This is a genomic window from Virgibacillus ainsalahensis (assembly GCF_055380755.1).
On record NZ_AP043943.1, the window covers coordinates 576,714 to 692,056 of the forward strand.

The 115,343-nt window shown below is 42.6% G+C and carries 109 protein-coding genes, 1 pseudogene and 1 riboswitch (2 of these 111 cut by a window edge); of the genes and pseudogenes, 72 read left to right on the plus strand and 38 right to left on the minus strand.

Going from position 1 to position 115,343, the window contains the following annotated elements; all coding sequences use genetic code 11:
• Window positions 1–154: the end of an ABC transporter permease gene (locus ACZ427_RS02650; RefSeq protein ID WP_461178170.1), read on the plus strand. 917 nt of this gene lie to the left of the window's left edge; 154 of the gene's 1,071 nt are visible here — the last part of the coding sequence; its start codon lies beyond the left edge, outside the window; its stop codon occupies window positions 152–154.
• A 3-nt stretch (window positions 155–157) separates the two neighbouring features.
• Window positions 158–854: pseudogene (locus ACZ427_RS02655) on the plus strand (ABC transporter ATP-binding protein).
• 28 nt (window positions 855–882) lie between these two features.
• Here ACZ427_RS02655 and ACZ427_RS02660 read toward each other — a convergent pair.
• Entirely contained in the window at window positions 883–1,818 is a 936-nt protein-coding gene (locus tag ACZ427_RS02660; RefSeq protein WP_461178171.1) for an AEC family transporter, read from the minus strand.
• A 267-nt stretch (window positions 1,819–2,085) separates the two neighbouring features.
• On the opposite strand from ACZ427_RS02660, the gene ACZ427_RS02665 reads away from it, so the two are divergent.
• On the plus strand, window positions 2,086–2,430 hold the full coding sequence (locus ACZ427_RS02665) for a DUF378 domain-containing protein (protein ID WP_461178172.1): 345 nt from the start codon (window positions 2,086–2,088) through the stop codon (window positions 2,428–2,430).
• Window positions 2,431–2,766: 336 nt separating this feature from the next.
• Here ACZ427_RS02665 and ACZ427_RS02670 read toward each other — a convergent pair whose 3' ends face one another.
• The 4 genes from ACZ427_RS02670 to ACZ427_RS02685 all read right to left on the minus strand — a co-directional run bounded on the left by ACZ427_RS02670 (window position 2,767) and on the right by ACZ427_RS02685 (window position 6,765).
• Complete coding sequence (locus ACZ427_RS02670; RefSeq protein WP_461178173.1) at window positions 2,767–3,774, minus strand: FecCD family ABC transporter permease; 1,008 nt, start codon at window positions 3,772–3,774, stop codon at window positions 2,767–2,769.
• Window positions 3,771–4,778, minus strand: a complete 1,008-nt coding sequence (locus ACZ427_RS02675) for a FecCD family ABC transporter permease (protein WP_461178174.1) — start codon at window positions 4,776–4,778, stop codon at window positions 3,771–3,773. Before ACZ427_RS02675 ends, ACZ427_RS02670 begins: the two co-directional genes overlap by 4 nt.
• A gap of 270 nt (window positions 4,779–5,048) precedes the next feature.
• Complete coding sequence (locus ACZ427_RS02680) at window positions 5,049–5,969, minus strand: iron-hydroxamate ABC transporter substrate-binding protein (RefSeq protein ID WP_461178175.1); 921 nt, start codon at window positions 5,967–5,969, stop codon at window positions 5,049–5,051.
• The gene (locus tag ACZ427_RS02685; RefSeq protein WP_461178176.1) at window positions 5,920–6,765 is read right to left on the minus strand and encodes an ABC transporter ATP-binding protein; all 846 of its coding nucleotides are present in this window, start codon (window positions 6,763–6,765) and stop codon (window positions 5,920–5,922) included. The genes ACZ427_RS02680 and ACZ427_RS02685 overlap by 50 nt, the downstream gene beginning before the upstream one ends.
• A gap of 163 nt (window positions 6,766–6,928) precedes the next feature.
• On the opposite strand from ACZ427_RS02685, the gene ACZ427_RS02690 reads away from it, so the two are divergent.
• The 31 genes from ACZ427_RS02690 (at window position 6,929) to ACZ427_RS02840 (ending at window position 38,369) form a co-directional block, all read left to right on the plus strand.
• Window positions 6,929–7,978, plus strand: coding sequence for an NAD(P)/FAD-dependent oxidoreductase (locus ACZ427_RS02690; RefSeq protein WP_461178177.1), 1,050 nt, complete (start codon window positions 6,929–6,931; stop codon window positions 7,976–7,978).
• Between the two features lie 203 nt (window positions 7,979–8,181).
• Window positions 8,182–8,448, plus strand: a complete 267-nt coding sequence (locus tag ACZ427_RS02695; protein WP_461178178.1) for a type II toxin-antitoxin system Phd/YefM family antitoxin — start codon at window positions 8,182–8,184, stop codon at window positions 8,446–8,448.
• A complete protein-coding gene (locus tag ACZ427_RS02700) occupies window positions 8,435–8,755 on the plus strand; it encodes a type II toxin-antitoxin system RelE/ParE family toxin (protein ID WP_461178179.1) in 321 nt (106 codons plus the stop codon). Before ACZ427_RS02695 ends, ACZ427_RS02700 begins: the two co-directional genes overlap by 14 nt.
• Window positions 8,756–9,338: 583 nt before the next feature.
• Window positions 9,339–10,499, plus strand: coding sequence for an acyl-CoA dehydrogenase family protein (locus ACZ427_RS02705; RefSeq protein ID WP_461178180.1), 1,161 nt, complete (start codon window positions 9,339–9,341; stop codon window positions 10,497–10,499).
• Between the two features lie 151 nt (window positions 10,500–10,650).
• Complete coding sequence (locus ACZ427_RS02710) at window positions 10,651–11,421, plus strand: IclR family transcriptional regulator (RefSeq protein WP_461178181.1); 771 nt, start codon at window positions 10,651–10,653, stop codon at window positions 11,419–11,421.
• A 41-nt stretch (window positions 11,422–11,462) separates the two neighbouring features.
• On the plus strand, window positions 11,463–13,133 hold the full coding sequence (locus ACZ427_RS02715) for a sigma-54 interaction domain-containing protein (RefSeq protein ID WP_461178182.1): 1,671 nt from the start codon (window positions 11,463–11,465) through the stop codon (window positions 13,131–13,133).
• Window positions 13,134–13,155: 22 nt separating this feature from the next.
• Window positions 13,156–14,100, plus strand: a complete 945-nt coding sequence (locus ACZ427_RS02720) for a ketopantoate reductase family protein (protein WP_461178183.1) — start codon at window positions 13,156–13,158, stop codon at window positions 14,098–14,100.
• A gap of 377 nt (window positions 14,101–14,477) precedes the next feature.
• Entirely contained in the window at window positions 14,478–15,626 is a 1,149-nt protein-coding gene (locus tag ACZ427_RS02725) for an acyl-CoA dehydrogenase family protein (RefSeq protein ID WP_461178184.1), read from the plus strand.
• Window positions 15,627–15,634: 8 nt separating this feature from the next.
• A complete protein-coding gene (locus ACZ427_RS02730) occupies window positions 15,635–16,405 on the plus strand; it encodes an SDR family oxidoreductase (protein WP_461178185.1) in 771 nt (256 codons plus the stop codon).
• 19 nt (window positions 16,406–16,424) lie between these two features.
• On the plus strand, window positions 16,425–18,380 hold the full coding sequence (locus tag ACZ427_RS02735; RefSeq protein ID WP_461178186.1) for a TRAP transporter permease: 1,956 nt from the start codon (window positions 16,425–16,427) through the stop codon (window positions 18,378–18,380).
• A gap of 15 nt (window positions 18,381–18,395) precedes the next feature.
• Window positions 18,396–19,403, plus strand: a complete 1,008-nt coding sequence (locus tag ACZ427_RS02740) for a TAXI family TRAP transporter solute-binding subunit (RefSeq protein ID WP_461178187.1) — start codon at window positions 18,396–18,398, stop codon at window positions 19,401–19,403.
• Between the two features lie 41 nt (window positions 19,404–19,444).
• The gene (locus ACZ427_RS02745) at window positions 19,445–21,088 is read left to right on the plus strand and encodes a long-chain-fatty-acid--CoA ligase (protein ID WP_461178188.1); all 1,644 of its coding nucleotides are present in this window, start codon (window positions 19,445–19,447) and stop codon (window positions 21,086–21,088) included.
• Between the two features lie 40 nt (window positions 21,089–21,128).
• A complete protein-coding gene (locus tag ACZ427_RS02750; protein WP_461178189.1) occupies window positions 21,129–21,902 on the plus strand; it encodes an electron transfer flavoprotein subunit beta/FixA family protein in 774 nt (257 codons plus the stop codon).
• Between the two features lie 34 nt (window positions 21,903–21,936).
• Window positions 21,937–22,914, plus strand: coding sequence for an electron transfer flavoprotein subunit alpha/FixB family protein (locus ACZ427_RS02755; protein WP_461178190.1), 978 nt, complete (start codon window positions 21,937–21,939; stop codon window positions 22,912–22,914).
• A 21-nt stretch (window positions 22,915–22,935) separates the two neighbouring features.
• The gene (locus ACZ427_RS02760; RefSeq protein ID WP_461178191.1) at window positions 22,936–24,120 is read left to right on the plus strand and encodes a thiolase family protein; all 1,185 of its coding nucleotides are present in this window, start codon (window positions 22,936–22,938) and stop codon (window positions 24,118–24,120) included.
• Between the two features lie 34 nt (window positions 24,121–24,154).
• Window positions 24,155–24,556 carry a PaaI family thioesterase gene (locus ACZ427_RS02765; RefSeq protein ID WP_461178192.1) on the plus strand — a complete coding sequence of 134 codons (402 nt, stop codon included), beginning with the start codon at window positions 24,155–24,157 and terminating at the stop codon, window positions 24,554–24,556.
• A 178-nt stretch (window positions 24,557–24,734) separates the two neighbouring features.
• Window positions 24,735–26,315 (plus strand): long-chain-fatty-acid--CoA ligase, encoded by a 1,581-nt coding sequence (locus tag ACZ427_RS02770; RefSeq protein WP_461178193.1) that lies wholly within the window; start codon window positions 24,735–24,737, stop codon window positions 26,313–26,315.
• A gap of 64 nt (window positions 26,316–26,379) precedes the next feature.
• Complete coding sequence (locus ACZ427_RS02775; RefSeq protein ID WP_461178194.1) at window positions 26,380–27,555, plus strand: acyl-CoA dehydrogenase family protein; 1,176 nt, start codon at window positions 26,380–26,382, stop codon at window positions 27,553–27,555.
• 26 nt (window positions 27,556–27,581) lie between these two features.
• Complete coding sequence (gene fabG / locus ACZ427_RS02780) at window positions 27,582–28,346, plus strand: 3-oxoacyl-ACP reductase FabG (protein ID WP_461178195.1); 765 nt, start codon at window positions 27,582–27,584, stop codon at window positions 28,344–28,346.
• 18 nt (window positions 28,347–28,364) lie between these two features.
• Complete coding sequence (locus tag ACZ427_RS02785) at window positions 28,365–28,814, plus strand: MaoC family dehydratase N-terminal domain-containing protein (RefSeq protein ID WP_461178196.1); 450 nt, start codon at window positions 28,365–28,367, stop codon at window positions 28,812–28,814.
• Window positions 28,811–29,215, plus strand: a complete 405-nt coding sequence (locus tag ACZ427_RS02790; RefSeq protein WP_461178197.1) for a MaoC/PaaZ C-terminal domain-containing protein — start codon at window positions 28,811–28,813, stop codon at window positions 29,213–29,215. The genes ACZ427_RS02785 and ACZ427_RS02790 overlap by 4 nt, the downstream gene beginning before the upstream one ends.
• Before the next feature lie 64 nt (window positions 29,216–29,279).
• Window positions 29,280–30,485, plus strand: a complete 1,206-nt coding sequence (locus tag ACZ427_RS02795; protein WP_461178198.1) for an acyl-CoA dehydrogenase — start codon at window positions 29,280–29,282, stop codon at window positions 30,483–30,485.
• Between the two features lie 17 nt (window positions 30,486–30,502).
• Window positions 30,503–31,276: an SDR family oxidoreductase gene (locus ACZ427_RS02800; RefSeq protein ID WP_461178199.1), complete on the plus strand. Its 774-nt coding sequence runs from the start codon at window positions 30,503–30,505 to the stop codon at window positions 31,274–31,276.
• Between the two features lie 29 nt (window positions 31,277–31,305).
• The gene (locus tag ACZ427_RS02805; RefSeq protein ID WP_461178200.1) at window positions 31,306–32,475 is read left to right on the plus strand and encodes a thiolase family protein; all 1,170 of its coding nucleotides are present in this window, start codon (window positions 31,306–31,308) and stop codon (window positions 32,473–32,475) included.
• Window positions 32,476–32,544: 69 nt separating this feature from the next.
• On the plus strand, window positions 32,545–33,108 hold the full coding sequence (locus ACZ427_RS02810; protein WP_461178201.1) for a TetR/AcrR family transcriptional regulator: 564 nt from the start codon (window positions 32,545–32,547) through the stop codon (window positions 33,106–33,108).
• Between the two features lie 64 nt (window positions 33,109–33,172).
• Entirely contained in the window at window positions 33,173–33,577 is a 405-nt protein-coding gene (locus tag ACZ427_RS02815; RefSeq protein WP_461178202.1) for an acyl-CoA thioesterase, read from the plus strand.
• A 231-nt stretch (window positions 33,578–33,808) separates the two neighbouring features.
• Window positions 33,809–34,672, plus strand: a complete 864-nt coding sequence (locus ACZ427_RS02820; RefSeq protein WP_461178203.1) for a branched-chain amino acid ABC transporter permease — start codon at window positions 33,809–33,811, stop codon at window positions 34,670–34,672.
• Window positions 34,673–35,659: a branched-chain amino acid ABC transporter permease gene (locus tag ACZ427_RS02825; RefSeq protein ID WP_461178204.1), complete on the plus strand. Its 987-nt coding sequence runs from the start codon at window positions 34,673–34,675 to the stop codon at window positions 35,657–35,659.
• 5 nt (window positions 35,660–35,664) lie between these two features.
• Window positions 35,665–36,429, plus strand: a complete 765-nt coding sequence (locus ACZ427_RS02830; protein WP_461178205.1) for an ABC transporter ATP-binding protein — start codon at window positions 35,665–35,667, stop codon at window positions 36,427–36,429.
• Complete coding sequence (locus ACZ427_RS02835; protein ID WP_461178206.1) at window positions 36,422–37,129, plus strand: ABC transporter ATP-binding protein; 708 nt, start codon at window positions 36,422–36,424, stop codon at window positions 37,127–37,129. Before ACZ427_RS02830 ends, ACZ427_RS02835 begins: the two co-directional genes overlap by 8 nt.
• 52 nt (window positions 37,130–37,181) lie before the next feature.
• Window positions 37,182–38,369, plus strand: coding sequence for an ABC transporter substrate-binding protein (locus ACZ427_RS02840; protein WP_461178207.1), 1,188 nt, complete (start codon window positions 37,182–37,184; stop codon window positions 38,367–38,369).
• Window positions 38,370–38,626: 257 nt separating this feature from the next.
• Here the strand turns inward: ACZ427_RS02840 and ACZ427_RS02845 are convergent, their stop codons facing one another.
• Window positions 38,627–39,691, minus strand: coding sequence for a YkvI family membrane protein (locus tag ACZ427_RS02845; protein WP_461178361.1), 1,065 nt, complete (start codon window positions 39,689–39,691; stop codon window positions 38,627–38,629).
• A 315-nt stretch (window positions 39,692–40,006) separates the two neighbouring features.
• Complete coding sequence (locus tag ACZ427_RS02850; RefSeq protein WP_461178208.1) at window positions 40,007–41,311, minus strand: lysine N(6)-hydroxylase/L-ornithine N(5)-oxygenase family protein; 1,305 nt, start codon at window positions 41,309–41,311, stop codon at window positions 40,007–40,009.
• 150 nt (window positions 41,312–41,461) lie between these two features.
• Here ACZ427_RS02850 and ACZ427_RS02855 point away from each other — a divergent pair, with 150 nt between their 5' ends.
• Window positions 41,462–41,653 carry a gamma-type small acid-soluble spore protein gene (locus ACZ427_RS02855; RefSeq protein WP_461178209.1) on the plus strand — a complete coding sequence of 64 codons (192 nt, stop codon included), beginning with the start codon at window positions 41,462–41,464 and terminating at the stop codon, window positions 41,651–41,653.
• 66 nt (window positions 41,654–41,719) lie between these two features.
• On the opposite strand, the gene ACZ427_RS02860 is transcribed toward ACZ427_RS02855, so the two are convergent.
• Window positions 41,720–41,956, minus strand: coding sequence for an alpha/beta-type small acid-soluble spore protein (locus tag ACZ427_RS02860; protein ID WP_461178210.1), 237 nt, complete (start codon window positions 41,954–41,956; stop codon window positions 41,720–41,722).
• 394 nt (window positions 41,957–42,350) lie between these two features.
• On the opposite strand from ACZ427_RS02860, the gene ACZ427_RS02865 reads away from it, so the two are divergent.
• Both ACZ427_RS02865 and ACZ427_RS02870 read left to right on the plus strand, forming a co-directional pair.
• The gene (locus ACZ427_RS02865) at window positions 42,351–43,676 is read left to right on the plus strand and encodes a hypothetical protein (RefSeq protein WP_461178211.1); all 1,326 of its coding nucleotides are present in this window, start codon (window positions 42,351–42,353) and stop codon (window positions 43,674–43,676) included.
• A gap of 524 nt (window positions 43,677–44,200) precedes the next feature.
• Complete coding sequence (locus ACZ427_RS02870) at window positions 44,201–44,962, plus strand: transposase (protein WP_464883518.1); 762 nt, start codon at window positions 44,201–44,203, stop codon at window positions 44,960–44,962.
• A gap of 37 nt (window positions 44,963–44,999) precedes the next feature.
• Here ACZ427_RS02870 and ACZ427_RS02875 read toward each other — a convergent pair whose 3' ends face one another.
• Window positions 45,000–46,166, minus strand: a complete 1,167-nt coding sequence (locus tag ACZ427_RS02875) for a dicarboxylate/amino acid:cation symporter (protein WP_461178213.1) — start codon at window positions 46,164–46,166, stop codon at window positions 45,000–45,002.
• Between the two features lie 176 nt (window positions 46,167–46,342).
• On the opposite strand from ACZ427_RS02875, the gene ACZ427_RS02880 reads away from it, so the two are divergent.
• Complete coding sequence (locus tag ACZ427_RS02880; RefSeq protein WP_461178214.1) at window positions 46,343–46,657, plus strand: Rpn family recombination-promoting nuclease/putative transposase; 315 nt, start codon at window positions 46,343–46,345, stop codon at window positions 46,655–46,657.
• 298 nt (window positions 46,658–46,955) lie between these two features.
• A complete protein-coding gene (locus ACZ427_RS02885) occupies window positions 46,956–48,362 on the plus strand; it encodes a DHA2 family efflux MFS transporter permease subunit (RefSeq protein WP_461178215.1) in 1,407 nt (468 codons plus the stop codon).
• Between the two features lie 256 nt (window positions 48,363–48,618).
• Here the strand turns inward: ACZ427_RS02885 and ACZ427_RS02890 are convergent, their stop codons facing one another.
• Window positions 48,619–49,917 carry a TolB family protein gene (locus ACZ427_RS02890; protein WP_464883519.1) on the minus strand — a complete coding sequence of 433 codons (1,299 nt, stop codon included), beginning with the start codon at window positions 49,915–49,917 and terminating at the stop codon, window positions 48,619–48,621.
• 329 nt (window positions 49,918–50,246) lie between these two features.
• Between ACZ427_RS02890 and ACZ427_RS02895 the strand changes: the two genes are divergently transcribed.
• Window positions 50,247–50,804, plus strand: a complete 558-nt coding sequence (locus ACZ427_RS02895) for a hypothetical protein (RefSeq protein WP_464883520.1) — start codon at window positions 50,247–50,249, stop codon at window positions 50,802–50,804.
• A gap of 221 nt (window positions 50,805–51,025) precedes the next feature.
• Here ACZ427_RS02895 and ACZ427_RS02900 read toward each other — a convergent pair whose 3' ends face one another.
• The gene (locus ACZ427_RS02900; RefSeq protein ID WP_461178218.1) at window positions 51,026–52,117 is read right to left on the minus strand and encodes an acyl-CoA dehydrogenase family protein; all 1,092 of its coding nucleotides are present in this window, start codon (window positions 52,115–52,117) and stop codon (window positions 51,026–51,028) included.
• Window positions 52,118–52,132: 15 nt separating this feature from the next.
• The gene (locus ACZ427_RS02905) at window positions 52,133–52,663 is read right to left on the minus strand and encodes a DUF4242 domain-containing protein (RefSeq protein ID WP_461178219.1); all 531 of its coding nucleotides are present in this window, start codon (window positions 52,661–52,663) and stop codon (window positions 52,133–52,135) included.
• 166 nt (window positions 52,664–52,829) lie between these two features.
• Here ACZ427_RS02905 and ACZ427_RS02910 point away from each other — a divergent pair, with 166 nt between their 5' ends.
• The gene (locus ACZ427_RS02910) at window positions 52,830–53,282 is read left to right on the plus strand and encodes a winged helix-turn-helix transcriptional regulator (protein ID WP_461178220.1); all 453 of its coding nucleotides are present in this window, start codon (window positions 52,830–52,832) and stop codon (window positions 53,280–53,282) included.
• 207 nt (window positions 53,283–53,489) lie between these two features.
• Here the strand turns inward: ACZ427_RS02910 and ACZ427_RS02915 are convergent, their stop codons facing one another.
• From ACZ427_RS02915 to ACZ427_RS02925, 3 genes are read right to left on the minus strand one after another with little or no spacing between them, the layout of a single operon-like run.
• A complete protein-coding gene (locus ACZ427_RS02915) occupies window positions 53,490–54,260 on the minus strand; it encodes an ABC transporter permease (protein ID WP_461178221.1) in 771 nt (256 codons plus the stop codon).
• Window position 54,261: 1 nt separating this feature from the next.
• Window positions 54,262–55,224: an ABC transporter substrate-binding protein gene (locus tag ACZ427_RS02920; protein ID WP_461178222.1), complete on the minus strand. Its 963-nt coding sequence runs from the start codon at window positions 55,222–55,224 to the stop codon at window positions 54,262–54,264.
• A gap of 38 nt (window positions 55,225–55,262) precedes the next feature.
• Window positions 55,263–56,069 (minus strand): ABC transporter ATP-binding protein, encoded by an 807-nt coding sequence (locus ACZ427_RS02925; protein WP_461178223.1) that lies wholly within the window; start codon window positions 56,067–56,069, stop codon window positions 55,263–55,265.
• 526 nt (window positions 56,070–56,595) lie between these two features.
• Here ACZ427_RS02925 and ACZ427_RS02930 point away from each other — a divergent pair.
• From ACZ427_RS02930 to ACZ427_RS02940, 3 genes are all read left to right on the plus strand, one after another.
• Complete coding sequence (locus ACZ427_RS02930; protein ID WP_461178224.1) at window positions 56,596–57,522, plus strand: LCP family glycopolymer transferase; 927 nt, start codon at window positions 56,596–56,598, stop codon at window positions 57,520–57,522.
• Between the two features lie 539 nt (window positions 57,523–58,061).
• The gene (locus ACZ427_RS02935; protein WP_461178225.1) at window positions 58,062–58,244 is read left to right on the plus strand and encodes a hypothetical protein; all 183 of its coding nucleotides are present in this window, start codon (window positions 58,062–58,064) and stop codon (window positions 58,242–58,244) included.
• On the plus strand, window positions 58,237–59,652 hold the full coding sequence (locus ACZ427_RS02940) for an amidase (protein WP_461178226.1): 1,416 nt from the start codon (window positions 58,237–58,239) through the stop codon (window positions 59,650–59,652). Before ACZ427_RS02935 ends, ACZ427_RS02940 begins: the two co-directional genes overlap by 8 nt.
• A 62-nt stretch (window positions 59,653–59,714) precedes the next feature.
• Here the strand turns inward: ACZ427_RS02940 and ACZ427_RS02945 are convergent, their stop codons facing one another.
• The 3 genes from ACZ427_RS02945 to ACZ427_RS02955 all read right to left on the minus strand — a co-directional run bounded on the left by ACZ427_RS02945 (window position 59,715) and on the right by ACZ427_RS02955 (window position 62,443).
• Window positions 59,715–61,043, minus strand: coding sequence for a short-chain fatty acid transporter (locus ACZ427_RS02945; RefSeq protein WP_461178227.1), 1,329 nt, complete (start codon window positions 61,041–61,043; stop codon window positions 59,715–59,717).
• Window positions 61,044–61,141: 98 nt separating this feature from the next.
• Window positions 61,142–61,396, minus strand: coding sequence for a hypothetical protein (locus ACZ427_RS02950; RefSeq protein WP_464883521.1), 255 nt, complete (start codon window positions 61,394–61,396; stop codon window positions 61,142–61,144).
• 93 nt (window positions 61,397–61,489) lie between these two features.
• On the minus strand, window positions 61,490–62,443 hold the full coding sequence (locus ACZ427_RS02955; protein WP_461178229.1) for a hydroxyacid dehydrogenase: 954 nt from the start codon (window positions 62,441–62,443) through the stop codon (window positions 61,490–61,492).
• Between the two features lie 272 nt (window positions 62,444–62,715).
• On the opposite strand from ACZ427_RS02955, the gene ACZ427_RS02960 reads away from it, so the two are divergent.
• Window positions 62,716–63,594 (plus strand): DMT family transporter, encoded by an 879-nt coding sequence (locus ACZ427_RS02960; RefSeq protein WP_461178230.1) that lies wholly within the window; start codon window positions 62,716–62,718, stop codon window positions 63,592–63,594.
• 289 nt (window positions 63,595–63,883) lie between these two features.
• Here ACZ427_RS02960 and ACZ427_RS02965 read toward each other — a convergent pair whose 3' ends face one another.
• A complete protein-coding gene (locus tag ACZ427_RS02965; protein ID WP_461178231.1) occupies window positions 63,884–64,939 on the minus strand; it encodes a YeiH family protein in 1,056 nt (351 codons plus the stop codon).
• A gap of 177 nt (window positions 64,940–65,116) precedes the next feature.
• On the opposite strand from ACZ427_RS02965, the gene ACZ427_RS02970 reads away from it, so the two are divergent.
• The 6 genes from ACZ427_RS02970 (at window position 65,117) to ACZ427_RS02995 (ending at window position 73,323) form a co-directional block, all read left to right on the plus strand.
• The gene (locus ACZ427_RS02970; protein WP_461178232.1) at window positions 65,117–65,839 is read left to right on the plus strand and encodes a GntR family transcriptional regulator; all 723 of its coding nucleotides are present in this window, start codon (window positions 65,117–65,119) and stop codon (window positions 65,837–65,839) included.
• A 317-nt stretch (window positions 65,840–66,156) separates the two neighbouring features.
• Window positions 66,157–67,290 carry an alanine dehydrogenase gene (ald, locus tag ACZ427_RS02975; RefSeq protein ID WP_461178233.1) on the plus strand — a complete coding sequence of 378 codons (1,134 nt, stop codon included), beginning with the start codon at window positions 66,157–66,159 and terminating at the stop codon, window positions 67,288–67,290.
• A gap of 32 nt (window positions 67,291–67,322) precedes the next feature.
• Window positions 67,323–68,678 (plus strand): aminotransferase, encoded by a 1,356-nt coding sequence (locus ACZ427_RS02980; RefSeq protein WP_461178234.1) that lies wholly within the window; start codon window positions 67,323–67,325, stop codon window positions 68,676–68,678.
• A gap of 42 nt (window positions 68,679–68,720) precedes the next feature.
• On the plus strand, window positions 68,721–69,665 hold the full coding sequence (locus tag ACZ427_RS02985; RefSeq protein ID WP_461178235.1) for a selenium metabolism-associated LysR family transcriptional regulator: 945 nt from the start codon (window positions 68,721–68,723) through the stop codon (window positions 69,663–69,665).
• A gap of 17 nt (window positions 69,666–69,682) precedes the next feature.
• Window positions 69,683–71,458, plus strand: coding sequence for a sulfoacetaldehyde acetyltransferase (gene xsc, locus ACZ427_RS02990; RefSeq protein WP_461178236.1), 1,776 nt, complete (start codon window positions 69,683–69,685; stop codon window positions 71,456–71,458).
• 389 nt (window positions 71,459–71,847) lie between these two features.
• Window positions 71,848–73,323: an APC family permease gene (locus ACZ427_RS02995; protein ID WP_461178237.1), complete on the plus strand. Its 1,476-nt coding sequence runs from the start codon at window positions 71,848–71,850 to the stop codon at window positions 73,321–73,323.
• A 122-nt stretch (window positions 73,324–73,445) separates the two neighbouring features.
• Here ACZ427_RS02995 and ACZ427_RS03000 read toward each other — a convergent pair whose 3' ends face one another.
• Genes ACZ427_RS03000 through ACZ427_RS03010 form a run of 3 tightly spaced genes read right to left on the minus strand, consistent with a single transcriptional unit; the run spans window position 73,446 to window position 74,907 of the window.
• The gene (locus ACZ427_RS03000; protein ID WP_461178238.1) at window positions 73,446–73,604 is read right to left on the minus strand and encodes a hypothetical protein; all 159 of its coding nucleotides are present in this window, start codon (window positions 73,602–73,604) and stop codon (window positions 73,446–73,448) included.
• 9 nt (window positions 73,605–73,613) lie between these two features.
• Window positions 73,614–73,835: a hypothetical protein gene (locus tag ACZ427_RS03005; protein ID WP_464883522.1), complete on the minus strand. Its 222-nt coding sequence runs from the start codon at window positions 73,833–73,835 to the stop codon at window positions 73,614–73,616.
• A gap of 49 nt (window positions 73,836–73,884) precedes the next feature.
• Complete coding sequence (locus ACZ427_RS03010) at window positions 73,885–74,907, minus strand: YeiH family protein (protein WP_461178240.1); 1,023 nt, start codon at window positions 74,905–74,907, stop codon at window positions 73,885–73,887.
• A gap of 141 nt (window positions 74,908–75,048) precedes the next feature.
• On the opposite strand from ACZ427_RS03010, the gene ACZ427_RS03015 reads away from it, so the two are divergent.
• The 3 genes from ACZ427_RS03015 to ACZ427_RS03025 all read left to right on the plus strand — a co-directional run bounded on the left by ACZ427_RS03015 (window position 75,049) and on the right by ACZ427_RS03025 (window position 78,549).
• The gene (locus ACZ427_RS03015; protein ID WP_461178241.1) at window positions 75,049–75,927 is read left to right on the plus strand and encodes a LysR family transcriptional regulator; all 879 of its coding nucleotides are present in this window, start codon (window positions 75,049–75,051) and stop codon (window positions 75,925–75,927) included.
• Between the two features lie 409 nt (window positions 75,928–76,336).
• Entirely contained in the window at window positions 76,337–78,262 is a 1,926-nt protein-coding gene (locus ACZ427_RS03020) for a heavy metal translocating P-type ATPase (RefSeq protein ID WP_461178242.1), read from the plus strand.
• A 77-nt stretch (window positions 78,263–78,339) separates the two neighbouring features.
• On the plus strand, window positions 78,340–78,549 hold the full coding sequence (locus ACZ427_RS03025; RefSeq protein WP_461178243.1) for a heavy-metal-associated domain-containing protein: 210 nt from the start codon (window positions 78,340–78,342) through the stop codon (window positions 78,547–78,549).
• Here the strand turns inward: ACZ427_RS03025 and ACZ427_RS03030 are convergent.
• From ACZ427_RS03030 to ACZ427_RS03050, 5 genes are all read right to left on the minus strand, one after another.
• Window positions 78,526–79,344, minus strand: coding sequence for a hypothetical protein (locus ACZ427_RS03030; protein WP_461178244.1), 819 nt, complete (start codon window positions 79,342–79,344; stop codon window positions 78,526–78,528). The two genes, ACZ427_RS03025 and ACZ427_RS03030, sit on opposite strands and share 24 nt — an antisense overlap.
• 237 nt (window positions 79,345–79,581) lie before the next feature.
• A complete protein-coding gene (locus ACZ427_RS03035; RefSeq protein WP_461178245.1) occupies window positions 79,582–79,764 on the minus strand; it encodes a hypothetical protein in 183 nt (60 codons plus the stop codon).
• A complete protein-coding gene (locus tag ACZ427_RS03040; RefSeq protein WP_464883523.1) occupies window positions 79,761–79,955 on the minus strand; it encodes a hypothetical protein in 195 nt (64 codons plus the stop codon). Before ACZ427_RS03040 ends, ACZ427_RS03035 begins: the two co-directional genes overlap by 4 nt.
• 595 nt (window positions 79,956–80,550) lie before the next feature.
• Window positions 80,551–82,506, minus strand: a complete 1,956-nt coding sequence (locus ACZ427_RS03045) for an SEC-C metal-binding domain-containing protein (RefSeq protein WP_461178247.1) — start codon at window positions 82,504–82,506, stop codon at window positions 80,551–80,553.
• 180 nt (window positions 82,507–82,686) lie between these two features.
• Entirely contained in the window at window positions 82,687–82,824 is a 138-nt protein-coding gene (locus ACZ427_RS03050) for a hypothetical protein (protein WP_461178248.1), read from the minus strand.
• Between the two features lie 28 nt (window positions 82,825–82,852).
• Here ACZ427_RS03050 and ACZ427_RS03055 point away from each other — a divergent pair, with 28 nt between their 5' ends.
• The 7 genes from ACZ427_RS03055 (at window position 82,853) to ACZ427_RS03085 (ending at window position 89,312) form a co-directional block, all read left to right on the plus strand.
• Window positions 82,853–83,050, plus strand: a complete 198-nt coding sequence (locus tag ACZ427_RS03055; RefSeq protein WP_461178249.1) for a hypothetical protein — start codon at window positions 82,853–82,855, stop codon at window positions 83,048–83,050.
• A complete protein-coding gene (locus tag ACZ427_RS03060; protein ID WP_461178250.1) occupies window positions 83,047–83,349 on the plus strand; it encodes an AtuA-related protein in 303 nt (100 codons plus the stop codon). The genes ACZ427_RS03055 and ACZ427_RS03060 overlap by 4 nt, the downstream gene beginning before the upstream one ends.
• A 201-nt stretch (window positions 83,350–83,550) precedes the next feature.
• A complete protein-coding gene (locus ACZ427_RS03065) occupies window positions 83,551–84,537 on the plus strand; it encodes a LacI family DNA-binding transcriptional regulator (protein ID WP_461178251.1) in 987 nt (328 codons plus the stop codon).
• A gap of 193 nt (window positions 84,538–84,730) precedes the next feature.
• Window positions 84,731–86,128 carry a sucrose-specific PTS transporter subunit IIBC gene (locus ACZ427_RS03070; RefSeq protein WP_461178252.1) on the plus strand — a complete coding sequence of 466 codons (1,398 nt, stop codon included), beginning with the start codon at window positions 84,731–84,733 and terminating at the stop codon, window positions 86,126–86,128.
• Between the two features lie 47 nt (window positions 86,129–86,175).
• Window positions 86,176–87,624 carry a glycoside hydrolase family 32 protein gene (locus ACZ427_RS03075; protein WP_461178253.1) on the plus strand — a complete coding sequence of 483 codons (1,449 nt, stop codon included), beginning with the start codon at window positions 86,176–86,178 and terminating at the stop codon, window positions 87,622–87,624.
• Window positions 87,625–87,648: 24 nt separating this feature from the next.
• On the plus strand, window positions 87,649–88,143 hold the full coding sequence (locus ACZ427_RS03080) for a PTS sugar transporter subunit IIA (RefSeq protein ID WP_461178254.1): 495 nt from the start codon (window positions 87,649–87,651) through the stop codon (window positions 88,141–88,143).
• Between the two features lie 173 nt (window positions 88,144–88,316).
• A complete protein-coding gene (locus tag ACZ427_RS03085) occupies window positions 88,317–89,312 on the plus strand; it encodes a LacI family DNA-binding transcriptional regulator (RefSeq protein WP_461178255.1) in 996 nt (331 codons plus the stop codon).
• Window positions 89,313–89,361: 49 nt separating this feature from the next.
• Here the strand turns inward: ACZ427_RS03085 and ACZ427_RS03090 are convergent, their stop codons facing one another.
• Together ACZ427_RS03090 and ACZ427_RS03095 are read right to left on the minus strand one after the other, a co-directional pair.
• A complete protein-coding gene (locus ACZ427_RS03090) occupies window positions 89,362–90,807 on the minus strand; it encodes a glycoside hydrolase family 32 protein (RefSeq protein WP_461178256.1) in 1,446 nt (481 codons plus the stop codon).
• Window positions 90,808–90,822: 15 nt separating this feature from the next.
• The gene (locus tag ACZ427_RS03095) at window positions 90,823–92,067 is read right to left on the minus strand and encodes an MFS transporter (protein WP_461178257.1); all 1,245 of its coding nucleotides are present in this window, start codon (window positions 92,065–92,067) and stop codon (window positions 90,823–90,825) included.
• 218 nt (window positions 92,068–92,285) lie between these two features.
• Here ACZ427_RS03095 and ACZ427_RS03100 point away from each other — a divergent pair, with 218 nt between their 5' ends.
• Together ACZ427_RS03100 and ACZ427_RS03105 are read left to right on the plus strand one after the other, a co-directional pair.
• Window positions 92,286–93,242 carry a carbohydrate kinase family protein gene (locus tag ACZ427_RS03100; RefSeq protein WP_461178258.1) on the plus strand — a complete coding sequence of 319 codons (957 nt, stop codon included), beginning with the start codon at window positions 92,286–92,288 and terminating at the stop codon, window positions 93,240–93,242.
• Between the two features lie 378 nt (window positions 93,243–93,620).
• Window positions 93,621–93,724: riboswitch (SAM riboswitch) on the plus strand.
• A gap of 140 nt (window positions 93,725–93,864) precedes the next feature.
• Complete coding sequence (locus tag ACZ427_RS03105) at window positions 93,865–95,478, plus strand: sodium:solute symporter family protein (protein WP_461178259.1); 1,614 nt, start codon at window positions 93,865–93,867, stop codon at window positions 95,476–95,478.
• A 318-nt stretch (window positions 95,479–95,796) separates the two neighbouring features.
• Here the strand turns inward: ACZ427_RS03105 and sipW are convergent, their stop codons facing one another.
• The 5 genes from sipW to ACZ427_RS03130 form a co-directional block, all read right to left on the minus strand.
• Complete coding sequence (sipW, locus tag ACZ427_RS03110) at window positions 95,797–96,369, minus strand: signal peptidase I SipW (protein ID WP_461178260.1); 573 nt, start codon at window positions 96,367–96,369, stop codon at window positions 95,797–95,799.
• On the minus strand, window positions 96,363–96,680 hold the full coding sequence (locus ACZ427_RS03115) for a hypothetical protein (RefSeq protein WP_461178261.1): 318 nt from the start codon (window positions 96,678–96,680) through the stop codon (window positions 96,363–96,365). The genes sipW and ACZ427_RS03115 overlap by 7 nt, the downstream gene beginning before the upstream one ends.
• A gap of 83 nt (window positions 96,681–96,763) precedes the next feature.
• A complete protein-coding gene (locus tag ACZ427_RS03120; protein ID WP_461178262.1) occupies window positions 96,764–97,330 on the minus strand; it encodes a TasA family protein in 567 nt (188 codons plus the stop codon).
• A gap of 72 nt (window positions 97,331–97,402) precedes the next feature.
• Entirely contained in the window at window positions 97,403–97,984 is a 582-nt protein-coding gene (locus tag ACZ427_RS03125) for a TasA family protein (RefSeq protein ID WP_461178263.1), read from the minus strand.
• A gap of 168 nt (window positions 97,985–98,152) precedes the next feature.
• A complete protein-coding gene (locus tag ACZ427_RS03130) occupies window positions 98,153–99,589 on the minus strand; it encodes an alkaline phosphatase PhoX (protein WP_461178264.1) in 1,437 nt (478 codons plus the stop codon).
• Between the two features lie 197 nt (window positions 99,590–99,786).
• Here ACZ427_RS03130 and tatA point away from each other — a divergent pair, with 197 nt between their 5' ends.
• Window positions 99,787–99,987 (plus strand): twin-arginine translocase TatA/TatE family subunit, encoded by a 201-nt coding sequence (tatA, locus tag ACZ427_RS03135; RefSeq protein WP_461178265.1) that lies wholly within the window; start codon window positions 99,787–99,789, stop codon window positions 99,985–99,987.
• 442 nt (window positions 99,988–100,429) lie between these two features.
• Window positions 100,430–100,627: a putative holin-like toxin gene (locus ACZ427_RS03140; protein ID WP_461178266.1), complete on the plus strand. Its 198-nt coding sequence runs from the start codon at window positions 100,430–100,432 to the stop codon at window positions 100,625–100,627.
• Window positions 100,628–101,022: 395 nt separating this feature from the next.
• Here ACZ427_RS03140 and ACZ427_RS03145 read toward each other — a convergent pair whose 3' ends face one another.
• Window positions 101,023–102,615, minus strand: coding sequence for an EAL domain-containing protein (locus ACZ427_RS03145; protein WP_461178267.1), 1,593 nt, complete (start codon window positions 102,613–102,615; stop codon window positions 101,023–101,025).
• A gap of 566 nt (window positions 102,616–103,181) precedes the next feature.
• On the opposite strand from ACZ427_RS03145, the gene ACZ427_RS03150 reads away from it, so the two are divergent.
• Entirely contained in the window at window positions 103,182–103,952 is a 771-nt protein-coding gene (locus tag ACZ427_RS03150; protein ID WP_461178268.1) for an SDR family NAD(P)-dependent oxidoreductase, read from the plus strand.
• Window positions 103,953–104,039: 87 nt separating this feature from the next.
• Here the strand turns inward: ACZ427_RS03150 and ACZ427_RS03155 are convergent, their stop codons facing one another.
• Window positions 104,040–105,620, minus strand: a complete 1,581-nt coding sequence (locus ACZ427_RS03155; RefSeq protein WP_461178269.1) for a DUF3298 and DUF4163 domain-containing protein — start codon at window positions 105,618–105,620, stop codon at window positions 104,040–104,042.
• Window positions 105,621–105,719: 99 nt separating this feature from the next.
• The gene (locus ACZ427_RS03160) at window positions 105,720–105,905 is read right to left on the minus strand and encodes a hypothetical protein (RefSeq protein ID WP_461178270.1); all 186 of its coding nucleotides are present in this window, start codon (window positions 105,903–105,905) and stop codon (window positions 105,720–105,722) included.
• 354 nt (window positions 105,906–106,259) lie between these two features.
• On the opposite strand from ACZ427_RS03160, the gene ACZ427_RS03165 reads away from it, so the two are divergent.
• The 3 genes from ACZ427_RS03165 to ACZ427_RS03175 all read left to right on the plus strand — a co-directional run bounded on the left by ACZ427_RS03165 (window position 106,260) and on the right by ACZ427_RS03175 (window position 108,461).
• Complete coding sequence (locus ACZ427_RS03165; RefSeq protein ID WP_461178271.1) at window positions 106,260–106,394, plus strand: hypothetical protein; 135 nt, start codon at window positions 106,260–106,262, stop codon at window positions 106,392–106,394.
• 436 nt (window positions 106,395–106,830) lie between these two features.
• The gene (locus ACZ427_RS03170) at window positions 106,831–106,986 is read left to right on the plus strand and encodes a hypothetical protein (RefSeq protein WP_461178272.1); all 156 of its coding nucleotides are present in this window, start codon (window positions 106,831–106,833) and stop codon (window positions 106,984–106,986) included.
• Between the two features lie 302 nt (window positions 106,987–107,288).
• Window positions 107,289–108,461 (plus strand): ROK family transcriptional regulator, encoded by a 1,173-nt coding sequence (locus ACZ427_RS03175; RefSeq protein WP_461178273.1) that lies wholly within the window; start codon window positions 107,289–107,291, stop codon window positions 108,459–108,461.
• 107 nt (window positions 108,462–108,568) lie between these two features.
• On the opposite strand, the gene ACZ427_RS03180 is transcribed toward ACZ427_RS03175, so the two are convergent.
• Entirely contained in the window at window positions 108,569–109,606 is a 1,038-nt protein-coding gene (locus ACZ427_RS03180; RefSeq protein WP_461178274.1) for an aldose epimerase family protein, read from the minus strand.
• A 360-nt stretch (window positions 109,607–109,966) separates the two neighbouring features.
• Here ACZ427_RS03180 and lacZ point away from each other — a divergent pair, with 360 nt between their 5' ends.
• The 3 genes from lacZ to ACZ427_RS03195 all read left to right on the plus strand — a co-directional run.
• Window positions 109,967–113,125, plus strand: a complete 3,159-nt coding sequence (lacZ, locus tag ACZ427_RS03185) for a beta-galactosidase, LacZ type (RefSeq protein ID WP_461178275.1) — start codon at window positions 109,967–109,969, stop codon at window positions 113,123–113,125.
• Window positions 113,126–113,339: 214 nt separating this feature from the next.
• Window positions 113,340–114,623, plus strand: a complete 1,284-nt coding sequence (locus ACZ427_RS03190; protein WP_461178276.1) for an ABC transporter substrate-binding protein — start codon at window positions 113,340–113,342, stop codon at window positions 114,621–114,623.
• Between the two features lie 313 nt (window positions 114,624–114,936).
• Window positions 114,937–115,343 carry the beginning of a carbohydrate ABC transporter permease gene (locus ACZ427_RS03195; protein ID WP_461178362.1) on the plus strand. 445 nt of this gene lie beyond the right edge of the window, so 407 of the gene's 852 nt are visible here — the first part of the coding sequence; it begins with the start codon at window positions 114,937–114,939; its stop codon lies beyond the right edge, outside the window.

Consider the following 115,343-nt stretch of genomic DNA (forward strand, 5'->3'; position numbering starts at 1 on the left):
TGGGTACTTTCTGCCACCAGCTGTTCCTGTTGCATTTGACTTTATAGAAATGCTGGTTTATGGCATGGTACTCGTTGCTGTATCTGTTTTAGGTGCATTATTTTCGATACGCACGATTGTAAAAATCGACCCATTAAGAGCAATAGGAGGCTAAAATATGGCAACACTTGAAATGAATGAGGTAAATAAAGTGTTTGGAGAAGGTCATACCATGGTGAAGGCCTTAAAGCATACGAATTTTACAGCGGAGAAAGGGGAGCTTATTGTTGTGATAGGACCATCGGGGTCGGGGAAGAGTACCTTTTTAACAATAGCAGGCGGTCTTCAATCCCCAAGCCATGGAGATGTGACGATAAATGGAAATAATATTACGCGTTTCAAGGAAAAGAAACGGGCTTTTGTTCGCCTGAATGAAATCGGCTTTGTGCTGCAGGCATCTAATCTGGTTCCTTTCTTAACGGTAGATCAGCAAATGCGATTGCTGGATAAAGTGAAAAAAGACAATCTCTCAAAGGATGAGCTGCATGATTTATACAATTCTTTGGGGATCGATCAATTACGAAACAAATACCCTTCCGATTTATCAGGGGGCGAACGACAACGTGTGGCCATTGCGAAGGCATTGTACAGCGACCCTAGCATCCTTTTGGCAGATGAACCCACTGCATCTTGACACGGACCGTGCATATGAAGTGATGGAGATGCTGCAGGATCTAACCAAAAAAAGGGGGAAAACAACGATTGTGGTCACACATGATACCCGATTGCTTGACTATTGCGATAAGGTATATGAAATTACAGATGGCAGGATCAGCCTGCAGCAACGGGAAAGTGCGCGAAACCCTAGTGAGTAGGGTTAAGGATGAAAAGGAAATTCAAATATCAATACAATAGATGTAAAATAAAGTAAAGCAATGGGATGCTAAAAGCACATAATAGACTGGATACTAATACACCCAAGGAAGCAAAAAGTGTATCAGCTCCGTATTTCTGCGCATAAAGCGACATAGTCGGAGCTGAAGGCATGCCTGCAACAAGAAAAGCAACCGCAAATAGTGTAAATGGTACAGAAAAGTGAGCAAAAGGAAGCAGGAATAGCGGGATGAAGAGCAGCTTCGCCATGGCAGATTTCCATACATATCTATCTTTTAATAAAAATGGGATGTCTTTATATGTTACATTCGCGATTAAACTGCCAATTAAGATCATGGAAAGCGGAATCGTCATTTTTCCAACACTCTCGAGGCTATTGGCAAGTATTTCAGGCCAACTTATGGGGAGAAATAAAATAGCTAATCCGATAGATGTAGAAAGAACTCCCGGATTCAGGAAGATTTTTTTCCATGCAATTTCAACTGTATCCCTGGTAAATAAGTAGATGCCATATGTCCATATGAGAATAAAATATACGATATTAAACATCGTTAAGTACACGATCCCCTGCTCCCCAAAAATGGCAAAAATGACAGCATAACCAATATATCCCTGATTACCAAAAATAATAATACCTTCATAAACACTTTTCTTACTTTGTGAAAGCTGTGAGCGCTTCCGCATCCAAATAGCCAAAAAAATGGACAGGAGAAGGATATAGACAGACATGCATACAAGCCAAAAAAAATCTCTTAATAAATCATAAGAAAATGAAATATTTAGGGAGAATAAAATAAGAGCAGGCAAGGTGACGTATAAAATCAGCTGTGTCAATACATGATTTGCCTCTTCATTCAGAACCCCTATTTTTCTTACTGTAAACCCCACCATCGCAATAAGGTAAAGCTGGAGCATTTCCTGCAGAAAACTACCTATTGAACCCATGATAACCGCCCCTTTATCGGTTAGTATATGAGCAAATGCTTCATAAAGTTTCTGCTAAATATCATGTTGTAACTATTTTCCAACAGACCAATGCAGATAAATTCCTAAAAGAAAATGTATGAAATGAACAGTAACTTTAATAATAAGAGCATGCCTCGCATTTATCGGGGACTCTTCGCTATGATGCGGAATGCAGAAATAAAAATTGTGTCAAGAATGGTGTAACAGACGTGGTTTATTATTCTAAAAAGATAGGGGGGTGTAACCTTGAGAACTATTCAACGTATTGCGTTAGTATTAGTAATAATCGGTGCGCTTAATTGGGGATTGATTGGATTATTTCAATGGGATTTAGTAGCAACACTTTTTAATGGACAAGATGCAGCATTGTCAAGAGTCGTTTATACACTTGTTGGAATCAGTGGCTTGTTTTGCCTGACATTATTATTTGAGCCGATGGATGAAACCGATCATGGCAACAATCGGGGGAAGCAATCCAGGACTTTAAATTACGGTACGGAATTTAGTAAGGAAACAGACGTATCAAATTTAAACGATCCTTCCAGGCAGTTCCCTGAACAGGATCGAAATTTTACAAATAAAAAAGATTAAAACAGACTTGGGTTTTAGCGTGGGCTATTGCAGTTAAGAAATCAGCATGGCGGCTAAAAGTAAGCCGCCATCATCTTTAATGAAAACAGCCAATTTAACCAGAAGAATGTCCTCTAAAAGATTTGGGACTGCGCTTACTCGTCCCATCGAAAAGATTTGGGACTGCGCTTACTCGTCCCACCAAAATACCTGTTGCTTTTGACACAAAAAAGGGTAAGGTGCGACGTAACTTGAAATGAACGTTGATGCTTGTACCCGCTGTGGAAATACACTACGCGTACCTTAGGGTGTTCAAGGTGCCTAGTGGGGGGACAATGAACCTGTCCCCTTGTCCCATTATTTTTTCAATAATAAATACATAAAATACGGTGCGCCGATTAATGCAACGACAATCCCTGCTGGAATACCTTCGGGGTCAACGAGATGTTGTCCAATGGTATCTGCAACTAATAATAACCACCCGCCAATCAAAATGGCGACAGGGATAAATAGTTGATTTCTGGGTCCTACTAAAGCTTTTGCGATATGTGGTGCCATAAGACCGACAAAGGCAATTCCACCAGTGACAGAAACTGCAGCAGATGCCAGGGCAACCGCAGTTAAAAGCAGGAGAACGCGTTCTTTTTCAATGGAAATGCCAAGCCCGATGGCTGCCGGATCGCCAAGGCCAAGGATATTTAAACGATTTGCCTTATAAAGGGCAAATGGAATCAGAATGACCAGCCATGGCAGAATGGCCAGGATAAATGGCCAATCCGTTCCCCAGATGCTGCCGGCGAGCCAGTTGGCGATGAAGTCCACCTTTTCTCTTTCGGCAGAGGAAATGAGAACGGTCATGACTCCGGAAAGCGCCATAGAAAATCCAACCCCGGTTAATACTAATCGTACAGGCTGAAGCCCTGACTTTCTATCATAGGAAAACAGATAGATTAATATGGCAGTGAGCAATGCCCCAAGGAATGCGACAATCGGGAGCATATAGACAAAATTCCCTGCCTGTACGGGGAAAAATAAAAAGAAAACAGCAATAGCGACGCCGGCACCGGAATTGATTCCGATGATCCCCGGGTCTGCCAAATCATTACGCGTGAGCCCCTGCAGGATGGATCCGGATAAAGCAAGTGCCATACCGGCAAGCAGGGTAATAATAATCCGCGGTAAGCGAATGGAAAATAAAATAAATGTTTCTTCAAACGTACCATATCCGAAGAGGGTGGGGAGAATGTTGGAAAAGGAAAGGGAAGCTTCTCCTATTCCAGCCCCGATTCCAACCGTAATCAGAATAAGTATGATTAATAGACTTATAATTACACGCTGTTTTTTGACGAAAGCGGGATGAATCATGTGAATGCTCTCCCTCCTTTTCGGACGATGATGAGGAAGAAAGGTAATCCCATGATCGAAATAATTGCGGCCACGGGCGTCTCCCATGGTGCATTAATGGTTCGGCCAAGTGTATCTGCAAACAGCATAAAGGCACCACCGACAATGGCGGACATTGGGATGATATACCGGTAGTCTGTACCAACAATCGCCCGCACGATATGGGGCACCATCAAGCCAAGGAATGCCATGTTCCCAACCAGTGCTACCGCTGCACCGGCTAAGAGAATGATAATGAGAAAAAGTGCTGCTTTCATCAGGGTTGTCTTTTGCCCCAGACCAACGGCAACTTCATCACTTAAACTAAGAATGGTAAGCTGTCTTGCCAGAACAAGTGAAATCAGCAGGCTGACGAAGATGACAGGAACAACGATCTGCAGTTGTCCCCATGTTGTACCAATAACGCCACCTGCTGTCCACATGGATACATCTTTTGATATGTTGAAATAAATCCCGACACCTTCGGATACAGCCTGCAGAAATGCGGAGACTGCAGCACCAGCTAATACAATTTTAAATGGGGAAAATCCACCCTTTTTCACTGCTCCAATGCCGAACACCATTAATGCCCCGGCAGCTGCCCCAATAAAACAGGCAATCATAATCCCATAGTAATTTACCGTAGGGATCAAGGCAATCGTGATGGCAAGTGCTGCGTTTGCTCCCGCTGTTAACCCGAGAAGTCCCGGGTCGGCAAGCGGATTCCTTGTCATTCCCTGCATGATGGCTCCTGCAACAGCCAGTGCAACTCCGACAACAGCTGCAGCAACTTCACGGGGCAGGCGGATCTCCCGGATGATGGAAATACCACGCCCCTGTAGATCGGAGAATAGTGCATGCCATACATTGGTTACGGAAATATCTGCTGCCCCAAATACCATCGAAACAACAAACATGACGATAAATAACAGGATTCCTGCCGTGAATTTATAGATAAATGGGATCGAACGTTTTTCGTTTTCCATAATTAACTCAGCTTTCTACGAGATTTAGGGACACAGGGACAGGTTCATTGTCCCAGCAGATTGCAGGTTAAATACAATCTGAAGTTCTTGATTGGTCAAATGCATTTCTAGAATCGCATTCATTTCTACAATTTTTTCCAGGTAGAGGGATTGCCTGCCATTTAACTGTTTGGTTATCCTACCCTTCTATTCTTTCGCTTTTAATCGCCCGGAAACATTTTAGCTTATCGTTTCTGTAATGGGTGGGACGAGGGACCTGTCCCTCTGTCCCTATTCACCAAGAAATTTTTCCTGAAAGAAATCCAACTGCAATTCCAGTGTCATTGCATCATTGAAGTAAAATTCGTAGAGGTTCACTTCAAATACTTGGTCATTTTTCACTGCAGGAATGTTTTGGTATGTTTCGGTTTCCATGAATGAGTTATCAGAATCGTCTACTTTGCTTACAACCATGTAGTCTCCTGCAAATTCTGGAAGGACTTCCTGTGATAAGGCAAAATAACCGGCATCCGCTGTTGATTCTTTAATCTTCTCCGGCATTTTCAGTCCCATTTCCTGATATAGAATTTCGGTACCGCGGCCCCAGCTGTCACCATATACATAGAGCTGTTTGTCAAAGTTTTCAATGACAGAAACCGTTGTATCTTCCCCGATTTCATTTCGGATTTTTTCTCCAGTTTCCTGTGCACGCTGCTGAAAATCTTCCACCCAGTCTCGTGCTTCTTGTTCTTTGTTTAACAGCTTGCCGATTTCAATATGTTGCGTCAGATAGTCTACATTGCCATAGGTATAGGTCACGGTTGGTGCAATTTGATTCAATTTATCAACATTCTTTATATCTGAAAGGCCAATGATTAAATCCGGATTGAGTTCTATGATTTTTTCCAGACTTTCATCACTTACTTCTTCAACGCCTTGGAGTTCTTCTTCAAAATTCGGATTCATTTTCGACCACGAATCTACACCGACTACATTTACATCAAGTGCCATGACATTTCCAGCGAAAGAAGAAAGAACGACGACACGTTCCGGATTGGCAGGCACTTCAACTGGTCCGTTTTCGGATTCATATGTAATCGTATCTTCCTCACTGTTCTCGGCAGCTGAGTCATTTTCTGAAGACTCACTGCCGCCGCATGCACTAAGCATTAGCACGATGAAGAGCATTAGTAGGATGAGTTGTTTTTTCATTTTCGGCATCTCCTTTTATTAAGTTGTATGTGAGGCACATTGGTTTATTTGTCCGCGGGTCTTTTCCGATGACGGCATCGATGTCAAATACTTTTTCCAGTACATCATGCGTCAGTACGGATTCAGGCCCTCCGGATTGAACAATATTTCCATTTTTCAATGCGATAATATGATCGGCAAATCGGGCAGCCTGGTTTAAATCATGCAGAACCATAATAATGGTGCGTCCCTGATTTTCATTCAGGTCTTTTAAAAGTTCCAAAACCTCCAGCTGATGTGCCATATCTAAATAGGTCGTTGGCTCATCAAGAAAAATAATTTCTGTTTCCTGTGCAAGTGCCATGGCTATCCATGCCCGTTGCCGCTGTCCTCCTGAAAGTAAGTCAACCGGCCGGTATTTAAATTCCTTCGTTCCCGTTACATCAAGTGCCCAGTCAATGACCTCAACATCTTTTTTTGTCATCCGGCCAAATCCTTTTTGATAAGGGAAGCGGCCATAGGATACAAGTTCTCCAACAGTTAAACCGCTTGCACTTTCCTGTGATTGTGGCAGGATAGCCATTTTTTTAGCAAGCAGCTTTGTATTTTCTTTGGAAATATTTTCACCATCCAGCAGGACAGAGCCTGACTGATAGGGAATGATACGTGTTAATGCTTTCAGCAGGGTGGATTTTCCGCAGCCATTCGCCCCGATGATGGTGGTGATTTTTTTATCTGGAATCTCCATACTGAGATTGTTAATAATCGCCTGGTCACCATAAGCAATGTTTATCTTGTCCGTATGCAGACGGAACATGAGGGTAACCTCCTTGATTTAATTGATAATGATTATCAATGTCGGTTGTATAGAAAATATAATGTTATTCAATATATTTGTCAACCTTTTTAAAAATGATAAAATAGTGTATAGTTAAATGAGAATGATAATCAATTGCACAAATCCTGAGGAGTGAGTGGGGATGACCAAGGAAGAATTATTTGATGTGACCATTATTGGCGGTGGACCTGCCGGGCTTTATTCAGCTTTTTACAGTGGACTTCGGGAAATGAAAACAAAAATTATTGAGTATCAACCGGAATTAGGGGGCAAGGTTCATGTCTATCCGGAGAAAATGATCTGGGATATTGGAGGACAGCCGCCAATACCAGGAGCGGCATTCATTGATCAGGCGGTAGAACAGGGGCTAACGTTTCATCCGGACGTCGTTTTGAATGAAAAAATAGAAGCCCTTACAAAAGATGAAAATGGTATATTTGAATTGCGTGCTGCTTCCGGAAACATCCATTATTCAAAAACCGTCATAGTGGCGGTAGGAAGCGGGATACTGAATCCGCAAAAATTGGAAATTGAAGGTGCAGAACGATTTGAAGTAACCAATCTGAATTACACCGTGAAATCATTAGAAAGCTTTAAAGATAAAACGGTCATTATTTCAGGTGGAGGAAATTCAGCAATTGACTGGGCTAATGAACTGGAGCCTGTGGCAAAACATGTGTTCATCACCTGCCGGAAAGGAAATTTCACCTGCCATGAAGCCCAGGCAACGCAATTAAAGAACAGTTCCGTTGTCTGTTTTTATCATACCGCAATTACAAAATTGATTGCGGGAGAAGATCAAGAAACGATTGAAAAAGTGGAATTAACCAATCATGAAACAGGTGCCGTCAATTATCTGCCGATTGACGAAGTGATTGTCAATCATGGATATGAGCGGGATGCAGCATTATTGGAAAACAGTGAACTGGACATTGAAATCGCCGATAATTATTTTATTGCAGCAAATGCTTCCAGTGAATCTTCGGTTGATGGACTGTATGCTGCCGGGGATATTCTGATGCATGACGGCAAACTCAACCTGATTGCCGGTGCGTTCCAGGACGCCGCAAATGCAGTAAATAAAGCAAAGCAATTGGTACAACCAGACGCAGCCCAAGCAGCCATGGTCTCTTCGCATAATGAAATATTCAAAAAACGAAATAAAACATTGGTGAAGCAGATGATGAAATAGAATTTTATCATCTGCTTCTTTTTGGGACGAGGGTTGGGACGAGGGGACAGGTTCCTTGTCCCAGAGGTGAGCTGCCAGGAAATTTTGGATCAGAACGTTCCACACATACAACAATCTATAGTTGAATAAGGAAATCGATGGTTGGTGAGGCATAATTATGATATAATTAAGTCATAATTATGAGGAAAAGGGTGAGCGCTGTTATGCCTGAAATTCGTCCGATAAAAGACTTAAGAAATACAACGGAAATCTCTGAATTGTGTCACCAAAGTGACGAACCACTTTTTATCACAAAGAATGGTTATGGAGATTTGGTTGTCATGAGTATGGAAGCCTATGAAAAGTCTTTAGCTAAATTAGAGGTATACCAAAAGTTAGCTGAAGCAGAAACGCAAATTAAAAATGGGGAAGAACTATTAGATGGAGAAGAGGTCTTTAAGGATCTAAAGAAAAAACATGGAAGAAAGTAAATACACAATTAAGATTACACCAAAGGCATTGGAAGATTTAGATGAGATTTATAGCTACATCTCTAAGGAGCTATACAATGAAGGTGCAGCTGATAATCTTATGGAAAAGATTGAAACGAGTATTATGAGACTAATGGACTTTCCGTTTTCCAGCAGTTTTGTAATGGATGAAATATTAAAAGATAAAGGTTACCGTAAGCTTATCGTAGAAAATTATATTGCATTTTATATAGTTAGCGAAGAAAGAAAGCAAGTTGTTGTCATGCGTGTTCTGTATGGCGGACAAAAATACCAAGACTTTATGTAAAGGAAGGTTACAGGTTCCTTGTCCCAAAAGGTGAGGGTGAGCTGCCCGAAAATTGGAGTCAGAGCGTTGATGTGCCCCTCAAAAGTTAGAGTTTATATGAAGCAACCAATTGGCTGGCGTGATTTCGGTATTGAACCGGGCTCATGCCGGCCAATTTTTTCTAGTCTTCACTCGTGTGTTTGTAATAATAGAAACAATTTCCTTCCGCCCTGAATCAACGAATGAATGGGACAATGAACCTGTCCCTGCGTCCCTCTTATTTAATGGTTGATTTTTAAGAATTTTTTAATTAGAATATAAACAAAGAAAAAACAGAATAGTCATTCCGTTATGTGGCACAAAAAAGAAAGCGCTTTATTAGTATTAATATCGGGGTACACTGGAAGAGGCCGAAAAAAGCCGATGTAAAGCCTAATCAAAGGGGGCGGATGGAAATCCTTCGTAGCTGGAGCAGACATCAAGTAGTTGTAGATGAAGGAACAGCATGATGGATTGAGAAATTTTCACAGTCTACCATTTTGGGAATGTAAAGCATCCAAAAAGGGACGAGGCGTTGCAAAATAAATAAAAAGGGGACATACAAATGGATTTTAGTTTATCGGAAGACATACAGTTTTTGCGGGAAAATGTGAGAAAGTTCGTCAGGGATGAAGTGGAACCGATTGCAATGCAGATTGAAGAAGATAACGAGATTCCGAATAGTATCATCGAGCAATCAAAAGAAATGGGTCTCTTCAGTTTAAGTGTTCCTGAAGAATATGGCGGTCTTGGTCTTGATATGGTTGGGAAATGCGCCCTCTATGAAGAATTAGGGAAGACTCACAACGGTTTCACCACATTGATTGGTGCACATACAGGTATAGGAAGTGTAGGAATCGTAGAGCTCGGCACAGAAAAACAGAAGCAGAAATACTTGCCCAAAATGGCATCTGGAGAGTGGATTGGTGCTTTTGCTTTGACAGAGCCAAGTGCCGGGTCTAACGCTGCCAACCTGAAAACCACGGCAGTCAAAGAAGGTGACAAATACATCATCAATGGTTCGAAGCATTACATAACCAATGCGGTGGATGGCCATGTATTCACAGTAATGGCGGTGACGGACCCTGATAAAGGTGCAAAAGGAATCACATCCTTCATCGTGGAGAAAGATTTTCCAGGTTTTAAACTGGGAAGTGTGGAAGAGAAGATGGGATTGCGGGGTTCCCATTCTGCTGAGCTTTTCTTCGAGGATATGGAAGTTCCTGCTGAAAATGTGCTCGGGGAAGAAGGGCAGGGATATGTGAATGCATTAAAAATCCTCGCTAACGGTCGTGCCGGTTTATCCGCCCGCAATCTTGGTTCTTGTGAAAAACTCTTGGAACATTGCTTGTCGTATACGAATGAGCGTCAGCAATTCGGCAAGCCGATTATAGAGATCCAGACAATCCAAAACATGCTGGCAGATATCAGTATGCAAATTGAGGTGCTCCGTTCCATGACATACCGAGTTGCATGGATGACTGACCAGAAACAGCGCGTGGTAAGGGAAGCGGCGATCGCCAAGTTGTTCGGCTCGGAGGTTTATAACAAAGTGGCGGATTTAGCCGTACAAATTCATGGTGGAATCGGTTATATGAAGGATTATCCGATTGAACGTTACTATCGAGATGCCCGGATCACCAAAATTTATGAAGGTACTTCGGAAATTCAGAGAAATATCATCACAGGCGAGCTGATTCGTGAATGGAAGAGAAAGGAAGGGTGAACGTTGCAGGAGCCCTATATCATTGGTTTCGCCGGACTACGATAGGCAAAATGGGGGAGCATTGAAAGTGTAGCAGCCGATTACCCGGGACAAAGTATTTGAGAAGTGCTTCATTAAGAGATGGTTAGAAGAAGTGGAAGGGGGAAAGTAAATGAGTCAAAGTCTAATAAAAGCTATTAAAATATTGGACTGCTTTAACGGGAGCAGAGATTTGTCCCTGATAGAATTAGTGGATATATCTGGACTTCCCAAGACGACGGTTTTTCGCCTGGTATCTTCGCTTGAAGCGGCGGGTCTGCTGGTCAAGATCAAAAGGTCGAGCCATGACGTGAAATACAGGTTGGGCCTCAAACTTCTGGAATTGGGTAATAGTGTCAGTGAACAGTTAGAATACAGAAAAATTTCCCTACCCCATATGAAGAAATTGAACAAGGATCTGAATGAATTGGTGTATATGTCGGTAATTGAAGGAGATGAAACTGTCTATGTCGAACAAATAGACAGTACCAAACCTGTAAGACTTGTCATAAAAGTGGGGAGAAGATCTCCACTATATGCCGGGTCTGCACCGAAACTTCTTCTTGCACATATGGACCCATGTTATATAGAAAAATACCTGGAGGGCGTGGAAATAGAAAAATTCACAAATAATACGATTGATAACAAGCAAAACCTGAGGGAGGAGATGGAGAAAATCCGGATAGCGGGGTATTCCATCAGCCGTGCTGAACATTTCGAGGAAACAATGGGTTTTTCCTATCCGATACGGGATTACAATGGAAAGGTCATCGCCGCCCTGGGTGTCAGTATCCCGGTAACAGAATACTCAGAGGAGCGTGAAGCTGTCATATTGGAGAAAGCGAAACAAACTGCGGTAAATATTTCAGGAGAGCTAGGACATGCACCCCAAACTGTATTTTAGCTAAAAGGGAGCGGCAAGTTCAAAAAACTGGGGGGATTGCGATGATAGACACACATTCTTTGGACACGGTTCCCTTTCCGGTACTTGTTCTGGATGGGAGAAGCAGAATAATTGAATATAATTACAACCTGGAAGAACTAATCGGTGGAACACTCCATCCGGGTATTTCTGTTACTGAAGTGTTTTCCACCTGGAAGAAAGGCGACGGGTCCAAGCTCATAGAAGCGGTATATGAAGACAGGGACTTTATTCTTATGGAAAGCATTTGGCAAGAACAGGGATATCGGTTTCTAATTGGAACGGAAACGGAGGAATTCTCCCTTCTGCAAAAGCAGAACAAGGAGCTTCGTAATCTGAACAGGGAATTGGATGCGGTTATTGAAAACTCCTATGACGGTATTTATATCACCGATGATAAGGGAGTGACCTGGAAGACCAACTCGGCGATCGAAAGAATTACGGCCATTCCGAAAGAATATTACATCGGTAAAAATGTCGATGAACTTGTGGAAAGGGGAATCTTGAAGAATTCCGTTTCCAGGAAAGTAATAGAGATGGGGCGAACGGTTTCCTATGTTCAGAAAAACTATGCCGGAAAAGAAACCTTACTAACAGGTACACCGGTGTTCAATGATGAAAAAAAGATAGAAAAAATTGTCACCAATATTAGAGATCTCTCGGACCTCAATGAATTGCAGGAGAAACTGTCCAAGTTGAACCAGCTGAACGACAGATATAAAGAAGAATTGTCCCAGTTGAAGAATAAACAGCATGAGGGGATTGTTGCACAAAGTTTAACAATGAAAAGAATTTATGAAATGGCGGATAGGATTGCCAACATTGACGCCACCGTTCTTATTCTTGGAGAAACCGGGGTGGGTAAGGATGTGTTGGCAAAATATATCTATGAGGAAGGTGCCCGCTCCAAGGAGGGAGAATTCCTAAAAATCAACTGTGGTGCCATCCCGCCGGAATTACTGGAATCCGAATTATTCGGTTATGAAGGAGGAGCATTTACCGGTGCAAGCCGTAATGGAAAACCAGGGATGTTTGAAGTTGCCGACAAAGGAATCCTGTTCATGGATGAAATCGGAGAATTACCATTAAACCTGCAGGTGAAGCTGCTGCGGGTAATCCAAGAAGGGGAGATTCAACGGATTGGTGGCATACAGACAAAGCGTGTCGATGTGAGGATTATCGCAGCGACCAACAGGAGTTTGCAGGAGATGGTAGCTGCTGGTGACTTCCGGGAGGATCTATATTACAGGTTGAATGTCATACCTATTCGTATACCCCCTCTCAGGGAAAGGAAGGATGATATCCTGCCATTGATTCGATTGTTCCTTAATCAGGTAAATTGTAAATATCAGCTGGACAAAGCGTTCGATAAGGATTTGAAGGAGTTCTTTCTTTCTTATAGATGGCCTGGCAATATCCGTGAGCTGGCCAATCTTATCGAAAGATTGGCAGTAATGGCCGACGACGATACCCTCCATATGGATAGTCTCCCTTCAGAATATCACCAAGAAAAAGGCAGGAAAGAAAAAGAAATTAAGTCTTTAAAGGAAGCTGCCGAATCAGCGGAAAGTGAAATGATTGCCATTGCCGTGGAGAAATATCAAAACACGTACGAAGTAGCACGTGCATTGAAAACCAGCCAGCCTACCATTGTAAGGAAGATGAAAAAATACAAAATAAATTTCCATCACTAATCGAAGAAGGAGAGAGGGATTCATGAAAATTGGGGTAGCAGGAGCAGGTGCTGTCGGCAGTTTTTTTGGCGGTCTCCTGCGTCAAGGTGGACATGACGTAACATTTCTTGCAAGGGGAAGAAATCTGGAAACATTGCAGGAGCAAGGGCTTTTCATCAAGGGAGAAAAAGAAGACTTACATATTGAGGGGAAGTTTACGGGGGACCCACTGGAACTGGCAGCATCAGATCTTGTATTATTTTGTGTGAAATCCAATGATACCGGACAAATGGGCAGACAGCTACATTCTGTTTTGAGAGAAGAGGCGCACGTGTTGACGCTGCAGAATGGAGTGGATAATGAGGAAGTGCTCCAGGAAATATTTGGATCTGAAAGGGTGTTGTCTGCTGCTACCTATGTACAGGCGTTCATGGATTCTCCCGGACTGGTACGCCAACAGGGAAGAGTTAAATTGGTGATGGGCGCATTGGACTCCAGGACGGAGAAAAAGGCGGAAAGTATGGCCAACCTACTTTTTTCATCCGGGATAGATACCAGCTATACCGGAAACATTCTGGAGAAGAAATGGCGGAAGCTCCTGTGGAATATTACGTTCAACCCTTTATCGGCGGCAGCAGAAGCAAGGGTTGGAGAAGTATTGGATTCCCACGAGCTGAGGCATTCCGCGGAGTCCATATGCAGGGAGGCGCTAGCTACTGCTGTTGCTGCCGGTATAGAGATGGATAGGGACCAGGCTTTTTCCACCATTTTTTCGAATGCAGCGCTGGCCAGGGAGCACCGGACTTCCATGCTTCAGGATCGTCTGCAGGGGAAACAGATGGAAGTAGAGTCCATGTGCGGCTACGTCGTCAAAAAAGCGAGGGAATTGGGAGTACCTGTGCCGGCACTGGAGACAATCTATCATTTGCTTATTTTTATAAATGATAGAAATCTGGTAAAGCAGTCGGTTGATGACAAAATAAAATAGCTGGTATTAAAAAAACTTACAGTGTTTTATTCCTGTAAGTTTTTTCTTTTTAAAGAGAAAACCTTCTTATTGCGTGCGTTCGTTCGTTCGTTCGGGCTAGGCTTTATTGTCATAAAAGCTTGATGATAAGCCAATTTTTTAATGATTCAAAAACGAATTATTTCATTCATTTTTGAATCGATAGAATGTCCATTCCTTATATTATTAATTCAATTATGAATTTTTAACAAATTAAACCAAACCAATTGGAACCGAGGAAATATTTTTTTAAGCCATATGATGAAAGCGTTTACTAAAAAGCGAACCTTTTAAAAGAATAGTTGGCACAATATTTGCAATGTAATAAGTGAATACAAGTTAGTAGGGAGGAAATTTTTATGACCGTGGCGGTTACCGATGAATTACAACAAATGAAAAACTTAATAAAAAACTTTGCGGACAAAGAGGTGGAACCATATGCCCAGCAAATCGAGGATGAAGATACAATTCCACCGCATCTGGTAGTAAAGGCAAAAGAGCTGGGTCTATTTGGGATCAGCATTCCGGAAGAATACGGCGGAATCGGTTTGAATGCAGTTGGTAAAACCGTCGTACTGGAGCAGCTGGGCAGGACACACAATGGTTTTGTCTCCTTGATAAGCGCCCATACAGGCATTGGCAGTACCGGCCTTGTCAAACTGGCATCCGATTCTCTCAAACAGAAATACCTTCCAGATATGGCCGTGGGCAGCAGGATAGGTGCTTTTGCACTTTCCGAACCAGGTGCCGGATCTGACGCAACCAACCTGGCCACACAGGCGGAGAAAAGAGGGGACAGCTGGATATTGAATGGTACGAAACACTTCATTACCAACGCCCCGGTGGCTGATGTGTTCACCGTTTTTGCCTTGACTGATAAGGATAAAGGAGCAAAAGGTGGCATTACAGCTTTTCTTGTAGAACGTAATTTTCCGGGACTGATCATTGGAAAGAAAGACAAGAAAATGGGGCTGCGCGGTTCCTATACCGCTCAACTGATTTTCGAAGATTGTGTGGTGCCAGAGGAGAATGTGATAGGTGAAGTGGGCATGGGCTATATGAACGCATTAAAGATACTGGGAGAAGGAAGGGTCGGGTTAGCTTCACGGGCGGTAGGATCCTGTGACAAACTGATTGAACTATCCGCTTCTTATGCGAAGGAAAGGATCCAGTTTGGTAAGCCGATTTCCGAAAACCAGGCCATTCAATGGATGCTTGCAGATATGGCTACTGAAACGGAAGCGGCCCGTACACTGACGATGAAAGCGGCTGAGATGATTGATGAAGGAAAAAAAGTGATCAAAGAGGCAGCAATGGCAAAACTGTATGCTTCAGAAGTATTCAATAAGGTTGCCGACAAAGCATTGCAGATCCATGGAGGTATCGGCTATATCGGAGAATACCCAGTGGAGCGTTTCTATCGCGATGCACGGATTACCAAAATCTATGAAGGAACCAATGAGATACAGCGCCTGATTGTTGCAAGAAAAATTCTAGAGGAAAATTGAGGTGTAACATGAATACATTTGATTTGTTCCAACTGAAAGGAAAAGTTGCCCTTGTTACAGGGGGCGGCAGGGGTATCGGCTTTCAGATTGCTCAAGCCTTAGCTGATGCAGGTTGTTCGATTGCTGTTTGCTCGAGGAAGTTGGAAGCATGTAATTCTGCTGCTGCAGAGTTGTCCGCTAATGGAATAGAAGCAAAAGCCTATCCATGCGATCTGGCCAATGAAGAAGATGTCCAACGTATCGTCCAAAATGTCATCGAGGATTTTGGGAAGATTGATATTCTGGTGAACAATAGCGGCACCACTTGGGGGGCAAATGTTGAGGATATGCCGTTGGAAGCATGGGAAAAAGTAATGAAAATCAATGTAACCGGAACATTCCTTATGTCCCAGGCTGTAGGAAGAACAATGATGGAGCAAAAATCAGGAAAAATCATCAACATTGCATCTGCTGCTGGTTTAAAAGCAGAACCTCCGGAAGTGCTGAATGCAATTGGCTACAGTACAAGTAAGGCAGCTGTTGTGCACTTTACAAGAGACCTGGCCAGAAAATGGGCACAGTATGGTATTTATGTCAATGCCATTGCGCCTGGATTCTTCCCGACCAAGATGACGAAAGCCGTTCTGGAGAGAAACGGTGGTAGCATAAAAGATAAGAATCCCCTGAACAGGATAGGAGACGATAACGCTATCAAAGGAGCTGCCCTTCTGTTGGCGTCGGAAGCAAGTGACTTCATAACAGGTCAGATTCTGAGCGTAGACGGCGGCAGCACGTTATAGCAAATGGAGGTGAAATGACATGACAACAAACGCAGAAAAAATTGACACCACCATCGAGGAAAAACCCTCCTATGTGGAAGAGATTTGGAAAAACAGAAAGCTCAAATGGAATGGCTCCAGGTTGATTGTTCTGTTGATTTCCCTATTGGCTGTAGGGTTGTCTGTTTTCCATATATATACGGCCGGTTTTGGTACATTGCCATCCTGGGAGCAGCGGAGTATCCATGTTTTATGGGCGATATTATTGATCTTTTTGTTGTTTCCATTCCGAAAAGGGAAAAACTTTGGACTCATCGATATTCTGGTTGTTTTACTGACGATAGTTACAGCTGGATACATGATTGGACAAGCGGAGGTGATCCAAAGCAGGCAGGGGGACATCAGTGGTACAGACGTGCTATTTGGTACGATGTTTATCGCTCTTGTACTGGAAGCCACCAGAAGAACGAACGGGATTTTGATGGCGGCCATTGGTATCTTCTTTTTAGTCTATACCATGTTCGGCCAGTACTTTCCCGGTGCACTTGCCCATCCTGGAATCCGTTATGAGAAGATGGTGGATCACATGTTTAGCGGGACATTGGGAATCTTCAGTGAACCAATCTATGTGAGTTCCACCGTACTTATCTTGTTTGTTATTTTCGGCTCCTTTCTAATGAAGTCAGGGGGAGGGCAGTTTTTTACGGATGCCGCATTTGGCCTACTTGGAAATAAAACGGGAGGGCCGGCGCTTTCATCTGTTGGTTCTAGTGCCCTTGTAGCAACAATCACAGGGAATGGGGCTGCCAACGCTGCTATTACGGGATCTTTTACTATCCCCCTGATGAAGAAGCTTGGTTACAACAAGAGATTTTCTGCGGCAGTGGAGGCGGTCGCCTCACAAGGGGGACAGATTATGCCACCGATTATGGGAGCCTCTGTATTTATTATGGCGGAGACCATCGGCATTCCGTACATACAGTTGGCATTATTTGCGTTGATACCTGCTGTTATCTACTTCTTCATTGCAGGAATGGTCGTCTATTTTCATGCCAAGCGCATGAAAATGGCTGGTATTCCAAAGGAGCAGCTCCCTGACTTTAAAATGGTGCTGCTGAAGCAGGGATATTTGTTCTTGCCAATCCTCATTATCATCGGGCTGATGATCTATGGTTTCAGTCCAATGAAGGCGGGTTTCTATGCCGTTATCACTACCATCATATTGAGCTGGGTCCGCAGCGCAACAAGGATGAATATCCTGGATATCCTTGCTGCCCTGGAAAGCGGTGCGAGAAGTGCACTGACAGTAATTGCAGCCTGTGCGACTGCAGGTATAATTGTCGGCTCCGTGTCGTTGACAGGACTAGGGATTACATTTTCCAGATTCGTCATTGATGTTGCAGGACAGAATCTTCTATTACTGCTTGTCCTAGTAGCCGTTGCATCAATCATTATGGGAATGGGAATGCCGACTGTATCTGCCTATGTGATTTTGGCGGTACTGGGAGCACCGGCTCTGATTGAACTCGGCGTGAATGTAGTGGCTGCACATATGTTTGTTTTATATTTTGGTGTACTGTCCGGACTTACCCCACCTGTTGCCATTACGGCATATACAACGGCAGGAATAGCTGGTGCAGACCCGTTCAAGACGGCTCTGTATGCGATGAAAATCGGCCTTGGTGGTTTCTTTGTCCCGTTCATATTTGCTTATAATCCTATTCTGCTTATGCAGGGAGGAAGCACGGCAGAAATTGTTATCGCAATTGGAAGCGCATTCATCAGCTGTGTCTTTATTGCCGCCGCCTTGGAGAATTATCTCTTTGGTGAATTGGGGGCGTTCAAAAGAAGCCTTAGTTTTTTTATAGCAATATTCCTTGTAATGCCGGGATTTTATGGAGATTTGATCGGTCTGGTATTGGCACTTGGATTAGTGATATGGCAATGGAGACTTAGGAAGACCAGTATGGAAGAAGCGGAAAAAATAATCGGTTAAATGGAAGGTGAAAATATGTCGAAGAAATTTATAACTGCCGCAGCTGCCCTGTTGATTGTCGTTTTATTGACGGCATGCGGCGGAGAACAATCAGCGGAATCTAGTGATAAGCCCTCGGCACCGGATAAATTTTTGCAGATTGGATCAGGGCCAATGGGTTCCGGCTGGTATCCAATCACTACAACGATGACGGAAGTCTATTCCGAGGGATTTAATGGACTGAATGCCACTCAGCTGGAGGGAGGATCAACTGCAAATCTGAAGTCTCTACAGGTGGGTGACATTCAGATGGGACTGAATTATACGCCGGATTTCATTGCTGCGCTTGAAGGGGGAGCCGGGTTTGACGAACCAATTGAAGATATTTCAGCAATCTCTGCCATTTATCCGGTATATCAAACGATAGCTACTACTGCAGATAATGACGATATCAATACGATTGAGGATATTGTTGATAAACACATCTTCCTTGGACCAAAAGGAGGAGGAGGCCCGGTGGCGTTTTGGAAAATGATGGGGGAATATGGGATTGATGAACAAACCATCGAAGAAGCGGGTGGAAAGGTATCCTATGGAAATTACTCTGATGGAGCATCCATGATGAAGGACGGCAATATCGATGTTTTCCTCGGTGGGGGAGCACCGTTCATACCGGCTTTGCAGGAAATAGAGGTGACCAGCCCAATCAAGGTGATTCCGATAGATGAGGAGAAATTGGAAAGCATTGAGGAGAAAGGTATCGGCATCACTGCCGGAACACTGCCGGGCGGAACCTATGAAGGGATAGAAGAAGGTGTGCCGACTTATGTCATGGAAACCATGATTACCGTAAGATCCGACTTGGAAGAGGAATATGTTTATCATTTGACCAAGATGTTCTGGGAAAATCAAGTCTCTTTTGAAGAACAGGTTCCGGAACGTGCGAAGGATTTCACTTTGGATACAGCTTTAAATGGAATTGACTTAGAAGAACTTCATCCAGGAGCCAGAAAATATTATGAAGAAGAGGGAGTGATGGAATAGGTGAAGGAAATATCAAATTATAGGGGGAGGTTGAGAATCTTTTGCAGAATCTGGAACAACGTGTATGGTATCAGTCTTATCCGAACGCAATTAAAAAAGAACTTCATATTCCCAAGGTATCCGTTTATTCTCTATTGAAGAAAGCAGCTGAACGTTACCCGGATCGACTTGCTGTCATTCAGGATAAGGAAAAATTCACCTATGAGGAAATGAAGGGAAAAGTAGATCGCCTTGCGGGTGCATGGAACAAACTCGGTTTAAAGAAGGGAGAGCGGATTGGCTTGATGGTATCCAATGAACCAAGGTATATCATCGCTTATTACGCAGCCATGAAACTGGGACTGGTGGTAGTCCAAATAAACCCCCGTCATACAGCAAGAGAATTGCTGCAGATTGCCAATGACGCGGAAATGGCTGCCATCACTGTGGAAGAGGCTGCGGCTGAAACAGTGAGGCAGCTGGAAGGATTGTATGAATTTAAACACAGTTTTATTGCAGGCTCTCCGGACCATGAGGAGATATCCCTTACATCACTGATTGAACAGTCCGAACCATTGGAGAAAGAAATACCGGTCAACCCAGAAGCGGATATTGCTGTCATCCAGTACACCGGAGGAACCTCTGGAGTATTGAAAGGGGCGATGCTGACCCATTATAATCTGGTTGCAAATGTTGTTCAAAGTTATGCCATGTATGGAGAAGACATGGAATTTGGAAAGGAGACTGTGCTGACTGCGACTCCCCTCTATCATGTGTACGCCATGACGAGCGGTATGAATTTGGGAATCTATATTGGTGCAACCAATCTGCTAATCAAAAAATTTGAAGTGGATGATGTCCTTGAACAAATCAAAGAATACCAACCAACCTTCTTTCCTGGTGTGCCACGTATGTACAATGCGTTCATCAACCATAAGCGGGTCGGTGAATATGGTCTTGACTGTCTAAAGTTCTGTTCGAGCGGATCGGCACCACTGCCAATGGAAGTCATGCGAACGTTTGAAAATATTACCGGTGCAGTTATCGGGGAAGGTTTTGGTTTGTCGGAAGCTTCACCATCCACACACCGCAATCCCCCAAAGGGAGTCAGGAAGGTGGGAAGCATCGGCATTCCGCTACCGGGAACAGACAGTAAAGTGGTGGATGAAGACAATAAGGAACTGCCAGTACATTCCGTGGGCGAGTTGGTTATAAAGGGTCCACAAGTCATGAAGGGGTATTGGAGCAATGAAGAAGAGACGCAAAAGAGCCTGAGAGATGGCTGGTTATATACAGGTGATTTGGCTATTCAGGATGTGGACGGCTATTTCTTCATCGTCGGCAGGAAGAAGGAAATGATCATCAATGGCGGTTTCAATGTCTATCCTCAAGAAGTGGAGAATGTCCTTTATGAACATCCGGACATTCAAGAATGTGCAGTTGCTGGGATTCCCGACCCGGAGAAAGGAGAGATCATTAAGGCATACATTGTCACCAAACAAGGAGTTACTATTGACTTTGAAGAGCTGAAGGGCTTCTGTTACCGGAGTCTTACACCCTATAAAGTACCTAAGCAGTTTGAAGTAATCGATGCATTGCCGAGGAACACGGTTGGGAAAATATTGAAGCGTAAGCTGGTGGAGGATGAGAAGGAAAGGATAAACCTGGACAGCATGTTGTGGAAAAATGGAAAAAGGCGAAGTTAGATGTAAACGGTCCATATACTTAATGAAGAGGAGCTGGAGTATGAATATCTACGTTTTATTAAAAAAGACCTTTGATACCGAGGAGAAGATTAATGTTTCCAATGGAGTGATTGAGGAGGATGGGGCTGAGTTTATTATCAATCCCTACGATGAATATGCCGTGGAAGAAGCCATCATTCAGCGGGAAGAACACGGCGGCGAAGTGACCGTGGTTACCGTCGGGGATGAAGAGTCGGAGAAGCAATTGCGCACCGCCCTTGCCATGGGGGCTGATAAAGCGGTGCTGATCAATACAGAGGAAGATTTGGAAGATGGGGACCAGTTCACCACGGCAAAGATTATGGACGCTTTCTTTAAAGATAAGGAGGCAAATCTGATTCTGGCTGGAAACGTGGCCATTGATGAAGCAAGCGGCCAGGTTGGACCAAGGCTGGCGGAAGCTATGGATATTCCATACGTAACAACGATCACCAGCCTGAAAATTGATGGGGACACGGCAACCATCGAGAAGGATGTGGAAGGGGATGTAGAAGTAGTCGAGAGTGCGCTTCCATTGCTTGTAACCTGCCAACAGGGGCTGAACGAACCTCGCTATCCGTCCCTGCCGGGTATCATGAAAGCGAAGAAAAAGCCGCTGGAGGAATTGGAAATTGATGAACTCGACCTTGATGAAGATGAACTGGAACCAAAGACAAAAACCATCGATATTTTCCTGCCCCCGGAAAAAGAAGCAGGCAAGGTACTGGAAGGGGAAGTCGATGATCAGGTGAAAGAGCTTGTTACCTTGTTAAAAGAAGAAAAGAAAGTACTATAAGCAATAATATCAAACTTGGAGGGAGAAAAAATATATGACGAAATTATTGGTTATCGGTGAAAGTAAAAATGGGGAATTACGGAATGTTACCTTCGAGGCGGTGGCAGCAGCGAAAAAAATTGATGCGGATGCAGAAGTAGTCGGAGTTATTTTGGGAACCGAAAGTCTCAAGGAACAAGGAGAGGAAATCATTCGTTATGGGGCAGATCGTGCAATTACTGTCCAGCATGAAAAACTGGAAGATTACACATCTGAAGGGTATGGACAGGCAGCATTTGCGGTGATCGAGGACGAATCACCGGATGGGATTGTGATGGGACATACATCCATCGGGAAAGATCTGACGCCAAAATTGGCAGCAAAATTGGATAGCGGTCTCGTATCTGATGTCGTGGATATCTCAAGCGAAGAAGGTGAGACTGCTTTAATCCGGCCGATTTATTCGGGAAAGGCCTTTGAAAAGAAGGTTATTGCCGAAGGAGTAACGTTTGTCACCATTCGTCCGAATAATATTAAGCCTTTAGAGAGGGATGAATCTCGTAGTGGAGAAGTGATAGACATGGACGTGGATGTCACAGGCATCCGTACCATTATCAAGGATGTTATTCGAAAAGCATCCGAAGGTGTTGATCTTTCGGAAGCCAATGTCATTATTGCCGGCGGGCGTGGAGTGAAAAGTGAAGAAGGATTTAAACCATTGTATGAGCTTGCAGAGGTAGTAGGCGGAGCAGTCGGTGCTTCCCGTGGGGCTTGTGATGCCGAGTATTGTGATTATGCGCTGCAGATCGGTCAGACAGGAAAAGTGGTGACACCAGATCTGTATATCGCTGTAGGTATCTCCGGAGCTATCCAGCATCTCGCTGGAATGTCCAGTTCCAAGGTGATCGTCGCCATCAATAAGGATCCTGAGGCGAACATTTTCAATGTAGCTGATTATGGTATTGTTGGGGATCTTTTTGAAGTGGTACCAAAACTGACAGAAGAATTGAAGCAGCTGAAGGTCGGTGTCTAATCAAAAAAAGGGGGGATGAAAATGAAAGATAGCTATGTAATAGTCAGTGCCGTTAGAACGCCAATTGGAACATATGGGGGTTCTCTGAAAGATGTCAGCTCCGGAAACCTGGCATCCATTGTCATTAAGGAGGCAGTGAACAAGGCCGGCCTGCCTGCGGACCAGGTGGATGAGGTAATCATGGGGGAAGTGAGGCAGACGACGGAATCTTCCAATATCGCGAGGGTGGCTGCATTGAGGGCTGGTGTGCCGGAATCGGCACCAGCCTATACAGTGAACCGCCTGTGTGCTTCAGGCATGCAGGCAGTTACCTCCGGAATTCAGCAGATCGCCTTCGGTCAAGCTGACATTGTAACAGCTGGGGGTACCGAAAGCATGAGCAGGTCACCGATTTATTTAAGAAACGCGCGGTTTGGCGGTGATAGTCCGGAAATGGTCGACTCCAATAAAGAGGCCGGACAACAGCCAAAAGAAATATATGGAAAAGATCTTGGGATGGGCATAACAGCGGAAAACGTCGCTGAAAAGTATGATATCTCAAGAGAAGACCAGGATGCTTTCGCGATAGAAAGCCAGCGCAGAGCAAATAATGCAATCAATGAAGGGCGCTTCAGAGATGAAATTGTGCCAATTGAAGTCAAACAAAAAAAGCGCTCACTTTTGCTGGAGGACGACGAGCATCCACGCCCACAGACCACCCTGGAAAAACTGTCTAATTTAAAGCCTGCTTTTAAGAAGAATGGCACAGTAACCGCCGGGAATGCCTGTGGAAGGAATGATGGTGCTTCTGCACTGGTTGTGATGAGGGAATCCAAGGCAAAGAAATTGGGACTGAAGCCGTTGGCAAGAATCATCGACTGGGCCACATCAGGGGTGTCGCCGGAGATTATGGGTATAGGACCGGTTTCTGCAGTGAACAGTCTATTGGCAAAAACATCGAGACAGGTTGGAGATATTGATTTATTTGAACTAAATGAAGCATTTGCCGCACAGGCACTTGCAGTAATACGAGAGCTTTCCCTCGATCAGGAAAAAGTCAATGTAAATGGGGGCGCCATTGCATTGGGACACCCGGTTGGTTCCAGTGGTGCAAGAATTATCATCACCTTGCTCCATGAACTGACGAAGCGAAAACAACAAACAGGAATTGCGACACTTTGTGCAGGTGGCGGGCAGGGAATGGCTATCATGATTGAACAAATTTAAAACTAGGAAACAAATGCAGGAGGTGAAGAATAATTTGACAACATTAATGGAGGATGTACGGAAAAGCTTTGAATCCAGTCCATTCTTTTCACATATCGGCTTTGAAATCATGGAGTTTGAGGAAGGTAATATCCTCCTGAAGCTTCCGGTCAGAAATGAACTGCTTAATGTAAATCAATCCTTGCATGGCGGTGTCCATGCGACTATGCTTGATCTCATCCTTGGCATGGCTATACGTTCCGTAACCAAAACCCGCTGTACGACCATCAGCCTTAATGTAAATTATCTTTCTCCCTCAACCAAAGGCGAGGTATTCGCCACCGGAAAAATTCTGAAACAAGGCTACCGAATGGTAGTGGCAGAGGGAGAGATGAAGGACGAATCCGGTAATATTCTGGCTAAGGGAATAGGCACGTATAAGCTGATAAGGGATTAAATAAAAGTGAAGCGTTAATGATACCATAGACTCTTCATTATCTTTTTATAACATTCAAAAAATTATAAAAGAGGGATTGTAATATTAGTGGGTTTTGGTATAATATACATTAAAATACCAACCGGTTAATATGTTGATGCAAGCAGAAAAATAAATCATGCAAAGGAAGGTAATGTGAATGGAAAAACCATGGCTTAAGCATGTTGCCAAAGGAAATCCCAAGGAAATAGAGATTCCGGAAATATCTCTGATGGAGTTATTCAGTGAGTCGGTTCAGAACTTTCCAAATCATACTGCTATTACCTTCAATGGCAGATCCTATACTTACAGGCAGCTTGAACAGTTGATTAAGAATGTGGCAGCCTCCTTGATGAATTTAGGAGTCAGGAAAGGGGATAGAGTAGCGCTGATGTTGCCAAACTGCCCGCAATATCCAATCAGTTATTACGCTGTTCTGCTTTGCGGTGCTACAGTCGTACAGGTTAATCCCATGTATAAGTCGTCGGAACTGCTGCATGTACTTAATGATTCTGGAGCCGGAGTGCTGATCGCACTGGATAAATTACTTCCGGCCGTCGAAGAGGTGATCGATAAAACAGGAGTGGATGCGCTTATTCCGGTTTCTTTTGAAAGCGATTGTAAGTTTAATGAATATATGAAAGACCAAGGTTATCCTGTCCCGGAAGTGTCTATCGAACCGAAAGAGGATATTGCAGTCCTCCAATATACGGGCGGTACGACAGGTCGCTCCAAAGGGGCGATGCTGTCCCATTATAATCTGGTGGCAAACACACTGCAGAGTTACGCAACCTCTAAGGTGCGGACTCGTATTGGAGAGGAAAGGATTCTAAGTATTTCTCCCTTGTTCCACGTATACGGGATGACCAGCTGTATGAACCTGACCTTCTATATCGGAGGAAACATGATCCTTGTTCCGAAATTTGACGTGGAACAGACGGTGGAAGTCATCGAAAAGACCAAACCGACCATCTTTCCGGGTGTACCGACCATGTTTATTGCTTTATTAAACTATTATAAAGAGAAAAAATTTGATTTAACCAGTCTACGGGCATGTACCAGCGGTTCTGCTCCATTACCGGTCGATATCCTGAACAAATTCAATGAAACTAGCGGAACCAATGTAGCTGAAGGATTTGGTCTGTCTGAAGCTTCACCGGTTACCCACCGAAATCCTATCACGGGGCTTCAGAAGCCCGGCAGTATTGGCATCCCCATTCCCAATTCACAATCAAAGATTGTGGATTCCGTTACCGGGGAAGATGAGATGGAAATTGGGGAAATCGGCGAGCTGGTGATACAAGGGCCACAGATCATGACAGGCTACTGGAACATGCCGGAAGAGACGGAGAATGTACTAAGGGATGGGTGGTTGTTTACCGGTGATTTGGCAAAAATGGATGCTGACGGTTTTTTCTATATTGTCGGTCGGAAAAAAGAAATGATTATTGCCAGCGGCTATAATGTCTTTCCAGTGGAAGTAGAGGATGTCATTTATACACATCCAAAAGTCCTGGAGGCTGCAGTAATTGGTGTTCCTGATAAATACAGGGGAGAGACAATCAAAGCGGTAGTAGTACCCAAAGATGGGGAAGAGCTTGATGGCAATGAGCTGATTTACTATTGCCGCAAGCGACTAGCAGCCTATAAAGTACCACAATCTGTGGAAATTGTCGGTGAACTGCCGAAAACCGCTGTAGGAAAAATATTAAAAAGATCATTGGTTAAAACATACTCGTAAAAAGTCGCATTTATAAAATACTAACTAGTAGGTATGTAAGTTATTTAAAATTGGAGGGAAGCACATGCATTTACGCTTAACGGATGAACAAAAGATGGTCCAGGAAACGATTCGTAAATTTGTGGAAAAGGAGCTAATGCCCCTGGAAAATGAAGTGTTACGGAATGAAAGGGAGGGCAGGCCAAGCCTATCCGCTGAGAAACAGGAGAATCTTCGGCAGAAAGCAAAGGAGGCAGGTTTCTGGGGAATCAATACACCGAGTGAATATGGCGGGGCCGATCTTGGACAAATGATGCAGGCCATTGTCTCCATGGAAGTAGCCAAGACATTCGTTCCTTTTTCATTTGGCGGTTCGGCGGACAATATCCTTTATTATGGCAACGACCAGCAGAAGCAAAACTATTTGCTTCCTACTATCAATGGAGAAAAGAAATCCTGTTTTGCTATGACAGAACCTGATGCAGGGTCGGACACCCGCAATATTAGGACCACGGCAGTACAGGATGGAAATGAATGGGTGATCAACGGGGAGAAAACATTTATCACCGGCGGTAATGAAGCTGATTTTGTGATGGTTATCGCTATTACCGACAAGGAACGTCATCAGCAGACAGGAAGAGAAGGTGTGACCTGCTTCATTGCTGACCGTGACATGGGATGGAAATCTGAATACATCGATACGATGGGAGAATGGGGGCCTGCTGCAATTGTCTTTGATAATGTGAGGGTGCCGGAAGAAAACATTCTTGGAGAACTTCATGGCGGATATAACCTCGGCCTGGAGTGGATCGGCTTTGCAAGGTGGATTGTTGGAGCGCGTGCTGTGGGGGCTGCCGAGCGGTTGCTACAAATGGCGATAGACTATTCCAAGGAACGGAAGACATTTGGCAGACCAATTAGTGACAGACAGGCAATCCAATGGCAGATTGCGGATTCAGCAGTGGAGATAGAGGCCGCAAAATGGATGGTGCTAAACGCAGCATTTACCCTTGACCAGGGAGAAGATAACCGGCATCTTGCATCGATGGCCAAATTATATGGCTCCAATATGGGCAACAGGGTGGTCGACCGTGTGATGCAGATACATGGCGGTATGGGGTACACAAGGGAACTGCCGATTGAGCGCTGGTACCGTGAAGCAAGGTTGTGGAGAATATATGACGGCACTGATGAGATTCAGCGTATGATTATTGCACGAAACCTGCTAAAAGGTAATGTAAAAGTAGGTCAATTCATCTAATTTCTATGATTATGGGAGGTATAAACATGGCAGGAAGATTTGAAGGAAGAGTGGCACTGGTGACAGGTGGAAGTCGTGGCATTGGAAAAGGGGTTGCACAGCAGTTCGCCGAAGAAGGGGCAACGATTGCCATTCTGGATATCAATGAAGAAGCACTTGCAGAAGCTGAAAAAGATTTTAAGGAACAGGGAGTTACCGTACTGACAAAAAAAGCAAATGTGGTAGAGGCAGATGAAATGGAAGTGGCTGTGGAAGAGATAGTAAAGACCTTCGGAAAACTCGATATCCTTGTCAATAATGCAGGAATTATCCGAGACAATATGTTATTCAAAATGACCGACAGTGACTGGCAGCAGGTGATGGATGTCCATCTGAAAGGGTCATTCAACGTCGCTCGGGCTGCCCAGAAACATATGGTTGGGAAAAAGTATGGAAGGATCATCAATATTTCTTCCACCTCTGCACTTGGAAACAGGGGACAGGCCAATTATTCCACAGCAAAAGCAGGGCTTCAGGGATTTACTAAAACACTAGCCATTGAACTTGGGAAATTTGGTATTACGGCAAATTCGGTAGCGCCAGGATTTATCGAAACCGAGATGACCAAGGCAACAGCTGACCGGGTGGGTGTGGCATTCGATGATTACGTGAAAGGGGCTGTCAGTCAGATCCCTGCTGCCAGAAGTGGAAAGCCGGAGGATATTGCCAATGCGGTGGCCTTCTTTGCGGATGAAAAATCGTCTTTTGTCAACGGGCAGGTCATTTATGTTGCAGGCGGACCGAGAGATTAATAGAAAGGAGACGTTTTCATGTATGGAGATATGATCGGCAGGAAGTCTGAAAAGGTGAAAAATGTAGTGGAGCGCGGACAGGTCCAACGTTTTGCAGCGTCCATCGGAGATCTGCATCCAATTTACGTAGATGAGAAGACTGGACAGAAATCTAGATATAGAAGGAATATTGCGCCACCGACATTTCCCCGGGTCTTTGATTACGGGAAAGTGGAAGGTCTGAGTCTGCCAAAAAAAGGTCTGATTCATGGGGAGCAAAACTATCATTATGAAAGGCCGTTATTCGTCGATGAGGAAATCTACTGCTATACCGAGGTGGAAGATTACTATGAGAAGTCCGGCAGTAATGGAAGGATGGGATTTCTTGCCATCAAAAGGTATGGGGAAGATGCTCAGGGAAATGTCGTTTTCACAGAAAAAATGATTACCATTATTACGGAAACGGTAAGAAAGGCGATGAATGTATGAAAAGTTTAGCAGAACTATATTCTGGTGAATTACTGGATGAAATAACACTTGAGCCTGTGGACCGGATGGATTTGATTAAGTACTCAGGTGCTTCTGGCGACTTTAACCCGATTCATACGATTGATGAGGAAGCTGAAAAGGCAGGATTGCCGGGCATTATTGCACATGGCATGTGGACGATGGGCAATCTGGGAAAACTTTTTACCCCTTATTATGAAGAAGGTTTTATTCAAGACTATCAAATCAGGTTTTCCGGAATGGTTTTTCTGGACGATGTCCTCACATTGAAAGCAGAGGTGAAAAACAATACGGATTCGTATCTGGATTTTCGGGTGCGAGCGGTGAATCAGAAAGGTAAGGATGTAATCAAAGGGCAAGTGCGTTTTTCCACATATGCCTGATGAATCAGCTACAGGTGATTTCCTGAAATGGTAATGGATTATATAAAAGCTAGGAGTGTCAACCATGGAGTTCGAGTATTCCGAAAAAGTAAAGGGTTATCAGGAAAAACTGCACCGTTTTATGGAAAATTATATCTATCCGAACGAACGGGCTTACACGGACCAATTGAATAAGGAAGACCGCTTTTCAATCGTTCCACCAATCATGGAAGAATTGAAGCAGAAGGCAAAAGAAGAAGGGCTTTGGAACCTCTTTCTTCCGGAAAGTGAACATGGTGCAGGTCTCACTAATCTGGAATATGCCCCGTTATGTGAAATCATGGGCCGTTCCGCAATAGCACCAGAGGTTTTTAATTGTGCCGCTCCAGACACGGGAAACATGGAGGTACTGGTACGGTATGGGTCAGAAGAACAGAAGAAAGAATGGCTTCGCCCGCTCCTTGAAGGACAGATACGTTCTTGCTTTTCGATGACCGAGTCGGGTGTGGCTTCATCCGATGCAACCAATATTAAGGCAAGTATTATCCGTGATGGAGATGCGTATGTTATCAACGGGACAAAATGGTGGTCATCAGGTGCGGCCGACCCACGCTGTGAAATTGCAATTGTAATGGGGAAAAATGACCCTGATGCCCCGAGACATAAGCAACAGTCTATGATTCTGGTTCCGCTCGATACTCCCGGTGTGACAGTCAAAAGGCCCTTGTCGGTATTTGGCTATGATCATGCTCCCCATGGCCACGCCGAAATTGAATATAAGAATGTCCGTGTACCAGTTTCCAATATGCTTCTCGGGGAAGGAAGAGGGTTTGAGATTGCCCAGGGGAGGCTGGGACCGGGGAGAATTCATCATTGTATGCGGACAATAGGGGCGGCAGAAAGAGCATTGGAACTGCTAAGCAAGCGCGTCCAAGGTCGGGAAGCATTTGGTAGTAAGCTCGCTGACCAGGGAGTCATCCGTGAATGGCTAGCAGATGCCCGGATCAATATTGAGCAGGCGCGTCTGCTTACACTGAAGGCTGCTTATATGATGGATACTGTCGGGAATAAGGAGGCCAAAGCGGAGATTTCCATGATAAAAGTGGTCGCTCCGAACATGGCCCTGGAGGTTATTGATCATGCTATCCAGGCGTTCGGAGCCGCCGGTGTGAGTAATGATTATCCGCTCGCATCCAGTTGGGCGAGCATCCGCACATTAAGATTGGCGGATGGCCCCGATGAAGTGCACCGCCGGGCTATTGCCAGGCAGGAATTGAAAAAATATCAATGACATTGGGGGACATTTGAATGCATGTGAAGGATCTATTTGATCTGAGTGGCAAGACAGCCATTATTACCGGAGGAGGGCGTGGTCTAGGCCAGCAGATTGCGGAAGGATTTGCAGAGGCTGGAGCAAATGTGGTTGTCTGTTCCAGAAAAGAAGAGAACTGCAGGGAAATCAGCGAGGGATTGAGTCAGAAAGGGGTAGAATCCCTTGCACTTGCCTGTGATGTAACCAATCCGGATGATGTGAGAAACGTAGTTGATAAAACAGTGGAGAAATTTGGAAAGATTGATATTCTTGTCAATAACAGCGGAACCTCATGGGGGGCATCGGTAGATGAGATGCCGCTCGAAGCCTTCCAGAAAGTACTGAATGTCAATGTTACGGGGACATTCCTCATGTCACAGGCTGCAGGAAGGGTGATGACGGAACAAAAATCCGGGAAAATCATCAATATTGCTTCGACAGCGGGATTGACAGGATCGGACCCGAAGTTCATGGATGCAATCGGATATAATTCCAGTAAAGGTGCAGTGATTACCTTCACTAAGGATCTTGCTGTCAAATGGGGGCCACGGGGGATAAAGGTGAATGCCATTGCACCAGGATTCTTTCCAACCAAGATGTCTAAAGTATTGATGGAAAAGGGCGGGGATAAAATCTTGGAAGGCACGCCGCTTCGGAAATTCGGTGGGGAAGACGACCTAAAAGGAGTTGCCTTGTTTTTGGCTGCCGCCGCTTCCAATCATATAACCGGGGAGACGATTGTTGTAGATGGTGGATCGAATGCAATGTAAAATTATCGAGGAGTGGGGTGGAGTAATAGATGAATAGAGATGCAGTAATTGTATCGGCAGTCCGAACGCCGATTGCCAGGCAGGGTGGTGCACTAGCCTCCGTACCTGCCCATATATTCGGGGCTGAAGTTATTAAAGAGGCAGTCAAACGGGCAAAGATCCGACCGGAAACCATCGATGATGTGATTTTCGGTAATGTTTTGAGTGGTGGAGGCAATATTGCCAGACTGACTGCACTGCAATCAGGATTGTCCACAAATTTACCCGGCCTGACTGTTGATAGACAGTGTGGTTCCGGGATCAGTGCAGTAGCACTTGCCGCCCAGGCCATCCGGGCAGGGGAAGGAGATGTATTCATTGCCGGTGGAACGGAAAGTATGTCACGGGCTCCGTATTTGATGGACCGCCCCTCCAAAGCATACAGTCCGGCTTTGCCGAGGTTTAGAAAATCTCAGCTCTCACCAGAGGAAATAGGTGATCCACCGATGGGAGAAACCGCGGAGAATCTGGTAGACCAGTACAATCTTTCCAGAGAGGAACAGGATGAGTTTGCACGAAGGAGCCAGGAGCGGATGGCAAATGCAATGGAGGAAGGACGGTTCGATGAACAAATTGTACCGATCACGATTCCTGTCCGCAAAGGAGATCCCCTTGTCTTTAAAAAAGATGAACATCCACGTCCGGATACGACGCTGGAGAAACTTGGGAAACTGCCGCCAGCTTTCCGTAAAGGGGGAAGCGTGTCGGCAGGAAACTCTTCCGGGCTCAATGATGCAGCTTCTGCTCTTGTGGTCATGTCCAGAGAGAAAGCAAACCAATTGGGACTTGCACCGCTCGCAACTATAAGGGCCTCCGCTGTAGCCGGTGTGGATCCGAATATTATGGGGATTGGGCCAGTTCCCGCTACCAGAAAAGTAATGGAAAGATCCGGTCTGAAGTTGGAGAACATGGATCTCATCGAAATTAATGAGGCATTTGCAGCTCAGGTGATTGCCTGTGACAGAGAGCTGCAGATGAACCCGGAGAAGGTGAATGTGAATGGCGGAGCTATTGCTCATGGCCATCCATTAGGGGCTACCGGTGCTATCCTAATCACGAAGGCAGTACATGAGTTGCAGCGCTTTGGGGGAAGCCATGCGTTAATTACTGCCTGCATCGGCGGTGGTCAAGGAATTGCGGTAATTATCGAAAGAGATTAATGAAGCTGTAGTCGACAATGGTTATCTGCTGTAAGATAGAGTTATATTTCGCAGAGAGGAAAATGGCATATGAAGGATAAAATCATGCATGCTAGCATCAAATTATTTGATGAAAAAGGATACACCGAAACATCCGTTCAGGATATTGTCGACTATATTGGAGTTACTAAAGGAAGCTTCTATTATTACTACAAAAGCAAGCAGGGGCTCTTGAAAGATATTCACCTTGATTATATTGAAGGATTGCTTGAAAAACAGGAGCAGGTATTGAACAGCTCAGTTAAAGGATCGATGGATAAATTATACAGTATTATTTTTATGGTAATCAGTAGTATCCGCACACAAAGGCAGAGTGCAAGGATTTTTAATCGGGAAGGGCGGAACCTGAATGAAACACATACAGACGAAATTCGCAGGAAACGGCAGAAATTCAGGATCGAACTTCAGAAAATGATCGAAAAGGGAATTAAAAACGGAGAATTCAAGTCAGATCTCCGTTCAGATATTCTCACTTTTGGCATCTTGGGCATGACGAATTGGAGTTTTTATTGGTTCAACCCGGATGGTGAATTATCAGCGGAGGAACTTACCAGGAATTATATGGATATTTTTTTAAATGGAATTAAAAATTAATTGGTTTATCACCAATTGATAATCAATAAATACTGACCAGTAAGTAGGAGGAAGGGGGGATGTTATGACTTCCCATGAAATTGAAATTTATGTACGCTTCGCAGAGACAGATGCTGCCGGACATGTGAATAATGTGAGTTACTTCTTGTATTTTGAAGAGGCCCGGACAAAGTTTTTCCGGGAAATATGCCCGGAAAGGGATGGTTCCTTTAATTTTATTCTGGCATCCATTTCCTGTGATTATGTCTCCCAGGCATATGCCGGACAGGAGCTGAAGCTGCTGACGGATGTGGGGAGAGTGGGAGAAAAGAGTTTTACAGTTTCCCATATTCTGGTCAATCCAGAGACAGGCTTGACTGTCGCAAAGTCCGAGGCCGTTACGGTCTGCTATAACTATGAGGAACAAAAGACGATTCAGATTCCGGTTGAAGTACGGAGCAGGCTGCAAAACTACTTGGTTGTCCAGTAATAAGCCGGAATTTACTTGATCGAATATGGTAGATACCCTAACTGCATGACATGAGATCGATAATTCCGAAACAAAGCTGAAGAAAATAACGAAGTCAGAATTTTGAAGGCTGGTTATTATAATAGGGAGGAAGAAAATGAAAGCGCTATTATAGAGGCGGATGGGAAAGTTTAAGTTGAAGTAAATTGCTCCTGGAGACTGATTAATTTTTGCATGAAAGGGGAGGAAAGAATGGATGTTTTTTTACAGCAGCTGTTTAATGGACTGACCGTAGGCAGTGTATACAGCCTGGTAGCCTTAGGGCTTACGCTTGTGTATGGGATCTTACACATTCCTAATTTTGCCCATGGGGCCCTGTATATGTTGGGCGGCTATATTACATTGACGATGATGGTCTACTTGGGTATGAACTATTGGATGGCAATACTGATATCAATTCTGGTTGTCGGCCTTACAAGTGTTCTGATGGAAAGGCTGGTGTTCCATCCTTTGCGCCACTCTACACCAATCCAGCATAAAGTGGCTGCCATCGGTATCCTTCTTTTTCTGGAAGCATTGGCCCAATTGATTTGGGGGGCGGATTATAGACAGATGCCCACGCCCTACGGCGATGTAGTGACTTTTGGGGGACTTACCCTTACGGTACAGCGGATGATCATCGTCATTGCCGCCATTGCTGTCATGATACTACTTTATCTGTTTTTGAAGAAGACCTTTACCGGGTCGACCATTATAGCAATGGCTCAAAACCGGGAGGGAGCATCACTGGTGGGGGTTAATACCAATAATGTGGCTATACTGACGTTTTTCATAGCCGGCGCCCTGGCAGCAATAGGTGCTTCATTATCTTCACCAATCAATCTAGTATCCCCTGGAATGGGACATCTCGTGATTCTCAAAGCCTTTGTAATCATCATCATAGGCGGTATGGGAAGTATCCCGGGTGCCATTTTGGGAGGGTATATCCTCGGTTTCAGTGAAAGTATCGGTGCAACTTATATTTCAAGTGACTATAAGGACATCATTGCTTTCGTTCTGCTTATCGCTATTTTGTCGATTAAGCCGCAGGGAATTTTTGCAAAGGGAGGCGCTTAGATGCAGACGTTACTAAATAAAAAGAGCCTGCTGGCTGGCTTGATTGTTGTTGCCATACTCTTTCCCTTGTTTGTCCCGAATCAATACTATATACACATTTTGACATTGGCCTTCATCTGGACCATCGCAGTATATGGTCTGAATCTGCTTGCTGGTTTTACCGGATACTTATCATTAGCACATGCCGGGTTCTTTGCAATCGGGGCCTATTCACTTGGCTTGCTAACAGTAAAAGCTGGTATGGGCTTTTGGTTAGCGTTTATCCTTGCTCCTCTCATTACAAGTGTTTTCGGTTTATTCATTGGATTGGTAGCACTGCGCACAAAGGAACATTTCTTTGCCATCTATACCCTTTGTGTCGGTTATATCATCTATTTGGTCATTGATAAATGGGATAGCCTCACGGAAGGAGTACGAGGATTGATGGGTATTCCTGCGCCGGCCAATCTCGGCCCAATCTCGCTTTCCACGCCGCTGGCCCAATATTATTTTGTCTTCGCTGTTCTGTTGCTGGTCATTTTTGTAATTTATCGTATTGTTAACTCATTAACAGGCAGGTCATTTGTCGCCATTCGTAATAGTGAGCAACTGGCCGAGTCATTGGGGATTTCGCCGATGAAAAATAAGATGGCATCTTTTATACTGTCAACCTATTTCGCTGGGCTGGCGGGGGCTTTATATGCCAGTTTCATCCGATTCATCGGGCCGGAAATTGCCTACACGACAATTACCTTTGATCTACTGACATATATGATTGTTGGAGGAATCGGCACATTATCAGGACCTTTGATCGGAACCTTGCTGATTGTCTGGTTGTCGCAGAATTTGCAGTTTCTGCAGGATTATCGGATGCTGATTTTCGGCCCATTGCTTACATTGCTGATTATTTTTTCCCCGAGTGGGATTGTCGGTTTCTTCCGTAACTGGCACGGAAATAGGCAAGAACGAAAGAGGCTTTATACTGAAAAGAAAATACAGGAGGGGTGAGACGGATGTTTTTGGAAACGAAAAACCTGACAAAAAAATTTGGTGGTCTTACTGCTGTAAATGACGTTGACTTTTCGATAGAAAGGGGGAAGGTGAATGCCATCATTGGTCCGAATGGGGCCGGTAAATCTACCTTCTTTAATGCAATAACTGGCGTTCAGCAGCCCAGCTCCGGGAAAGTCAACTTCAAAGGCAGGGATATATCCAACCTTCCTGCCAATAAAATTGCCGAGTTGGGAGTGGCCCGGACCTTCCAGACTACTAATCTATTCGAGAAAGCAACTGTGTTTGAAAATGTAGTGGTTGGACACCGTCTGAGGACGGAGTCGAATCTGTTCGATGCTATATTCCGGACAAAACGACTGAAAAGCGAAGAAAAGAAATGCAAAGAAAAAGCTTTAAATGTACTGGAATTTACTGGTCTTTCCCACCTCACTGACAGAGTGGTGGCTAATATATCCCAAGAGGAAAAGAAGCGTGTTGCCTTTGCTCTTGCGCTTGCGACGGATCCGGAGGTTGTCTTCCTGGATGAACCGACCGCAGGAGTTAATCCAGATGAAACCGAAGAACTTTCCTTTCTAATTAAAAAGATGGCCCAAAAAGGGATTACCGTATGTTTAATCGAACACAAAATGAAGATGATCATGGATATGGCTGATAAAATCATGGTTCTTAATTATGGAGAAAAGATTGCGGAAGGCACACCTGAAGAAATCAACAGCAACGATGAAGTTATAAAGGCATATCTGGGAGGGGATGCCAGTGCTTGAATTAAAGGATGTGACGGTGAACTATGGGAATTTTTCCGCTGTACAGCAAGTAGATATTTCCTTACAAAAAGAAGAAATCGCTGTATTGTTGGGGGCAAATGGGGCAGGAAAGAGTACTACATTTCGGGCTATCAGCGGCTTGGTGAAACCTGTATCAGGAAAAATTCTGTTCAAGGGAGACGCAATTAACGGAAAGTCCCCCGATAAAATTGTCCGAATGGGGATTGTGCAGTGCGCCGAAGACCGGAAGCTGTTTCCGCAGATGAGTGTGGAACAGAACCTAATGATGGGCGCCTATGTTCATCGGAAAAATAAAAAGGGAATAAAGGCAACATTAAAAGAAGTTTATGAATTGTTTCCGATTCTATACGAAAAGCGGGGGGACTTTGCCGGATCTTTAAGTGGTGGGCAGCAGCAAATGTTGGCAATTGGCAGAGCATTGATGGCCAAACCTGATGTGATGCTTTTGGATGAGCCTTCCATTGGGCTGGCCCCATTGATTGTTGAGCAGATGTTCGAGAGCATCCAGCAGATCAATCGGGAGGGAACGACCATTCTCTTGGCTGAACAGAATGCTAATGCCGCTCTTGGTATTGCTGATAAGGGTTATGTCTACGAAAATGGCAGGATTGTAGTAGAAGGAAGGTCAGAGGATCTGTTTGCAAACGAAAAAGTTCGAAAGGCATATGTAGGTGCATAAAATTATCAGGTAACCAATCGCCAATATTTGCAAAATACGAGGAGGAAAATCTATGAAACGTGCTAGATTTCTGTTGGTATTAGGGTTTATTCTATTTTTACTATCAGCTTGCATTGATTCTGCAGGGAACACCGAAGAGGATGCTGAAGCAGTTAATGGCGAAAATGTCGTTAATATTGGGTACAGTGGTCCGCTAAGCGGATCTGCAGCATATTACGGAGAGAATACTTTGAATGGGCTGAACCTTGCCGCGAAGGAAATAAATGAAGAGGGTTTCGAAGTAAATGGGGAAACTTATACGTTGAATGTGGTCTCCCTCGATGACAAATATTTACCGAATGAAACGGCTGCAAATGCCAGAAGAATGGTCCAAGAGGATGAGACCCCGATTATTTTTACACCACATAGTGGGGGGATTTCCGCCTTACAGGTATTCAATGAGCAGGAAAAATTCTTGATAGGAGCCTATTCCAGTGAACCAGCAGTCACAGAAGAGGGAAATTCGCTTACTGTTAGGATTCCGCCGAGTTATGATGGCTATATAGAGCCATTCACCAATTATTCGATGGAAAGGTTTGGAGACAAACTGGCTGCTCTTCCTCCAGTAACCCAGTACGGCAAGGATTGGGCGGAAGCACTGCTGCCCCACTGGGAAAATAAAGGGGGAGAGGTGGTATATAATTCTTCCATTGATTTTTCTAAGGATACGGATTACTTTACCTTTCTGACGAATGCATTGGAAGAGGATCCAGATGTCCTGTTTATCGGCGGAGCTTCAGAACCGACCGCGAAGGTTGCACAACAGGCCAGGGATCTTGGATTTGAAGGCGGTTTTATTATCATGGATCAGGCAAAACTGGATGAAATGAAAAATGTCACAGAGTCTGAGTCATATGAGCCATTTGAAGGTGCCATTGGTACGATGCCATTGGTCGATTCAGATTATCCGGGAACCGCGGAATTTGTGGAAAAGTACAGGGATGAACATGGGGAGGACCCCGGATCTGAAGCAGGTTTTCATTATCTGGCCATGTATATTTTTGTAGAGGCAATGAAGGCGGCAGGAAATGTCGATGATGCCGAAGTAATCCGAGAACATATGCAGGAAGGGCTGGATAACCTTCCAGAAGATAAGAAGGTTTATGTTATCCCGTCGATTGATGAAGCTGGTGGATTTGAAATAGATACCAGATACGGGTCTGTTGAAGATGCAGAAATTGTACCGTACGACGGCGAATAACAGGGGGACACAGGGAGGTTCCTTGTCCCAAAGGATGAGGGTGAGCTGCCCGAAAATTGGAGTCAGAGCGTTGATGTGCCCCTCAAAAGTTAGAGTTTATATGAAGCAACCATTTGGCTGGTGTGATCTCGGTATTGAACCGGGCTCAAGCCGGCCAATTTTTTCTAGTCTTCACTCGTGTGTTTGTAATAATAGAAGCAATTTCCTTCTACCCTGAACCAACAAATAAATGGGACAAGGTACCTGTCCCTGTGTCCCTATAATCGTTGTTTTTTCTGCATCGCTTTTAACCGGAATGCTGTGTATGTAAGGACACCAATCAGGAATAGACCGAGATAGCCAATCAGTGGATAGAAGAAGCTGACAAGGTCGGTGAATCCGAGGAAGCTTGCCATATATGCTGCAACCAGTGTGATCATCAGAAACCTGTTGAATTTTTTTGTGTCCATTTTCATGAATCTTGCGGAAAACGAAAAGAACATACTTGTAGCCGTATTGAAAATCATCCCGAATAATACGATGGACATGAGAATTCCCAGGAACGGTGAAATTTCACTCACAATTCCGAGCATAGGAAGTTCCATGCCTTCAACTACATCAATTTTGGAGAAAATCGCCAGGTGGCTAAGCACGATCAGGATGCCGATTCCAAGCCCGCCTGCAAGTCCACCGAGGGAAGCGGTTCGTTCATTCCTCTCCGCTCCGCCCATGACAAGGGCCATCGAAGCACCGACAGCGGTGTTAAACGAAACATAGTTGATGCTGGAGATGAACCAGTTTGGCAATGTTGTAGGCTGTGCTTTGGCGATGGGCTCCAGCTCTGTTAATGAACCGTTGATGGAAAATATGCTGTAAACGGAAATAATCACAACGAACACGATTAAAAACGGGGTGATACTTCCAATCACGGCAATAACTCTATCTACATTTAGAATGCCAATAAGGTAGATAAGAACGACCATTAAGGTGGTGCCGAAGATATGTGGCAACCCGAATTGCTGGTTCAGGTTGGATCCTGCGCCTGCTATCATAACCACGCCTACACCAAATAAAGTAAAGATTAGTACATAGTCAATGATCGTTCCAAAAAAGCGCCCACTGATCTGATAGACGGCATCTTTATGGGATGTGGTATGCAGCCGGCTGCCGATCCTTGTCAGCGTCATACCGAGAAAGGCAAATAATGCTGTAGCCAGAATTCCGCCAATGATCCCCATCATCCCGAAACTGGTAAAATATTGAACAACTTCCTGTCCGGAAGCGAATCCCGCGCCGACGATTATTCCAATAAAGGCGCTGCCAATCTTAATGATTTCTTTTATTTTCTGCATGCTTGCCCTCCTTGGGTGTTTATTGATGTCGGCTGTATCTTGCATTCACATTATATATTAAATCACAACTCCCAAGTCGCGTCTAATGAAGGGGGACGCGGGGACAGGTTCCTTGTCCCAGGGGGAGTGAATTAAACTTTGGGGATTGAATCGGTCAAACACATTTCTTCCTAGATTTTCTTTTCTTCTATTTTTTTCCGGGCTCCACTTACTTGTTGGTACAATAAATAGAAGTAACCAAATTTCGCCCTAAACTAAAGAATGGACTGGAGGGGAGGGGGACAAGGGACCTGTCCCCCCGTCCCCCTACATTTCAAATTGTTGGAAGATGGTGTTTCGTTTGTTTTGATATACTTCTCGTCTGGCGAGTAAGTTGATGATTTGAATGTTCCTTTGGACGGATAAGCCTAAATTTGTAGCTGCTGTTCCATGGGAATGCTCCAAGTTCGTTAAAGTGAAAAAATGATGGTCCCGGTTATCATTGAAAATGAGTTGATAATCTCGGGTGACTTTGTAACGGTCGTCGTCTTCCCACTCAATTTTGTCTTGAAAACGATCGTAGAACCAGTCAGGGATATGGGGTTTATACCCTGTTGCCAAGATAACCTTATTCGTTTCATAGTCAAAGGAATTATCTTTTTGCCATTGATGACAATGCAAGACATAGTTGTCATTCTTTTTACTTAGATTCTTCACTTCTGTGTTCGGCTGGATCGTTACCGGTTGCTTCTTTTGCCCAATCGTCTTATGATAAAGCGTCTCATATAATTCCTTCAGCGTATCTGGGTTAATCCCTTTTCTTAGAGATCCTAAGGTTTCCAATGTGTCATTCCGCTGCTTAAAGTTAAGGGAATGGAAATAATCCACAAAATCAGGTGAGAAATATTCCTGGGCAAATTTTGCTTTTTCCAGTTGAAACAGCCCGCTGGACCGTGAGAATAACGTCAATTGAAATTCTTTATTTTCCTGTTCCTTCAACAGATCAAGAAGTACCTCTACGCCGCTCTGCCCGGCGCCTACTACCGTAATATGAGGGGATTGAACCAAGCTTTCCTTTTCAAACATGTACCGGCTCGTATGTAACACATCTCCTTTTGGATGTCCTTTCATTGCATCCAAAACGAAGGGCTCACTGCCAGTTGCCATTGCCACATTTTTTGTGAAGTAAGCGGTTCGCTTTTTTGTCGAGATTTCTTCTACTACAACTTCATAATGAGGCTGTTCGGCCTCTTTATGGTCAATCACATCCACTACTTCATAACCGAAATACAGTGTCTCCAATTGGTTTGCGACCCACTGTAAGTAATCATTATATTCCTGACGCGGGACATGGAACTTGGTTAAGAAATAGAACTCATAAAGTCGATTTTTTTCATGTAAATAGTTAACATACGTGAACTTGCTTGTCGGATCAGCAAACGTGACAAGATCCGCTAAAAAAGGGATTGTCAAATCAGTATGCTCAATTAACATTCCAGGATGCCATTCAAACTTTGGAGTTTTATCAAAAAACACAGCATCAAGTTCCGGCGTATACTCAAGAAGCGCCGCTAATCCAAGGTTATAAGGCCCAATACCAATGCCAATAATATCGTATAATTCCCTCGACATCTCATCCACTCCCCCTCTATTAAAATGCTTCCTATTTTAATCTAACCATCCCATCAGATATTATGCTTGGGACACAGGGACAGGTCCCTTGTCCCACATAAACATAACTTTTTTGGGAAAAGTAAAGCCATACGAAAAAGAGGTGCTTTTATGGATGAAAATAACAACAAAAAATTAACAGTGGCTGGAACGGACATTGAGGCAATAAAAAAGCAAAATGAGCAATCTGGCATGTCATATAATGAAGCGAAAGCGTGGCTTGCAAGAACTACAGGCGGACATGGCACAGGGAGCTATAGTGATACGAATAGTGAAGATATCCGAAAGAAAAACCAGCAATAAAAATCCTCCAACTATCCAGGCAAAAAATGCTGCTGGTTAATCTTGTAGGACCAGCAGCATTCATTCCTATTTCATTTTAGCTTGAGCCATTTTAACCATATCTTTGACCATATTACCGCCAATCGGTCCTCCGACTTTCCCTGCTTGCTCTGAAGTAAGTTGCCCATTGTTCTTTTTTTCTAATGGAATTCCTCGTTCTTTTGCAATTTCGTATTTTACATCATCAGGGTTAGCGCTGTTCACATCATATCCTTCAGCTCTCATGACCTTCCCTTTTAGTTGATTTAATTTCTCTTTCGTCATTATATCCCTCCCTTATCCAATAGGGTTTCCAAAAAGTCGAAGCTTACCCAAGGGGGACGGAGGGACAGGTTCCTTGTCCCAGAAGGTTGAAGGGTAGTTAATAAAGTATAAAGTTTTCTTACTGTATAAATTCAGGCTAAAGACTTTGCCGCAAAGGCTTAGCAAAACAAAGTTTTATAAAATCTGGCTTTTTTGACTGGTCAAACCCATTTCCTGATGATTCTCTTGTTACCAGTTTTTTCCGGAGAAAGTGGTTGACTGCCAATTATCGTTTCAGTTACCCTAGTGAAAAGTTATTCTTCCCCCTCATTGGTGTCACCTTCACATATCGCTTCTGAAGTGGGACAAGGGACCTGTCCCCGCGTCCCCCGGAGCAAGGGAGAGGTGTTAAGCTATGGATTTATCAAAAAGACAGATAAATAACTTAAAAGGTCTTGCAGGATATTATAAGCTGAAACGAAAGGGGTCCCTTTATTATTTTTCCCGGGGACTGATAGGTGTTTTTATCTTTCAGGCTTTCATCAGTATTTTGGGTGTATTTACCGGGCTGAATGAAGTTGCTTCTCATTTGGTTATTGCACTAATACTTTTTATTGGCTATTCTTTATTGTTTTATTTGATATGGGGATATATTGAGTTTCAGGGATGGCTGGGAAAAAGGGTTAAGAACAAGGCTGGCTTAAACATGAGAGAATTAGAACGTATTGTAGAAGCGAATAGCACTGATTTTGCCACGATATTAGAGGAGGGTTTAAGAGAGGCATATCCTGAAATTGAGGGTTTTCACGAACTTCCTGAATTTCGGATTCCTGAGCGCCCCACCGTCTATGGGAAGATAGGAAGTTGGCTCGGTTGGGGTGAACTGGATAAGGAGCAGAAGAAAGAAAAACGCTCGATGAAGCTTTATATTATATTTTTTGGTGCGCTTCTTTTGTCACTGGGAATCATCGGCGGCGGGGAAACTGCAGCAGTAAGTATTATTTTTGGTGGGGCTGTGATCGTATATGGTTTACTTTGGAAATCGAAACACAGTAAGGGCAAGGATAGTCTAGCAATCTATCAAGGTTTACTTCATTATTGGAACACTTCATTCATCCATACCGATTACAGGACGAGGGAAACATTAAACAATTCATTTACAAAACAATTGTTATTTGATGCTTCTGACGATGAAAAGGTAAAAATCAAAAGATGCTATGAAGCAATTCATCCCATCGAACAAACCCTTACTGATGATATCGCGTATGTTTTTAAGCAAAATAAAAACGTGTATAAAGAAGAAACCAAAGGGATTGGTGTGTTATATAAGCTGGCTATCCCTTCGATACAAAAAGGGATGGACACAGATACAAACGTGTCGAATAATTTTTACCTTGTTCCAAGTGGGCATGGATCGAAAAAAACATTTTATGATTATCATTCAACGGTGGAAGCATATGATGTTTATACGGCCGGCGAGCCGTCACAGGAAGAGTTAAACCAAGTTCTCAAACTAATCAGGCCACTGACCGAGCGGAATTGGGATGTTGCTGTGGAATACAGCAGCAATTTAATGTCTATCTATTTACCAGAATTTCTACCTGATATCGAAAACATCACAACCGAAGCGGAATTATTAAAAGTCTGCAGACGTGTTGACAGCATTTACAGCTTTTTGAAAAGAACCTTCATTTGGAGATACGGAAATATAGAAAAATGGAATGAAAGGGAAGGGACATAGGGACAGGTCCCTTGTCCCAGTCGGGGAAAAATAGATTGAATCCGGAGTTCTTGAATGGTCAAAACTCGTTACTTGATAGATTCACTTTTTCCCTTTTTTTCAGGCTTCATCAGTCGTTTACACAATAAAAACGTTACCGCTCCCGAAGCGACATATGATTTGGCTATTAGCTGTTCTGGCAACCTAGTACGGCTATTCTTCCACTTTTTTTAATCCCCTTGGAACATCTTCACGATTGCTTCCGGGTGGGGGGACAAGGAACCTGTCCCCGCGTCCCCCAAAATCATCAATTTCGAATTTCAGGCCACATTATAGCTTATAAAATTCCATTTCCTTTAGGAGAAAATGATAAAATCACTGTTCACATGCGTTTTATTTTTAAATTTTAGCTCTTTGACAAGTTTTACGTTTTAGAATACCTTTTATCTATCTAATCGTTGATAGTAGAAAGGATGCTGTGAATGGCGATGGTTGTATTTCGTATTCGATTAAAATACGGGCGAAAAAGGATGGCGAAATAGTTAATGCCAAGGGTAGCGAGGAAGCAGAGCCGTAGTGGTATTTATCATATTATGTTGAGAGGGATTAATAGACAAACGATATTCGAGGATGATGAGGACAGAAGACGATTTTTAGAGACATTAAAAAAGTATCAGGACATCAGTCAATACCTGATTTACAGTTACTGTTTGATGGATAATCACATTCATTTATTATTAAAAGAGTCGGAAGAGAGTCTTTCAATGGCCATCAAGCGAATTAGTTCAAGCTATGTGTATTGGTACAATATGAAATACGAGCGGTCGGGGCATTTATTTCAGGGGCGATATAAGAGCGAAAATGTAGAAAATCCCCGTTCTTTTTTAACGGTTCTCAGGTATATTCATCAAAACCCAATAAAGGCAGGATTGGCAAAAGACGTATTTTCAAGTAAATGGACAAGTGTGAATGAGTATTTCTATAAACAGGACATCGTGGATATTGATTATGGACTTGATTTAATTTCTTTGGATAGAAGAAAGGCAATTCAATTATATATAGAATACATGCAGCAACCTAATGATGATCAATGTTTAGAAGATACGATTAAAGTAAGAAAGACGGATGATGAAGTAAGGGGAGATTTATATCAATTTGGAATACTAAATACGAGTCAACTTCAGCAAATGGAAAAAGAAGACAGGGATGACATACTAATAAAGCTTAAAGCACTGGATGGTGTGACAATCAGACAGTTATCGCGAATAACAGGAATATCAAAAAGTGTAATCCATCGGGTTCGCTGATGTGTGGGGGGGACGAGGGACCTGTCCCTGTGTCCCCCTATGTCATGTTAGCGCGTTTACTTAAGGAGTCTGTCATGGATGTGATTGCTCCATCTCCAGTGACGTTACATGCAGTTCCCAGGCTATCTTGGGCAAGGTATAGTGCAATCATAAGGGAAATCATTGTCTGGTCAAAGCCCAACATGGTTTCAAGCAGCCCGATACTCGCCATAACAGCTCCTCCCGGTACGCCAGGTGCTGCGATCATTGTTATACCGAGCATTAGTATGAAGGGCAGGACGGAAGTGAAGGTAGCTACATCCCCTTGAAGGAACATAACTGCTAACGCACAGCTTACAATTGTAATTGTACTTCCTGATAAGTGAATATTAGCAAGTAATGGAACTGTAAAATCGGCAATACTTTCCCGCAGCTTTAATTTTTTAGAACGTTCAAGTGTTACTGGGATAGTTGCTGCAGATGACTGTGTTCCAAGTGCTGTGAAATATGCTGGTGCCATTTTTTTCAACATACTGAATGGATTTTGTTTGCTTAAAGTTCCTGCAATCGTATACTGAATCGATACGTACAGAAGGTGCAAAATAAGAATCATCACAAACACTTTAGCAAATACACTTAATATGGTACCAACCTGGCCTGTATAGGTCATATTCGCAAAAATTCCGAAAATATGAAACGGCAATAATGGAATAATCACTTTTTCGATAACTAATTGGATAATATCACGAAAATCTGTCGTTAATTTAAACAAGGTATCCCCTTTAACGACTGCAACACCAATTCCAATTATAAATGAAAGCAGCAGTGCGGTCATTACTCCCATAGGTGGCGCCATTTCAACTTCGAAAAAACTGGTACTTAACCCTTCTGTCGGGTCTGTGAAAGCTTGCAGGGACTGGCCATTTAGTAAAGAAGGATAAATACCTTTTGCTGCCAGAAAAGCAAAGATACCAGCTAAAACTGTCGAGGAATACGCGATGATCGCAGTTAAACCGAGCAGCTTGCCGGCTCCACGGCCCATGGAACCAATACCTGGTGCAATGAAACCAATAATAATCAGAGGAATAATAAATCCCAGGAAGTTGCCGAATAAGCCATTAAAGGTTGCAAATAATCGAATAAACCATTCATTTGCAAATGAACCTATTGCGATACCTAAGCTAATTGCAATTATAATTTTTAATAGTAACCCAAATCCTTTCATCGTAAATCTCCTCTTTTGCAAAAATGTCATGCAACCTATTGTACAAAAATTTTCGCAAATAGTCTAACTTCTTTTTCGGGACACAGGGACAGGTTCCTCGTCCCCCGGCAAATATTATTCTCCTCCTTATTTAAAGATGTTATAATGATGGTAACTGAAATGGCATGAAGTGCATCATGCAGGCGAAAGTATTGAAACGAATACCACTTGAACGACTGATGGATCTTAAAGTAGATTACGCATTCAAACAGCTATTCGGAAGTGAAAAGAATAAGGACATTACCGTCGTATTTCTCAATACCATTTTGCAAAGAACAGGGCATGACCGTATTACGGACATTACTTTCTCCAATACGGAAGCTGGTGGCGCGTATGCAAATGATAAACAATCCAGGCTTGACCTTCTAGTCGTCACAAATGCAGGGGAATGGATTAATGTAGAAATTCAGTTCACGAACCAATATGATATGATTAATCGCTCAATTTATTAGTGGGCCGGGATTGTGTCGATGTGCGTTGACTTTCGGTCAATGGTTTACCAGATTCGGGAGATGCGTGCTGATTTTTAGGTGATAATCCTTAAGGTTCGGGTGATGGCCCTTAAGATTGGGCCGATGTTTCACTAGATTCAGGAGATGTCTAGTAAGATTCAGTCGATGTACCATCATATTCAGGAGATGTCATACAAGATTCAGTCGATATACACGCACATTCAGGCGAAGCTACCGGACGCGACTGGGACAATGAACCTGTCCCTGCGTCCCCCTATAGAAAGGAAATGAAGGTTAAATGGCTTATAGTGAATCATCAAGTAAAGTAATCATTGCAATTGTGCTAGCTACGACTTTTTTGTTTACGTTTAGTCAGTTTTTGTTAATTACAGCTTATCCTACCATTATGCAGGAGTTTTCTATTAATGCTACGCAGGTTCAGTGGTTAACAACTGCATTCTTATTAACGACTGTTGTGTTCATTCCGATGACAGGATATTTATCTGATACTTATTCCGCGCGATTTCTGGTGATTATATCACTAGTTTTTTTTGTTATTGGAACGGTTGTCGCTCTTATTTCCCCTAATTTTATTGTATTAATTTTTTCAAGAGTCATTCAGGCGGTAGGTGCGGGGATAATGGTCCCACTGGTTCAAACGATTTTACTGGCCGTTTTTCCATTTGAAAAAAGAGGGTTTGCGTTGGGGCTATTAGGGTTAGTTGTGAATGTTGCCCCGGCCTCAGCGCCATCTCTATCTGGAATTATTATTGATCTTTATAACTGGAGGGCGCTTTTTTGGATCATGCTTTTCCTATCGCTCGCCATACTTGTTCTAGCCACGTTATTTATGAAAAATGTCACAGAACAGCGTAAGTCCAAATTGGATATGTTTTCATTGGTTCTGTCAGGTATTGGTTTTTCCAGTATGATATTTGGAATGAGCAATATTAGTGTTTTAGGATTTACGCATTGGAGTGTCATAACAACGATTATATTAGGTATTGTCATGCTGGGCATTTTTGTGAAAAGGCAAATGACAATAGATCCACCTGTACTTAATTTGGATGTTTTTAGGGAAAAGATGTTCTCTTTATCAACACTTCTTGTTTTCGTTGTTGCTATGTTGTTATTGGCGATGGAAACAATACTTCCTATGTTTTCTCAGGAGGTGTTAGGGACAAGTGCATTTCTCTCGGGATTTGTATTAGTTCCCGGGACAATCATACTTTCCGTTATGTCATTAATTGCTGGTAATTTATTTGATAAATACGGAGGAAAGCGCATCATTATGATAGGATTCTTGTTGATTCTGCTATCCAGTATATTGTTCAGTACGTTGGGAGCGGATAACTCACCTTATCTCATCATGTTTTACTTCTGTATATTTATGATGGGTATTGGATTAACCATGATGCCGCTCGTTACCTTAGGATTTAACAGTTTACAAACATCCGAAATCTCTCATGCCTCTGCAATAGGGAATACGGTCAGGCAGTTTGGACTGGCTTTTGGCGTTATTATGTTGACGACCATTATCAGCATTACTACCAATCAGATGGATGAATCCTATGAGGTTGCTACGTTTTGGGGAATAAAATATGCATTTATAGTCATGAGTGCCATTTCCTTAATTGGCGCTTTGGTGTCACTTATACTGCGGGACAAGGGGACAGGTCCCTTGTCCCAGGGGCATGAAGACTAGATTTCCCTTTTGGCAGTTAAGAAAGATTTTAATTTCTTAACTGCATAAGTTCGGGCTAAGGCCATTGTCACAAAGGGTGGAGAAAAGCTAAGTTCTCTAAATCTGGGGGTGTTGATTGGTCAAACTCATTTCATTTCTTGATGGAATAGATTCTCTTTTCCCCATTTTTTTCCGGGCTTCACTCATGTACTTAGAAGTAATCTTCTTTCGCTCTAGACCAACGAATGAACGGGACGAGGGACCTGTCCCTGTGTCCCTAAAACATTCGTTTCAAAATAAATGCGAATACGAGTACGATAAGGGAACAAATGAATAGCGCAGCTGCCAACATGCCAATTCCTATGCCAGCCCATGGATTCCCCAGCCCTGCGACAACGAAACTGCTGATAAATACGATGACTGCAACACTCAAGCTTACAATCGAAGGTAAATAGGTTTTTTTCTTATTAAAGTGGAGAAACATCGTTACCAACCCTAAAAGCAGGATATAAAGTGTCGCAATGGTGTAACTGTTCACCACTTGATCCAGGAGTTTCGTAAAGTCCGAACCACCTTGTGCCTCAGGAACATCGAGGTCGACGGTTGCCAGATCGTTGCCGTCAAAGTTAATCGTACGCATACGGTACTGGGCGGGATCACTCGGCCAACTTGTGTTTTCGAGAAATAAGATTTTATCCTGATGATGGAAAAAGGACGGGGAATCCACAGCGGCATTCAAATCTGTCAGCCTTTGGGATTCTCGGTTATTGGTGTCCATTAAAAATAGTTCATATTCAAAAAGAGAGCTATCCCGCGATTCTTCGGAAACAGCGGTAAAAGCCATTTTCTCTCCATCCGGTGATAGTTGTGAAGAATAGGAAGAGCTTAATCCTGTCGGTATCATTGTTGATTCGACCTTATTGTTTTCCAGAGAAAAGCTGCGAATGACCTCTCCATTCCCATCAAATTCACTGTAAAAAAGCTGTTCCCCATCCGATGAGGCAGAGAGGCTGTTCATAGAGAAATGGTCTTTATCCGTTAATTGAACGGTATTTTCGCCATTTGCCGCAATCGAAAACAGATCAAAACCTTCTTTTGTCTCCCCTTCTGATTTTTTGAATTCTTCAGCTTCCATACCAATAAAATAAACGGTTTCAGCAGAAGGGGAAAAGACGGCATCAACCACATGACTGTCTGCATCTGTCAACTGTACCCGGTCATTTCCGTTACTATTCATGGCAAACAGTGAATTGATTCCTTCCGCATCTTTTGCCAAGTAAAGCAGCTGCTCCCCATCTGATGAAAATCTTGGATGATGGAGCCGCTGATCTTCACTCCCAGCTATTTTTTTCACATTCGTCCCATCCACATTTGCCGTATAAATCGCTTCGTCGCCGTCAACATAATACGAAAACACGATGTCCTGGTCATCAGGTGACACGGAGATACCTTCCCCGATTCCTGTAAAATCCTTATATGGATCATCATCCCGAAGAATTCCATACGTTAACAAGCTTAGAAAAAGCAGCATAACAATTGCGATGGATACTTTTAATATGCGGTTTCGCTTCAACATACAACCCCCCGATTCTACATTTCTAGTTTACTTTCAATCTTAACATATGGGACAAGGGGACAGGTACATTGTCCCGGGGGGTTGAAGATTGAGTGGAACCGGGGAGCTTGATTGACCACGTTTGTTTCTTGATGAATTTTTTTGGTCTTTACTCATGCGTTCCTGTGTATGGAAATGGCTTCTCTTCACCTCAAATGGGACGAGGGACCTGTCCCTGCGACCCCCACCCCGCGTGTTCTGTATGTTATAATAGGATAAAAATGCTCGCAGATTTGAAGTAGGGTGACGCGGGGACAGGACCCGAGTATAAAAGTAAAGTGGGGATTTTAATGATGTTTTTTATAAATATACTATTTTTAATTGGTATCGGTTACGTCAGCTATAAGTTTATTCAAGTCATGATGAAAATGAGGCAACGTGTTATTCTACCTACAACAAATGAAGAAATCGATGCGATTAGAAAACATCCCGAAAAGAAAGTAGATTTCCCGACATATTCTAAGCAAAAAGCTGGAATTATTATTTATTCCCTTTTGCTTCTTTTTGTGATTTGTATGTTTTGCTTAGGCGTATTTTTACAATTATTTGATTGGTCACTTTACATGTTGTTATTACTGCCAATGGCCCATTCCTATAATTTACTAAATCTATTTGCAGTGGTAGATGATGGCATACTTAGCGGTAGTCGTTTTGTTGCTTGGAATAAAATAAAATCATTTCAATTTATCCCTATTGATATAAACCATAAATACTATGGATTTTCAAAAGAAGTTAATAATAAATATGAGTTGAAAATTAGGGCGAAATTCTATTTCACAAGTTGTGTGGTTACCTCAGACGAAATGAAAGAAAAATTGAACAACATATTAAATGAACCCGATGGTTGAAGGATAGATTTTTCTTTGTTGAATCCGGGATTTCTCGATCGGTCAAACTCCCTTTGATAGAATCGCTTTCATCCACTTTTTCCCGGTTCCATTCATGCAGTGGTCACAATAAATAGAAGTACCCCTTCGAAGCAGAGAGAATGGGACGAGGAACCCGTCCCCGCGTCCCACCTACGGCCAAAAAACAGCCAGTATCCTATTTTGAGGATACTGGCTGTTTTTCACGTTGCTAGTATTTTTTCCAGGTGTTTGACGGTTGGTGTCAGGTTGACGAGGAAGTAGGTTTCCCGCAATCTGCGTGCAGGGTGGCTGACGTTCAGGTACCCTGCACCGCCGTTATGGATCATGTCTGTATTCGCTGCTTTTAAGGTCAGGTACGTGGTGTTGAGCCGATGTTGAACCAGGGCATGCCAGCTGAGTTTTCCAATGTTCTCCTGAATGTAGTCATAGACGTTTTCCCGCTGGGACTGGAGTTCTTCCTCCAGGTTGTGCGCCTGCACCGGCAGATACTGGTTGCAGGCTGCCTGCTTGTTGCGGGCTTTCTGGATCGACTGGATGGATGATGCAGTTACTCCGAGTCCTAGGGGGATCTGATACATCAGGAAGGTGGGGCGGACGTTTTCAATAAATGCATCCGCATCCTCTGATATGACCCACTCATCCGGGATGAAGCAGTCTTTGAAGCGGCAGCCATAGGTGGCGCTTCCGTTAATTCCCATGTAATCAGTTTTTTCCTTCAGGATAAGTCCCTTCGTATCACATGAGATGAACAGCATGACCCGTCTGCCGCTCTCTGCTTCGGCAACTGCGCCGAACCAGTGACCATCATCCAAGTTGGAGACGGAAGGGAGGGAGCCGGAGATATGGTATCCACCGTCCCCTCGTTCTGCCTTTAACAGCAGTCTCTCCACTCCGCCGTAAAACTTCATTGGGTTGGAAAGTCCCGTCCCCGCAAGGAGTGTGCCGTCTTCAAGACGCGGAAGGATTTCCTTTTTCAAGTAATCATTGTGGCTGTTGCGCACGTAAGTCAGTGCGGCAAGGTGGCACCACAGGGAAAATCCGGTCGTCATGCATGTTTTGGATACTTCTTCCACCAATTGGAATTCGCGGAGAGAGACCTCCTTCTCCGTCAGCGAATCGGAAGTGTAGTAGCCGTTCTTTCCCAACAGCCGTAGAAAATCTTTCGGATAATGATGCTCCGTATCGATCTTCCTGACCAGGGGTTTTAACTCTTCCCGCAGAAGGGGAGCCAATTCTTCTATTGCTCTCGTTGTGTTTTCCTTAATCATACGGAAATCTCTCTCCTTTTCCATTGGGGGTAGTTCCTTTTACTTCCCGATTTCGGTGATGGAGTCAAGCGGTGTGTTAACTGCTTCACGGGCTCTTTTAACCGAATCTTCATCAGGTGCATCATAGAAACAAAGACATTTGGACATATCTTCGCATACATAGGTGCGTTCGAAAGATACTTCCGGTACTTCGGCATAATGTACGGAGTTTTTCTTTTTACGGTCCAAATACTGATCCATGGTTAAATCCTCCGGCAGATTCCACTGTACAAGGTAGTTCACCTGTCCCGATTGCTTTTTCACTTCTTCCAGATCTTTTCCGACAATGCGCACGGCCTTCACCAGATCAGCCTGAACACCATTATCTTTCAATACATCCGTAAGTCCATCTTCATCCTTCTCTGTTTCAAAAATTAGAAAAGAGCGGGACAGGTCTTTTGCTGCCTGCACTTCAATCAGATTTACGTCCTCTTTTTGAACCGTTTCTTTAAGGGAAGAAACCTTTTCCTCCAGTGCATTACTGTCCTTCACTTCTCCATTAAAAGTTGTTTCCACTAAATATAATCCCATGATGTATCCTCCTCATACAATAAGTTTGCTGATAAATCATATTGATTTAATAAGAATTAACGCTTAAGGTTATAATATTATAGTAGGTTCAAAAAATCAACCTTAAAAATCAAATATGTTATAATTTTTTTAAAATAATTTTATTAATAAGGGAGAGACTGGTTTTATGAAGGAAAATTATAAGTTGCCGTGCAATATTGCACAGACATTGAATATCGTCGGGGATCGGTGGACATTACTGATTGTTCATGAAATTCTGGTGGGCGCCTTGACGTTTAATGAAATAAAGAAAGGACTGGATGGCATTTCCTCCAATTTATTATCGGATCGGCTGAAATATCTGACCGACAGCGGACTGATCGAGACTTCCATGTATTCAGCCCACCCGCCAAGATATCAATATACCCTGACCGACAGTGGGCGTGACCTGGAACCAGTGTTTCACTCGCTCCTGCTTTGGGGACGGAAACATCTGGAAAAATGTTATAAGAAGCTTGTCCATGAAGCGTGCCAGCATGAAGTGGAAACGGCTTTTTATTGCCCGCATTGTGCGGAAAATGTAGCGTCAGATGAACTCGTTGTCCAGTCATATGATGAGAAAGAGGAAGTTTCTATGTAGTGTGGATACGGCGTGATTGATGCTGTAGATTGGTTGCTCAGGTGCAGTGCGGGGCGTGAGGTGAGCTGTGAGTCCGTGTGCTCAGGTGCAACGCTGTAAGTGAAATAAGCTTCGACCCGGTCGCTCCACATATGGAAACACAAACAAAAACCGGCCGCCATCTCTAGTGATAGCGGCCGGTTTTCAATGGTGGATTTCTTCTCGCTATTATTTTGCTGCGCCCCATTGTTTTCCAACCCACGTTTCAAATACACGAACGAGCTTGTCCAACAGGAGGCCGAGAATACCGATAAACACAATACCGGCAAGAACCAGGTCAAGGTCGAGTGCATTCCGCGAGTCGATGATCAAGTAGCCGAGGCCAGATTGGGCGCCAACCATTTCACCAGCCACGAGGAAAATCCAGGCGGTTCCAATGGCAATGTGCAATCCATTGGCAATGCTCGGAAACGCGGCCGGGAGGATGATTTTGTACATGAGCTGCGGCTGCTTGATCTCGAGATTCTGAGCCACTTTCAAATAGGTATTGTCCACCTTTTTTACAGCAGAAACGGTTGTTAACAATACCGGAAAGAAAGCAGCAATGAAAATGATCACAATCGCCGGCATGTCACCGATTCCGAACCATAGCACGATGAAAGGGGTCCAGGCAATTGGTGCAACCGGGCGCAGTACTTGGACAATCGGATCGATGATTTCCCACAGACGCCGGGTGCGACCAAGGATGAGACCAAGAATCACCGCGAGCACCACTGCAGAAAGGTACCCGGCAGCGAAGCGCATCAGGCTCACTTGCAGGTGCTCAAAGATAATGCCAGTCGCAATTAGGGAAAGGATGCCTTCCCACACACTTAAGGGGGAGGGAAGAAGGGCTTCCGGATAATCGCCGATAATAATTACCAGCTGCCAAATGGCGATTAAGAGAATAAAAGCTATGGTGATATTTGTAAGTTTATAAAGGGTTTGATTGTTTTTCATACTATTCCATCGCCTCATCAATCCATGAATTGTCTACAAACTTTTCGTATGAAGGGGGACTGTCCGATAGCCCCATATCTATTAAACTCTCTGTCAATATTTCATAGTCTTCCCGCTTGATTTTCAGATCATCATAGGAAATCCACCCCAATGATAGTGACAGTGCTTCATCATCGACGTCCAAATATTTCCTATGCACATCGTGGGCGTGGTCATGATCTTTTCCCGCTTCTTCACCTGCTGCCACGTATCCATCCACAAACTGCTGGGTGAGCTCTGGATGATTTTCCAACAAATCATTACGCAGCACGAGGGCACAGCACAGCGATCCCGGCCACAGATCCTCCGACTGATAGAGTACCTTCCCCTGATCCAGTGTTACACCAAGCGCTCCAAACGGCTCAGCCACCACATAACTGGAAATCTGTCCGGTTGCCAGTGCAGAAGGCATTTCAGGCGGCGGCATCTCTACCATATGTACATCATCATAGCTCATACCGCCCTCCTGGAGCATTCTGGACATCAGGATATTATGAGAGGAAAGGGTGTGCGGGATGGCTACACTTGTACCGGCCATATCTTCTACCTCGTCCACATCATGGGAAACGATTGCAGCATTGCCATCTTTATGCCCGAGAGCGACTGCTTTCAGGTCAATTCCTTTTTCCCGTGATTTCATCGCTAGCTCAATTAGCGCAGACGCCCCGTCGATCCGGCCGGTATTCAGTGCGTCCATCAAATCAATCCACGTTCCGAATTTGACCAGTTCCAGCTCTACATCCCCAAGATATTCCTCGGCCATCTCTTTTTCAAAATAGACCGGTGCAGCATGCGTGATTGGCAGGTATCCAATCTTTATCGTCGTCTTTTCTTCGGTATGGTTATGGGCGTGACTCCCACAGGCTGTGAGGAAAATGAGTGATGCGATCCATAGAAGGATGATCGATTTTCTTCCGTATTTCATCAGCATTCCTCCATTCTATAACGATATTAGATTTTATATTAGATTTGAAAGTCAGACTGTGGTCTCGGCTGGGTGAAATGGAACTCTTCCAAAATGATCTTCCGGTAATATTGAAAATCGCTGTGGCTCCGATCACGCGGCTTGGACAGTTCGACCTTCAGTCCCCTGCTGATACGACCAGGATGCGGTTTCATAATGAATAAACGGTCGGAAAGGTAGATCGCTTCATCGATGTCGTGGGTGACCAGGACAATCGTGGTGCCTTCTTTTTCCTGCAGACGGAGCAGCTCATCCTGAAGGTAATACCGGTTGAACGTGTCCAGTGCCGCAAATGGTTCATCCATTAAAATAAGCTCCGGTTTCATAGCGAGCGCCCGGGCAATGGCGACACGCTGCTTCATCCCGCCCGATAATTCATCAGGCAGCTGGCTGATATTTTTATCCAAACCTACCAGCCGCAAATATTCCATCGCCCGCTCACGCCTTTCTTCCGGCGGCAGGTTAATCGGCTCCAGGCCAAGCTCCACATTTTTCAGCACAGATCGCCATGGCAGGAGACCATAATCCTGAAATAGCATGACACAGTGCCTCCCTGGCTCACGAACCGGTTCGCTATCCAAATAAACTTCTCCGGCTGTTGGTTCTTCAAAGCCACCAATCAAATTGAGAATCGTGCTCTTCCCACAGCCGCTCTGCCCCAAAAGGGAGACAAATTCCCCTTTCTGCACGTGAAGAGAGATATCCTCCAGCACGAGATCGCCATTTCGATCAAAGCGTTTATCCACCTGTTGTAACTCAACCAATGGTTTATTGGATTCTTCTGGTTTGCTGGATTTTTCAGCCAACGTGATCCCTCCTCAAAAGAATAGTAAGTATGTAAATCAAATAAAATTAGTAGGAATTAGATGTATGTTATTTTAATATACTAAGTTAAAAAAATCAATCTATTTTACAAAATTGGGGGACGGAGGGACAGGTTCATTGTCCCAGGAAAGCGTGAACCTTGGCCTGGGTGTCAAACTTTTATGTGTGAACGCCGGACTATCGGCTCCGAACGCAGGCCGCTGGGCCACGACCGCAGTACCTCGGGCCATGAGCGCAGGACGCTGGGCAGTTAGCGCAGTACACTTGGGCGTGAGCGCAGTACATCAGGCAATGAGCGCCGGACCATCGGCTGCGACCGCAGTACCCCCGGCCCTAAACGCGGAACCGTCAGCCATCAGCTCCGGATGACAGGGCATGTTGCCGGACTTCTCCCAAGTTAGAATATAGAGTTTCATTTTAGCGATTTTTGTAGTAATATGTAAGTAAGTTTTTGAGGAAATTTTTCAATACATACAAAAAATAACAACAGGTACGAGGAGTTTGACGATGAAAAGAAGTGAGAGAACAAAGAAGTCCAGAAAGTTATGGCTGAAAATCCCTTTAGTAATTATTTTATTGGCAGGCCTGGGAATTGGCGGTTATGCTTTTTCTATTTACAATAATGCCAAGAATACGGTGAATGAGAAAATGAACACCCCAGTAGAATCCATTGACCGTGAAGTGGGGAAGAAGAAAATGCAGGCAACAAAACCTTTGAATGTCCTGTTGCTTGGCGTGGATGAGCGGGAAGGGGACAGTGGCCGTTCGGATGCGTTGATGGTATTGTCTTTGGATCCTAAAACGGATTCCATGCGATTGGTCAGCATTCCAAGGGACACGCGGACAACGATTTCCGGAAAAGGATTTGAGGATAAGATCAACCATGCGTATGCATATGGCGGCGCGGACATGTCGATAGCTACCGTGGAGGATTTCCTGGATATTGATCTGGATTATTATGTGCAGGTGAATATGGAAGGGCTGACCGAGCTGGTGGATGAACTTGGCACCATCACGGTGGATAATGACATCGCGTGGAATGATGGGACATATGACTTCAACACTGGTCCTGTTGAAATGGATGGCGATAAAACCATGGCATTTGTCCGGATGAGAAAACAGGATCCGAATGGAGACTTTGGCCGTGCAGATCGTCAGCGCCAGGTTGTTGAGGGAATCATTGATGAAGGTGCCCACGTCGGGTCGGTTACCAAAATTAACGATACCATCGATATCCTTGGCAATAACATGGCAACCAATCTGGATTTTGAAGATATGCAAAAGCTGTTGAGCGGTTATGCAGATACGAGAAAGAATTTCGTCAGTTATCAGATGGAAGGCAGCGGAACGAATATTGATGGGGTTTATTATTTGATTGTTGATGAAACAGAAGTGGAGAAAGTACATGGGATGGTGGAGAAGAAAGAGACTTGATCATTCCAAAAAGAGAGGAAAACCTCGTTCCCGGTAGTGGGAGCGGGGTTTTTTTAAGAGATAAGAATTTATAAATATTTGGGACTGCGATTACTCGTCCCAACGAAAAGATTTGGCAGCATATCATTTCCTTGTCAGTAAATGCCTCTGCCAGCGAAAGTGGACTCCCCTCATGAATCAAGTGGATTGCACATCAAAACGAGCGACGACGCCGTGAAATTGTGTGAGTAGGGAAACCAGAGCGTTTCGCCATAGAAGCTTTCGTTTTCTAACTTTTCCTGTAACCGATGTGGATCCCTTATTATGTTTGACAAGAAAATGTATTCAATATATTATGTAATATAGTAATATTAAAAATATTTATTTTTTTAATGAATGAATTTAATCTAGCATGCTAGCAGCATGATAACCTTCCACGTTCTAGCAAACTATTAAAGATGAATACCAAACAAAGTCAACCAAGAATATCCTTATGTGCGATCTTGTTAGGCAATTTGCCTATTAATAAGATAAATATATGAATGAGGAGTTGGATTGATTTGAGTTTGTCAGTACAGAGCCTATTAGAAAACAAAGGGTACAGGGTAAAAGCTGAGCATGTAGAGGTGTTAGAATTTCGCTGGCAGGCATTACAGACATTAAAGGGAAATTTAGAAAATGCTAACGTAGATGATGCTGATATAGGATTGCGAAATATTCCCGGGGGTGATCATATTGAATAGAGAATTGATTTTTAAGACCGTCGACGAATTAGCGCAATTAATCGGAACGAAATCTGTTTCCCCAGTGGAGCTGACAAACGAACTGTTCGATCATGTGGATGAGAATAATGAAGGAATCAATGCATATATTCATGTTTCGCGAAAAGAGGCAGAGCAATCTGCGAAAAAAGCGGAGGAAGAAATATTAAATGGGAATTATCGTGGTATGTATCATGGTATTCCAATGGCGATAAAGGATAATTTATATTTAGAAAATGAAGTAACTACAATGGCTTCAAAAATTCATGGAAACTTTGTCTCGGATTATGACGCAACGGTTGTAAAAAAATTAAAAGAAGCTGGAGTTATATTAACCGGCAAATTAAATATGCACGAATATGCTTGGGGTATTACAAATAATAACCCGCATTTTGGTGCTGTAAGAAATCCGTGGAATCCTGAAAAAATACCAGGAGGTTCCAGTGGGGGATCTGGTGCAGCAGTTGCTTCCGATATGAGTATAGCTTCATTAGGGACAGATACTGCGGGTTCCATACGGATTCCTTCATCCGCCTGTGGAATTGTCGGCTTGAAACCAACACATGGCAGAGTTAGTAAATATGGCTGTTTTCCGCTGGCCTGGTCGCTTGACCATATTGGGCCGATGACAAAGACAGTGACGGATGCTGCAGGATTATTAGAAGTCATTTCCGGATTTGATAAAAATGATCCAACAACGGTAGATGTACCTATAGGAAATTATACGAACCAGTTGACTGGGGATGTAAAGGATTTAGTAATTGGTGTTAATGAGGATTACTTTTTAAATCAGGTAGATTCCGATATTGAAAAGCTTGTTCGTCATAACATTCAGCAGTTGGTCGATCAGGGTGCGAAGGTAGAAGAGGTTAAAATTCCAACACTACAGTATAGTGAATGGGCGGAAATGATTACGGCCCTATCGGAAGCATCCACTATTCATCATAATAATTTGATGAAAAGAGCAGACGACTTTGGTAATGATATACGTCTTCTTTTTGAACTAGGTGAACTTCCTTCAGCTGTTGATTATTTACAAGCACAGCAAATAAGAAGACAGTTAAAACAGGATTTCCAAAAAGCATTTGAAAAAGTTGATGTCCTCATTTCGCCTACTTTACCAGTTATTCCGCCAAAAATCGGTGATGACTTTGCGGATCTGAATGGAGAAAGAGTAGATTTGATTGATCATATCATCCGCTTTACTGGACCAGGGAACTTAACGGGGCTACCTGCACTTTCTATTCCGTGTGGATTCAAAGGCGAAATGCCAGTAGGTCTGCAGATTATGGGACCTGCATTTAACGAAGAAATTGTGCTAAATACAGGTTACGCATTAGAGCAGACCAACCCACTGAAAGGTAGAAAACCTAATCTCGTTGGTTCATGATTAATAGGGAGGGGCTGTCGCCATTTTGTGTGACAGCCCCGTTTTCTTTAAGTTAATTGTCATTAGAAGAACAATAGTCCGATCGAAATCGGGATGAAGCTGTAAATTAATATCATCAGACAAAATCCCATGATATCGCGCACTTTCAATCCGGCTATTGCGAGTACTGGTAAGGCCCAGAATGGCTGGATCATGTTCGTCCATGCATCCCCCCACGCGACAGCCATGGCGGTTTTTGCTGTGCTTACACCAATTTCAAGTGAAGCAGGGATCATGATTGGACCTTGCACCGCCCACTGCCCGCCACCGGATGGCACGAAGAAGTTTACAATTCCCGCACTGATAAATGCGAACAGCGGGTAGGTGAATTCGGTGGAAAAGCTGATAAACCACTCCGACATTTGCTGAGACAGCCCGGAAGCTACCATCATCCCCATAATACCTGCATAAAATGGAAATTGAATGATGATTCCTCCCGCATTTTTCACACCTTTCATAACAGTATCCAGAAAAAGCTTTGGTGTCTTATGAAAAATAATGCCAAGAAACAGGAAGATGAAGTTAACAATATTGATGTTTAAGTCAAATCCGTTGGTTACAAAATGAAAAACGACAAATATCAGGCCCATAATACCGATGACGAGCGATACGAGCTGGCTGTTTTCCAGACGGTCTGCAGGGGTCAGATTTTCTTTATCCTGGATGGGTTCCTCTGGCTGCTCATCTTCTGTTTTCCATAAAGAGGGATCTGTATTTGTAAGCGGATTACTTCCCTTCATCAAATAACGGTTAAAAAATGGCAGTGTGATCACTAAAAATAAAACAACAAAAATATTAAATGGGCTGAATAAGGTTTCCATGACGGATACGGTCCCAATGGTGTCCTCGAGAAAATGACCTGGTGTTGCGATCAATAATGGAATCGACCCGGAAAATCCCCCATGCCATACAAGCATGCCGCTATAGGCACTCGCAATCAGCAGGCGATAATCCGCAGAAGGCACCCGTTTTGCAACATGTACAGCAAACAGCGCCCCAACCACCAGACCAAATCCATAATTAATCAAACATGCAACAAGTGCGACGAACGTAACAAGGATGACAGCCTGTCCAGGTGTTTTAGCAAGTGTGCTCAATTTAGCGAGCAGGTTGCGGATGACCGGAGCACTGGCCAGAATGTATCCTGTTACCACAATCAGTGACATCTGCATCGCGAATTCCAGAAGGTCCCAAAAGCCAGTACCCCAGTATTCCACCATCTGCATCGGCCCACTATCTGTGAAAATGACCCCGATAAGATAAACAACTAATGTAAGAATAATGGCAAAGATAAAGGCATCCGGCAAGTAACGCTGAACCATTCGGTCAAAAAAAGATGTGAGTGTTTTCATTGTTTTCCTCCTTTTGGGTGGATAGTAATTTCTTAATAGTGCTATTTCATATTATACTATTAAATATGACTAGTGTGGAGGGGGACGCAGGGACAGGTTCATTGTCCCAGGTTGCAGGTTACATTGAGTCTGGGGTTTTTGCCTTTTGCCTGGTCAAGCTCATCACCCTCGAGTTCGTGAACATCGCCTTCAAGCCAGTGATCATCACCCGAATCTGGTAGCACATCGCCTTCGAGCCAGTGATCATCACCCGAATCTGGTAGCACATCACCTTCAAGCCAGTGATCATCACCCGAATCTAGCAGCACATCGCCTTCAAGCCAGTGAGCATTCACCCGAATCTGGTAGCACATCACCCTCGAGCCAGTGAACATCACCCGAATCCCACAAAGCATCACCCGAATCAAACAAACGGGACGAGGGACCTGTCCCTCCGTCCCCGCTAATCATACAACCGCACAAAGTGATTTGCCTCCGTTCATCACACGCATTACTTCCTGTGCGATCAGCATGGCGGTCCGGGACTGTGATTCATCTGTCAGCCCGGCGATGTGTGGTGATAGCCGGATGGATTCCACTTGCGTGAGGGGAGAATCTTTTTGAACCGGTTCACTTTCGAGAACATCAAGGTAGGCACCGGCCACTTCCCCTGCTTTTACAGCTTTGATGAGATCCTGCTCATGAATAATACCTCCTCTTGCTGAATTGATCACATAGGCGTGGCGTTTCATCAACGGGAAGTTGTTTTTGTTAATCATGTGTTTCGTAGCTTTTGTGAGCGGAACATGAATCGACAAAAAGTCCGATTCAGAAAGAAGGTTCTCCAGATTATCGACGGGTTTCACTCCGGTTTCCTGCAAAATATGGTCAAAAGGAGCAACAAACGGATCATATCCGATGGTCTTCATTCCGAACACATTGGCCCGCTTGGCGACACGATGGGAAATTTCGCCGAGCCCGAGAAGGCCGAGTGTCTTCCCATTGAGTTCGTATCCCGTAAAAAACTTGCGGTCCCAATTGCCCCGCCGCACATCAGCATCCGCATCGGAAAGCTGACGGTACGCATCAAGCATAGATGCCATCACATATTCTGCAACAGAAGTGGCATTCGCGTTCCTGGCCGAAATGACCGGAATGTTCCGTTTCTTGGCCGCATCCAGATTGATATTGTCCAGCCCGACACCAAGCCTACCAATAACACGGGCTTTTTTGGCAGCATCGAGCAACTCGGGATCGACGTTCGTCTCATTGCGAACAATGAGTGCATCATAGGAAGGAACCAGTTGAAGAAGTTCATCCCGCTTCCTTGAGAGCTCCATATCATAATCAACGGTATAACCATTACGCCGTAACGCTTCGATCCCGTCTTCCCACATCAACTCGGTTACTAATACTTTCATGCGCTTATCTCCTTTCTATGGTACCTGTTAACGGTTACAGAGTAATTTTATACGTCCCTTATCGAACATATGCGGAGGGTGGGGGAGAAATGAGTGTCTTAACGAAAGAAGAAATCTTTAAACCTAGCCTTCTTCCTTGGTTAACATTCCCCTTCTTCCACCCCTAAGGCAAATTCCTTTCCATACTTCCGGTTTTGTATTAGGATAGTCATTTGGTGCTGCAGGACGCGTGCTGTGCTAATGAAATATGGAGTGGACAGGGAGGAACAACGATGTCTAATCGAAATAAAGGTATACTATTATTATTAATCTCAGCATTAGGCTTTTCCCTGATGGGTGCTTTCGTCAAACTTTCTGGAGATTTACCGACACTGCAAAAAGCTTTTTTTCGTAATATAATAGCGGCAATTATCACATTGGGTTTTGTTTTGCGTCATAAAGAAAGGCTGTTTGGTAAGAAAAAGAATCAGAAATTACTGCTGTCTCGTTCAGTGCTTGGGGCGATTGGAATCGTGCTGAACTTTTATGCAATCGATCATCTTGTTTTATCTGATGCCGAGATGCTGAACAAGCTCAGTCCGTTTATTCTTATTATATTTTCAGCGGTATTTTTGAAAGAAGCGGTCCGCCGTTATCAGCTCATTGCTGTTCTTGTGGCGTTTGCGGGTGCGTTATTCATCATCCAGCCGGAATTTTCGGTGGACGTGTTTCCTTATATTGTCGGGGTGCTCGGTGCCGTGTTCGCAGCTGGCGCCTATACATTTCTACGGGTGTTGGGAAATAAGGAAAAATATTATACCGTCGTCTTTTATTTTTCATTTTTCACCACACTGGTACTGCTGCCATTTACGATTTTTCTATATGAACCGATGAGCTGGCAACAATGGACATTCCTCATTCTGGCTGGTATTTGTGCAACTGTCGGCCAGTTTGGCGTGACCCTTGCCTATAAGTTTGCCCCGGCCAGTGAGATTTCGATTTTCTTTTATTCCACGGTCGTGTACTCAGCATTGTTAAGCGTTGTGTTATTTGGTCAGATTCCTACGCTCTTAAGTGTACTCGGCTATGTTGTCATCTTTGGTGCATCATTCTACATGTTTATGAAAAACAACCGGATGGATAAGCAGGAGAAGGAAAAGAAGGCTAGCTAAGGGGGACGCAGGGACAGGTCCCTTGTCCCGGGTTTTAGGTTAAATTTAATTTGGGGTTTTTGACTGACCAAGCTAATTTCTTGATAGAATAGATTCACTGTTTCTTCTGTTTTTGGTAGAGGGATTGCTGCCATTTAGATTTTTGTTTGGTTACTCTATCCCTGTGATGCTTCCGCTTTTAATCCCCGGAAATCTCTTAGCTTATGTTTCTGTAATGGGACGAGGGACCTGTCCCTATGTCCCCCTCATGGGACGAGGGGCTGATGTGACCCCCTCCCAAGTTAAACAATTATAGGATGAAAAGCGCAAGTAATGAGAGTGCGGCAGAAGTGATCACCATCGCAAGTAATGGTTTCATTGCTTTTGTACGTAAATCTTTTAGACTGACGCTTAAACCAAGCCCTACCATTGCAGCGGTTAATAACCAGGTGGTTAGTGTATAGACCCCTTCAAAAACTGCTTCGGAAACTGGAATCACAGGACCAAGTACATAAGTTCCTAAAATGCTAAGTAATATAAAGCCGGCAAGGAACCATGGAAACGTGATTTTTGCGCCAGATTGACCGGTGCTTTTCTTTTTCCGGTTCATAATAAATATGAGAATGAAACAAAGGGGAATGAGTAAGAAAACACGGCCAAGTTTAGCAAGTAAGGCCATGGCCAGGGCATCTTCTCCTGCTGGTTCTGCGGCAAGCGCCACATGGGCCAATTCATGCAAACTGATGCCTGACCAGATTCCATAATCGATGTCAGATAGAGGCAGTACAGGTCGAATTAGAATATATAAAATAGAAAAGACTGTCCCCATCAAAGCAATAATCCCTACGCCAATCGCAGTATCTTCATCTTTAGCTTTTACAATAGGAGCCACCGCAGCAATGGCGGCTGCACCACATACACCGGTTCCTACTCCTAATAAGAGCGAAATCGTTACATCTGCTTTAAAAACTTTTGCAAGCCAAATCATTAATAGAATGGCAAAAGTAATAACAATCATGTCACGAGCAAGCAATCCAAGCCCATCACTTAGTACAATATTAATATTTAATCGTAAACCATATAATATAATCGCCAAACGAAGTAACTTTTTGGCGGAGAATGTGATCCCGCTACGTAAAATTTCCGGAAAACCGAAAATTTGCCGGTAAATAATCGCAATGATAATTGCACACGCTAATTGTCCAACAAATGAAAAACCAGGCAGAAGTGCCAGCAAATAACCAGCCAATGCAAGGATAAAGGTGAATCCTACCCCACCCATCCATCTCCTTTGTTGGTTAAGTCTCGAGTTGTGTTGGTGATTTGGGTCGATGTTGTCGTCGATACGCTGATTTTCTAAACTCATTCGTACCACCTCCTACATTTACAATATTTTATTATCTATCATAAGTAAAATTAATATTAGTGATAAAGTTAATAAGTAAATTTAATAAGTCTATTTGGATTTAAGAAAATACATCTTCCTATTTTTTGAAAAATTTGATATTCTTAGTTTAAAACAAACAAGAAAGGGTTCTGACATGTGCGATTAGACAATCAAAGTTCTATACCATTACATGTACAATTAAAGGTTATTATCGAAAAACAAATAGCAAATGGGGATCTTAAGGGAAAAATCCCAAGTGAGCGCAAATATATGGAAGAATATAATGTCAGCAGAAGCACGGTTCGTGAGGCTGTTAAACTTCTGGTTCGGGAAGGTGTTTTGGAAAAACGGCATGGCAGTGGAACCTTTGTTTCGTTAAAACCAATTCATCAGTGGCTGGGGAATCTTATCAGCACCACAGAGGTTATCAGGCAGATGGGGATGAAGCCAGGAGCGAAATTAATTCATCAATACAAAATGACTCCACCAGCCTATATTCAAAAACAGACCGGATTTGACGAAGCATATTTTATAAAAAGAGTTCGATATGCTGATGATATAGCAATTGGTGTAGAGAGCCATTATTACCCTGTTTCTATTGGTGAGGCACTTGTTCAATATGATTTAAACGATGCAACGCTTTATGAAATTGAAGAAGAAGAACTCGGTATTTTGTTTGCTGAAGCAAGTCAGACAATCGGCAGTGGGATTGTATCAGATGAGGATGCCCAACATTTGAATGTTCCAGTACAGTCGCCTGTACTTATTGCTGAACGAATTATTAAAGATCAGGAAGGCAGCACGATTGAGCTGGAAAAAGCGTATTACCGCAGTGACCTGTATAATTTTCAAATTAATTTATCCCGTAAATTTGGTTAATTATGCGCTTTTCAACATTTCAATCAGTTGGTTTAATAGGTTACTAATGTTCATAGAAAACAATTATAATATTTATTATTATTTAAAATAATTGAATTTACAAAATAGTATTGAAATTACTCCGAAGAAACCGTATAATAACTTTAAATCCAATCAAAGTGGTACGGACGTCCTAATGAGTCCTGTGCGGTTCTTTTTATTTACAGTAAAGAGGGAGTATATCCATATTTCTTTCTGCATAAGTTCCGGCCTTGACAATTCACCTAAGGGATTGGAGAATGCCAAGTTATCTAATACGGAGATAGGAGTGATTTTTAATGATTGTGGGTGTTCCAAGAGAAGTAAAAAATAATGAAAAACGTGTTGCTTTGACCCCCTCTGGTGTTACTGCTTTTACAACTGCCGGCCACCAGGTATTAATTGAATCCTCGGCCGGAATTGGAAGCGGTTTCTTAAATGAAGAGTATGAGGCTTGCGGGGCTGAAATCGTTCAGACTGCAAAAGAAGCCTGGTCAGCGGAATTGGTCATGAAAGTGAAAGAGCCACAGCCGGAAGAATATGGATTTTTACGTGAAGGATTGCTTTTATTCACTTTCCTTCATTTGGCTGCTGAGCCGGAATTAACACATCAGCTTGCAATGAAGAAAGTGACAGCAATCGCATATGAAACCATTCAGGAAGAAAATGGTGCACTACCCCTGCTTGCTCCAATGAGTGAGATAGCAGGCCGTATGTCGGTACAGATTGGTTCGCAATTTCTAGAGAATACAAAGGGTGGAAAAGGCGTCCTGCTCAGTGGTGTGCCTGGAGTTAAACCAGCCAATGTTGTAATCGTTGGGGGAGGAGCAGTTGGCACCAATGCTGCGAAGATGGCTGCAGGCTCTCGTGCGAATGTTACCATAATTGATATTAATGCGAAGCGCCTGCGCGAGCTCGATGATTTATTTGATGGAAAAGTCAACACCTTAATGTCCAATCCACTCAATATAAAAGAAGCGGTAAAAGATGCTGACTTACTCATTGGTGCTGTACTGATTCCGGGAGCTAAAGCACCGCAGCTGGTATCGGAGGAAATGGTTAAAGAAATGGCGCCCTTATCGGTGATTATTGATGTAGCAGTTGATCAGGGCGGATCGATTGAAACGGTTGATCGTATTACGACACATGATGATCCAACTTATGTAGAGCATGGCGTCCTTCATTATGCTGTAGCAAATATCCCCGGGGCGGTAGCAAGGACATCAACCATGTCGCTGACGAATAATACGAGTCAATATGGTCTGTTCTTGGCGAATGAGGGTTTCGAACATGCGGTGAAATCAAATCAAGCTTTTGCTAAAGGTGTTAATACCCATGACGGGGTTGTGACATATAAATCTGTTGCTAAAACACACAACATGAACTACCAACCAATTACGGATGTTTTGGTGAGTAAACCAGTCTCTTCTTGATTCAGAAAAATCTAAAGAAATGGGGGAGAAGTATGAAATCGGAAGTTGAAATGAAAAAGGTGGGAACAGAAAATGAATCGCATCTTTGGAATGCCATGCATAAATACAATCCAAAAGCGAAGGCAACGGTGGCTGTCTCTGGTAAAGGATCGTGGTTTACAGATGAAGAAGGAAATGAGTTTTTCGATGGTGTATCCGGACTGTGGTGCTTGAATCTTGGATATGGAAGGCAGGAAATCGCCGATGCGGCCGCGGAACAGATGAAGAAACTTTCCTATTTTCCATTAACGATGAATCATCAGCCGGCCATTCAATTAGCCAACAAACTTAGTGAATTACTCGGTGAAGAATATCAGACGTTTTTCTCCAATAGCGGGTCGGAAGCGAATGAAACGGCGTTTAAAATAGCCCGTCAATATCACATGCAAACAGGAAATCCAGGTAAATATAAATTCATTTCCCGCTACCGGGCTTATCATGGCTCAACACTTGGTGCAATGAGTGCAACGGCGCAGGCAAATCGCCGGGTAAAATATGATCCATCAGCACCGGGCTTCCTGCATGTTGCACCACCGTACAGTTACCGTTCGTTGTATGCAGGGACACCGGAGGAGAAAGATTTACGAGCAGCTGATGAAATGGAAGAAATGATTCGGTGGGAAGGCGAGGAATCGGTGGCAGCTGTCATTATGGAGCCATTTATTTCAGGTGGCGGCGTGATTATACCTTCCATGAAATATATTCAGCGTGTGGCAGAAATCTGTAAGAAGTACAATGTATTACTTATTATGGATGAAGTCGTATCCGGCTTTGGGCGTACCGGGAAAATGTTCGGTTTTAATCATGCCCTCGGTGTACAGCCGGATATTGTGACCATGGCGAAGGGTCTGACCAGTGGTTATTTGCCCCTTGGTGCTACAGCCGTAAAAGCAGACATCTACGAGGTGTTTAAGAAAGAAGGAAAAGATAACCATTTTCGCCATGTCTCAACCTATGGCGGACATCCTGCTGCTTGTGCGGTTGCATTGAAGAATATTGAAATTATCGAGAAAGAAAAAATTGTAAATCGGGTCAAGACGCTTGGGGATTCAAAATTGATTGAATTACATGAGCTTAAAAATCACAAAAATGTTGGCGAGGTAAGGCAGGCTGGTTTTTTACTTGGCTTGGAAATGGTAGAGGATAAGGGGACAAAGGAACCGTTATCAGACGCCAAAATGGGAGAAATTGTCGGCAAATGTAAACAAAGAGGACTGATTATCGGCAAAAACGGCGATACCGTGCCGAATGGAAATAACATTATCATTATCGCTCCGCCTCTATCCAGTACAGAAGAGGATCTCGACTTTGTGGTGGAAACGGTTCATTCTGTCATTCACACGATGTAGAAACTACTGGCTGCTATAAAAATGGATGGGAAGGTTAAATACGTGAATTATGAACGCTTAAAAACTTTTATCGCTGTAGCGGAAAAAAGCAGCTTTTCGGAAGCTGCGAAAATATTATTTGTGACACAGCCAACCATTACATCGCAGATTAAAGCGTTGGAAAAAGAAATGGGGACAAAGTTATTTGAACGGACAACAAAAAAAGTGGAAATGACCCAATCAGCCAGGATTCTGCTGAAGTATGCCAGAGAAATTGTACAAATGAACGATGCTGCCCGGAAAGAAATTACTCACATGGAAAGTCAAAGCTATGGGGATTTAAGAATGGGGTGCAGTCTAACGATTGGTGAATATATTTTGCCACAGTTTCTTAAGCAATTTAAGGAAACGTATCCTTTAATTCAACTACAGGTGAATATCGAAAACTCCCATTCCATTTTGGAAAGTATTAAAGCCCAATTCATTGATATTGGATTAATTGAGCGGCCTATACAGGACCATCAACTTTGTGTAGAACCGTTTCTGAAAGATGAACTTGTTTTAATTGCAGCTCCTGATTACTTTTCAAGTGATGACTCGCATATTACGCTGGAGCAAGTTCAGGAGTCACCGCTTATTTTTCGGGAGGAGGGTTCAGGGACACGATCTGTTGTCAACGATTATCTTAGAAAAGCAGAGCTAACGAGGGATGATTTGCAGATTGTGATGGAATTGGGGAGTACAGAAGCGATTAAAGCAGCTGTTGAGTCAGGGCTGGGGGTCTCTTTTATTTCAAAAAATGCTATTAAAAAAGAACAAAAACTAGGATTATTAAAAGCTTATTCTATTACAAATTTAAAGATGAAACGAGATTTCTACATCGCATACCGGAAAAATCATGTACTGAAGTCAACGACGGAGCTTTTTTTAGATACATTACGAAGCATTATGAAGGAAAGAGAAGCATTAACGATCCAACCTCCAGCCGGAGAGGGTCATAAATATTAACTTAGGAGGAATTAATTATGGTAAAACAAACCGAAGAAATGAAGCAGGCAGTTAACCAAAAACAGAAAATGACACCAAGTGAAGCAATCGTGGAAACACTTGTGGCGGAAAACGTGAAAGAAGTTTACGGCATTGTGGGATCAGCGTTTATGGATATGCTGGATTTATTCCCGACAGCAGGCATCCGGTTTATTCCAGTACGTCATGAGCAGAGCGCGGGTCATATGGCAGATGCTTACGAGCGTGTTTCCGGGACAGCAGGGGTCATCGTCGGTCAGAATGGCCCGGGGATCACGAACATGGTGACATCAGTTGCAGCAGCAAATCAAGCTCACAGTCCAATGGTCGTTATTTCACCGTCTGCAGGAACGAATTCCATCGGACTGGATGGTTTTCAAGAAGCAGATCAGGTATCTATTTTTGATAAAATTACGAAAGAAACAGTTCGAGTGACCCACATAAATCGTGTCGCCGATTGCCTGCGCACTGCTTTTAGGATTGCCTATGCTGAACGTGGCCCGGTATTATTCGACATTCCACGTGATTTGTTTTACGGCGAAATGGAAGATTATATTCTACAGCCAAATCAATATCGTGCAGATAAAAGAGGCAGTGGTGATCAGGTATCTATCGATAGAGCAGTAGAGCTACTGAAAAATGCAAAAAAGCCGGCGATTATTTCCGGGCGTGGTTCCGTTGATGCAGATGGCGTCGATTCTGTGGTAAAGATAGCCGAGCATTTAACTGCACCGGCAGCCTGTGCTTATATGCATAATGATGCGTTTCCGGCAGATCATCCATTGGCGGTAGGACCGATCGGTTATATGGGTTCCAAGGCAGCAATGTACAGTTTGAAAGAAGCAGATGTGGTCCTGGCTGTTGGTACACGTCTGTCACAATTCGGTACACTGCCATGCTATGATATTGATTATTTCCCGAAGCAAGCCAAGATTATTCAAATTGACATCAATCCACGCCAAATAGGCCGCACTCATCCTGTTGAAGTCGGCATTATTGGGGATGCAAAAGAGGCAAGTGATGAAATTTACCAAGGATTGAAAACAGCACTGTCTTCTCCCAAAAAGGATAATGATCGAGTGAATCAGGTAAGCAAACGAAAAGATGAATGGGACCAGGAGCTGGTAGATTTGGCAATGGAGAATGGCAATCCAATCAACCCGCGCCGTGCTCTATTAGAAATGACAAAAGTGATGCCGGAAAATGCGATCGTGTCCACGGATATCGGTAATGTTTCATCAACAGCGAATGCCTATTTGAAGTTTAACCAAACCCGCCGTCATATTGCAGCACTGACATTCGGCAATACCGGCTTTGCTTATCCGGCAGCGCTTGGTGCGCAGCTGGCAGAACCGGATGCACCTGTCTTTGCGATTATTGGGGATGGTGCATGGGGGATGAGTCTGCATGAAGTAAGTACTGCTGTTGAACAGAATATTCCGGTCATTGCATGTGTCTTCAATAATAAATCGTGGGCAGCTGAGAAGAAAAACCAGGTTGATTATTATGACGATCGTTATGTCGGTTCTAATATTGATGCACCTGAGTTTGCAGACGTAGCCAAATCCATGGGTGCACTAGGTTACACCATTGAAAAACCGGAAGATATCGCCCCTGCCATCGAAGAAGTGTTAAAAAAGCGGAAGCCTGCTATTCTAAACATTTATGTCGATGGTACACAGCTTGCACCACCATTCCGTAAAGATGCTTTGAAGATGCCAACCCGTTTCCTGGATAAGTATAAGCACCTTGATTATAGTGTATGGGGTAAATAATTTGTCTGTAGCTCTCTGTCTCAGGTGTGTGGCAGAGGGCTAGTTGACATTAATAAAAACCATGACAATGAACAGTCTAAATTTAGTATGAAAAAATATTGGAGTTAACTGAGGGAACATGTTCAATCAGTTCGTAAACCTAATGAAAATCACCACGCTATTTCCAGATTTTTAAAATCATATCACTATCGAAAAGATCCTGATGATAAGTTAATATAACAGGAACTCAATGTTATTAATATTCAATAGAATGTAATCGCTTTCGTTGTGGGTGGTAACAAATATAAACGGGAAGAATATTTTTGACATACCAAACTGTTAACTCCACTAGATAAGGAAAACAGGAGTAATTTTTTAGGGTAAATATTCAAGTATGAGGAGATGTGATGATGAAAGAACGTGAGCAATTGGCTAGGACGTTGAAACCTCATTGGGTGTGGGCGATTGCATTAGGTTCAGCTATCGGCTGGGGGGCGTTTGTTCAGCCGGCTGTATGGATGGGTGGCTCAGGACCACTCGGGGCTATTATAGGGTTCACTATCGGCGCAGCTTTAATGATGATTATCGCCGTTAGTTATGGATTTCTTATTGAAAAATTCCCGGTTTCCGGCGGTGAGTTTGCTTACGCATACTTAGGATTCAATCGTAATCATGCTTATGTAGCCGGCTGGTTTTTGGTGTTAGGTTATATGTGTATTGTTGCTTTAAATGCTTCAGCGCTGTCATTAATGGTCCGATACATTTTTCCTGCTGTTGCTGAACAGGGTTATATGTACAGCCTGGCAGGGTGGGATGTTTATTTGGTAGAGGTAATTATCGCAAGTGCAGCTTTAATTCTGTTCGCCTATATGAATCTTCGTGGTGCTACAGTATCAGGGAAATTACAATTTATATTTGTGATTTGTATGGTTGTTGGTGTATTGATCATGGGAATTGGGGCCATTTTTAATCCTTCCACTTCATTTAGCAATCTCCAGCCAGTTTTTAGTCCGGAGGTATCTGTTTTTTCAAGTATTATTCTGGTTGTTGCTATTGCTCCATGGGCTTTCGTTGGGTTTGACAACATCCCCCAGGCAGCTGAAGAATTTAATTTCACACCTAAAAAAGGTTTTATGTTAATTATTTTCTCGCTAATAGCTGCTGCCATTGTTTATATCATTATGATTACCGCAACAGCGTTGTATATGCCATGGCAGGAGCTGGTTAGCGGAGGACCGCAATGGGGTACAGGAGATGCTATATCAGGATTATTTGGTAATATTGGCATTTTATTGCTGGCGATTGCTTTATCCATGGGAGTATTTACGGGGTTAAATGGTTTCTTTGTATCGAGCAGCCGATTATTGTTTGCAATGGGACGAGCCCAAATATTACCGAGCATTTTTGGGAAGCTGCATCCAAAATATAAAACACCATATGCAGGTATTATACTTACATGCCTTGTGTGTTTAATTTCTCCCTGGTTTGGCCGGCAGGTGCTATCATGGGTTGTTGATATGTCATCAGTAGGTGTAACCATTGCTTACATCTATACATGTGTTGTGGCATTCAAGTCATTTAAATGGTCAAATCATTCATTAGCGGTTATCCATAATAATCAGCTTCCTGTTGTTGTTGCTCCTGTTAAGAAAGGTTTCAGTCTTGCAGGTAGTCTTATTGGATTTATGTTTTTAAGTTTATTGCTGATTCCTAGTTCACCAGCATTTATGGGGCTGCCTTCCTTGATTGCATTATTTGTCTGGATCGCACTTGGAATTACTTTTTATCTCATCAAGGGTCCAGAATTTAGAAAAATTCCAAACGATAGACTTGAATATTTGATTCTGGGGACAAAATCCAAGGACGATATTGAAGCAAGTGGGTAAAAAACATGAAAAGTGGTGAGTGAGCTCAATTTTCACTTATCACTTTTTATGTATTCTTTCGGTATCCCAAACATTAAAGCTTTATTTGAATGAGAGAATTGAAGAATAACCATGACCTAAATCTAGCAGGACATCACCCTTGAGCCAGTGCGCATCGCCTGAATCTTGTAGTACATCGCTCTCGAGTTCGTGGTCATCACCCGAATCTGGCAGGACATCGCCCTCGAGCCAGTGATCATCGCCTGAATTTTGTAGGACATCGCCCTCGAGTCAGTGATCATCGCCTGAATCTAGCAGCACATCGCTTTCGAGTCAGTAATCATCACCTGAATCTTATAGCACATCGCCCTCGAGTTCGTGGTCATCACCCGAATCTGGCAGGACATCACCCTCGAGCCAGTGATCATCGCCTGAATCTTATAGCACATCGCCCTCGAGCCAGTGGTCATCACCCGAATCCAGCAGTACATCACCTTCGAGTTCGTGGTCATCACCCGAATCGAACAAATCATCACCCAAATCCATCAAATGGGACGAGGGACCTGTCCCTCCGTCCCACCACTAAACAATAAAGTAAGCCACAACTGATATCGTAACGGATGTTATTATCATGGCAATCAGCGGTTTCATTGCTTTTGAACGTAAATCATTAAGGTTAACACTTAATCCCAATCCTGCCATGGCAGCAGTTAGTAACCATGTAGTCAGTTCAAAAACCCCATCCATTACGGTGTCCGATACTGGAATGGATTCTCCGAAAACATAAGTTCCTAAAATACTTAGTGCAATAAAGCCCACAAGAAACCAGGGAAACGCCACTTTTGTGCCGCTTTGGCTGGATCCTTTGTGCTTTGCCTTCATCATAAAAATTAAGATGAAACAGAGTGGAACGAGAAGGAAAACACGGCCAAGCTTAGCAAGTAATGCCATTGCCAACGCTTCATCTCCAGCGGGCGCAGCGGCTAATGCAACATGCGCCAGTTCATGAAGACTCATCCCTGACCAGATGCCGTAACTCACATCTGAAATAGGCAGGATTGGACGGATGATGATATAGATAATTGAAAAAACTGTCCCCATCAGAGCGATAATCCCCACACCAATTGCTGTGTCTTCATCTTTTGCTTTTACAATGGGGGCAACGGCAGCAATAGCGGCGGCACCGCAAACCCCAGTCCCAACTCCTAATAATAGAGAGATGGTAGAATCCGCTTTTAACACTTTTGCAAGCCACATCATTAAGAGAATTGCCAAAGTGATAATGGCAACGTCACGAACAAGTAACCCCAATCCATCACTGAGTACAATGTTAATATTTAATCGCAATCCATATAGTATGATTGCCAGGCGAAGTAATTTTTTAGCGGAAAATGTTACCCCTTCGCGTATCGCTTCCGGAAACCCGAAAATTTGGCTGTAAATGATCGCGATAATAATAGCACATGCTAATTGACCTACAAATGAAAATCCGGGGAGAAGTGCAAGTAAATAACCCAACAATGCAATGAAAAAGGTAAACATAACCCCACCGAACCACTTCCATTTTTTCCTGTCAGGTTTGAAATATTGGCTGTCTATAATCATAGATGTACCTCCCGTTTAAGACTATTAGATACATTGACATAAGTTAAATAATTATTAATAATGATAACCATAAGTAAAACAATATAGTCAGAAGTTAAACGATGAAATACGTATTCCATCAACAAGAAACAGGTGATAGAAATGGATCAGCATTTACAGGTTTTTGTAACCGTAGCGGAAAGACAAAACTTTTCCCGTGCAGCGGAACATTTACATATGACACAACCCGCTGTCAGTCAATATATTCGAATGCTTGAGGAAAACATTGGTACAAAGTTATTGGAGCGGACGAGTAAATACGTGCGTTTGAATAGGGCGGGAGAGATTGTCTATTATCATGCGAAGGAAATTCTAGGCGTTTATACTAAAATGCAGCATTTGGTTGATGATTTAACAAATGTTGCGAACGGACCGCTTTACATAGGTGCCAGCTATACATTTGGCGAATATATCATGCCTGGCATTCTTGCTGAACTGAAAAAAACTCATCCAGATATTCAGCCAAGTTTGACAATCGGAAATACAGCCCAAATTGCCGAATTAGTTAGCAGTCACCAATTAGATGTAGGAATTGTGGAAGGTCATTATAAAAATCATTCATTAATTATGGAAGAATTTGCCGAAGATCAGATGGTAATTGTGGCATCACCGACCCATGAATTATCCCATCATCAAGAAAATATTGATATAGCCAAATTAAACCAAGCCTTATGGATTGTTCGGGAAGAAGGCTCCGGGACACGTGAAGCAACAGAAAAAATGTTTGAAAGCCAGTGGTTGGCACCAGAAAGGCAAATGATCTTTGGAAGTACCCAATCAATTAAAGAAGCAGTGATCGCTGGACTTGGAGTGAGTTTATTATCGAAATGGGCCATACAACGGGAATTACGGAATGGGGATTTGCATGTGATCGACCTCAAAAATTTGCCCTTCACCCGTAAATTCTCGATTCTTACAAAAAGTTCATTTCAAACAAAGGCGTTGGAAGTGTTTATTGGTTTATTATATGATTCAGTTTGATCGTAGGGGGACAAAGGGACAGGTTCATTGTCCCAGATGATTGTAGGCTATTGAACTGTGATTCTTGATTGGTCAAATTCATTTCGTGATAGAATTGATTCTCTATTTTTCATTTTTGGTGGAGGGATTGTCTGTCATTTAGCTGTTTGTTTGGTTACTCTATTCCTGCTATTCTTCTGCTTTTAATTCCCGGGAACCATCTTGATTTATCGTTTCTGTAATGGGACGAGGGACCTGTCCCTCCGTCCCTTTCCAAAACAACATTCCAAATAATTCTCATCTTTTTCCCGAAATCTTGACGTCCGTCAATTTCATTTCACCAATAATCGCTTATGATTAAACCATAAAGAAAATATATTCATTCGGATATGGCCACCGAAAATCATGTGAATAAGGGAGACGATGAGCTATGTTTATTCGATGGATCAATAAAAACAAAAAGCAAATTACCTTTTTAGCTGGAGCTTTATTGATTCTGGCATTATTGGCGAATTTCGCAGGGTATTATGATGTCAGGCAGGCGATTTTGGTCGTCACAACGATCATTGCCGGTATACCGATTTTCATCAAAGCATTTCAGGCCTTACGCATGAAAGCTTTCAGCATTGAACTCCTTGTAACAATCGCCGTTATTGGTGCACTGTTCATCGGGGAATATGTTGAATCTGCAGTGGTTACCTTCCTGTTTATGTTCGGGGATTATTTGGAAATACGTACATTGCAAAAAACACGTTCATCTTTGAAGGAACTCGTCGATATGGCACCACAAGTTGCAACGGTTATCAGAGATGGTGAAACGCTGACCGTACCAGTGGAAGATGTGGTGGAGGGAGACCGGGTGCTTATCCGCTCCGGTGGAAAAGTCCCGGTGGATGGCAGCATTGTCACAGGGCAGGCTTCCTTGAATGAAGCGGCTGTCACAGGGGAATCCGTGCCTGCTGCAAAACGATTAGAGGATAATGTTTTCAGTGGAACGATCGTTGATCATGGCTACATTGAAATTGTTGCAGAAAAAGTGGGCGATGATACGACGTTTGCCAAGATTATTGAATTGGTCGAAGAAGCACAGGAATCCAAATCAAAAACCGAGAAGTTCCTGGACAGATTCGCTAACGTTTACACACCGGGCGTTGTCGTACTATCCATCCTTGTCTATCTTATAACGAGGGATCTTCACTTGGCAATTACCTTCTTAGTTGTTGCTTGTCCTGGTGCGCTTGTCATTGGTGCCCCGGTTTCTAACGTTGCCGGAATCGGAAATGGTGCGAAGAATGGCGTGCTTGTTAAAGGTGGGGAGGTCATGGATAACTTTTCCAAGGTGGACACCCTCGTATTCGATAAAACCGGTACCCTTACCAAAGGAAAACCGGAAGTCACAGACATTAAAACCTTTGGCACACTAGATGAGGATACATTATTGAGCCTTGTTGCCCAAGCGGAAACCATTTCCGAACACCATTTGGGACAGACAATTGTAAAAGAAGCAAAAGCAAGAAACATTGCCATGGATCAGGAACCAGAAGATGGTGAAGTAATAAAAGGGAATGGGATCCTTGCCACATTGGAAGGCCGGGTGCTTGCCATTGGGAACCGCAAATTGATGGAAGCTGAGGCAATTGAAATACCGAAAGAAGTGGAGATGTATGCAGTTGGCCGTGAAAAGTTAGGAAACACCGCGATTTTCGCAAGCGTCGATGGAAAAGTTGCTGGTATTTTCTCCATCGCTGATCAAATCAGGGAAGATGCAGCAGGGGCATTGGCGCAAATGCGGAAAAATGGTATCAAGAAAATTGTGATGCTGACAGGGGACAACAGACACACGGCAGAACTTGTCGCCAATCAATTGGGCTTGGATGAATTTCATGCAGAGCTGCTGCCGGAAAACAAAGTAGAATTTGTGAAGGAATTGAAAGCATCCGGCCATGTGGTAGCAATGGCAGGGGACGGAATCAATGATGCCCCGGCAATTGCTACCGCAGATATCGGGCTGGCAATGGGGGAGGGCGGAACCGACATCTCAATGGAAACCGCCGATGTTGTCCTGATGGCAGATAAACTCATGCAATTCTCACACGCTTATTCCTTATCAAAAGCAACCATCCGCAACATGAAACAAAACACATTCCTAGCAGTCGGCATTGTCTTTGTCCTACTCGCAGGCGTCTTAGGCGGAATTATCAATCTAGCATCCGGCATGTTTATCCATGAAGCAAGTGTCCTGCTAGTTATCCTGAACGCCATGCGGCTAATCCGATTCGGGGGACGCAGGGACAGGTTCATTGTCCCAGGTGGGCGCGGGAAGTCAGCACCGTCCCTCCACAAACAAAGTTCGTAATTTTTGATCTGCGTCAAGGAATGAAAGGCAAAAACCTTCTATAATAAAGATAGAATAAAACAAAGGAGAGATTGGATATGACCACAAAAAAATTTCAATTAGAACCGTTAACTTGCCCATCTTGCATTAAGAAGATTGAAGGTAAACTGGGGAAAATGGATGGCGTGGAAGAAGCAAAGGTAATGTTCAACTCCAGTAAAGTAAAAGCAACGTTTAACGAAGAACAGGTTACTGCAGATGAACTGAAGGAAACGATAGAGAAGTTAGGATATCCTGTGACAGCATAATATGAAAAACCCCGCCTGTGGTGGGGTTTTTTGGTTTTGGAGCGGTATAGATATGAGCATCACCTGAATCTTGTGGAACATCACCCTCGAGTCGGCGTGTATCACCCGAATCTTGCAAAACATCGCCTTCGGGGTGGTGAGCATCGCCTGAATCTTATGGAACATCACCCTCGAGCCGGTGCGCATCGCCTGAATCTTATAGAACATCACCTTTGAGTTAGTGAGCATCACCCGAATCTTGCAAAACATCGCCTTCGGGGTGGTGAGTATCGCCTGAATCTTATGGAACATCAACCTCGAGCCGGTGAGCATCACCCGAATCTTGTAAAACATCGCCCTCGAGCCGGTGAGCATCACCCGAATCATGTGAAACATCGCCCTCGGGCCGGTGAGCATCACCTGAATCATGTGAAACATCGTCCTCGGGCCGGTGAGCATCGGCCGAATCTTATGAAACATCATCCTCGAGTCAGTGCGCATCACCCGAATCATGTGAAACATCACCCCCGAGTTCGTGAGCATCACCTGAATCATGTGAAACATCGTCCTCGGGCCGGTGCGCATCGGCCGAATCTTATGAAACATCACCCTCGAGCCGGTGAGCATCACCCGAATCTTATGTAACATCACCCCCGAGTCAGTGCGCATCACCCGAATCATGTGAAACATCACCCCCGAGTTCGTGAGCATCGCCCGAATTTTGTGAAACATCGCCCTCGGGGCGGTGAGCATCACCTGAATCTTATGAAACATCACCCTCGAGCCGGTGAGCATCACCCGAATCTTGTGTAACATCACCCCGAGTTCGTGAGCTTCACCTGAATCTTATGTAACATCACCCTCGGGCCAGTGAGCATCACCCGAATCTTATGGAACATCACCCTCGAGTCAGTGCGCATAAATAACCCCGCTATACGTGCGCAAACTGATTAATCAGAGGCATGATAACGGGGCGTAAAATTATTTGAAAAAATTTGTGAAGTTATTTGTAAGCGAAGTAGAATAAAAGGAAGATTTTAGTTTAGTACATGATTAAAAGCCGTATAGCTTTTTAACAATTCCAATCTCCCGTTCATTTTTGGTGGTTCTATCCCAAAGAAGGTCATTGTCTGCTTTATATGCACGTAATTGTTCCATGACTTCCGCATGTCGTGTCTCATTTTCTTTTTTCATAGAAGTTTGCTCATCTTTCATGAAAGTAAGATCAGTTTTCATAGAAGTTTGTTCATCTTGGAAGTAAGATCAGTTTTCATAGAAGCTTGATCATCTTTAATAGAGCTGATCTCATGTTTCATAGAGGTTTGTTCCTCCATTATGGTGCCCACAGTCTTAATTAACTGTCCTATCATGCCTTCTAATTTGTCAAAACGTTTCTCTATATGATTAAATTCATCCTTGGTCATCATTTCACCTCTCTTCAGATATTATACCTCATGTTAATCGTTTAGGCTACGAAAATTGTCGCATGATGAGGTGATCATTATCTGTTTCTTAAGCTATTTACTAGCAACCAAAACACAATAAAGTTAGTTTAGAAAATTGAAACTTTTCAGCTTGCTAAAATCGCATATAAATTACGAGATAAAAGGGAGTAGAAGTAACATGACTGAACAAACGCCTATAGAGTATGGAGAAGCTGCTCATAGTATTGCGCGAATGGGTATATTTATTTTTTAATTATATATCGCCAAATGACCAGGGTGCTGAGAACAAGCTTTCTATACCAAAGCCCGTCAGCCTGTCGTTCTACGCTTACGTTGCAGGGTTCTGCGTTCAATCCGCATGGTCTTGCGTTCATGTCCTAAAAGTTCTGCGCATAGGCCCGAGGTTCAGCGCTCAGCCCCACAAGTTCTGTGTTCATACCCCGAGGTCCTGCGCTCAGTCCAAAAGTACTGCGCCCGCACCCCAATTTTCAGCTTACAGCAAAAAGCCGCCCTTCATTAATGTGGATATAAGCATCCATATTAATGAAGGGCGGCTTTTTAGGATAATCGATGAATATTATATCTGCTGCAATTCTTTCAATAATTCTTCCTCGCCGCTCCAAAGATGAATATGTTCCTGTGCATAGGCAATCGCTTCGTTTTCGTCGCCTAAGCCGATGAAGTCGAGTTGCTGTTCTGGGATGGCTTTTTTTCCTGTCAAATAATCTTTTACATAGGGGTTCTGTTTCGTGGCTTCTTTTAACAAGGTTTTTGTTTTGGAAGTAATCCCCATTGTGAAATAGTGCAGCAGCGCATGATTGAAAAGAAAATTTGCTGAGATATCCCCTTCAAATTGTTTGAGTAATTCTTTTGCCTCATCATATTCTTCTGTTTCCAGGTAGAGCGGGAACAGCTGATAGCGAATTCCCTGATTGTCATTCGGATTGAGCTCCAGTAATTCTTCATAATGTGCGAGGGTTGATTCCGTGTCCCCTAGTGTATGACAGACTTCTGCAAAGGACGCTTTTGCCCGCATGTAAGGCCGGGTTTCGGTCATTAGCCAGAAATGACCTTTGTTCTCTCTGAAGAAATCTTTCCCTAAATCCTTTTCCCCGGCAATAACTGCCTGATGGAAGAATTGGTACTGATCATTTATCGTTGTTGCATCTGCCGCCATTATCGCATAAGCATCCGGGCTGTTTGGGTAAATATCCAGTGCTTCTTCCACAAGCTTCTTGCGTTTATTCGCTCTATTGGTCTGTTGAGCCTCGTAAAGCTTGTCCTGCGCCAGGTCGCGCGGCGATGTAGAAGCAGGTTTAGGCAGTTGCTGACTTTCCATTACTTCATTTAAAAATTGCTTCACATCTTCTTCGGATTCAAAACCCTGTTCTTCTAGCACCTTTTGCAGATCATTCATTGTTTGCTCAAGCTCCATCTGGGGCTTTTGGAAATCTTCAATGTTCTCTGAATCCACCGTAGCATCAATGAGATCCTCTAAGTCATTTCCTATTATTTTCCCTATCTCATCAGCCATTTCATTGTCGATTGAATTCTCAAGCTGACGTACTTTTTGGGATACAGTGCCCGAAGTTGTTCCATATTCTTCGGCGACTTGCTTTTGGGTAACATAGCCGTCCGGATAAAAACTATTGTACATCAAATATTCCAGTGCAGCTGCAAAGGCAGCCGGTTTCTTGATGACAGGGCTATTCATATGACAATAAGCGTTCCAAATGAACACACCGGTTGTGATTATTTCATCATCGACATCTTTACTTTGCATATGATCTGTAAAAAGGTTGGCAACCGCTTCATCCTGCTGATTGCGCCATTCTATGTTGAAAGTATCGATGTTAACAGTCAGTGCCTCCGCTAAGAAGTCAGGAAAATCTTCTACAAGTCCTTCTTCTCCATATTCCTCAGCAAGCTCCATAACTTCACGATTTATCCCCTGCAATTCAATCATGGTAAAGAGGAATTCATGATGCTGAACAAATGGGATTAGTATTCCTACACCCAGATTTCCTTCCTTAAAATCATCTTCTTCTGAGAATGGAACACTGTATACGCTGCCTGTCAACATATCCTGTACGCGGGCCATTTCACTGGGCTCATCACTGATTGAAATGATTTCATAGACAGCTGGCGTTCTGCCACCCCATTCAGCTAAGGTATTCCTTGTTCTGGAATGCTTGATTTTTTTCTGCTTTCTTTTATAAAAAATGTCAAAAATGGTTTGGCCATCCTGTTGGACAGGTTCATTCATAATTACCCAGCTACTAATTCCAGCCATATAAGAATCCAATCGTTCCTGATTATCCATTAATTCCGGCTGCGGATTTTGCTCGAAAACCTTGCTAATAATGTGAGGATATTCTTCAAATGCCACATCAAGAAGCTTTGCATGTAAGTTGGCTAATTCAGTATTGTAAAGGTCGGGGGTGATTTCAACGACATTTGAAGCACCGCAGCATTTCTTATACTTTTTCCCACTTCCGCATGGACAAGGCTCATTTCTTCCTACCTTATTCATAGACACCCACCTTTAATATGAGAATATTTATTTTTTATTATGGGATAAAATGGCGAATTATTCAAGGAAGAGGGACGAGGGGACAGGTTCCTTGTCCCAGCAGAGGTTTGCGGTCAAATTGATCTGGTGCTTTTGATTGGTCGGCACATCGTCCCCCGAGTCGGTGTTCATCGCTTGAATCTAGTGGAACATCACCTTCGAGTCGGTGCGCATCGCTCGAATCATTCGAAACATCACCATCGAGTCAGTGCGCATCGCTTGAATCATTCGAAACATCGCCTGCGAGTCAGCGAGCATCACTCGAATCATTCGAAACATCGCCCCCCCTCGAGTCGGTGCACATCACATGAATCATTCGAAAAAATGGATTGGTGAAGAAGTGGAAGCTCTCTATCTGAATGGACCATCTGCTGGGGGAGGAGCGCGGAAAAAGGTTTCCGAATCCATTGGTGTTCTGTCCACTTTCATCGAAAGGGAAAAAGTTTCCCCGCAAGTACATTTGAAGGAATGGAAGCGAGAAGAAGAAGGGGGAGAGGACAATTGAAACTATTTGAAGTTGCTCACAGCCGTGCAGGAGATAAAGGAGATATTGTAAATCTTTCTCTGGTTCCATACAAGGAAGCAGACTATGACTGGCTTAGGGAAAAAGTTACCCCGGAAACAGTGAAAAATCATTTGCGGGATATCATAAAGGGTGAGGTAGTTCGCTATGAATTACCTAATATTAAGGCATTCAACTTTGTCTGTTATGAAAGCCTGTTAGGAGGCGTTACAACCTCGCTTGCGATGGATACACATGGTAAGACGTTAAGCAGTGCCTTGCTGGAGATGGAGATTAAGTGATTGTGTTGAGTGAAGCTTCCGCGCTGTGGGGAACGGCATTCATGCCGTGCGGTCCTGCGCTCGCTTGATATAGGGACAATGGACCTGTCCCTGCGTCCCCCTGCGCTCACTAGATAAATGAAAATTAATTGATGGATGAAACACTGCCCAAATTCCTCTATACTATAATAGACATAAATTTTTAGTCTGGAGGAGATGGCGTTGGTAACAATCAAAGATATAGCTGAAATGGCGAATGTATCCCGTTCCACGGTTTCCAGGGTATTGAATAATTCTGGATATGTGAGTGAAGATGCGAGAAAACGGGTGGAGAAGGTTATAGAGGAAACAGGGTATGTGCCCAGTGAATATGCGAAATCTCTCCGGACGAAGAAGACGAAGGTCATTGGGGTGATTTTGCCAACCATTCAAACGGAAACGCCGAGCAGGATCGTGACCGGTCTGGGGAAAGAATTGGAAAGGCATGGCTATCAGATTTTGCTTGCTAATACGAATTTGGATAAAGAGAAGGAATTGGAGTATCTGGATTTGCTGAAAATGAGGCAGGTGGATGGAATTATCCTGATTGCAACGAATACCGAACAGAAATTAATTGAAAAAATAAAGCAAACTGACATCCCGGTTGTAATGATTGGCCAGAAATCGGAAGAAGTGATGTGTGTCAGCTATGACGATTATCATGCGGCCAGCGAATTAACTTCCTTTCTTATAGGAAAAGGGCATGAAAAAATTGCTTTTATTGGCGTGGACGAAACCGATCATGCAGTAGGGTACCTGCGTAAAAAGGGATTCCTTAATGAGATGGCGGCACATCATCTGCCGGTTGAAAATGATTGGGTCCAGCAGGGAGTTTTTGATATTGATTCTGGACATGCGTCGATGGAGCGGATTATTTCGGATTCCCCGCACCGGCCGACAGCGACTATTGCCGTCACGGACAGGTTGGCAATTGGGGCGATGAGTTATTTGAAGGAGCAAGGCATTCAAATTCCAGGGGAAATGGCGATTGCCGGGATAGGTGCATCGGAAATGTCACAGTATATTGATCCACCGCTGACAACGGTTGACTATCAAAATGAAAAAGCTGGTATAGAGGCTGCCAGACAGATTTTAGCGCGTATTCATTCACAAAAAATACAAGAAAAAATAATTCTGGATGGTAGACTCATCATCCGAGATAGTGTATGATGAAGGTGGAATCGATACCATACTCTCTTTTTTAACAATGTGGAATCGGTCCCACACACCCATTCAAATACTGAGGGATTTAAAATATTTTTAAACAATATGGGATCGATTCCACTTCTGAAACAGCAATTATTTATTAATCAATGTGGAATCGATACCACAAAAATACATAAAAGGCGGGGAGTGAAGTAATATGTCCGAAAACAAGAGGATTGCAAAAGATTTGATTGAAGCTGTCGGCGGTACGGACAATATCTCATCAGTAACACATTGTGCGACGCGTTTGAGATTTATTGTAAATGATGAAGAAAAAATTAATAAAGAAAAGGTAGAAGATCTGGATAAAGTAAAAGGTGCCTTTTTTAATTCTGGGCAATATCAGGTTATTTTTGGTACAGGGACGGTTAATCGGGTGTACGAAGAGGTGGAGAAACTCGATGTAAATAGCGTTTCAAAGGAAGAACAGAAAGAAAAGACCGCGAAAAAAGGGAACAGATTGCAACGTTCGATCCGTACATTAGGCGATGTCTTTGTTCCAATTATTCCCGTACTTGTTGCGACAGGGCTATTCATGGGACTGCGCGGCCTGGTGATGCAGGAGCAGGTGCTTGCATTGTTTGGCCTTACACCTGCTGATATTTCCGATAACTTTCTGTTATTCACGGAAATCTTGACAGATACAGCGTTTGTGTTCCTGCCAGCATTGGTTGCCTGGTCAACATTCCGCGTGTTTGGTGGAACTCCGATTATTGGTGTTGTACTCGGATTGATGCTTGTTAGTCCATCTTTGCCGAACGCCTGGGGTGTGGCAGAAGGTGCTGATCCGCTGATATTCTTTGGATTTATCCCGGTTGTCGGTTATCAGGGCTCCGTATTGCCAGCATTTATTGCCGGTATTATCGGGGCAAAACTGGAAAAAGTGATTCGCAAACGTGTGCCGGAATCATTGGATTTGATTGTCACACCATTCTTGACCTTACTCATTATGATTACTGCCGCATTATTTGTGATCGGACCGATTTTCCATGTGGTAGAGGATTATATATTGCAGGGCACCGTTGCTGTATTGGAGTTGCCATTTGGTTTGGCAGGTCTGTTGATTGGCTTTTTCCATCAATTGATTGTAATCACAGGTGTTCATCATATTTTCAACCTGTTGGAAATTCAACTGCTTGAGAACTTTGGGAATAACCCATTCAATGCGATCATCACTGCATCTACCGCAGCACAGGGCGGGGCAACGCTTGCTGTTGCAATGAAAACGAAATCGAAAAAACTGAAAGCATTGTCCTTCCCATCTTCCATATCCGCATTTCTGGGGATTACAGAACCGGCGATTTTCGGTGTGAATCTTAGATATGTCAGGCCATTTTTCATGGGATTGATTGGTGGTGCAGCGGGTGGTTTTGCCGCTTCCATCATGGGGTTAAAAGGGACAGGTATGGCGATTACGGTTATTCCCGGGACACTGTTATACCTGGATGGACAAATCCTTCAATACTTGCTTGTTAACGTGATTGCGATTGGTGTTGCATTTGCGCTGACATGGGTGTTTGGTTTTTCAGATAAGCAATTGGAAGAAAATAAATAAACATGATAGGTGAGATCCTTCGCCTGTCTTCATATAGGAGTTCGTATATGTTGGAAAAATATAAAAATGTTTACGACAGAATCGATGAATATAAGGAAGTAGTAGCAAGTGACCCATATCGTCTGCATTATCATATGATGCCACCTGTTGGCCTGTTGAACGATCCCAATGGATTTGTGTTTTATAAGGGGCAGTATCATGTTTTCTTTCAGTGGAATCCCTTTGTGACAGAACATGGGGCCAAATTCTGGGGACATTATATCTCAGATAATCTGGTTCACTGGAAGGAAGCACCTGTCGCACTGGCTCCAGATAGGTGGTATGACAAAAATGGCTGTTATTCCGGAAGTGCGGTCGTTTATAATGATAGATTGTATGTTTTCTATACAGGGAATGTAAAAGATAAAAAGGGAAATCGAAAGTCCTACCAATGTTTGGCAATATCCGATGATGGTATCCATTTTGAGAAGAAGGGGCCGGTCATTCATGTGCCAGAAGGGTATAACGCACATTTTCGTGACCCAAAAGTGTTTCATGAGAAGGATAAGTGGTACATGGTAATTGGAGCCCAAACAGAAAAAGTCCAGGGAGAGGTTGTTGTCTATACTTCTTGTGATCTTGAGACATGGCGCTTTGAAGGACCGTTAATTGGAAGCGGCCGGCACAATCTTGGAGAGTTTGGCTATATGTGGGAATGCCCGGATTTATTTGAAGTGGACGGGAAAGATATTTTAGTCGTTTGCCCACAAGGTCTTTCGGCCAAAGGATATGCGTTTAATAACATCTATCAATCAGGGTATTTTGCCGGTTCGGTTAATTATGAGGCCATTACTTTCGATCATGATTCTTTCGTGGAACTGGACCGTGGGTTTGATTTCTATGCACCTCAGACGATGGAAGATGAAACTGGCCGGAGAATCTTAATTGGATGGATGGGAAATGCTGAAGAAGATGTGATTCAGCCAACCGTTGAGCATGAATGGATCCATGCATTAACAATTCCAAGGGAACTCGCATGGAAAAACGGGAAATTGTTGCAGCATCCTGCAGAAGAACTTCGGAGACTGCGTTATGATGAGATCCGAAATGAAGATATAATAATTGATGGAGACGTGGAGCTCCCTGAAATTCAAGGGAATGTATTTGAATTGGAAATAACCGTGAACGCGTTGGATGCCGATGTTTTCTTTGTTAAAATTGGTTCCTCCAGCCGAATCATTTATGACATGAAGGCAAAAGTGTTCACATTTGAAAGAGAAAGACTCGACGGAAAAGGCGCTAGAGAACGCAGGCATTGTAAGCTGGAAGATATAGCGGCTATTCGTATTTTTAAAGATATTTCCTCGATTGAAATTTTTGTTAATGACGGCGAAAAAGTGTTTACATCAAGGGTGTTCGATCATCCGGGTGCTGAGGGAATTTCATTTGCTGCTCACAATGGAACGGTTCAGTTGGATGTGACAAAATGGAAATTAGGGCGTGTTTTTGAATATTAATTTACTGAAATGGGAGATGGGATAATGTTTGGAAAACTTTTCAAGAAAAAAGAAGAAGTAACGGATATTTCACTAGTTGCTCCAGTGAGTGGAGAAGTAGTGGCATTGGAAGATGTACCTGATCCTGTGTTTTCACAAAAAATGATGGGTGATGGGATAGCAGTGAAACCATCCAACGGTGAAGTTGTTGCACCGGTTGATGGCAAGATTGTACAGGTATTTCCGACGAAACATGCAGTTGGAATCATGGCTGATAATGGTGCAGAAATCATGATCCACATTGGTCTGGAAACCGTAAGCCTGGACGGCGAAGGCTTCACTGCACATGTCGGTGAAGGTGACCGTGTGAAACAGGGTGATAAACTGATTACCTGTGATCTTCAGGTGATTGGGGAAAAAGCGAAGGACACAGTTACCCCGATGATTGTGACGAATACGGATGATATGAGTGAGATCTCAGTGAAAGATATAAAAGAAGTTACTGCCGGGCAGGATGAAATAGTTGTAGTGAAGAAGTAGATGGGGGAGGGAAAGCTTGTTGATGTGACAGGCTTTCCTTTCTGATTTTTTGTAGGGTACCTTTTTATGTGAAATACCGATATTATATAATTAACTGTTATGATGTACAGATGACTTTTTTCAAATGTAACATGATGAATGTTATAATATCGGTACTAAGGAGGTGAACATCGTTGTCGCAGCCTAAAATTAAAGACGTTGCTCTAGCTGCCGGTGTCTCTACAGCTACTGTTTCTCATGTTATTAATAAAACCAGATATGTGTCGGAGGAAACGACTGTACGAGTTTTAGAGGTAATGAAGCAATTAAATTACCGGCCAAATCATGCAGCTCGCAGTTTAAGAAGTACAAAAACATATACAATTGGGTTTATCATTCCTGTCCGAAAAGAAGATACATCAAAAGCTTTTTTTATGTCGATTGCAGAAGGAATAGAAGAGACGCTTAGGAAATATGGATATCACGTTATTATCAGTAATTCAAAGGAAGATTTAAAACATGAAATAGAGCAATTACAGCTATTAAATGATCAAATCACCGATGGTATTATCCTTGCTTCTACCTGTAATGAATTTCAAAAACTTAAGGAATATATTATCAAAGACCATCCGATCGTCTTAATTGACCGTATTCCAGCTGGAAATGAGTGTGATTCTGTATCTATTGATTCCTATCAGGGCGTGCTTGATGCAATGAAGTATTTAAAGAGAAAAGGTTATAAGCGTATTGGTTATGCGGGTGCAGACTTATCTATCAGTACAGCAAAACAAAGATTAGCTGCATATCGTGATGCACAGCAAAATGAACCAAACGTAGAAGAAATCATATTTATTGGAGAACCTACATATGAAAGTGGGTATAAGTTGGCTAATCAAATGGTCTTATATGATTTGGACGCTGTATTTGTAGCGAATAATGAAGTGGCAACAGGGATCATATATTATCTTAGAGAAAATAATATCTCAGTCCCAGAAGAAATTGCTGTCATTGCATTCGATAATTTTGAATGGACAAAAATTGTTTCGCCCCCACTAACGGTAGTTGATCAACCTGCATATGAGATGGGAATCGAAGCGGCCAATATGATTCTTGATCGTATTCAGTCACCGGATAAAAAGGTGAAACAAACCGTTTTGCAGCCTGTGCTAACCGAACGAGAATCTACATAAGGAAAGCAGACAGTTTTAAATAACAGACTGTCTGCTTTTGCCTAAATAATTATTTTTCAAGCCCCCATATATTCAGTTCTTTCACATGTACATTTTCTCCTCCAAAAAATTCAATTTTATCACTGCTGTTGTTTGGATAAACCCGGTTCGTAATAACTTTTTCTCCATTATTAATGAATAGTTCTACTGAACAGCGGTCGATGTATATGTGAAGCAGTAGTTCTTCACTTTTTTCTATTTCTGCCAACGCAATACCTGAAACTTGTCCCGCTTTATTTAAATCAACTGTAATTTTGCCTGTGCTGGAACTGTATTTAATTTCCGTAAATTCTTCTCCATCCTCGGATTTTAGAACATTGATTCCAAATGTTTCACTGTTTGTTTTGGAAAGGTCGAAAGTTGATTTAATTTCGAGCGCTTGTCCTCTCGTTTCAGGTGAAAATAGCCTTGAGAATTCCAATCCGCTATGCTTTTCCACTGTTTTACGTAAAACGTTTAATTCTTCTACTGGGTGAAAACGTATTTCTCCTTCTTTATTTAATTTGATTTCCCTTGGTACAGTCATAGCTCCTGCCCAACCTTCTTCTTTTGTTGGAAATTCTGTCTCCCATTGATCCATCCAAGCAATTAAGATGCGTCGTCCTTTTTCATCTAGAAATGTTTGAGCTGCGTAGAAATCAAATCCTTCATCGACTTCCACAAAATAATCTTTCGTAAAACGTTGTTTTTCGTAATCCATGTCACCAACCTGAATGATATTTTTACCATTTTCCATATTCATTGGGGACACAATTAAAGCGTGTTTGTCCTGTATAGGGAATAGATCAGGACATTCCCACATATCGCCTAAAGTACCATCACTTTCAGCAACAAGTCCGCAATATTCCCAAGTTATTAAATCATCCGATTTATATAAAGCAGCCCCTCCATAATTAGATTTACTTGATCCAACTACCATATACCAATTGTCTCCATATAGCCAAACCTTAGGATCGCGAAAATCGGTGCTCAATGAATGTGGAGGTTTAGCTATTATAGGATTTGCTGGATGTTTCTCAAAATGAATTCCATCTTCTGTTGTTGCAAGACACTGTACTTCCTTTGGATTTTTACTATCTATATGTCCGGTGAATAGCAGGAATAGTTTATCATCTTTTACCACTGCACTGCCGGAGAAACAACCATACCCTTCTTCAGATTTGCCTAGGTCATAGTCCTCGGAAGGAGCAAGTGCAACAGGTTGGTGTTGCCAATGGACCAAATCAGTGCTAGTTGCATGACCCCAGTGCATGGGCCCCCAATCTTCTGAGTAAGGATGGAATTGATAAAATAAGTGATAGATACCTTTATGCTGAATTAAACCGTTTGGATCATTCAGCCACCCAACTGGAGCCGTAAAATGATAGACAGGCTGATAAATTCTTGCTTCATTTTGTTTTAATTTTTTTTCTATAAATGTATTAGCTTTTTCTATTTGATTGTCATGAAAACTCATTATAATAACTCTCCCTTAATTAATATTTTGGTATAAATCAGTTTTATTTTCTGGAATAGCTTTTTTATCTTTGTTGAGTGTGAATATTGATGTAATCACAAATAGAACGACAATAGTGCCGAGAATATAGAATGTGGTTTCATAGGTGGTCAAGTCATATAAATACCCAACTATTGATGAGAAGAAGATAACTCCAATTTCACTTGATACCTTAAATCCAACCAAATAAACAGTTGCAGACATTCTAGCATCGAAATTCATTGAAATATATTTAAATACCCCAATTAACAGGATTGGAAGCTCCACAGCATGTAGTAACTTCATAAAAGATATTCCAATTGCACTGGATACAGCAGCAGAGCCAACAATACGAAAAGCCATCACACTACCTGCTAGCACTAATGATTGCTTCACACCGATTTTATTAACAATAAACGGTGCGAGGAATAAGAAAAGGGCTTCTACAAACACCTGGAAGGAGTTCAAATATCCATATATCTGATTTCCTGTTGCTTCATCAGCAAATTGGTCAACAAAGTATACAGGAAATAATTGTTGGTCATATACAGTATAGATACAAACAGTGCCAAATAAATAGATTAATAGAAACCAGAACACTTTACTTTTAAAGATGAAGGCTATATCTTTCTTTGAAATATTACTTGTATCTTTTTCTTCCTGATCTGATATATCTACTTTGAAGAAAAAATTCAAAATAAAAAAGAGAACACCCGCAGCAGAAGCCAACCAAAAGTTAATATGTGGATTGATGCTTAGTAGTGTCCCGGCGCCAAATGCAGCAACAGCATAACCCAGAGAACCCCACATTCTCGATTTTCCAAATTCAAAATTATATTTACGGCTGATTTTTTCGGTATAGGATTCAAGAAATCCAGCACCTGCAACAAAACCTGCACCTAAATAAATAGAACCTAATATTGCACCAAGATAAAAGTTAGAAACTAGCAAGGGCTCATATACATAAATCAGAAAAGGACCAATGAAAATCAGGACAATACTTTGAAACCATATTAAATGCTTTTTCGTTCCTAATTTATCCTGTATAACCCCATAAAATAACATGAATAGCAATGCACTAAATGAATTGAAAGAGTAAACGGTTCCAACTTGAGCACCGCTTAACCCTAGTGTGTTATTTAGCCAAATCGCATAAAAGGACCACCAAATTGACCAGGTGATAAAGAATAGGAATAAATAGCCTGAAGAAAACCAATACTTACTGTTGGTGAAAGTTTGCATGTTTTTCCCTCCATTTTTGTTTAATTTTTTTGTGATTTAGGATATAATAGTAAAAAAAGTTAATCGTTTACGTAATCGATTACGTGATAGTTTAAACGATTTCAATATAACTGTCAACGACCAAAACACTAAAAATGATTGAAATATTTGAAGACAGTTGTGTGTCATACTATTCTAGAAGTCAGATTGAAAAAATAAATATTATGGAGGACGAAATAATGAGTGAAGCAAATGTATGCTGTGTTGGGGAATTATTAATCGATATGTTCTGTACCGATGTAGGTGTTGCGTTAAAGGATGGAGAAAATTTTAAGAGAATGGCAGGGGGAGCGCCTGCAAATGTAGCCGCAGCAATAGCTAAATTGGGGGAGAAATCTTCCATGGTGGGAAAAGTCGGAAATGATGCGTTTGGGACATTTTTGATCGAAACTCTCAACCAATATAATGTAGAGACATCCTTCGTGTTAAAAGATGAAAACCTGTCGACAACAATGGCCTTTGTATCCCTGGAAGCAGATGGCGAACGCGATTTCCAATTTAATCGAGGCGCTGATAAAAACCTACAGTTGGATGAACTACCGGTTGATAGACTTCTGGATTCCTCTGTGCTTCATTTTGGCTCAGCAACAGCACTCCTGGATGGTGCATTGAAGGAAACGTATTTTGAATTAATGCGTCAGGCAAAGGACAAGAAAAAATTTGTTTCCTTTGACCCAAATTACCGGGGAGATTTGTGGAAAGGGAATGAACGGGGATTTATTGAACGTTCAAAGCAGGCACTTTTCTATGCTGATTTTGTGAAAGTAAGTGCAGAGGAATTAGAAATTATCACACAGGAGCAGGATATACATAAGGGCGTTGACACACTTCACCAGCTCGGAGCGGATATCGTTGCCGTTACGCTGGGAAAAGAAGGCTCTGTGATATCTAATGGTAAGAAGGAGAAGCTTGTCCCAAGTAAACCGGTGAAATCCATTGATTCGACTGGTGCGGGCGATGCCTTTATCGGTGCAGTGCTTTATCAATTTTCCAAAAGATTAAAAGAAAACAGTGCTGATGTCCATGCCGATTTCGATTTTCTACAGGAGGTTGTGTATTTCGCAAATATCGTCGGAGCACAAGTCTGCACAAAAGTTGGCTCACTAACAGCATTGCCAGCATTAGATGAAGTTTAGGGGGACGCAGGGACAGGTTCATTGTCCCAACAGGGTGCAGTTTGAATTGAGGGTTTTTGACTGATCAAACTCATTTCTTGATAGAATAGATTCTTTTTAGCAGTTAAGAAAGCATAAAACTATCTTACTACATAAGCTCAGGCTACGGCTTTCCCATCATAAAAGCTAGTCGAACAGGCCAAGTTTTCTAAAATCCGGTAAAGGGATTGTCTGCCATTTAGCTGTTTGGTTATTCTATTACCTGCCGTTCTTACGCTTTTAATCCGTCGGGAACATCTTAGCTTATTGTTTCTGTACTGGGACGAGGTACCTGTCCCTCCGTCCCCCTTGACTTATTTGTCGAAACATTGTAAATTATATACAATTACATAAGCGGACTTCTTATCAAGAGAGGTGGAGGGAATGGCCCTTTGATACCTCGGCAACAGGCTATTTACAAGTACTGTGCCAATTCCATCAGACAAATGTCTGAAAGATAAGAAGAGGAATCTGAATTATTTAAGCCCTCTTCTTATTATTTGGAAGTGGGCTTTTCTCTATTACTTGTTTAACCTTGGAAGATTTCAAGCTTAAATCCTAGTATTATTATCTTATTATTCAACATAAAAGGAGTGGGGACAACATGACAGAATATGGTGTTTGGATTATCATTCTTGCAATTGGCTATACGTTTGCACTGATTATTGCTGGTCAATTTGCCAAACGTCGCTTGACGAAAAAAGACAGCTATTTTGTTGGCAATCGAAATTTTAATAAATGGATTGTTGCCTTTTGTATAACTGGATTATTTTCTGGTTCTACCTATATTTCTATTCTTGAGCTTTCCTATCTGAGCGGCATCTCAGCAGTTTGGTATGGGGTGGCAGAAATGGTGCAAATTTTCATCATTGCTTTTTTAATTATCCGTTCATTTCGGAAAAAAATGCTTGTCACTGTTTCCGGTATGATTGGTGATAAATATGGACGTACGGCTAAGGGTGTTTCTGGTGCCATTACCGCCTTTGCGTTTCCGATGTGGTCTGTAGCAACTGCAATTGCATTCGCTTCGGCCATTCATGTGTTCACCGGGATTTCCCTGCCGCTTTCCGTGGCTTTTACCGCCATCCTGCTTTTCGTTTATCTGCAGGCTGGCGGCATGTGGTCCATCGCTTTTACGCAAACAATGAATATGGTTTTGTTTGGAATCATGATTATCATTGGGGCGATCGCCTTTTTCCTCAATCCGGGCATCGACGGCCTGCGTACACTTGCCATCGACAGACCGGAAATGTTTGACTTTGGCAGTGTTGGACTGCAAGTGATTGTCGTATGGTTCGGGACATTTCTGGTGAATGTTATCCTTGCCCAGGCTGCTTTCCAGATGGCACTTTCTTCACGCTCGCCGGAAGAAGGACAAAAAGGATTGATCATGGCAGGGTTTATGGCAGTCCCATTCATTGTCGGCGGTGTTTTATTTGGAATTGCCGCAAGCATCGTTGTGCCTGATGCCCAAACGGGACTTATTGCGATTCCTCAATATCTAATGGAAGTACTGCCCGCACCGCTTGTAGGTCTGTTTTTCCTTGGTGTATGGGCATGTGCGCTCGGGTGGGGAGGCCCATGCCAATTTTCCGGGGCAACAAGTCTTGGAAGAGATGTGGGAAGTTCGTTGAAACCGGCTGCAACAGAAAATCAGCTGATTAAATATACGAAAATTTCATTGCTGCTTTTAACGGTATTAATGATTGTGTTTGGATTAATGCGTACAGAGCAATCCGCCTGGTGGAATGTACTTGCCTGGACCATTCGAAACAGCGCAACATTCGCGCCGGTCGTAGCAGCACTCTTTTGGCCTGTTGTTACGAAACGCGCAGTTGTCACCGCATTATTTATGGGATTTGCGAGTGGTCTGCTATGGTATTACCTCGGTGACTGGCATCCAAATGAATTCTATTTGAACATTCACCCTGTCTGGGTTGGCAGTTCCATCAATATCCTGAGTATCACACTGGTGACACTCATGGACAAAAAAGCCGATTGGATTTTTCAAAAAGCAAACCGTTTAGCTTATATTAGCGTAACCGGTGGTATTTTGTTCACGTTATTAAATGTGCTTTATTTTGCTCCACTTTATCAAAATGGTTTATTCGGTCTATTTATGTTTGCGGCAATCCTGTGCTTTTTCATTGCAGCCATCCGCTTTTTCCGCCCGAAACTAGAACAACAGCAAATCCTATCCGAAGCATCTAATTTGTAATCCGATGCGAATAAAGGGGCGGTATTCCTGCTCCTAAATTGCATCTGTTTTGGAAAAAAGGGGGGACAGAGGGACAGGTTCATTGTCCCGGCGGGTTGCAGATTAAATTGAATCTGAGGTTTTTGATTGGTCAAATTCATTTCTTGATAGAATAGATTCTCTTTTCTTCCATTTTTTCCGGTAAAGGGATTGGCTGCCATTTAGCTGATTGGTTAACCGAATCCTTCTACTCTTCCGCTTTTAATCTCTCAGGAACATCTTAACTTATCGTTTCTCTACTGGGACGAGGTACCTGTCCCTCCGTCCCACCAAACCAAATCATTCCACACTCCCTGCACGCTTTCCCTCATCCAAATGCCTTAACGTCCGCCAGATCGTAAATGCAGCATAGCCAAGCAGCAGCACACCAGGAATAATCATAAATAAAATACTCCCATTGGCAGACTGGGCAAAATTAATGACATAACCCAGATAGGGGACGGTGAATCCAGTATAGAGCCCGACAACATTTTCTGCTACAACGGGGGATGAATCGACTGCATTATTATTGTCACCCTTGGTCGTATAAACAACACCATCATTTGTGGAAGCTACCTCGGTAATTCGGTGGGTGATTAAATTATTCTCTTCTCCAACAAATGTAATGACATCATTCGCCTGAAAGTTTGATTTCTCACCGTCGGCAACAGATTTCACAGCGATGACGGAACCTGTTTGAATACCTGGTTCCATGGACCCCGATAGGACAGATTTCAATTGATATCCGAATACTTCCGGCTGTCCACCGGAAATATTGGTGGAGATAACTAATGCGGCTACACTAATAAATAAAATGAACAGCATGCTTGAAAGTGCCCGGTTTGCCCACTTCGCTAAATTTTTTCTCAACATGCTTCACCTTCCTGTGATGGCTTATTGCTTTCAGCTTGACTGCTGTCCTCTTCTGTATTTTCCTCACTGGATGCTTGCGGGCAAGTCTTTTCCACATTGCCGCTCTGTGTTTCTTTGTCACTTTGTTCGTTCACTATTTCATTATCCCATACACCAATTGTCACCTTGGGATTCGTTTGAATTTGTTCACTAAAGGAGGCATCGGTATCGGTTGTTACATACCCAGCTGAAAATAGGAGGAGATACACGATTAGTATCCCTTTTAAAACAATGAAAAATGATTGATTTGAATGTATACGCCAGTGTCTCATATGACTTTCCACCCCTAATTTGCCATCATTCTATGTGAAAATAGATGGATCACGGGGAGAGAGCCCCCGTAATCCATCATGATCTATTCGGCATCTGTATTTCCGCTCTGTTGGACTGCTTCAAATTCCCAATTGAGTTGTAACTCATCTGTCTGAAAATGATTTTGGTTTTCTCCATTATCGATAAATGTCAAGTGGGCCGTGAAGTGTTTTTCCATGTCTCCGGACGGAATTTCTTCCCCGATTTGCTCCGAATTCCCACTTAATTCGGCCAGTGTTTTTTCAAATACGAGTGTCTGATTTCCGTCCTGATGAGAAAATAGCTCCACCAATATGTGATTGCCCAAGTCGTCATCATTATTTGGCCCGCCCTGATCAACCACTTCATAGGTAGTATTCAGGGTAATTTCTTTCATGTCCACATTTCCGTCATTGGTAAGTGTGAACTCCGATTCCTGTGTATCTCCCGGAATAAGTCCTTCCATTTGAAAAATCGTTTCTTTATTCAATCCAAGATCCAGAGAACCTGTGGTAATTGAATTATCAGTAGAGGCGGTATCTGCAAAATAGGCGCTTGTCCCACCGGTAATCAGGCTTATCCCAAATGCAGCCAGGGCGACGCTCATGATTAGTTTCTTTCTTATACTCATTTCAGTCCTCCTTGAAGATCATAGCCATGATGCCATTTCATTATAGGAAAAAGTTTATGCTAAGTTGCTCAATTATCTGCCTTCGAAGGACCAGTTAAGCTTTAGCTTGTCCCCCTGGAATTGGTTTTGGTTTTCCTCATTATCGACAAACTCAAATTGGACATACATGGTATCCGTACTCTCTGTCGCCAGGCCGGCTGGTTCATTTTCAAATCCAAGCACATTTTTAGCTACTGCATCTGGATCCATATTTTGCAAATCATACAAGGATGTCGAATAAATGATATCATTATATCTGTCGCCTTCTGTTTTATCGGCATTTTCAAGGAAATTGACTTGAATATGTCTGCCTAAATCATCGGTATTGTCACCTTCTGCATCGATGACTTCATAACTTGTATTGATAAGAACCTCCGAAATGTCAAGGGAGCCATTATTTTCTAAATAAAATGTCCGAAACTCATAATCGCCCGGTCTTAAATTTTCCATATTAATAATGACTTCCGGGTCCACAGCAAGATCGAGCGTACCTGCCGCAAATGTGTTATCCGTCTCAGCCGTATCGCTGAAATAAGCATAAGTACCACCACTAATTAAAGACATTCCCAAGGCCGCGGTCGCCAAGCCCATGCCCAGTTTTTTCTTTATACCCATTGTACAAGCACTCCTGTCTTATTTATTTTTTTAAAAAAACATTATTTTCTTACTGCATAAGCGCGGGTTTTAGCTTTTACCACGGAGGCATGGGACTGCTATTACTCGTCCCATCGAAAAGACTTGGCAAAAGCTATTTTTCGAAAAAAATCACTGCATGCATGTCGATTACACGATTGGTATGCCGTTACGCTGGAATGCCGCTGCTTCCAAATCCGACATTCCCTGTACCTCTGCAAAAGCAGAAAGGTTGTCCTCCACTTTCGGTGCGTAGTTTTTCGGTGGTGCTGCATGCCCCATCATCCGGCCACGGCCGCGGTTCCTGCGTGCAAACGGCCCCCATATCGCAAAGGTAATCCCGGGTGTTTGGATATTTACGAATAATGTTTGTCCATCCGGAGAAAAGGTTGGTCCTGCCAGTTCCGAATCATTCAGCACATTTTCCGCAAAAACATAGGTATCTCCCTCTGGAGTTAATCCGATAATGCGGTCAGATCCCCCTCCATCCTCCACAATCCATAAATCGCCCCAAGGCGTAACGGTAATGTTATCTGGAGCTTCCAGATCATTGGCGGAAGTTGATTCATAGAAAAGTTCCAACGTATTTGTAGAAGGGATGTAACGGTAAATACGCCCCAAATCTTTACTTCCTGCATCCGTATCAGAAAACCAGAAGACACCTTCAACAAAATGACAGCCTTCCAATCTGCTAAATTGAATGCAACCCTTCTGGCTGGCTTCCATGCTCGGTTTTTCCGGGTCGACATCTTTCCAGATAACTCCATATTTTCTACCAGTATGATAATTACTCATTTCATTTTGCGGCAGTTCTTCAATTGCAGCAGCCTGCAGTGTTCCACCTTTTTGCAAGGAACCAATCGTCTGGCTGCGGTCTACCGGGAGAAAACGGTAAAGATAACTTGGTGAAGCATCTTCCGTCATATATACAATTCCTGTTGCAGGGTCCACGTCAACTGCCTCATGTGAGAAGAGCCCCATTTCACGGATTGGAGTTTTGGAAAGATTATTTTCCGGATCAAGCGGATCTACTTCAAACACATAGCCATGTCCTTCCACAAGTGTTTCCTCACAGGTGATCCATGTACCCCAAGGTGTTCCTCCGCCAGCGCAGTTCCGGTATGTACCAGCAGATGTAACAAATTCACGCTGTAATTTGCGGTCAGGTCCCACAATTAGTCCAGTCGTTCCACCAATATTATCCTTATGGTACGGGTTTTTCCCAATTACCGGATAATCGTGTTCCGTCGATAATTCATGATTACGTACGAGAATTGTAGAATTATTCTTCCCTGGGAAGGCAGCCATTCCATCATGCATTGCTGGGATCGGTCGTCCATCTGAAAGTGTTCCACCCTCTTCAGATAGAATCCGATACTGGAAACCTCTTGGCAAGTTCAGTACACCACCCGGATCCTTTGCCAACGGTCCATACCCGCCAAATGATCCCTTTGACCTGCCTGGTGCTGCCAATGCCTTGTTTCCGGTCAGGGAAAGAATTCCTGATGTACTCAGTGCGACAGCCGCTGTACTCATTCCACTCATCTTTAAAAACTTCCGTCTGTTCATGTTCGATTCGCCACTCATTGAAAAGACTCCTCCTTGAAATTCGGATACCCTTCGTTGGATGGGCTCTATGAATTAGGTTAACAATACAGTATTAATAAACTATGTAGTTAGTATAAATTTCTTGTTAAATGTATATATTCCGACAATATTAAATAGTTTTCCATGTTAAACTGATGCTGAAGAAAGGATTTAAGATACAGAAGGGAAGGGATAGGATGTTATCAAGTATCGGTATACCGGGATTAATTTTAATTTTGATTATCGCCTTAGTCATATTTGGACCGAAGAAACTTCCGGAAATTGGAAAGGCAACCGGTCAAACATTAAGAGAGTTCAAGAACTCCGCCAGCGAATTGGCCAAGGATGAAGAAGAACAGGAGCAGGAGAAAGAAGATAAGAAACAGGTTGCTGAATAATTGGCGGGATTTTGTTTCTGAGCGCGGGACTTCTGGGTGTGAGTGCAGAACCTCGGGACACGAGCGCAGGACTCCAGGGGACAAACGAAGAACTACCGGGTCTGAGCGCAGGATGATGGCCGGTGAGCGCAGAACATTCTGGTCTGAACGCCGGATCCCAGGGCACGAACGCAGGACCCCAGGGCACGAACGCCGGACTTTCGGGTGTGACCGCAGAACCCCGGGTTGTAAGCACCAAACCCCGGACCTCGAACACCAAATTTGGTATGCAAAAGAAGGAAGCAAGACTCGCTTGCTTCCTTCTTTTCATAAACATGAAAAAATTTAGTAAATCTGTCCAATGTCACAGTGACTTTGATATAATAGATGCAGTGTAATAAGGCTTTCATGGGTGGTGGCTCACTCCCTTTTCATTTTCTAGAAAAGAAGGGGGTGAGGCAATATGACAGTATTTGAATCACTTGTTCTAATGATTACTTTTGGAACATTAATAGTTGCAATACTGTCAAACTTAGAAAACTTGGGTTTTCGCCAAGCACTTGTGGCGAAAGGCCCTAGCTGCACTTATGCAGAAAGGAAGGTTTATGCTTTCTTAACTGCCAAAAAAAGTAACCACCCTATGAGCCTAGCAAGCATTTAGGGTGATTACTTTTTACCGTATAATGTGAGCTGCCCCCCTTGAAGGGCTATTACACTCGGCCGTTTGGTGTTAGCCGCACCATTCGGTCTTTTTAGTATATGATTTTCTATTTATAGTATACCTCATTTTAGAAAAACATAAAAGAGCTTCCTTTCGTATCCTTCATACTGCATAAGTGCGGGCTTTGGCAATTCGCCTAAAAGCTTGGGCGTTTAGCCAAATTTCTAATATCGTCTATCTACTTAATCACCGCACAAAGAATGTAAAACCCATTGAAAATAATAGTTTTTAAAACGAAGTATAAAAATTCAAGCTTTCAGCCCACACGACGTGGGTCACTTCGACATTGCTACGGATGTAACTTTTTAGTCGAACTTACTATTGTCTTCGGGTGTTCAAGGATTCTTGAGCTTTTGTTCCAATTTTTTCAAATTCAATTTCAAAATATCTTTACCATTTACAGGCTTACTGATATAGTAACCCTGAAATTTGTGAACCCCTAAGCGTTCCCAGACTTCAAACTGCTCCTGTGTTTCAATTCCTTCAATGATAACCTCTTTGTCCTGTGTCATAGCCATTTCAATAATGTGTTCAACAGTCTTTTCATTTATTGATTCAACATGCAGGGAATTTACAAATTGCTTGTCCATTTTTATAAAATCGAAAGGTAAACCGATAAAGTCCATAAATGAGAAGTACCCGCTTCCGAAGTCATCGATTCCTACCCGATAGCCCCTGAATTGTAGCTCATGAATAATATATTTAACCTGAGGACGATGATAGATTTCCTTGCTTTCAGTAATCTCGAATTGGATTTGGTTATTGTTCATTTTGTATTGATGTTCAAACATATCAATTTTAGGTAACAAATCTGATAGAAGCAACTGATCAATAGAAAGATTGATAGAATATACCAACTTGGACCTGTGTTTTTTCATATGTTCACATACTTCGCAGATTAGATATTCCAGTAGTTCATCACCAAATCCATAATACTCCATTTGGGGAATGAAAATGGCTGGTTCGATATATCCTTTTTTCGGGTGATGCCAACGTAGTAATGCTTCCACATCACTAACTTTCTGGTCAAAACTGCGAATAATCGGCTGGTATTCTACCGTCAGTTGCTTTTCCATCAGCGCCAGTTCCAGTTCATCCCTGGTAAGAGATGTGGTGAAGTCATTTGTAGCTTTCTGATCATACTGGTAATCTTTTTTTTCGTTAAATGCTTCTGCTTCGGCAACAAATTTGGCAGTTATCGTGCCATATCCATCTAAATTATATGTATCGAAGAAATGTAAATCATTTAACATTTTATAGAAAAAATTTCTCCCGAAAAATTTCGCATTAAAATAGACAAGCATCATTTCATAATGGGAGAGCTGTGCCCGAATCAGGTCAATATAAGTTCTCTTTTGATTTTTTGATAATGCTTCCCGGTTGTCATAAATCCACGCAAAAAGCTGAAACAAATTTTTATAATATAGGTGGAAGTTATTAGCGTGCATCGCATCAAGTTTTTCCATCGATGTTTTAAGCCGTTGCTCTTCTGGTCCTTCCTCCTTCAAATAGATATTCATTAAATCAATATAAGCTTTTTTAAAAAAGCCCCGTCCATTATATTCTTTTCCATTAGAAATTTCGTATTCCAGCCCATCGACCATGTTATTATATAACGCAAATAGTTGAAAAAAAGTGCCCTCAATATGATGTCTAATAGAATCTTCTTTTTGCAGGTTCAATTGCTCTTTTTGGCTCAAAAATGCCCATAGCGCAAAAAGTGCTGTTACTAACGTTAAGAATGGGGTAGTCATCCCGGCAAAAAAATCACCAAATGAACCAAAATTATTATCAAAACTGAAATCAGTAAGTCTTGAGTAAATGAGTCGAATCATAACATACATGATGAAACAGCTAACTGCCACAATTATTAAGGAAGGCATGATGTAATACCATGAAATCTTTTTTCTGTTACCTTTATTTGCCATCTGCATTCTCCTTTACTGATATCATATCATTTTATGTGAGATATACATATCATCAATCGTGAGCGCTGACTCCCCGGGTGTGAGCACCGAGCTTCAAGCTATGAGCGCCGTACCACGTGCTATAAGCGCCGAACCCCATGCCGCGACCGCAGGACTACTGGGCACGGAGGCAGAACATGGGAGTCTGAACGCAGAACTTCCAGGTGAGAGCGCAGGACTACATGCTATAAACGCCGAACCCCATGTCGCGACCACAGGACTACTGGGCACGAAGGCAGAACATGGGAGTCTGAACGCAGAACTTCCAAGTATAAGCGCCGAACCCCATGCCATGATCGCTGGACCCCAGGCCACAAACGCAGAACTTCCTGGTGTGAACGCGAGCACTATCTCAATTCACTCCAGGATTTAAGACTGTTAACAAAAATACCAGACTTGCCAGCAATTGTTCAATAATGCGATGGAATAGTGTGTTGATCGTGGATGATTCAGCTGTACAAAGGGAATCTATGTTTTCTATAATTGAATGAGGGGAAGGGACACTATTAGAGGAAAGGATAATTTAGATGACATTTCCAGTATTAGAAAACAAAGTAGCAATTATAACAGGAGCAGCAATGGGAATGGGAAAAGCGACGGCAAAACTCTTTGCTGATGCGAAGGCAAAAGTGGTCGTAGCTGATTTGAGTGAAGAAAAAGGGAAAGAAACAGTAGCTGAAATTGAAGCTGATGGTGGAACCGCCCATTTTGTACAGGTTGACATATCCAAGTCAGACCAGGTGCAAAACATGATCAAAGAAACAGTAGAAAAATATGGACGTCTCGATGTGGCTGTCAACAACGCTGCGCTAACGCCAGATGACAAACCTGCATCAGAATTTAATGAAGATTATTGGGATAAATTAATGGCTATTGACCTTAAAGGAACAGCTTTATGCATGAAATACGAATTACAACAAATGATTGAGCAAGGTGATGGTGGATCTATTGTTAATATTTCTTCCGTAAGCGGGTTCCGCCCTCAACCAAATAATATCGCATACGTTGCCGCCAAACATGGTGTTGTAGGAATGACGAAGGTCGCTGCAATGGAAAATGGCGACAAAAACATTCGTGTGAACACAGTGGCTCCGGGTGCTATTGACACACCGATGCTTCGCGGAGCTTTGGAACAATTTGGCTATACAGCAGAAGAGTACGCACCACAGCTTAGTCTCCTAAACCGATTTGGACAAGCAGAAGAAATTGCCGAAGCCAGCCTTTGGTTAGCTTCCGATCAAGCATCATATATAACAGGAACTACCATACATGCGGATGCAGGTTATACAAGTAGATAAGATGGGGTGCAGGGGGGATCTCCTGCGTTCCTCTTTATTTATAAAAAAACTGGCAGTGCCAAAATACTGCCAGGTTATTATATCCTCTTATAAATCAGCTATTTCATCGTACGTAAACTCTACCTCCACAATTCCTGCGGAGAACGGTGCCACAGCATACGGCTGAAAGTGAAAAATAACTTTATCTTTAGTCAACTCAAAATCAGAAAAATTTTCAGCTTTAGGTTCTGTTGCCCTTTTGGCATTTTCTGCATAGGAATCATTCGGATCCACGACTCCATCTGCAACCAGTTTGTCATAGGTTATTTCCGATAATGCATCTAGTTTCTTTAAATCCTCGTCGAGTATATCTTCCAGTTCAATGATACGGTTATTTTGTAAGTCATAGTTTAATGGACGAGTAAAAGGATTTCCATGAACTCCACCTTCAAATGTAAATTCAGAAAATACAATGGATACAAATCTATCTGTTGCAAACGGTTCTTCAAAATCTATGTTAAAGACATATTGAGATTCTATATCTGACCAGCGACTATTTTTCTCTATCTTTTCATTATATTCCTCCATAATTAGATCACCAATCAATGCATCCAGTGACTTATGGGAGAATACTGGGTAAGAAACTTTAATATTATGCAAATCGCCCGTATCTTGCTCACTGACTGTTTCATATTCGATTGGCTTCTCTTGCAATTTTATCGTACCGCTTGCGGATGAGTCTTGTTCGTTTTCATCAGTGGTAACTTCACTAACTGCTTCCTCACTCTTTCCCTCTTCATTTTCCGGCTGATTTCCATAACTCTTACCCAACTCGTAATTCAGTTCGGAAGTAGCTACATTTCTCGCTTCATAAACTTCACCAAATTTAAGAATGATGAACGTTTCTCCATCCACTTCCACTTCTTCCACGAATTCTGCTGTCACAGATTCACCGTTTTTATAATCATTAAAGTCATCCGAAGTCAGATTTAATGGCTCTTCATCTGGGCTGGTATATTCTTCTCCATTAAACTTCCAGTTACCATCTACTTTTTCATACTGCAATTCAGAGGTTCCCGGGAACATTGGATATCCATTACCCAATGTTATATAACTGACAGTAAAACTGTCTTCCGTCTGTTCCAAAACTTCAAAGCGGATATTTACTTGATTTTCATCCAGCTTTCCGCTTAAATGTGTATCATAAAAATAAGCATATATGTACCTGAAAACCATATCTTCCATTTCTTCTTCCGTTACCAAATCAGAAAAACGCTCACTGACGATACCATATGCTTTCTCATAGCCTTCCGGGTCGTTATCGGGATTTTCAGCCCATTCCGCTCCAAACCATTCATTATAGTAATCATTATGTAGATCCTTCATGACTTGATCGAGCTCCTCAAAGTTATCCAGCATAATATCTTTTACTTCTTCTGTAGACATTTCATCAAACACTGGTTCTTCTTCCGCGGCAGTCATTTCTTCTACATCTGCCTCTACAGTTGTGGAAGGTTCATCATCTTCTTCCTCTGGTTCCGATTCATTGGCTGTTTCCCCGGTATCCTCCGACTCCTCATTCACTTCCTCTTTTACTTCTTCTTCATCTAACGCAACTGTCTCAGCCTGCCCGCATGCAGCAAGCAGAAACATTCCTATTAATACAATCAGTCCCCAATACTTTTTCATAAAAACTTTCCCCCTCATCCTGTTTCACCTATGTATTACTAAGCTCTTTTTTTGCCCGTGCTATCTATACAGGTAACCTGTCATTTTGTTCTTTCTAACTCAGGAATCAATTTTAACCTGATTTTCATCATAACCAAGGATTTTTTTGGCGGCTTCCTGGTTTTTTTCAACATTTGTCCCTAGTTCATTGATGCCGTAAAATGTTTTGATTGTTTGTCCATCCTGTTCAGAAAAAGTGGCAGCAATCAATTCTCTGTTTTCTATAAAGTGGCTCATTCGTTCCATAATGTGATCATCATTCGATCAGCCTTATGCATAAACCGAAAAATAAAAGTAGTCCAACTATAACCAACCTTTACCTCTTTAGTATAGCCTTCTTTTGATAAATCTCCTTTCCAATACGTTTTTTAAAAGTGCAATATTAAATGAGTTAAAAGACCTAAAAAAATGAATATCTCATTCAATCTAGTGATATAATACCAATTTAAATAGTAAAATTCTACCATTAATTACAAAAAGATCTATAATTCAAAAAATGACCATATAAATTTTTATGAATAAATACTGGCATAATCAGCTTTAGGGGTGTGGGAAAAGCATTGGCTTTTTACTCGTACGTAAAACTATCTACCTATTATAATGACGAGGGATGGAAAACGTTTAAAGTTAAATTTGTTTCCGCTGTTTGTATTGCTATTAATACTTGCAGCTTGTACGAATGCAGATGCAGAAAATGAAGATGAAGTTAGTGATGAAAAAGATGAAGGAAGCTGATTAGATGATAATAATTAGATTATGAAAAAACAGCCTATATTGTGGACACATTTGATAAAGGTCTGTCTATGTAAGGTACTTTTTTCATCTTTGAGATGTGAAACCGGAATGAGCTGCTGCCAACGCAGGACTACCGCCGCGAGAGCCGGACCTCAGGCCGTGAAAGCAGAACCAACCGCCCCGAGCGCAGAACCAGTCGTCGTGACCGCAGGACCGCCGGGGCTGAGCGCAGGACTTCAGGACACGAACGCAGGACCACTCGCCGTGAACGCAGCACCCCGTGCCCCGAGCGCAGAACCAAGCATCATGACCGCAGGACTCCCAATCCTAATCCTCCAATGTTTTCACAAGGCAAAAAAAGGTTATGGAAAAGTAAGATGACCTAAAGCGACACACTTTTCGATAACCAGAAAAAATCGAAGGAGGGAAGCGATCCATGAATAAAGCACTTGCCGTGTTTGTAGTACTTGCCATATTAACGATTGTGTTATTTGTGGGGATTGAAGTAATGTTTGAGGGACATAGTGAAGAATCAGCAACCTTGGCAAATGAATGGGAGTCTGTTGCTGTGATGTACGGTATTCATCTCTGATCATTGGGCTCCTTTTAAACAGGTTAACAGGGAAGTGTAAAAAGGACTGATGTGAGGCTTGTCCATTTGGGCGAGCTTCATTTTTATTGAGGCTCGTTTCGTAAGTTCTAATCCTCACCGTTGATAGAAAATAAGACGTAATCTTATCATGACTTTCTACTATTTTTTCTATGGCGAATGGGACCGGATGCTGTGAAAATATTGGCGTTCCACTTGCTCTCCTTTTTTAAATACATTTCATATAAATTAACTTAACTAACTATGTTATGATAATTATATAATAATATAATGGAGGAACTCTTATGCAGCGCGGTACATTTCAATTCATGAAATCAGTTAATAAATCAATTATCCTTAATAAAATCAGAACTTCTGAGCCGATCTCCAGAGCCCAAATTGCAAAAGAAACAAAGCTGACCCCTCCGACTGTCAGCAGTATTGTGAAGGAGTTGCTGGAACAGGGGATAGTGAGAGAAAGTTACCTTGGTGTGTCCAAAGGTGGCCGCAAACCGACGATGCTTCTTATTAATAGTGAAGCATTCTATGTGATTGGAGTGGATGCAGGGCCGGAAACGGTTGATTGTATTCTTGCTGATTTGTCCGGGAAAATTATTGATCGTACGTCAAGCGGTGTTCATACACCGATAACCAATGATGAATTTATCACCATACTGAAACAAAATGTACAAAAACTCATGCAGGCATGGCAAAGCAGTCAGGAAAAAATTATCGGGATTGGTGTTGCCATGCATGGGGTGGTAGACGTAGAAACTGGAACGTCCCTTGTTGCACCAAATTTGAATTTAAAGGATATTCCAATAAAAGCAGAACTGGAGAAGGCATTTGCTGTGACCGTAAATGTCGAAAACGATGCTCGTGCGATGGCACTGGGGGAATCCTGGTTTGGTGGACATGGGAATGTAGAAAGTATGGTTGCTGTCAATATTGGACGAGGTGTCGGATCTGGGGTTGTTATTCATGGAAAGCTATATCATGGTGAACAGGATATAGCAGGAGAGATAGGGCATATGACCATCGATATGAATGGTGCCATCTGTGCGTGTGGAAACCCGGGATGTTTGCAGACCTTTGCCACTGGCCCGGCAATTGCGGAACGAACCAGAGAAAAGGGGGAAGAATTTTCTGATCCAGAGCTTACAGGAGAAAAAGTTCATAAACTTGCCGTAAAAGGTAATGAAACATGTGTTGAGATACTGGAGGAGACGGGAAAGATCATTGGTATAGGGCTGACAAATTTAATTCATCTCATCAATCCTGGAAAGATTGTATTGGGTGGTGGTGTGATGAAAGGGGAGAAGTTCATTTTACCTTCTATTAAACAAACAGTCGCTGAGCGGGCGCTTACCATAGATGCAAAACAAACAGAGATCACCGTAACGAAACTTGAAGATGATGCAACAATTATGGGAGCAGTATCCCTGCTTTTGGTAGAATTATTTGATCCAGTAAAATAGCTGACCCCGATAGACGGATGCAGCTATTTTATTAGGAACGGATATTCTCGTTTATTTCCCAGGAAAACCATCATTTCCCGGGAAATATCGACAATGCTCTACATAAGTTAATTTTCAATACCAAACGAGAAAACAGTCTGTTTCCGGTAGTTTTCTCCTGGTTTCAACAACACACTTGGTAAACCTTCGTGATGCAAGGAGGCCGGTGAACTTTGCGTTTCGAAACAGACACCAAGATGTTTTTTAGAAAGTCCATTGGTTAATTCCATACCTTCATCAAGGTTATTCGAAGTATACATGACCATTCCAGGCTGGTCTGTATGGATGGTTAATTTTCTTCCTGATTCAGGCTCATGGACAACAACATCGCATGCTTGCTTGTTATTAAAGATAAAATAATGATCATAGCCATTTCCGACAACTTTATTTTGTTCCGTTTGCTCATTTAGTCCATCTCTCAGCATCCGTCCTTGGCGAAAATCAAAAGGTGATTCTGCAACATGAGCAAGGCGCCCAGTTGGAATCAACTCATGATCCAGACCAACAAACTGTTCGCTGTTTATCATTACATGATGATTATGAATCGTGTGCTTTAAATCCCCGCTTAAATTAAAATATGAATGATTGGTCAGGGTGAGGGGAGTTGTCTGATCACTGCTGGCAGCATAATCAAGCAAAAGCTGATTCTCATCATTTAATGTATAGGTAACGCTAACATCTACATTGCCAGGATAGCCACCTTCACCATCCAAACTTTTATGAGAGAGCTTCAAACTAATCTTGTCTTCTAATTGAAATGTTTCGGCATCCCAGATAACCTGGTGGAAACCATTATTTCCTCCATGGAGATGATGTTTGCCATCATTTGATTCGAGGGGGTAAGTTGTCCCTCTCATTTCAAACGCCGCATCCTGAATCCTGCCAGCTACCCGGCCAATTAATGCACCGAGGTAGTTCGCGTTATTTTCATAGTCTGCATAATCTTTATACCCGAGAACAACATTTTCCATATGCTCGTGTCGATCTGGTGCGATAATTTTTGTGATGATTCCACCATAGTTCAGTATACTTACCTGCATGCCATGGTTGTTTCTCAGCGTGTATTCTTTCCATTTTCCTAAGATATCAGTTGTGTTAATATGCATTTCTTATGTCACCTACTTATTTAATGTATGAGTAAATTGCTCTAATGTATCGTTTTCTTAAATACCCATTGCACGTTCCAAAGAAATAGAATTAGTGAATACATGCCCCGCTATGGCTTGCGTGTTCACCAATCAGATTAATGCGGCCATCTTTCGCCACAAGGACTTGGAGAGAATCTAAGTTTTCTAATTTATAGGTATTGCAAAACAAGTACAAGTTAGATATTATGATATTAATTAAGTTAATTAATTAAGTTGAGTTTACTATTGTTTTTTATAATGCGCAAGGGGAGGGAGTCTTTTAAAAACGAAAATGTATGCGTTTTAATTCTAGAATAACTAAACGTGGAGGTAAATCTATTGCTTAATAAAGATTATAAATCGTTGTCAATCTTAGAAAAAAATCGCCTGAAGGAACGTTCTTACTTCATGTCATATAAGGATACCGCTGCTGCTTTAAGCGATGAGCGTGGAAATTCTAATGGATTTTTATTATTAAATGGAAAATGGAAATTTAACTATGCAGAATCACCTGAAGCCGCTCCGGAAGATTTCTATCATAATGATTATGACGTAAGTGATTGGGATGAATTACAGGTTCCGTCAAATTGGCAAATGAATGATTATGGAAAACCGCATTATACAAATGTTCAATATCCGTTTCCTGTGGATCCGCCGCATATTCCTTCTGCAAATCCAACAGGGTCATATCGCCGAGATTTTTATGTAGCAAAAGAAACAATGGATGAAACCATGATTTTACGTTTTGAAGGCGTAGACAGTGCTTTCCATTTGTGGATAAATGGCGATCTCGCTGGTTATAGCACGGGTAGCAGATTAGCTTCTGAGTTTGATGTTACCTCCCATTTACAAGAAGGAAAGAATACAATCGCTGTAAGGGTTTATCAATGGTCTGTTGGAAGTTATTTAGAAGATCAGGATATGTGGTGGTTAAGTGGGATATTCAGGGATGTTTACTTAGTAGCAAAGCCACACATTCATGTAAACGATTTCTTCATAAAAACTGTACTGGACGAAAATTATGAACATGCTGTATTAGATGTGGAGACAATTATTCAATCAAAGGCTAATACGAAGGGGTATAACCTGGAATTTCAGTTGCTGGATAATAACTATCAGGTAGTTGAAAAGAAGGAAAAAGCGTTAACGTTAAGTGGAACAGGCGAAAATGAACGGACCATGCGTATGCCTGTAAGTTCTCCACATAAATGGACAGCGGAAACGCCATACCTCTATCATTTGCTCATTACGCTAAAGGATGAAAATGGTGAAATAATCGAAGTAATCCCATCAAAAGTGGGATTCAGACAGGTAGAATTGAAAGATGGGCTGATTCAGGTGAATGGTGTCCCAATCATGTTTAAAGGGGTTAATCGCCATGAACACCATCCAGATTTAGGCAGAGCTGTGCCAATCGATTGGATGGAGAAAGATATTCAATTAATGAAACAGCATAATATCAATGCGGTACGGACAGCACACTATCCGGATGATCCTAGGTTTTATGACCTTTGTGATGAATATGGATTATATGTGATAGATGAAACAGACATCGAATGTCACGGATTTACACTTATTGATAAGCCGCATCAATTGAGCAGTGATCCGGAATGGGAGGCTGCATATGTTGATCGTATGAAGCGAATGGTAGAACGGGATAAAAACCACCCATCTGTCATTATATGGTCTTTGGGGAATGAATCAGGCTTTGGTCCGAATCATAAAGAAATGGCAAATTGGACAAAACAATACGATCCAACAAGATTAATCCATTATGAAGGAGAGACACGCTTCATCATGGAGAAAACAAATAACAATCCAGATGAATTAAATGCCGCAGCAGACATGTTCTCTACAATGTATACACCTGTTGAAATCATGGATCAGTTAGGTGCCAGAACGGATTTAAACCAGCCGCATATTATGTGTGAATTTGCTCATGCAATGGGGAACGGTCCTGGCGGCTTCAAGGAATACTTCGAAACATTTTATAAACATAAACGGTTGCAAGGTGGTTTTGTTTGGGAGTGGATGGATCATGGAATTCGTCAAATGACACCAGAGGGTGAAGAATACTTTGCATATGGGGGCGATTTTGGTGAAATTCCGCATGATTCCAATTTTGTTATCGATGGAATGGTCATGCCTGACCGCAAACCTTCCCCTGCGTTAATCGAGTATAAGAAGGTAATTGAACCGGTGAAAATGGAAGCAGAAACCCTGGAAGATGGAATGGTTCGTATTTCTAATCAATATGATTTCCGTGATTTAAATCATTTATCAAGTTCCTGGTCACTGGTCGCAGATGGTAAAGTTATCGATTCCGGTTCCCTGGAAATTTCAACGATTAAAGCTGGTGAAACGAAAGAGGTAAAAATACCTTACAAGCTTCCAGCCATACTGAAAGCGAAAACAGATTATTGGCTAACGATTCAGTTTCACGAGAAAGAAGAAAAGAACGGGGCGAAAACTGGGCATGAAGTTGCCTGGGAACAATTCCAGATTCCGGTGCGCCAACAAGTAATCTCAACTGCCCCCAGCTTCATTCAAAACGGACCTTTATCTGTGGACAGTGTTGAAACTAGTAATCTAATAAAAGTAACTGGTGATGATTTCAAAATTAATTTCAATAAAACGCATGGTGTGATAGATTCATGGCATGTCGGTGGAAATGATATGTTGGAAAAAGGCCCTTCCCTGAACTTTTGGCGGGCAACAACAGATAATGACCAGTTAGGTTCCGATGAGTTCGGGTCAACCGTAGAGGAAGACAATTGGAGATCCAATGGGATTCACATGATGCAACAGCGGATAAACAATATAAATTATGAATTTTCAACTGAAAATGAATCACTTACCATTACAGTCAGTGCGAAGGTAGCACCTCCCGGATTTAGCTGGGGCTTTGATGTGTTGTATACGTATAACATTTCAAATGATGGTACTGTTAATATGAGAGTATCCGGTAAGCAAACAGGTGATGTTTCCGGGACTTTACCACGAATTGGATTACAAATGAATCTGGCTAAAGGCTATGATCAGGTCGACTGGTATGGCCGTGGTCCAGGCGAGTCCTATGCTGATAGCAAATTAGCAAACCGTTTTGGTGTATGGTCTAAAACAGTGAAAGAGCTATTTACACCATATGTGGTACCACAGGAAAACGGAAACCGTACAGACGTGAAGTGGGCCTCGTTGACAGATGAAAGTGGTGTTGGACTATTTATATCGGGTGACGATTTTAATTTTAGTGCCCATCCTTATACAACAGAAAACCTTCAACATGCCCGTCATACGACTGATTTGGTGGAAGAGGATTTTATTGTGTTAAATCTAGACCATCACCAACAGGGGTTAGGTTCAGCAAGCTGTGGGCCAGGTGTGCTGGAGAAGTATCAATTAAGCAATGATGATTTTGACTTTTCAATGCGTTTGAAGGGCTATTCGAAAAATGAAATTTCCCCAGTTGCATTAAATAAACGTTTAGAAGACAAATAGTTTTGTAATATAGGAGTTCTCCGTTGTTGTTTGCGGCAACGGAGACAACTCTACTTTAATCCGTTATTGACAAAGTAGTTTGAAAAGTTTACTATAATAATTAATTAAATTAATTAAGTTATCATATAGTAATTCATAAGCGATTTAACCAATTATGAAAGCGCATTAATTTGTAGAGATTAGTTCATCGTATTTTTGATAGAGGAGGGAGAAAATGAGAAATATATTTATGGTGACAGCATGCTTTACTGCTATTTTATTTATCGTCGGGTGTTCAACTGGCTCGAATGAAAGCTCTGGACAGGAACCAGAGGAGTTTACAGTGTGGGCCTGGGACCCTAATTATAACCTCAAAGCATTGGAAATCGCCGAGGAATCCTATCAAACCGATCATCCTGATTTTAAGCTGAATACCATTGAAAATGCCCAGGATGATATTGTTCAAAAGTTAAATACGAGTTTAAGTTCTGGTGCCAACAAAGGACTTCCGAATATCGTTTTAATAGAAGATTATCGTGCACAGTCATTTCTTGAAGCGTACCCTGATGCCTTTTACGATTTAACTGAATTTTTTGAAGCAGATGATTTCCTGTCCTATAAAATTAAAGCAACAAGTAAGGATGGGAAAAATTATGCTATTCCATTTGATACTGGTTCGGCAGGATTATATGTAAGAACGGATTATCTGGAAGAGGCGGGGTATACCGTAGAAGACTTAGAGGACATCACTTGGACAGAATACATTGAAATTGGTAAAGACGTAAAAGCAGCGACAGGGAAAAATCTGCTTACAAATGATCATAACGATCTTGGAATCTTTCGAATGATGGTTCAATCCGGCGGTTCATGGTTTACAGAGGAAGACGGGGTTACACCGAACATCGCTGGAAATGAAGCGTTAAAAACATCGCTTCAAGTATTCAAAGAGCTAAGGGATGAAGGTTTACTAAATGTACATTCTGGTTGGAGTCAATTATTGGAAGCTGTAAATAATGGGGATGTAGTATCCCAGCCACTCGGAAACTGGTTCACTCCATCCATAACTGCGGAAGAATCACAGTCAGGCGATTGGGCAGTTGTTCCACTTCCACGTCTTCCTGGTATAGAGGGATCCGTAAATGCTTCTAATTTAGGCGGATCATCCTTTTATGTGCTTAATATTCCTGGAAAAGAACAGGCAGCAGAATTTCTGGCAGACACATTTGCTTCAGATATTGAATTATATGAGGATCTGGTTACAGAAATAGGTGCAATCGGCACATACACGCCAGCGAATGAGGCAGGCACATATGGAGATGAAGTTGAGTACTTTGGGGGCCAGGCAATATATGAGGATTTTTCTAATTGGGCTGAAGAGATTCCGGAAGTAAATTATGGTATGCACACGTACGCGATTTCAGATATGCTCGCCACTGCGCTGCAGGATTATTTGAATGGTGGAGATCTTGATACCATATTGGAAGCTACTCAAGAACAAGCGGAGAATCAGCTCAATTAGCATGTTAATAAAGGGGAAATAAAATTATCTGAAGGCTTTGATAAGCGAACGGTTTTCTATGGTTTTTAAAGAGGTTGTTCAAAAAGTCCGGTAAAAATGACACATCGAATTTCTTTGTTGGCTTATTTCTCCGCTGCTCATGTATCTTAAAGCATACATTCCGCCGCTCGAAACTACGCCGCCTCGAACTTCTCGGTCCTTTTTGATCACGCACTTAAAAGGAAGGAGTGGAATTAATTTCATGGAATCCACAAATCTAAATGTTGAAAAACCACGTAAAAAAACCAAACCATCATTCAAACCCAAAAAGCGTATGATTGGCTGGTTGTTTATACTATTAGCTGTTATTATGATTTGCTTATTTTATTTTTATCCGATGATCCAGGCATTGATTTTATCGTTCCAATCCGGACCAGGGGTCAATTTAGAATTTGTTGGACTGGGTAACTATATGCGTTTATTTACAGATCCAAATTTTCTTGCAGCATTATTTAATACAGTGATCTTCTTTCTTATTCAAGTACCTTTAATGATTATTTTTGCATTAATTTTTTCTGTAATGTTAAATAATAAAAAATTGAAGTTCAAGGGATTATTCAGAACAGCTATTTTCTTGCCTGCAGTAACATCTCTTGTTGCCTATTCTGTCATTTTTAAATATTTATTCAGTAATAATGGCACAATTAATTCGATGTTAATCGACGTTGGTGTTATTTCCGA

What these genes read in the sequence shown, in the direction of transcription:
- tatA (WP_461178265.1), top strand. Translation starts at nt 99,787, where the DNA reads ATGTTATCAAGTATCGGTATACCGGGATTAATTTTAATTTTGATTATC.
- ACZ427_RS03005 (WP_464883522.1), bottom strand. Translation starts at nt 73,835, where the DNA reads ATGATTTGTTCGATTCGGGTGATGACCACGAACTCGAAGGTGATGTAC.
- ACZ427_RS03070 (WP_461178252.1), top strand. Translation starts at nt 84,731, where the DNA reads ATGTCCGAAAACAAGAGGATTGCAAAAGATTTGATTGAAGCTGTCGGC.
- ACZ427_RS02810 (WP_461178201.1), top strand. Translation starts at nt 32,545, where the DNA reads ATGAAGGATAAAATCATGCATGCTAGCATCAAATTATTTGATGAAAAA.
- ACZ427_RS02775 (WP_461178194.1), top strand. Translation starts at nt 26,380, where the DNA reads ATGCATTTACGCTTAACGGATGAACAAAAGATGGTCCAGGAAACGATT.
- ACZ427_RS02820 (WP_461178203.1), top strand. Translation starts at nt 33,809, where the DNA reads ATGGATGTTTTTTTACAGCAGCTGTTTAATGGACTGACCGTAGGCAGT.
- ACZ427_RS02720 (WP_461178183.1), top strand. Translation starts at nt 13,156, where the DNA reads ATGAAAATTGGGGTAGCAGGAGCAGGTGCTGTCGGCAGTTTTTTTGGC.
- sipW (WP_461178260.1), bottom strand. Translation starts at nt 96,369, where the DNA reads ATGTTGAGAAAAAATTTAGCGAAGTGGGCAAACCGGGCACTTTCAAGC.
- ACZ427_RS02910 (WP_461178220.1), top strand. Translation starts at nt 52,830, where the DNA reads ATGAAGGAAAATTATAAGTTGCCGTGCAATATTGCACAGACATTGAAT.
- ACZ427_RS02890 (WP_464883519.1), bottom strand. Translation starts at nt 49,917, where the DNA reads ATGTTGAAGCGAAACCGCATATTAAAAGTATCCATCGCAATTGTTATG.
- ACZ427_RS02755 (WP_461178190.1), top strand. Translation starts at nt 21,937, where the DNA reads ATGACGAAATTATTGGTTATCGGTGAAAGTAAAAATGGGGAATTACGG.
- ACZ427_RS02715 (WP_461178182.1), top strand. Translation starts at nt 11,463, where the DNA reads ATGATAGACACACATTCTTTGGACACGGTTCCCTTTCCGGTACTTGTT.
- ACZ427_RS03045 (WP_461178247.1), bottom strand. Translation starts at nt 82,506, where the DNA reads ATGAATAAGGTAGGAAGAAATGAGCCTTGTCCATGCGGAAGTGGGAAA.
- ACZ427_RS03055 (WP_461178249.1), top strand. Translation starts at nt 82,853, where the DNA reads ATGAATCATTCGAAAAAATGGATTGGTGAAGAAGTGGAAGCTCTCTAT.
- ACZ427_RS02785 (WP_461178196.1), top strand. Translation starts at nt 28,365, where the DNA reads ATGTATGGAGATATGATCGGCAGGAAGTCTGAAAAGGTGAAAAATGTA.
- ACZ427_RS03035 (WP_461178245.1), bottom strand. Translation starts at nt 79,764, where the DNA reads ATGAAAACTGATCTTACTTTCATGAAAGATGAGCAAACTTCTATGAAA.
- ACZ427_RS03115 (WP_461178261.1), bottom strand. Translation starts at nt 96,680, where the DNA reads ATGAGACACTGGCGTATACATTCAAATCAATCATTTTTCATTGTTTTA.
- ACZ427_RS03165 (WP_461178271.1), top strand. Translation starts at nt 106,260, where the DNA reads ATGACGAGGGATGGAAAACGTTTAAAGTTAAATTTGTTTCCGCTGTTT.
- ACZ427_RS02770 (WP_461178193.1), top strand. Translation starts at nt 24,735, where the DNA reads ATGGAAAAACCATGGCTTAAGCATGTTGCCAAAGGAAATCCCAAGGAA.
- ACZ427_RS02930 (WP_461178224.1), top strand. Translation starts at nt 56,596, where the DNA reads ATGAAAAGAAGTGAGAGAACAAAGAAGTCCAGAAAGTTATGGCTGAAA.
- ACZ427_RS02795 (WP_461178198.1), top strand. Translation starts at nt 29,280, where the DNA reads ATGGAGTTCGAGTATTCCGAAAAAGTAAAGGGTTATCAGGAAAAACTG.
- ACZ427_RS02885 (WP_461178215.1), top strand. Translation starts at nt 46,956, where the DNA reads ATGGCTTATAGTGAATCATCAAGTAAAGTAATCATTGCAATTGTGCTA.
- ACZ427_RS03105 (WP_461178259.1), top strand. Translation starts at nt 93,865, where the DNA reads ATGACAGAATATGGTGTTTGGATTATCATTCTTGCAATTGGCTATACG.
- ACZ427_RS02900 (WP_461178218.1), bottom strand. Translation starts at nt 52,117, where the DNA reads ATGGAAAAGGAGAGAGATTTCCGTATGATTAAGGAAAACACAACGAGA.
- ACZ427_RS02945 (WP_461178227.1), bottom strand. Translation starts at nt 61,043, where the DNA reads ATGAAAACACTCACATCTTTTTTTGACCGAATGGTTCAGCGTTACTTG.
- ACZ427_RS02805 (WP_461178200.1), top strand. Translation starts at nt 31,306, where the DNA reads ATGAATAGAGATGCAGTAATTGTATCGGCAGTCCGAACGCCGATTGCC.
- ACZ427_RS02865 (WP_461178211.1), top strand. Translation starts at nt 42,351, where the DNA reads ATGGATTTATCAAAAAGACAGATAAATAACTTAAAAGGTCTTGCAGGA.
- ACZ427_RS03075 (WP_461178253.1), top strand. Translation starts at nt 86,176, where the DNA reads ATGTTGGAAAAATATAAAAATGTTTACGACAGAATCGATGAATATAAG.
- ACZ427_RS03150 (WP_461178268.1), top strand. Translation starts at nt 103,182, where the DNA reads ATGACATTTCCAGTATTAGAAAACAAAGTAGCAATTATAACAGGAGCA.
- ACZ427_RS02740 (WP_461178187.1), top strand. Translation starts at nt 18,396, where the DNA reads ATGTCGAAGAAATTTATAACTGCCGCAGCTGCCCTGTTGATTGTCGTT.
- ACZ427_RS03170 (WP_461178272.1), top strand. Translation starts at nt 106,831, where the DNA reads ATGAATAAAGCACTTGCCGTGTTTGTAGTACTTGCCATATTAACGATT.
- xsc (WP_461178236.1), top strand. Translation starts at nt 69,683, where the DNA reads ATGGTAAAACAAACCGAAGAAATGAAGCAGGCAGTTAACCAAAAACAG.
- ACZ427_RS03010 (WP_461178240.1), bottom strand. Translation starts at nt 74,907, where the DNA reads ATGATTATAGACAGCCAATATTTCAAACCTGACAGGAAAAAATGGAAG.
- ACZ427_RS02855 (WP_461178209.1), top strand. Translation starts at nt 41,462, where the DNA reads ATGGATGAAAATAACAACAAAAAATTAACAGTGGCTGGAACGGACATT.
- ACZ427_RS02905 (WP_461178219.1), bottom strand. Translation starts at nt 52,663, where the DNA reads ATGGGATTATATTTAGTGGAAACAACTTTTAATGGAGAAGTGAAGGAC.
- ACZ427_RS03050 (WP_461178248.1), bottom strand. Translation starts at nt 82,824, where the DNA reads ATGTTTCGAATGATTCGAGTGATGCTCGCTGACTCGCAGGCGATGTTT.
- ACZ427_RS02685 (WP_461178176.1), bottom strand. Translation starts at nt 6,765, where the DNA reads ATGTTCCGTCTGCATACGGACAAGATAAACATTGCTTATGGTGACCAG.
- ACZ427_RS02800 (WP_461178199.1), top strand. Translation starts at nt 30,503, where the DNA reads ATGCATGTGAAGGATCTATTTGATCTGAGTGGCAAGACAGCCATTATT.
- ACZ427_RS03190 (WP_461178276.1), top strand. Translation starts at nt 113,340, where the DNA reads ATGAGAAATATATTTATGGTGACAGCATGCTTTACTGCTATTTTATTT.
- ald (WP_461178233.1), top strand. Translation starts at nt 66,157, where the DNA reads ATGATTGTGGGTGTTCCAAGAGAAGTAAAAAATAATGAAAAACGTGTT.
- ACZ427_RS02750 (WP_461178189.1), top strand. Translation starts at nt 21,129, where the DNA reads ATGAATATCTACGTTTTATTAAAAAAGACCTTTGATACCGAGGAGAAG.
- ACZ427_RS03000 (WP_461178238.1), bottom strand. Translation starts at nt 73,604, where the DNA reads ATGATCACTGACTCGAGGGCGATGTCCTACAAAATTCAGGCGATGATC.
- ACZ427_RS02960 (WP_461178230.1), top strand. Translation starts at nt 62,716, where the DNA reads ATGTCTAATCGAAATAAAGGTATACTATTATTATTAATCTCAGCATTA.
- ACZ427_RS02735 (WP_461178186.1), top strand. Translation starts at nt 16,425, where the DNA reads ATGACAACAAACGCAGAAAAAATTGACACCACCATCGAGGAAAAACCC.
- ACZ427_RS02680 (WP_461178175.1), bottom strand. Translation starts at nt 5,969, where the DNA reads ATGAAAAAACAACTCATCCTACTAATGCTCTTCATCGTGCTAATGCTT.
- ACZ427_RS03140 (WP_461178266.1), top strand. Translation starts at nt 100,430, where the DNA reads ATGACAGTATTTGAATCACTTGTTCTAATGATTACTTTTGGAACATTA.
- ACZ427_RS03090 (WP_461178256.1), bottom strand. Translation starts at nt 90,807, where the DNA reads ATGAGTTTTCATGACAATCAAATAGAAAAAGCTAATACATTTATAGAA.
- ACZ427_RS02825 (WP_461178204.1), top strand. Translation starts at nt 34,673, where the DNA reads ATGCAGACGTTACTAAATAAAAAGAGCCTGCTGGCTGGCTTGATTGTT.
- ACZ427_RS02850 (WP_461178208.1), bottom strand. Translation starts at nt 41,311, where the DNA reads ATGTCGAGGGAATTATACGATATTATTGGCATTGGTATTGGGCCTTAT.
- ACZ427_RS02915 (WP_461178221.1), bottom strand. Translation starts at nt 54,260, where the DNA reads ATGAAAAACAATCAAACCCTTTATAAACTTACAAATATCACCATAGCT.
- ACZ427_RS02880 (WP_461178214.1), top strand. Translation starts at nt 46,343, where the DNA reads ATGCAGGCGAAAGTATTGAAACGAATACCACTTGAACGACTGATGGAT.
- ACZ427_RS02875 (WP_461178213.1), bottom strand. Translation starts at nt 46,166, where the DNA reads ATGAAAGGATTTGGGTTACTATTAAAAATTATAATTGCAATTAGCTTA.
- ACZ427_RS02660 (WP_461178171.1), bottom strand. Translation starts at nt 1,818, where the DNA reads ATGGGTTCAATAGGTAGTTTTCTGCAGGAAATGCTCCAGCTTTACCTT.
- ACZ427_RS02710 (WP_461178181.1), top strand. Translation starts at nt 10,651, where the DNA reads ATGAGTCAAAGTCTAATAAAAGCTATTAAAATATTGGACTGCTTTAAC.
- ACZ427_RS02695 (WP_461178178.1), top strand. Translation starts at nt 8,182, where the DNA reads ATGCCTGAAATTCGTCCGATAAAAGACTTAAGAAATACAACGGAAATC.
- ACZ427_RS03030 (WP_461178244.1), bottom strand. Translation starts at nt 79,344, where the DNA reads ATGTTACACAAGATTCGGGTGATGCTCACCGGCTCGAGGGTGATGTTT.
- ACZ427_RS02760 (WP_461178191.1), top strand. Translation starts at nt 22,936, where the DNA reads ATGAAAGATAGCTATGTAATAGTCAGTGCCGTTAGAACGCCAATTGGA.
- ACZ427_RS02815 (WP_461178202.1), top strand. Translation starts at nt 33,173, where the DNA reads ATGACTTCCCATGAAATTGAAATTTATGTACGCTTCGCAGAGACAGAT.
- ACZ427_RS03100 (WP_461178258.1), top strand. Translation starts at nt 92,286, where the DNA reads ATGAGTGAAGCAAATGTATGCTGTGTTGGGGAATTATTAATCGATATG.
- ACZ427_RS03020 (WP_461178242.1), top strand. Translation starts at nt 76,337, where the DNA reads ATGTTTATTCGATGGATCAATAAAAACAAAAAGCAAATTACCTTTTTA.
- ACZ427_RS03015 (WP_461178241.1), top strand. Translation starts at nt 75,049, where the DNA reads ATGGATCAGCATTTACAGGTTTTTGTAACCGTAGCGGAAAGACAAAAC.
- ACZ427_RS02690 (WP_461178177.1), top strand. Translation starts at nt 6,929, where the DNA reads ATGACCAAGGAAGAATTATTTGATGTGACCATTATTGGCGGTGGACCT.
- ACZ427_RS03155 (WP_461178269.1), bottom strand. Translation starts at nt 105,620, where the DNA reads ATGAAAAAGTATTGGGGACTGATTGTATTAATAGGAATGTTTCTGCTT.
- ACZ427_RS03125 (WP_461178263.1), bottom strand. Translation starts at nt 97,984, where the DNA reads ATGGGTATAAAGAAAAAACTGGGCATGGGCTTGGCGACCGCGGCCTTG.
- ACZ427_RS03175 (WP_461178273.1), top strand. Translation starts at nt 107,289, where the DNA reads ATGCAGCGCGGTACATTTCAATTCATGAAATCAGTTAATAAATCAATT.
- ACZ427_RS03080 (WP_461178254.1), top strand. Translation starts at nt 87,649, where the DNA reads ATGTTTGGAAAACTTTTCAAGAAAAAAGAAGAAGTAACGGATATTTCA.
- fabG (WP_461178195.1), top strand. Translation starts at nt 27,582, where the DNA reads ATGGCAGGAAGATTTGAAGGAAGAGTGGCACTGGTGACAGGTGGAAGT.
- ACZ427_RS02790 (WP_461178197.1), top strand. Translation starts at nt 28,811, where the DNA reads ATGAAAAGTTTAGCAGAACTATATTCTGGTGAATTACTGGATGAAATA.
- ACZ427_RS03160 (WP_461178270.1), bottom strand. Translation starts at nt 105,905, where the DNA reads ATGGAACGAATGAGCCACTTTATAGAAAACAGAGAATTGATTGCTGCC.
- ACZ427_RS02830 (WP_461178205.1), top strand. Translation starts at nt 35,665, where the DNA reads ATGTTTTTGGAAACGAAAAACCTGACAAAAAAATTTGGTGGTCTTACT.
- ACZ427_RS03120 (WP_461178262.1), bottom strand. Translation starts at nt 97,330, where the DNA reads ATGAGTATAAGAAAGAAACTAATCATGAGCGTCGCCCTGGCTGCATTT.
- ACZ427_RS02920 (WP_461178222.1), bottom strand. Translation starts at nt 55,224, where the DNA reads ATGAAATACGGAAGAAAATCGATCATCCTTCTATGGATCGCATCACTC.
- ACZ427_RS02670 (WP_461178173.1), bottom strand. Translation starts at nt 3,774, where the DNA reads ATGATTCATCCCGCTTTCGTCAAAAAACAGCGTGTAATTATAAGTCTA.
- ACZ427_RS03180 (WP_461178274.1), bottom strand. Translation starts at nt 109,606, where the DNA reads ATGCATATTAACACAACTGATATCTTAGGAAAATGGAAAGAATACACG.
- ACZ427_RS02700 (WP_461178179.1), top strand. Translation starts at nt 8,435, where the DNA reads ATGGAAGAAAGTAAATACACAATTAAGATTACACCAAAGGCATTGGAA.
- ACZ427_RS02995 (WP_461178237.1), top strand. Translation starts at nt 71,848, where the DNA reads ATGAAAGAACGTGAGCAATTGGCTAGGACGTTGAAACCTCATTGGGTG.
- ACZ427_RS02675 (WP_461178174.1), bottom strand. Translation starts at nt 4,778, where the DNA reads ATGGAAAACGAAAAACGTTCGATCCCATTTATCTATAAATTCACGGCA.
- ACZ427_RS02730 (WP_461178185.1), top strand. Translation starts at nt 15,635, where the DNA reads ATGAATACATTTGATTTGTTCCAACTGAAAGGAAAAGTTGCCCTTGTT.
- ACZ427_RS02965 (WP_461178231.1), bottom strand. Translation starts at nt 64,939, where the DNA reads ATGAGTTTAGAAAATCAGCGTATCGACGACAACATCGACCCAAATCAC.
- ACZ427_RS02860 (WP_461178210.1), bottom strand. Translation starts at nt 41,956, where the DNA reads ATGACGAAAGAGAAATTAAATCAACTAAAAGGGAAGGTCATGAGAGCT.
- ACZ427_RS02950 (WP_464883521.1), bottom strand. Translation starts at nt 61,396, where the DNA reads ATGTGCTACCAGATTCGGGTGAATGCTCACTGGCTTGAAGGCGATGTG.
- ACZ427_RS02980 (WP_461178234.1), top strand. Translation starts at nt 67,323, where the DNA reads ATGAAATCGGAAGTTGAAATGAAAAAGGTGGGAACAGAAAATGAATCG.
- ACZ427_RS02870 (WP_464883518.1), top strand. Translation starts at nt 44,201, where the DNA reads ATGCCAAGGGTAGCGAGGAAGCAGAGCCGTAGTGGTATTTATCATATT.
- ACZ427_RS02955 (WP_461178229.1), bottom strand. Translation starts at nt 62,443, where the DNA reads ATGAAAGTATTAGTAACCGAGTTGATGTGGGAAGACGGGATCGAAGCG.
- ACZ427_RS02895 (WP_464883520.1), top strand. Translation starts at nt 50,247, where the DNA reads ATGATGTTTTTTATAAATATACTATTTTTAATTGGTATCGGTTACGTC.
- ACZ427_RS03040 (WP_464883523.1), bottom strand. Translation starts at nt 79,955, where the DNA reads ATGATGACCAAGGATGAATTTAATCATATAGAGAAACGTTTTGACAAA.
- ACZ427_RS03145 (WP_461178267.1), bottom strand. Translation starts at nt 102,615, where the DNA reads ATGGCAAATAAAGGTAACAGAAAAAAGATTTCATGGTATTACATCATG.
- ACZ427_RS03025 (WP_461178243.1), top strand. Translation starts at nt 78,340, where the DNA reads ATGACCACAAAAAAATTTCAATTAGAACCGTTAACTTGCCCATCTTGC.
- ACZ427_RS03130 (WP_461178264.1), bottom strand. Translation starts at nt 99,589, where the DNA reads ATGAGTGGCGAATCGAACATGAACAGACGGAAGTTTTTAAAGATGAGT.
- ACZ427_RS02840 (WP_461178207.1), top strand. Translation starts at nt 37,182, where the DNA reads ATGAAACGTGCTAGATTTCTGTTGGTATTAGGGTTTATTCTATTTTTA.
- ACZ427_RS03095 (WP_461178257.1), bottom strand. Translation starts at nt 92,067, where the DNA reads ATGCAAACTTTCACCAACAGTAAGTATTGGTTTTCTTCAGGCTATTTA.
- ACZ427_RS02725 (WP_461178184.1), top strand. Translation starts at nt 14,478, where the DNA reads ATGACCGTGGCGGTTACCGATGAATTACAACAAATGAAAAACTTAATA.
- ACZ427_RS02705 (WP_461178180.1), top strand. Translation starts at nt 9,339, where the DNA reads ATGGATTTTAGTTTATCGGAAGACATACAGTTTTTGCGGGAAAATGTG.